Origin of the sequence: Streptomyces coelicoflavus (assembly GCF_003112555.1) — a bacterium.
Classification (GTDB): Bacteria; Actinomycetota; Actinomycetes; order Streptomycetales; family Streptomycetaceae; genus Streptomyces; species Streptomyces coelicoflavus.
This window is the reverse complement of record NZ_BEWB01000020.1, coordinates 1-107402: the sequence shown is the minus strand read 5'-3', so window position 1 is coordinate 107402 and position 107402 is coordinate 1. Positions and strand designations below refer to the sequence as shown.

The 107402-nt window shown below is 71.7% G+C and carries 127 protein-coding genes and 4 pseudogenes; 40 read left to right on the top strand and 91 right to left on the bottom strand.

What is annotated here, in order from left to right:
* Nucleotides 1-30: 30 nt before the first annotated feature.
* The 4 genes and pseudogenes from Sco07f_RS36815 (at nucleotide 31) to Sco07f_RS41280 (ending at nucleotide 4847) form a co-directional block, all read left to right on the top strand.
* A pseudogene (locus tag Sco07f_RS36815) lies at nucleotides 31-1210 on the top strand (PP2C family protein-serine/threonine phosphatase).
* Nucleotides 1211-2277: 1067 nt separating this feature from the next.
* Nucleotides 2278-3600, top strand: a complete 1323-nt coding sequence (locus Sco07f_RS36805) for a zinc-dependent alcohol dehydrogenase (RefSeq protein WP_108990476.1) — start codon at nucleotides 2278-2280, stop codon at nucleotides 3598-3600.
* Nucleotides 3601-3715: 115 nt separating this feature from the next.
* Nucleotides 3716-3991, top strand: coding sequence for a hypothetical protein (locus Sco07f_RS39925; protein ID WP_159107039.1), 276 nt, complete (start codon nucleotides 3716-3718; stop codon nucleotides 3989-3991).
* Nucleotides 3992-4085: 94 nt separating this feature from the next.
* Nucleotides 4086-4847, top strand: coding sequence for a LysR family transcriptional regulator (locus Sco07f_RS41280; RefSeq protein ID WP_108990475.1), 762 nt, complete (start codon nucleotides 4086-4088; stop codon nucleotides 4845-4847).
* Between the two features lie 269 nt (nucleotides 4848-5116).
* On the opposite strand, the gene Sco07f_RS36795 is transcribed toward Sco07f_RS41280, so the two are convergent.
* Both Sco07f_RS36795 and Sco07f_RS36790 read right to left on the bottom strand, forming a co-directional pair.
* Complete coding sequence (locus Sco07f_RS36795; protein ID WP_087792795.1) at nucleotides 5117-5830, bottom strand: cation efflux transmembrane domain-containing protein; 714 nt, start codon at nucleotides 5828-5830, stop codon at nucleotides 5117-5119.
* A complete protein-coding gene (locus tag Sco07f_RS36790) occupies nucleotides 5827-6165 on the bottom strand; it encodes an ArsR/SmtB family transcription factor (protein WP_108990504.1) in 339 nt (112 codons plus the stop codon). Before Sco07f_RS36790 ends, Sco07f_RS36795 begins: the two co-directional genes overlap by 4 nt.
* A gap of 134 nt (nucleotides 6166-6299) precedes the next feature.
* Between Sco07f_RS36790 and Sco07f_RS36785 the strand changes: the two are divergent.
* From Sco07f_RS36785 to Sco07f_RS36755, 7 genes and pseudogenes are all read left to right on the top strand, one after another.
* Nucleotides 6300-6719, top strand: a pseudogene (locus Sco07f_RS36785) (DNA topoisomerase IB); the annotation flags it as partial.
* A gap of 249 nt (nucleotides 6720-6968) precedes the next feature.
* Nucleotides 6969-7172 (top strand): cold-shock protein, encoded by a 204-nt coding sequence (locus Sco07f_RS36780; protein WP_108990474.1) that lies wholly within the window; start codon nucleotides 6969-6971, stop codon nucleotides 7170-7172.
* Between the two features lie 84 nt (nucleotides 7173-7256).
* Nucleotides 7257-8012, top strand: a complete 756-nt coding sequence (locus Sco07f_RS36775) for a transposase (RefSeq protein ID WP_244942231.1) — start codon at nucleotides 7257-7259, stop codon at nucleotides 8010-8012.
* 32 nt (nucleotides 8013-8044) lie between these two features.
* Nucleotides 8045-9400, top strand: coding sequence for a bifunctional 3-oxoadipate enol-lactonase/4-carboxymuconolactone decarboxylase PcaDC (gene pcaDC, locus Sco07f_RS36770; protein WP_108990473.1), 1356 nt, complete (start codon nucleotides 8045-8047; stop codon nucleotides 9398-9400).
* A 43-nt stretch (nucleotides 9401-9443) separates the two neighbouring features.
* Nucleotides 9444-10079, top strand: coding sequence for an MBL fold metallo-hydrolase (locus tag Sco07f_RS36765; RefSeq protein ID WP_108990472.1), 636 nt, complete (start codon nucleotides 9444-9446; stop codon nucleotides 10077-10079).
* 54 nt (nucleotides 10080-10133) lie between these two features.
* Nucleotides 10134-10913, top strand: a complete 780-nt coding sequence (locus Sco07f_RS36760) for an exodeoxyribonuclease III (RefSeq protein WP_108990471.1) — start codon at nucleotides 10134-10136, stop codon at nucleotides 10911-10913.
* 71 nt (nucleotides 10914-10984) lie between these two features.
* Nucleotides 10985-11392, top strand: coding sequence for a DUF6278 family protein (locus tag Sco07f_RS36755; RefSeq protein ID WP_108990470.1), 408 nt, complete (start codon nucleotides 10985-10987; stop codon nucleotides 11390-11392).
* 253 nt (nucleotides 11393-11645) lie between these two features.
* Here the strand turns inward: Sco07f_RS36755 and Sco07f_RS36750 are convergent, their stop codons facing one another.
* Entirely contained in the window at nucleotides 11646-13253 is a 1608-nt protein-coding gene (locus tag Sco07f_RS36750; RefSeq protein WP_108990469.1) for an amidase family protein, read from the bottom strand.
* Nucleotides 13254-13471: 218 nt separating this feature from the next.
* On the opposite strand from Sco07f_RS36750, the gene Sco07f_RS36745 reads away from it, so the two are divergent.
* Nucleotides 13472-14224 carry a lytic polysaccharide monooxygenase gene (locus tag Sco07f_RS36745; protein ID WP_108990468.1) on the top strand — a complete coding sequence of 251 codons (753 nt, stop codon included), beginning with the start codon at nucleotides 13472-13474 and terminating at the stop codon, nucleotides 14222-14224.
* Between the two features lie 126 nt (nucleotides 14225-14350).
* Here Sco07f_RS36745 and Sco07f_RS36740 read toward each other — a convergent pair whose 3' ends face one another.
* Nucleotides 14351-14824, bottom strand: coding sequence for a MarR family winged helix-turn-helix transcriptional regulator (locus Sco07f_RS36740; protein ID WP_007445786.1), 474 nt, complete (start codon nucleotides 14822-14824; stop codon nucleotides 14351-14353).
* Between the two features lie 81 nt (nucleotides 14825-14905).
* Nucleotides 14906-15664, bottom strand: a complete 759-nt coding sequence (locus tag Sco07f_RS36735; protein WP_108990467.1) for a hypothetical protein — start codon at nucleotides 15662-15664, stop codon at nucleotides 14906-14908.
* Nucleotides 15665-15815: 151 nt separating this feature from the next.
* On the opposite strand from Sco07f_RS36735, the gene ggt reads away from it, so the two are divergent.
* On the top strand, nucleotides 15816-17663 hold the full coding sequence (ggt, locus tag Sco07f_RS36730; RefSeq protein WP_087788950.1) for a gamma-glutamyltransferase: 1848 nt from the start codon (nucleotides 15816-15818) through the stop codon (nucleotides 17661-17663).
* Here the strand turns inward: ggt and Sco07f_RS36725 are convergent, their stop codons facing one another.
* Both Sco07f_RS36725 and map read right to left on the bottom strand, forming a co-directional pair.
* Nucleotides 17664-20192: an ATP-dependent Clp protease ATP-binding subunit gene (locus Sco07f_RS36725; protein WP_007445789.1), complete on the bottom strand. Its 2529-nt coding sequence runs from the start codon at nucleotides 20190-20192 to the stop codon at nucleotides 17664-17666. It abuts the gene before it with no gap.
* Nucleotides 20193-20345: 153 nt separating this feature from the next.
* Nucleotides 20346-21122, bottom strand: coding sequence for a type I methionyl aminopeptidase (gene map, locus Sco07f_RS36720; protein WP_007445790.1), 777 nt, complete (start codon nucleotides 21120-21122; stop codon nucleotides 20346-20348).
* 96 nt (nucleotides 21123-21218) lie between these two features.
* Between map and Sco07f_RS36715 the strand changes: the two genes are divergently transcribed.
* The 10 genes and pseudogenes from Sco07f_RS36715 to Sco07f_RS36670 all read left to right on the top strand — a co-directional run bounded on the left by Sco07f_RS36715 (nucleotide 21219) and on the right by Sco07f_RS36670 (nucleotide 31834).
* A complete protein-coding gene (locus Sco07f_RS36715; protein ID WP_007445836.1) occupies nucleotides 21219-21470 on the top strand; it encodes a helix-turn-helix domain-containing protein in 252 nt (83 codons plus the stop codon).
* 179 nt (nucleotides 21471-21649) lie between these two features.
* Nucleotides 21650-22492: a nitrilase-related carbon-nitrogen hydrolase gene (locus Sco07f_RS36710; RefSeq protein WP_007445837.1), complete on the top strand. Its 843-nt coding sequence runs from the start codon at nucleotides 21650-21652 to the stop codon at nucleotides 22490-22492.
* Nucleotides 22489-23772, top strand: a complete 1284-nt coding sequence (locus Sco07f_RS36705; RefSeq protein WP_108990466.1) for an aspartate aminotransferase family protein — start codon at nucleotides 22489-22491, stop codon at nucleotides 23770-23772. The genes Sco07f_RS36710 and Sco07f_RS36705 overlap by 4 nt, the downstream gene beginning before the upstream one ends.
* 33 nt (nucleotides 23773-23805) lie before the next feature.
* The gene (locus Sco07f_RS36700) at nucleotides 23806-25452 is read left to right on the top strand and encodes a PucR family transcriptional regulator (protein ID WP_108990465.1); all 1647 of its coding nucleotides are present in this window, start codon (nucleotides 23806-23808) and stop codon (nucleotides 25450-25452) included.
* A 102-nt stretch (nucleotides 25453-25554) separates the two neighbouring features.
* Entirely contained in the window at nucleotides 25555-26397 is an 843-nt protein-coding gene (locus tag Sco07f_RS36695; RefSeq protein WP_108990464.1) for a nitrilase-related carbon-nitrogen hydrolase, read from the top strand.
* A 34-nt stretch (nucleotides 26398-26431) separates the two neighbouring features.
* On the top strand, nucleotides 26432-27874 hold the full coding sequence (gene hydA, locus Sco07f_RS36690) for a dihydropyrimidinase (protein WP_108990463.1): 1443 nt from the start codon (nucleotides 26432-26434) through the stop codon (nucleotides 27872-27874).
* An 11-nt stretch (nucleotides 27875-27885) separates the two neighbouring features.
* Entirely contained in the window at nucleotides 27886-28908 is a 1023-nt protein-coding gene (locus Sco07f_RS36685; protein ID WP_087788945.1) for a TIGR03842 family LLM class F420-dependent oxidoreductase, read from the top strand.
* A gap of 110 nt (nucleotides 28909-29018) precedes the next feature.
* Nucleotides 29019-29885 (top strand): annotated as a pseudogene (locus tag Sco07f_RS36680) (cytosine permease); the annotation flags it as partial.
* Nucleotides 29886-29925: 40 nt separating this feature from the next.
* Nucleotides 29926-31329, top strand: coding sequence for a recombinase family protein (locus Sco07f_RS36675; protein WP_108990462.1), 1404 nt, complete (start codon nucleotides 29926-29928; stop codon nucleotides 31327-31329).
* 265 nt (nucleotides 31330-31594) lie between these two features.
* On the top strand, nucleotides 31595-31834 hold the full coding sequence (locus tag Sco07f_RS36670; protein ID WP_108990461.1) for a helix-turn-helix domain-containing protein: 240 nt from the start codon (nucleotides 31595-31597) through the stop codon (nucleotides 31832-31834).
* Nucleotides 31835-31921: 87 nt separating this feature from the next.
* Here Sco07f_RS36670 and Sco07f_RS36665 read toward each other — a convergent pair whose 3' ends face one another.
* The 42 genes from Sco07f_RS36665 to Sco07f_RS39915 all read right to left on the bottom strand — a co-directional run bounded on the left by Sco07f_RS36665 (nucleotide 31922) and on the right by Sco07f_RS39915 (nucleotide 63632).
* Nucleotides 31922-32113, bottom strand: coding sequence for a hypothetical protein (locus tag Sco07f_RS36665; protein WP_108990460.1), 192 nt, complete (start codon nucleotides 32111-32113; stop codon nucleotides 31922-31924).
* Nucleotides 32106-32465 (bottom strand): hypothetical protein, encoded by a 360-nt coding sequence (locus tag Sco07f_RS36660; protein WP_108990459.1) that lies wholly within the window; start codon nucleotides 32463-32465, stop codon nucleotides 32106-32108. The genes Sco07f_RS36665 and Sco07f_RS36660 overlap by 8 nt, the downstream gene beginning before the upstream one ends.
* 90 nt (nucleotides 32466-32555) lie before the next feature.
* On the bottom strand, nucleotides 32556-33806 hold the full coding sequence (locus Sco07f_RS36655) for a helix-turn-helix domain-containing protein (RefSeq protein ID WP_108990458.1): 1251 nt from the start codon (nucleotides 33804-33806) through the stop codon (nucleotides 32556-32558).
* 135 nt (nucleotides 33807-33941) lie between these two features.
* On the bottom strand, nucleotides 33942-34586 hold the full coding sequence (locus tag Sco07f_RS36650) for a collagen-like domain-containing protein (protein WP_369695811.1): 645 nt from the start codon (nucleotides 34584-34586) through the stop codon (nucleotides 33942-33944).
* Nucleotides 34587-34651: 65 nt separating this feature from the next.
* On the bottom strand, nucleotides 34652-34984 hold the full coding sequence (locus Sco07f_RS36645) for a hypothetical protein (protein ID WP_108990456.1): 333 nt from the start codon (nucleotides 34982-34984) through the stop codon (nucleotides 34652-34654).
* Between the two features lie 79 nt (nucleotides 34985-35063).
* A complete protein-coding gene (locus Sco07f_RS36640) occupies nucleotides 35064-35327 on the bottom strand; it encodes a hypothetical protein (protein ID WP_108990455.1) in 264 nt (87 codons plus the stop codon).
* Between the two features lie 3 nt (nucleotides 35328-35330).
* On the bottom strand, nucleotides 35331-36197 hold the full coding sequence (locus Sco07f_RS36635; protein ID WP_174855472.1) for an N-acetylmuramoyl-L-alanine amidase: 867 nt from the start codon (nucleotides 36195-36197) through the stop codon (nucleotides 35331-35333).
* A gap of 64 nt (nucleotides 36198-36261) precedes the next feature.
* A complete protein-coding gene (locus Sco07f_RS36630; RefSeq protein WP_159107038.1) occupies nucleotides 36262-36780 on the bottom strand; it encodes a hypothetical protein in 519 nt (172 codons plus the stop codon).
* A 10-nt stretch (nucleotides 36781-36790) separates the two neighbouring features.
* Nucleotides 36791-40159, bottom strand: coding sequence for a hypothetical protein (locus tag Sco07f_RS36625; RefSeq protein ID WP_108990453.1), 3369 nt, complete (start codon nucleotides 40157-40159; stop codon nucleotides 36791-36793).
* A gap of 2 nt (nucleotides 40160-40161) precedes the next feature.
* Nucleotides 40162-42525 carry a phage tail tape measure protein gene (locus Sco07f_RS36620; protein WP_108990452.1) on the bottom strand — a complete coding sequence of 788 codons (2364 nt, stop codon included), beginning with the start codon at nucleotides 42523-42525 and terminating at the stop codon, nucleotides 40162-40164.
* A 208-nt stretch (nucleotides 42526-42733) separates the two neighbouring features.
* On the bottom strand, nucleotides 42734-43255 hold the full coding sequence (locus tag Sco07f_RS36615) for a DUF7426 family protein (protein ID WP_108990451.1): 522 nt from the start codon (nucleotides 43253-43255) through the stop codon (nucleotides 42734-42736).
* The gene (locus Sco07f_RS36610; protein WP_108990450.1) at nucleotides 43255-43737 is read right to left on the bottom strand and encodes a phage tail tube protein; all 483 of its coding nucleotides are present in this window, start codon (nucleotides 43735-43737) and stop codon (nucleotides 43255-43257) included. The genes Sco07f_RS36615 and Sco07f_RS36610 overlap by 1 nt, the downstream gene beginning before the upstream one ends.
* Before the next feature lie 10 nt (nucleotides 43738-43747).
* Nucleotides 43748-44182 carry a minor capsid protein gene (locus tag Sco07f_RS36605; RefSeq protein ID WP_108990449.1) on the bottom strand — a complete coding sequence of 145 codons (435 nt, stop codon included), beginning with the start codon at nucleotides 44180-44182 and terminating at the stop codon, nucleotides 43748-43750.
* Entirely contained in the window at nucleotides 44179-44529 is a 351-nt protein-coding gene (locus tag Sco07f_RS36600) for a minor capsid protein (protein ID WP_108990448.1), read from the bottom strand. The genes Sco07f_RS36605 and Sco07f_RS36600 overlap by 4 nt, the downstream gene beginning before the upstream one ends.
* A gap of 10 nt (nucleotides 44530-44539) precedes the next feature.
* Nucleotides 44540-44857, bottom strand: coding sequence for a hypothetical protein (locus Sco07f_RS36595; protein WP_108990447.1), 318 nt, complete (start codon nucleotides 44855-44857; stop codon nucleotides 44540-44542).
* Nucleotides 44854-45537, bottom strand: a complete 684-nt coding sequence (locus Sco07f_RS36590; RefSeq protein ID WP_108990446.1) for a hypothetical protein — start codon at nucleotides 45535-45537, stop codon at nucleotides 44854-44856. Before Sco07f_RS36590 ends, Sco07f_RS36595 begins: the two co-directional genes overlap by 4 nt.
* Nucleotides 45537-47330, bottom strand: coding sequence for a hypothetical protein (locus tag Sco07f_RS36585; RefSeq protein ID WP_108990445.1), 1794 nt, complete (start codon nucleotides 47328-47330; stop codon nucleotides 45537-45539). The genes Sco07f_RS36590 and Sco07f_RS36585 overlap by 1 nt, the downstream gene beginning before the upstream one ends.
* A 20-nt stretch (nucleotides 47331-47350) precedes the next feature.
* Nucleotides 47351-47809: a hypothetical protein gene (locus Sco07f_RS36580; protein ID WP_108990444.1), complete on the bottom strand. Its 459-nt coding sequence runs from the start codon at nucleotides 47807-47809 to the stop codon at nucleotides 47351-47353.
* Nucleotides 47802-48776 (bottom strand): glycosyltransferase family 2 protein, encoded by a 975-nt coding sequence (locus tag Sco07f_RS40930; protein ID WP_244942230.1) that lies wholly within the window; start codon nucleotides 48774-48776, stop codon nucleotides 47802-47804. Before Sco07f_RS40930 ends, Sco07f_RS36580 begins: the two co-directional genes overlap by 8 nt.
* 2 nt (nucleotides 48777-48778) lie before the next feature.
* Complete coding sequence (locus Sco07f_RS36570) at nucleotides 48779-49414, bottom strand: FkbM family methyltransferase (protein WP_108990443.1); 636 nt, start codon at nucleotides 49412-49414, stop codon at nucleotides 48779-48781.
* Nucleotides 49399-50073 carry a hypothetical protein gene (locus Sco07f_RS36565; RefSeq protein ID WP_108990442.1) on the bottom strand — a complete coding sequence of 225 codons (675 nt, stop codon included), beginning with the start codon at nucleotides 50071-50073 and terminating at the stop codon, nucleotides 49399-49401. The genes Sco07f_RS36570 and Sco07f_RS36565 overlap by 16 nt, the downstream gene beginning before the upstream one ends.
* The gene (locus Sco07f_RS36560) at nucleotides 50064-50990 is read right to left on the bottom strand and encodes a glycosyltransferase family protein (protein WP_108990441.1); all 927 of its coding nucleotides are present in this window, start codon (nucleotides 50988-50990) and stop codon (nucleotides 50064-50066) included. The genes Sco07f_RS36565 and Sco07f_RS36560 overlap by 10 nt, the downstream gene beginning before the upstream one ends.
* Before the next feature lie 40 nt (nucleotides 50991-51030).
* On the bottom strand, nucleotides 51031-51906 hold the full coding sequence (locus Sco07f_RS36555; protein ID WP_108990440.1) for a major capsid protein: 876 nt from the start codon (nucleotides 51904-51906) through the stop codon (nucleotides 51031-51033).
* Between the two features lie 26 nt (nucleotides 51907-51932).
* Nucleotides 51933-52715 (bottom strand): hypothetical protein, encoded by a 783-nt coding sequence (locus tag Sco07f_RS36550; protein ID WP_108990439.1) that lies wholly within the window; start codon nucleotides 52713-52715, stop codon nucleotides 51933-51935.
* A 100-nt stretch (nucleotides 52716-52815) separates the two neighbouring features.
* Entirely contained in the window at nucleotides 52816-53931 is a 1116-nt protein-coding gene (locus tag Sco07f_RS36545) for a phage minor capsid protein (RefSeq protein WP_108990438.1), read from the bottom strand.
* Nucleotides 53932-53946: 15 nt separating this feature from the next.
* Complete coding sequence (locus Sco07f_RS36540) at nucleotides 53947-55467, bottom strand: phage portal protein (protein WP_108990437.1); 1521 nt, start codon at nucleotides 55465-55467, stop codon at nucleotides 53947-53949.
* Entirely contained in the window at nucleotides 55448-55654 is a 207-nt protein-coding gene (locus Sco07f_RS36535; RefSeq protein ID WP_108990436.1) for a hypothetical protein, read from the bottom strand. The genes Sco07f_RS36540 and Sco07f_RS36535 overlap by 20 nt, the downstream gene beginning before the upstream one ends.
* On the bottom strand, nucleotides 55654-56925 hold the full coding sequence (locus Sco07f_RS36530) for a PBSX family phage terminase large subunit (RefSeq protein WP_108990435.1): 1272 nt from the start codon (nucleotides 56923-56925) through the stop codon (nucleotides 55654-55656). Before Sco07f_RS36530 ends, Sco07f_RS36535 begins: the two co-directional genes overlap by 1 nt.
* On the bottom strand, nucleotides 56925-57458 hold the full coding sequence (locus tag Sco07f_RS36525; protein WP_108990434.1) for a helix-turn-helix domain containing protein: 534 nt from the start codon (nucleotides 57456-57458) through the stop codon (nucleotides 56925-56927). Before Sco07f_RS36525 ends, Sco07f_RS36530 begins: the two co-directional genes overlap by 1 nt.
* Before the next feature lie 78 nt (nucleotides 57459-57536).
* Entirely contained in the window at nucleotides 57537-57965 is a 429-nt protein-coding gene (locus tag Sco07f_RS36520) for a hypothetical protein (RefSeq protein ID WP_108990433.1), read from the bottom strand.
* 181 nt (nucleotides 57966-58146) lie between these two features.
* Nucleotides 58147-58713 carry a hypothetical protein gene (locus Sco07f_RS36515; protein WP_108990432.1) on the bottom strand — a complete coding sequence of 189 codons (567 nt, stop codon included), beginning with the start codon at nucleotides 58711-58713 and terminating at the stop codon, nucleotides 58147-58149.
* Nucleotides 58714-58834: 121 nt separating this feature from the next.
* Complete coding sequence (locus Sco07f_RS41175; RefSeq protein WP_280524580.1) at nucleotides 58835-58969, bottom strand: hypothetical protein; 135 nt, start codon at nucleotides 58967-58969, stop codon at nucleotides 58835-58837.
* A gap of 83 nt (nucleotides 58970-59052) precedes the next feature.
* Complete coding sequence (locus Sco07f_RS36510) at nucleotides 59053-59301, bottom strand: hypothetical protein (RefSeq protein ID WP_108990431.1); 249 nt, start codon at nucleotides 59299-59301, stop codon at nucleotides 59053-59055.
* Between the two features lie 22 nt (nucleotides 59302-59323).
* The gene (locus Sco07f_RS36505; protein WP_108990430.1) at nucleotides 59324-59956 is read right to left on the bottom strand and encodes a hypothetical protein; all 633 of its coding nucleotides are present in this window, start codon (nucleotides 59954-59956) and stop codon (nucleotides 59324-59326) included.
* Nucleotides 59956-60360, bottom strand: a complete 405-nt coding sequence (locus tag Sco07f_RS36500; RefSeq protein WP_108990429.1) for a hypothetical protein — start codon at nucleotides 60358-60360, stop codon at nucleotides 59956-59958. The genes Sco07f_RS36505 and Sco07f_RS36500 overlap by 1 nt, the downstream gene beginning before the upstream one ends.
* 15 nt (nucleotides 60361-60375) lie before the next feature.
* Nucleotides 60376-61062, bottom strand: coding sequence for a hypothetical protein (locus tag Sco07f_RS36495; protein ID WP_108990428.1), 687 nt, complete (start codon nucleotides 61060-61062; stop codon nucleotides 60376-60378).
* Between the two features lie 165 nt (nucleotides 61063-61227).
* Nucleotides 61228-62340 (bottom strand): RodZ family helix-turn-helix domain-containing protein, encoded by a 1113-nt coding sequence (locus tag Sco07f_RS36490; protein WP_108990427.1) that lies wholly within the window; start codon nucleotides 62338-62340, stop codon nucleotides 61228-61230.
* A 64-nt stretch (nucleotides 62341-62404) separates the two neighbouring features.
* Nucleotides 62405-62680, bottom strand: coding sequence for a hypothetical protein (locus tag Sco07f_RS36485; protein WP_108990426.1), 276 nt, complete (start codon nucleotides 62678-62680; stop codon nucleotides 62405-62407).
* A gap of 145 nt (nucleotides 62681-62825) precedes the next feature.
* Nucleotides 62826-63020 carry a hypothetical protein gene (locus Sco07f_RS39920; protein WP_159107037.1) on the bottom strand — a complete coding sequence of 65 codons (195 nt, stop codon included), beginning with the start codon at nucleotides 63018-63020 and terminating at the stop codon, nucleotides 62826-62828.
* The gene (locus Sco07f_RS36475) at nucleotides 63020-63208 is read right to left on the bottom strand and encodes a hypothetical protein (protein ID WP_159107036.1); all 189 of its coding nucleotides are present in this window, start codon (nucleotides 63206-63208) and stop codon (nucleotides 63020-63022) included. The genes Sco07f_RS39920 and Sco07f_RS36475 overlap by 1 nt, the downstream gene beginning before the upstream one ends.
* On the bottom strand, nucleotides 63208-63486 hold the full coding sequence (locus Sco07f_RS36470; protein ID WP_108990424.1) for a response regulator: 279 nt from the start codon (nucleotides 63484-63486) through the stop codon (nucleotides 63208-63210). Before Sco07f_RS36470 ends, Sco07f_RS36475 begins: the two co-directional genes overlap by 1 nt.
* On the bottom strand, nucleotides 63483-63632 hold the full coding sequence (locus Sco07f_RS39915) for a hypothetical protein (protein ID WP_159107035.1): 150 nt from the start codon (nucleotides 63630-63632) through the stop codon (nucleotides 63483-63485). The genes Sco07f_RS36470 and Sco07f_RS39915 overlap by 4 nt, the downstream gene beginning before the upstream one ends.
* 197 nt (nucleotides 63633-63829) lie before the next feature.
* Here Sco07f_RS39915 and Sco07f_RS36465 point away from each other — a divergent pair, with 197 nt between their 5' ends.
* Nucleotides 63830-64105 carry a sigma-70 RNA polymerase sigma factor region 4 domain-containing protein gene (locus tag Sco07f_RS36465; RefSeq protein WP_108990423.1) on the top strand — a complete coding sequence of 92 codons (276 nt, stop codon included), beginning with the start codon at nucleotides 63830-63832 and terminating at the stop codon, nucleotides 64103-64105.
* Complete coding sequence (locus Sco07f_RS36460; RefSeq protein ID WP_108990422.1) at nucleotides 64098-64502, top strand: DUF6221 family protein; 405 nt, start codon at nucleotides 64098-64100, stop codon at nucleotides 64500-64502. Before Sco07f_RS36465 ends, Sco07f_RS36460 begins: the two co-directional genes overlap by 8 nt.
* A gap of 60 nt (nucleotides 64503-64562) precedes the next feature.
* Here Sco07f_RS36460 and Sco07f_RS39910 read toward each other — a convergent pair whose 3' ends face one another.
* Both Sco07f_RS39910 and Sco07f_RS36455 read right to left on the bottom strand, forming a co-directional pair.
* The gene (locus Sco07f_RS39910; protein ID WP_159107034.1) at nucleotides 64563-64709 is read right to left on the bottom strand and encodes a hypothetical protein; all 147 of its coding nucleotides are present in this window, start codon (nucleotides 64707-64709) and stop codon (nucleotides 64563-64565) included.
* A gap of 21 nt (nucleotides 64710-64730) precedes the next feature.
* Entirely contained in the window at nucleotides 64731-64925 is a 195-nt protein-coding gene (locus Sco07f_RS36455) for a hypothetical protein (RefSeq protein ID WP_108990421.1), read from the bottom strand.
* A 58-nt stretch (nucleotides 64926-64983) separates the two neighbouring features.
* On the opposite strand from Sco07f_RS36455, the gene Sco07f_RS36450 reads away from it, so the two are divergent.
* Nucleotides 64984-65199, top strand: coding sequence for a hypothetical protein (locus Sco07f_RS36450; protein ID WP_108990420.1), 216 nt, complete (start codon nucleotides 64984-64986; stop codon nucleotides 65197-65199).
* A gap of 160 nt (nucleotides 65200-65359) precedes the next feature.
* On the opposite strand, the gene Sco07f_RS39905 is transcribed toward Sco07f_RS36450, so the two are convergent.
* The 15 genes from Sco07f_RS39905 to Sco07f_RS36385 all read right to left on the bottom strand — a co-directional run bounded on the left by Sco07f_RS39905 (nucleotide 65360) and on the right by Sco07f_RS36385 (nucleotide 71540).
* Nucleotides 65360-65527 carry a hypothetical protein gene (locus tag Sco07f_RS39905; RefSeq protein WP_159107033.1) on the bottom strand — a complete coding sequence of 56 codons (168 nt, stop codon included), beginning with the start codon at nucleotides 65525-65527 and terminating at the stop codon, nucleotides 65360-65362.
* Complete coding sequence (locus tag Sco07f_RS36445; RefSeq protein ID WP_108990419.1) at nucleotides 65524-66264, bottom strand: hypothetical protein; 741 nt, start codon at nucleotides 66262-66264, stop codon at nucleotides 65524-65526. The genes Sco07f_RS39905 and Sco07f_RS36445 overlap by 4 nt, the downstream gene beginning before the upstream one ends.
* Before the next feature lie 105 nt (nucleotides 66265-66369).
* Nucleotides 66370-66714, bottom strand: a complete 345-nt coding sequence (locus Sco07f_RS36440; RefSeq protein WP_159107032.1) for a hypothetical protein — start codon at nucleotides 66712-66714, stop codon at nucleotides 66370-66372.
* A gap of 20 nt (nucleotides 66715-66734) precedes the next feature.
* Nucleotides 66735-66914, bottom strand: coding sequence for a hypothetical protein (locus tag Sco07f_RS36435; protein WP_108990417.1), 180 nt, complete (start codon nucleotides 66912-66914; stop codon nucleotides 66735-66737).
* A complete protein-coding gene (locus Sco07f_RS36430; protein ID WP_108990416.1) occupies nucleotides 66911-67252 on the bottom strand; it encodes a hypothetical protein in 342 nt (113 codons plus the stop codon). Before Sco07f_RS36430 ends, Sco07f_RS36435 begins: the two co-directional genes overlap by 4 nt.
* Nucleotides 67249-67452, bottom strand: a complete 204-nt coding sequence (locus tag Sco07f_RS36425) for a hypothetical protein (RefSeq protein ID WP_108990415.1) — start codon at nucleotides 67450-67452, stop codon at nucleotides 67249-67251. Before Sco07f_RS36425 ends, Sco07f_RS36430 begins: the two co-directional genes overlap by 4 nt.
* Entirely contained in the window at nucleotides 67449-67631 is a 183-nt protein-coding gene (locus tag Sco07f_RS36420) for a hypothetical protein (RefSeq protein ID WP_108990414.1), read from the bottom strand. The genes Sco07f_RS36425 and Sco07f_RS36420 overlap by 4 nt, the downstream gene beginning before the upstream one ends.
* A complete protein-coding gene (locus Sco07f_RS36415) occupies nucleotides 67628-67870 on the bottom strand; it encodes a hypothetical protein (protein WP_108990413.1) in 243 nt (80 codons plus the stop codon). Before Sco07f_RS36415 ends, Sco07f_RS36420 begins: the two co-directional genes overlap by 4 nt.
* Nucleotides 67867-68193: a hypothetical protein gene (locus Sco07f_RS36410; RefSeq protein ID WP_108990412.1), complete on the bottom strand. Its 327-nt coding sequence runs from the start codon at nucleotides 68191-68193 to the stop codon at nucleotides 67867-67869. The genes Sco07f_RS36415 and Sco07f_RS36410 overlap by 4 nt, the downstream gene beginning before the upstream one ends.
* Nucleotides 68190-68909, bottom strand: a complete 720-nt coding sequence (locus tag Sco07f_RS36405) for a hypothetical protein (protein WP_159107031.1) — start codon at nucleotides 68907-68909, stop codon at nucleotides 68190-68192. Before Sco07f_RS36405 ends, Sco07f_RS36410 begins: the two co-directional genes overlap by 4 nt.
* Nucleotides 68910-68991: 82 nt before the next feature.
* Nucleotides 68992-69354, bottom strand: a complete 363-nt coding sequence (locus tag Sco07f_RS36400; RefSeq protein WP_108990410.1) for a hypothetical protein — start codon at nucleotides 69352-69354, stop codon at nucleotides 68992-68994.
* 287 nt (nucleotides 69355-69641) lie between these two features.
* A complete protein-coding gene (locus Sco07f_RS36395; protein ID WP_108990409.1) occupies nucleotides 69642-70019 on the bottom strand; it encodes a hypothetical protein in 378 nt (125 codons plus the stop codon).
* Nucleotides 70016-70186: a zinc finger domain-containing protein gene (locus Sco07f_RS39900; RefSeq protein WP_159107030.1), complete on the bottom strand. Its 171-nt coding sequence runs from the start codon at nucleotides 70184-70186 to the stop codon at nucleotides 70016-70018. The genes Sco07f_RS36395 and Sco07f_RS39900 overlap by 4 nt, the downstream gene beginning before the upstream one ends.
* The gene (locus Sco07f_RS36390; RefSeq protein WP_108990408.1) at nucleotides 70183-70713 is read right to left on the bottom strand and encodes a zinc finger domain-containing protein; all 531 of its coding nucleotides are present in this window, start codon (nucleotides 70711-70713) and stop codon (nucleotides 70183-70185) included. Before Sco07f_RS36390 ends, Sco07f_RS39900 begins: the two co-directional genes overlap by 4 nt.
* A complete protein-coding gene (locus tag Sco07f_RS36385; protein ID WP_108990407.1) occupies nucleotides 70710-71540 on the bottom strand; it encodes a hypothetical protein in 831 nt (276 codons plus the stop codon). The genes Sco07f_RS36390 and Sco07f_RS36385 overlap by 4 nt, the downstream gene beginning before the upstream one ends.
* Nucleotides 71541-71705: 165 nt before the next feature.
* On the opposite strand from Sco07f_RS36385, the gene Sco07f_RS36380 reads away from it, so the two are divergent.
* On the top strand, nucleotides 71706-71906 hold the full coding sequence (locus Sco07f_RS36380) for a hypothetical protein (RefSeq protein WP_159107029.1): 201 nt from the start codon (nucleotides 71706-71708) through the stop codon (nucleotides 71904-71906).
* Between the two features lie 68 nt (nucleotides 71907-71974).
* Here Sco07f_RS36380 and Sco07f_RS36375 read toward each other — a convergent pair whose 3' ends face one another.
* The 18 genes from Sco07f_RS36375 to Sco07f_RS36295 all read right to left on the bottom strand — a co-directional run bounded on the left by Sco07f_RS36375 (nucleotide 71975) and on the right by Sco07f_RS36295 (nucleotide 81600).
* Nucleotides 71975-72298, bottom strand: a complete 324-nt coding sequence (locus Sco07f_RS36375) for a hypothetical protein (protein ID WP_108990405.1) — start codon at nucleotides 72296-72298, stop codon at nucleotides 71975-71977.
* On the bottom strand, nucleotides 72298-72522 hold the full coding sequence (locus tag Sco07f_RS36370; RefSeq protein ID WP_108990404.1) for a helix-turn-helix domain-containing protein: 225 nt from the start codon (nucleotides 72520-72522) through the stop codon (nucleotides 72298-72300). The genes Sco07f_RS36375 and Sco07f_RS36370 overlap by 1 nt, the downstream gene beginning before the upstream one ends.
* Nucleotides 72519-72764: a hypothetical protein gene (locus Sco07f_RS36365; protein WP_108990403.1), complete on the bottom strand. Its 246-nt coding sequence runs from the start codon at nucleotides 72762-72764 to the stop codon at nucleotides 72519-72521. The genes Sco07f_RS36370 and Sco07f_RS36365 overlap by 4 nt, the downstream gene beginning before the upstream one ends.
* Nucleotides 72761-73210: a hypothetical protein gene (locus tag Sco07f_RS36360; protein WP_108990402.1), complete on the bottom strand. Its 450-nt coding sequence runs from the start codon at nucleotides 73208-73210 to the stop codon at nucleotides 72761-72763. The genes Sco07f_RS36365 and Sco07f_RS36360 overlap by 4 nt, the downstream gene beginning before the upstream one ends.
* Nucleotides 73210-74976: a DNA cytosine methyltransferase gene (locus tag Sco07f_RS36355; RefSeq protein ID WP_108990401.1), complete on the bottom strand. Its 1767-nt coding sequence runs from the start codon at nucleotides 74974-74976 to the stop codon at nucleotides 73210-73212. The genes Sco07f_RS36360 and Sco07f_RS36355 overlap by 1 nt, the downstream gene beginning before the upstream one ends.
* The gene (locus Sco07f_RS36350) at nucleotides 74973-75605 is read right to left on the bottom strand and encodes a hypothetical protein (protein ID WP_244942229.1); all 633 of its coding nucleotides are present in this window, start codon (nucleotides 75603-75605) and stop codon (nucleotides 74973-74975) included. The genes Sco07f_RS36355 and Sco07f_RS36350 overlap by 4 nt, the downstream gene beginning before the upstream one ends.
* Nucleotides 75602-75871: a hypothetical protein gene (locus Sco07f_RS36345; RefSeq protein WP_108990400.1), complete on the bottom strand. Its 270-nt coding sequence runs from the start codon at nucleotides 75869-75871 to the stop codon at nucleotides 75602-75604. Before Sco07f_RS36345 ends, Sco07f_RS36350 begins: the two co-directional genes overlap by 4 nt.
* Entirely contained in the window at nucleotides 75868-76707 is an 840-nt protein-coding gene (locus Sco07f_RS36340) for an exonuclease domain-containing protein (protein WP_108990399.1), read from the bottom strand. The genes Sco07f_RS36345 and Sco07f_RS36340 overlap by 4 nt, the downstream gene beginning before the upstream one ends.
* A complete protein-coding gene (locus tag Sco07f_RS36335) occupies nucleotides 76704-77483 on the bottom strand; it encodes an ERF family protein (protein ID WP_244942228.1) in 780 nt (259 codons plus the stop codon). Before Sco07f_RS36335 ends, Sco07f_RS36340 begins: the two co-directional genes overlap by 4 nt.
* A complete protein-coding gene (locus tag Sco07f_RS36330; protein ID WP_244942227.1) occupies nucleotides 77480-78532 on the bottom strand; it encodes a lambda-exonuclease family protein in 1053 nt (350 codons plus the stop codon). Before Sco07f_RS36330 ends, Sco07f_RS36335 begins: the two co-directional genes overlap by 4 nt.
* Nucleotides 78532-78933: a hypothetical protein gene (locus tag Sco07f_RS36325; RefSeq protein ID WP_108990398.1), complete on the bottom strand. Its 402-nt coding sequence runs from the start codon at nucleotides 78931-78933 to the stop codon at nucleotides 78532-78534. The genes Sco07f_RS36330 and Sco07f_RS36325 overlap by 1 nt, the downstream gene beginning before the upstream one ends.
* Nucleotides 78933-79466, bottom strand: coding sequence for a hypothetical protein (locus Sco07f_RS36320; RefSeq protein ID WP_108990397.1), 534 nt, complete (start codon nucleotides 79464-79466; stop codon nucleotides 78933-78935). Before Sco07f_RS36320 ends, Sco07f_RS36325 begins: the two co-directional genes overlap by 1 nt.
* Nucleotides 79463-79897 (bottom strand): hypothetical protein, encoded by a 435-nt coding sequence (locus Sco07f_RS36315; protein WP_108990396.1) that lies wholly within the window; start codon nucleotides 79895-79897, stop codon nucleotides 79463-79465. The genes Sco07f_RS36320 and Sco07f_RS36315 overlap by 4 nt, the downstream gene beginning before the upstream one ends.
* Nucleotides 79894-80019 carry a hypothetical protein gene (locus Sco07f_RS41170; protein ID WP_280524579.1) on the bottom strand — a complete coding sequence of 42 codons (126 nt, stop codon included), beginning with the start codon at nucleotides 80017-80019 and terminating at the stop codon, nucleotides 79894-79896. The genes Sco07f_RS36315 and Sco07f_RS41170 overlap by 4 nt, the downstream gene beginning before the upstream one ends.
* Nucleotides 80016-80717 carry a hypothetical protein gene (locus Sco07f_RS36310; protein WP_159107028.1) on the bottom strand — a complete coding sequence of 234 codons (702 nt, stop codon included), beginning with the start codon at nucleotides 80715-80717 and terminating at the stop codon, nucleotides 80016-80018. The genes Sco07f_RS41170 and Sco07f_RS36310 overlap by 4 nt, the downstream gene beginning before the upstream one ends.
* Complete coding sequence (locus Sco07f_RS36305; protein WP_108990394.1) at nucleotides 80714-81040, bottom strand: hypothetical protein; 327 nt, start codon at nucleotides 81038-81040, stop codon at nucleotides 80714-80716. Before Sco07f_RS36305 ends, Sco07f_RS36310 begins: the two co-directional genes overlap by 4 nt.
* A gap of 90 nt (nucleotides 81041-81130) precedes the next feature.
* Nucleotides 81131-81316: a hypothetical protein gene (locus Sco07f_RS36300; protein WP_108990393.1), complete on the bottom strand. Its 186-nt coding sequence runs from the start codon at nucleotides 81314-81316 to the stop codon at nucleotides 81131-81133.
* Nucleotides 81313-81600, bottom strand: coding sequence for a helix-turn-helix domain-containing protein (locus Sco07f_RS36295; RefSeq protein ID WP_159107027.1), 288 nt, complete (start codon nucleotides 81598-81600; stop codon nucleotides 81313-81315). The genes Sco07f_RS36300 and Sco07f_RS36295 overlap by 4 nt, the downstream gene beginning before the upstream one ends.
* Nucleotides 81601-81879: 279 nt before the next feature.
* Between Sco07f_RS36295 and Sco07f_RS36290 the strand changes: the two genes are divergently transcribed.
* The 3 genes and pseudogenes from Sco07f_RS36290 to Sco07f_RS36280 all read left to right on the top strand — a co-directional run.
* Nucleotides 81880-82281: a hypothetical protein gene (locus Sco07f_RS36290; RefSeq protein ID WP_159107026.1), complete on the top strand. Its 402-nt coding sequence runs from the start codon at nucleotides 81880-81882 to the stop codon at nucleotides 82279-82281.
* A 207-nt stretch (nucleotides 82282-82488) separates the two neighbouring features.
* Entirely contained in the window at nucleotides 82489-82782 is a 294-nt protein-coding gene (locus tag Sco07f_RS36285) for a hypothetical protein (protein WP_108990390.1), read from the top strand.
* Nucleotides 82783-82810: 28 nt separating this feature from the next.
* Nucleotides 82811-83524 (top strand): annotated as a pseudogene (locus tag Sco07f_RS36280) (cytosine permease); the annotation flags it as partial.
* On the opposite strand, the gene Sco07f_RS36275 reads toward Sco07f_RS36280, so the two are convergent.
* Genes Sco07f_RS36275 through Sco07f_RS36265 form a run of 3 tightly spaced genes read right to left on the bottom strand, consistent with a single transcriptional unit; the run spans nucleotide 83521 to nucleotide 85451 of the window.
* A complete protein-coding gene (locus Sco07f_RS36275) occupies nucleotides 83521-84180 on the bottom strand; it encodes a hypothetical protein (RefSeq protein ID WP_054101400.1) in 660 nt (219 codons plus the stop codon). The pseudogene Sco07f_RS36280 and the gene Sco07f_RS36275 overlap by 4 nt on opposite strands.
* A 60-nt stretch (nucleotides 84181-84240) precedes the next feature.
* Nucleotides 84241-84441 carry a hypothetical protein gene (locus Sco07f_RS36270; protein ID WP_007445793.1) on the bottom strand — a complete coding sequence of 67 codons (201 nt, stop codon included), beginning with the start codon at nucleotides 84439-84441 and terminating at the stop codon, nucleotides 84241-84243.
* Nucleotides 84438-85451 (bottom strand): carboxymuconolactone decarboxylase family protein, encoded by a 1014-nt coding sequence (locus Sco07f_RS36265; RefSeq protein WP_087788944.1) that lies wholly within the window; start codon nucleotides 85449-85451, stop codon nucleotides 84438-84440. The genes Sco07f_RS36270 and Sco07f_RS36265 overlap by 4 nt, the downstream gene beginning before the upstream one ends.
* Nucleotides 85452-85618: 167 nt before the next feature.
* On the opposite strand from Sco07f_RS36265, the gene Sco07f_RS36260 reads away from it, so the two are divergent.
* Entirely contained in the window at nucleotides 85619-86743 is a 1125-nt protein-coding gene (locus Sco07f_RS36260; RefSeq protein WP_108990389.1) for a sensor histidine kinase, read from the top strand.
* The gene (locus tag Sco07f_RS36255; RefSeq protein ID WP_007445846.1) at nucleotides 86740-87423 is read left to right on the top strand and encodes a response regulator; all 684 of its coding nucleotides are present in this window, start codon (nucleotides 86740-86742) and stop codon (nucleotides 87421-87423) included. Before Sco07f_RS36260 ends, Sco07f_RS36255 begins: the two co-directional genes overlap by 4 nt.
* Nucleotides 87424-87430: 7 nt before the next feature.
* On the opposite strand, the gene lplAB is transcribed toward Sco07f_RS36255, so the two are convergent.
* Complete coding sequence (gene lplAB, locus Sco07f_RS36250; protein ID WP_108990388.1) at nucleotides 87431-88495, bottom strand: lipoate-protein ligase LplAB; 1065 nt, start codon at nucleotides 88493-88495, stop codon at nucleotides 87431-87433.
* A gap of 97 nt (nucleotides 88496-88592) precedes the next feature.
* On the bottom strand, nucleotides 88593-89573 hold the full coding sequence (locus tag Sco07f_RS36245; protein ID WP_054101396.1) for a HAMP domain-containing sensor histidine kinase: 981 nt from the start codon (nucleotides 89571-89573) through the stop codon (nucleotides 88593-88595).
* Between the two features lie 120 nt (nucleotides 89574-89693).
* Between Sco07f_RS36245 and Sco07f_RS36240 the strand changes: the two genes are divergently transcribed.
* The 3 genes from Sco07f_RS36240 to Sco07f_RS36230 all read left to right on the top strand — a co-directional run bounded on the left by Sco07f_RS36240 (nucleotide 89694) and on the right by Sco07f_RS36230 (nucleotide 92505).
* A complete protein-coding gene (locus Sco07f_RS36240) occupies nucleotides 89694-90464 on the top strand; it encodes a helix-turn-helix transcriptional regulator (RefSeq protein ID WP_108990387.1) in 771 nt (256 codons plus the stop codon).
* Between the two features lie 197 nt (nucleotides 90465-90661).
* The gene (locus tag Sco07f_RS36235) at nucleotides 90662-91213 is read left to right on the top strand and encodes an ATP-binding cassette domain-containing protein (protein ID WP_167468326.1); all 552 of its coding nucleotides are present in this window, start codon (nucleotides 90662-90664) and stop codon (nucleotides 91211-91213) included.
* On the top strand, nucleotides 91210-92505 hold the full coding sequence (locus tag Sco07f_RS36230; RefSeq protein ID WP_108990386.1) for an MFS transporter: 1296 nt from the start codon (nucleotides 91210-91212) through the stop codon (nucleotides 92503-92505). The genes Sco07f_RS36235 and Sco07f_RS36230 overlap by 4 nt, the downstream gene beginning before the upstream one ends.
* Before the next feature lie 63 nt (nucleotides 92506-92568).
* Here the strand turns inward: Sco07f_RS36230 and Sco07f_RS36225 are convergent, their stop codons facing one another.
* The gene (locus Sco07f_RS36225) at nucleotides 92569-99486 is read right to left on the bottom strand and encodes a glycoside hydrolase domain-containing protein (RefSeq protein ID WP_108990497.1); all 6918 of its coding nucleotides are present in this window, start codon (nucleotides 99484-99486) and stop codon (nucleotides 92569-92571) included.
* 368 nt (nucleotides 99487-99854) lie between these two features.
* Here Sco07f_RS36225 and Sco07f_RS36220 point away from each other — a divergent pair, with 368 nt between their 5' ends.
* From Sco07f_RS36220 to Sco07f_RS36200, 5 genes are all read left to right on the top strand, one after another.
* Nucleotides 99855-100607, top strand: a complete 753-nt coding sequence (locus tag Sco07f_RS36220) for a (5-formylfuran-3-yl)methyl phosphate synthase (protein ID WP_108990385.1) — start codon at nucleotides 99855-99857, stop codon at nucleotides 100605-100607.
* Between the two features lie 2 nt (nucleotides 100608-100609).
* The gene (locus Sco07f_RS36215; RefSeq protein ID WP_054101394.1) at nucleotides 100610-102019 is read left to right on the top strand and encodes an aldehyde dehydrogenase family protein; all 1410 of its coding nucleotides are present in this window, start codon (nucleotides 100610-100612) and stop codon (nucleotides 102017-102019) included.
* Nucleotides 102020-102038: 19 nt separating this feature from the next.
* On the top strand, nucleotides 102039-103142 hold the full coding sequence (locus Sco07f_RS36210) for an NAD(P)-dependent alcohol dehydrogenase (RefSeq protein WP_108990384.1): 1104 nt from the start codon (nucleotides 102039-102041) through the stop codon (nucleotides 103140-103142).
* 79 nt (nucleotides 103143-103221) lie between these two features.
* A complete protein-coding gene (locus Sco07f_RS36205) occupies nucleotides 103222-104133 on the top strand; it encodes a class I SAM-dependent methyltransferase (protein WP_108990383.1) in 912 nt (303 codons plus the stop codon).
* 171 nt (nucleotides 104134-104304) lie between these two features.
* Nucleotides 104305-104838 (top strand): EF-hand domain-containing protein, encoded by a 534-nt coding sequence (locus tag Sco07f_RS36200; RefSeq protein ID WP_054101391.1) that lies wholly within the window; start codon nucleotides 104305-104307, stop codon nucleotides 104836-104838.
* A gap of 1557 nt (nucleotides 104839-106395) precedes the next feature.
* Here the strand turns inward: Sco07f_RS36200 and Sco07f_RS36190 are convergent.
* A partial coding sequence (locus tag Sco07f_RS36190; RefSeq protein WP_218030763.1) for a PIN domain-containing protein occupies nucleotides 106396-107402 on the bottom strand: 1007 nt, incomplete at its 5' end.

The following is a 107402-nucleotide window of genomic DNA, read 5'->3' as shown; positions in this document are numbered from 1 at the left end:
GTGAAGCGCAGAAGGCAGAGGGAGGCTGACGTGGCGGACGGCCGGTTGGGGCTGGACGAGGTGCTCGCGGCGGCGGAGAACGCCGCGCCGGTGCGGTCGATCGATGTGGTCGCGCGGAACCTGCGTGATCGGTTCGGCGCCGACGACGTGTCGTTCCTCTTCCTGGACCTGGTCGGGCAGGAACTGGTCCGGCTGACCGACGAGGGCGAGTCGCAGGGCGGGGAGAAGGCCGATCGTGTGCGGTTGGACGGCAGTCCCCACGACGAGGTGCTGCGCACCCAGCAGCTCCTGGCCACACCGGGGGAGGCAGGCGGACAGAGGGTGATCACCCCGGTCACCAACCGGGGCGACGTGATCGGCTTCCTGGAGCTGTCCCTGCGCCATGCCGGTGAGGACGTACTGGAGCAGGTAGGCCGGGCCGCACACGCACTGGCCTACATCATCGTGACCGACCGACGGTTCACCGACCTCTACCACTGGGGGCAGCGCACGACACAGGTCAGTCTGGCCGCCGAGATCCAGCACCGGCTGCTGCCCAGCGCCACCTGCTGCGAGGCCGACCAGTTCACCCTCGCCTGCACCCTGGCTCCCGCCGACGACATCGGCGGCGAACCTACGACTACGCCCTCGACCGCGACACCTTGCACCTGTCCGTCACCGACGCCATGGGCCACGACGTCGACTCCGCCCTGCTGGCCACCATCCTGGTCAACGCCTCCCGCGGCGCCCGACGCGCCGGATGCGACTTGGCCGAACAGGCTCGCCGGACCCACCAGGCGATGCTTGACCACGGCCGCGGTGCCCTGGCCACCGGGCAGATGCTGCGCATCAGCCTGGACGGCAGTGGCGTACAACTGGTCAACGCCGGACACCCCTGGCCGCTGCGCGTGCGCGAGGGCACCGTTCACGAGATCTGCCTGGACATCAACAGGCCCTTCGGCGTCGCCACGTCCGACGCCTTTCACGTGCAGGGACTCGACCTGCGTCCCGGTGATCGGCTCCTGCTCTACACCGACGGCGTGCAGGAGCGCGATGCCGGAGCCGTCGACCTGCCGGCCTTCTTGCGCGACACCCGTCATCTGCACCCGCGGGAAGCGGTCAGGGCCCTGACCAGCGCTGTCGTCAACGCGTGCGGGGGCACCTCGAGGACGACGCCACCGTCATGTGCCTGGACTGGCACGGCACGGTCGGCGCCGACTCGGCAGGCTGAGCCGAAGCCGACAGGACACGGCGCGTGTCGCGGCGTCCCCTCGGGGTCGCCCGGCCGGTGGCAACGGACAGGCCCCATGATGTGAGCGCGCATGGTCTCCGAAGCCGTACGTGTGCCGTCGGCAGAGGCAGCTCCGACCGGCGACCTGATCGTCCCCGGCGGGCCGCGCGGGATAGTCCCGTCCGCGCACGGCAGCGGCGAATCGCGTCTCAGCCCTCGCACCGGGCGGTCGCCGCCGGACGGCACCGGACGGGACTGGCCACCCTGCTGGACCTGCTGACCGAGGCGAGGAACGGGAGGACTCCACACCGGGCCGGTATCGCTTCGACATCACCTCGCCGGCCCGGCGTCTGGTGGAGACCGTGGACTGGCTGGAGGGGCGGCCGGAGTGTCGCAGAGCTGACCCGAGGGCTGCTCGGGGCGAGTACCGGAGCGGCTGCCGCCCTGATCGCGGCCCGGCGAGCGCCCCGACAGGGTGCTCACGGTGGTGTCCCGGGCGGCAGACCGGACCTGGCAGGCGATGCATGCCCGCTGGTCGCCGCACCGGTCCTGCTCGTCGTCGGTAGTGCCGACGACGCTGTACTCGGCCCCGATGGTGAGGCCGTTCAATGGCTCTTCGTGTCTCACCGGATTCATGTCGTACCGGGCGCCACTCGTCGCTTCCCCGAGCCCGGTGCCTTGGAGACGGTCGCCGAAGCCGCTGTCGACTGGTTACGTGACCACCTGAGCGGGGGGACGGACGATGAGCGCTCGGGCTGAACGCACGACGGACCCGGACGACGGGGCGACTGTGACGGCTGTGTCCGCACCGTCCTAGGCGACCGCGCCGGTCACAGGAGGTGCTGGAGGGGTTCGGCCGCTGGGCCCCGTGGACGTGGGCGGACACCGAGGTCGCGACGGGCAGGTGACTGCCACCGCGGTTGCGTCGCCGCCGTTTCGGCTCAACCGGGCAGGAAACTCCGACCAGAGGCCGAAGTCCGCGGAACCGAGGACACCGGGTAGTCCCGCCCCGACCGTCGAACGTCTGGACGGACTCCTCGTCGGCAAGCCACGAAGGGAGCATTCTGATGAAGGCCGTTGTCTGGAAGGGACTGGGGGACATCGGTCTCGAGGACGTGCCCGAACCGGAGATCAAGGATCCGTACGACGCCATCGTGCGCATCACGACCTCCGCCATCTGCGGTACCGACCTCCACTTCGTCCGCGGCACCATGCCCGGCATGCAGGAGGGACGGATTCTCGGCCACGAGGCGGTCGGCGTGGTGGAGGAGGTGGGTTCCGGGGTGCGCAACCTGCGCCCCGGCGACCGCGTGGTGGTGCCCTCGACAGTCGCGTGCGGTGTGTGCAGTTACTGCCGCGCGGGCTACTACGCCCAGTGCGACAACGCCAACCCCGGGGGGCGGCTGGCAGGCACCGTCTTCTTCGGCGGACCGCAGGCCGCGGGCGGGCTGGACGGGCTGCAGGCCGAGTACGCCCGAATCCCCTTCGCCCATGTCGGGCTGGTGCCGCTGCCGGACACCGTGGACGACGCGCAGGCGATCCTGCTCTCGGACATCTACCCCACCTCCTGGTTCGGAGCCAGGCTGGCCGAGGTCGGCGACGGCGACACCGTCGCGATCGTCGGGGCCGGTCCCGTCGGGCAGGCCGCCATCGCCTGCGCCCGCCTTCAGGGGGCCGGGCGGATCATCGTCGTCGACGGTGTCGGCGACCGCCTGGACATGGCCCGTAGCCAGCATGCGGAAACCGTCGACTTCAATGCGGAGGACCCGGTCGAGGCGGTGCGTGAGCTGACCGGCGGCATCGGCGTGGACCGGGTGATCGAGGCCGTGGGCGTGGACGCACAGAAGCCGTCCCACGGGCCCGCCGCGGACGCCGCGGCGGCGCAGGCCGAGGAGTTCGGCCACGAGCGGTCGGAGGCCGCGCCGGAGCAGAACCCGGACGGCGCGACGTGGGTGCCGGGCGACGCCCCGACGCTTGCGGCGCGCTGGGCGGTGCAGATGGTGGCGAAGGCCGGCACGGTCGGCACCATCGGTGTCTATCCGCCGCAGGTGCAGCACTACCCCTTCGGCGAGGCGTTCATGAAGAACCTGACCCTGAGGATGGGCAACTGCAACCACCGGCGCTACGTACCGCATCTGGTCTCGCTGGTCGCCTCGGGAAGTCTCGACCCCACCCCCCTCGTCACCCGCTGGGGCGACACTCGGAACGCCGTCGAGGCTTACCGCCGCTTCGACCGGCGGGAGGCGGGTTGGACCAAGGTGGTCCTCGGCGTCTCGGAGGACGGAACGGTCGCTCCCGGCCTCGGCGAAGCGGCGGGCACCGGCGCGGCCACCACCGCCGGCTCGCCGGGTCCCACGGCGGCCGAGGCGACACAGGAAGCGGGTTCATGAAGCGGTGTGCCGCTCCGGGTGAGGCCGGGAGCCGAAGCGAGGGATGGCCTGCCTCGGCGGCGGCGGCGGCGACGGCGGCGGTGGTCCTTCAGCGCCCGTGAGCAGAAGAGGCGTCATGCGATTTCGCGATGCCGGACAGCGGGCCAGGAACTCGGTCTGCGGCTCATGGAGTGGGGCCTCCGACGGCGAGCTGCCTCACCTCGTCGTTCTCGCGCGGCCCCGCGGCGGCGTGCCGGTGGCCGCCGAAGTAGCCAGGGTCCTGGGCGCGCCCTGGGACGTGCTCGTGGCGCGGAAGGCCGGTCTTCCCGGCCAGCCGGAGACGGGCATCGGCGGGTCGTGGACGACGCCCCGCCCGTGTTCGACCAGCGGGCCCTTGGAAGGACCGGTCTGAGTGAAGACCGCCTCGTCCAGGACGTGTCCAGACGGCGATCGCGCGAGCGATTGCCACCGGCCACGGCGCCACGGGTGGGCTCCGCCTCGGCTACATGTCCGCCGCCGTTGCCCGGCGCGTCCTGCCGTTGGTCGACGCCTTCCACGCCGGTAGGCCGGGCTGCCGGGTCACCATCCGCGAGACCGCACTGGACGACCTCTACGAACCGCTGCGCCGCGCCGACGTCGACCTGTCGGTCCTGCCGCTGCCCGTTGCCGAACCGGATCTCACACGCGCTGGCGCGCAGGACGCGTTTGGCTGCTCACTCAGTGAGGATCATCGCTTGGTTCGCTCTCCATGCACTCGGGCCGGTGGCGAGCACGTCGACGCCTTCTCGGCCAACCCGGCACCTCGGGGGTTCGTCCACCGGGCCGGTGGCCAGCAGCAGACGGCGCGCTCGCGCGCGATGCTCCCGTCGTCCGCGACGACCTCGATCGTCGCCGCCGCGCTCCCGTGCGCGCGCCGAAGCGGGCGGCCTCTTCGTGGGCGAGTGAATCGACAGCGACGCTGTCACCGTGCGGCCTCACCTCGTACCGTCGGTCGAGGCGTGAGTGAGCCTGCTTTCCTGCAGGGGCTGCAGTCACTCGGCGGCCTTATCACCTGCTTCCAAGACGCATGGTCGAGCATGCACCCGGACGACCCAGGGCCCACCTTCACCTCCGGCAATCCACTCGTGGGCCGAGGTGACATGCCGGAGGCAGCGGATCGCCGCATCGACTACCTCACGCTCCGCTGCGGCGCGTACGGCTCCCAGTCTGCGCATCTCATCCTGTCGGCGGGTCCTCGTTCAACCCGTGGGCGGCGTGCAGGCGAGTGACCATTACGGCTTGATCGTCGACCTGACGCTTCCCGACCACCCTCCCGGCCGGTGGGCCGGCACATCCAGCGTCTCAGCACGTCGGAGGGTCACGGAAGTTGAGCCAGGGCCCGAGCGACCTCTTCGGCATCCGCCTCCGCACCGGCTCACGCGTGGGAGTACGCCCAGAACAGCTGGGCCGAATGCCTCGAAGCCGTCCAGGATGTCGACGGCCCGCAGGTTGTGAGCCTGCGGGCCTGTCGGATCCCGGCGCCTGACCGATGCGGGGTTCAGTTGCAGCAGTCGCAGCCCGGGCGGCACCCGCAACCGTCGGTCTCGGCACTCACGGGACCGACGGCCGGGGCGGCCGGGACCGCGCAGCAGCCCTTGCCCTGCCAGGCGTCGCGGCCTTCCTTCACCGCGACCGCCGCGATGACGAGGGCGGCGATCGGGTCGGCCCAGGACCAGCCGAAGATGCTGTTGGCGAGGAGGCCGACGAGCAGGACCGCAGACAGATAGGTGCACAGCAGTGTCTGCTTGGAGTCCGCGACCGCGGAGGCGGAGCCGAGTTCGCGGCCCGCGCGGCGCTGGGCGGCGGACAGGAACGGCATCACGGCCAGAGACAGGGCAGCGAGCACGATGCCGACCATGGAGCGCCCGGCCTCGCCGTCGCCGGCCAGGGCTCGGACGGACTCGACGGCGACATACGCGGCGAGGGCAAAGAAGGAGACGGCGATGATCCGCAGGGTGGTCTTCTCCCGGGCCTCACGGACGGCGTAGTCGCGAGCAGAGAACTGCCAGGCGACCGCCGCGGCGGAGGAGACCTCGATGACAGAGTCGAGCCCGAAGCCGATCAGAGCAGTCGACGACGCTGTCGTCCCGGCGGTCAGCGCGACGACTGCCTCGATCACGTTGTAGGTGATCGTCGCGGCTACGAGGAGTCGTATGCGCCGGGTCAGGACATCACGCCGGGCCGGCGACGGGCTAAGGGATAGCGCGGTCATCGGCAGCACCCCTTCTCGTCGGGGGCCACACAAGTGCGGTCGGTCTCGACGGCCACCACCGCGTTCCGCAGGTCGTCCAGCGCGTGACCGAGGCGTTCGTCGGCGAGTTCGTAGCGAGTGCGGCGGCCTTCCGGCACGGCCACGACCAATCCACAGTCCCGCAGACACGCGAGGTGATTCGAGAGCCGGGTCCGGGAGACCCCGAGCTCATCGGCAAGGTCGGCGGGATGGGCAGGGGCTGTGCGCAGAGCGAGCAGGATGCGGCAGCGGATGGGGTCGGCCAGCGCACGGCCGAACCTGGCCAGCACCTCGACCTCGGGGGCGACGGTCAGCATGGAGCGAGAGTACACGGGAACATGAATCCATGAGAACGTGAATAGTCCCCCCCCCGCACCTCCCCGGCCCTCTTCGCCCGACTGCTGGGCAGCTCTTCGGGCCGCCGCTCGCCCTCTCCACGTACCAGGGGTAGGCCTACTGGGACCGGCGAGCCTGGCACGACGTGAGCGGTCATGACGTCAACGCCTACCTCAAGGAGCTGACCGGTCTCGACATCACCGCCAAGGACTTTCGGACCTGGCACGCCACCGTCCTGGCCGCCGTCGCGCTGGCCGTCTCGCAATCCGTCGCACGCACGGAGACCGCCCGGCGCCGTGCCATCGCCAGGGCGGTGCGGGAGGTGTCCGGCTATCTCGGCAACACACCGGCTGTCTGCCGGGCCTCCTACATCAACCCGCGAGTGATCGAGCTGTTCGAGGAAGGCGTGACGGTCGCATCCGCGCTGCCCCGTCTCGGCGACGAGGGCGCGTACGGCATCCCCGCGACCCAGGGACCCGGCGAGCGGGCCGTCCTGCGTATGCTCCGCAACGGACATGCGCCCGAGGGGGAGTAAAAGTGGACGAGGCTGTCGCGACCGTACGGGAATCACGGCAGCCGGCCCCCAGACCGAGTCGGCCCCGGTGACGGAGTCCTTCGGAAGGTAGTCATGAGCGGAGCCGTCGGGCGGCGGTGTCGTCAGCCGGATAGGCGAGGCTGCTCGGGGTACAACGGATGTGGCTCCTGCTGCCGGGAGCCGGAGCATGCCCGGATCATGGGCTGTTTCCGTGCATGAACGATGAACGATGAACGAAGGATCGACAGTATGGCCAGCGGTACCGTCAAGTGGTTCAACCCCGAAAAGGGCTTCGGCTTCATCGAACAGGACGGTGGTGGCCCGGACGTCTTCGCGCACTACTCCGAGATCCAGGGCAGCGGATACCGCGAGCTGACGGAGGGCGAGCACGTGACGTTCGAGATCGGGCAGGGACAGAAGGGCCCGCAGGCACAGAACATCGTCCGGGGCTGACCGGACGCCACGAAACGGCGAGGCGGTTGCCGCACAGCGGCAGCCGCCTCGCCGTCTCAGTGAGTGGATCACTCGTATGGAGGCGTGACGCTGCGGGCGCGCGGGAGGCGTTTTTCAGTCTGTCACTGCACGGTTCTGCTCGCCCCACGACGGAACGCGTGCGGACGACGGCCGCGGATCTTCAAGCTCGCCAAGGACTCCGCGGTCGAGGCCCGCATTCAGGGGATCAACCAGCTCAAAGCTGTCCTGGTCATCGCCGACCCCGCCCTGAGGGAACCAATGTCGAGCCTCGGCAACGCCGAGCTGTTCCGCGCCTGCGCGCGCCTCGCCCCACCCGACGGTGGGGGAGACGCGGTGACCCAGGCCACCCACATGACGCTGCGCATGCTCGCCGAGCGCATCGAACAGCTCACCGGGCAGATCAATGAGCTGAACCAACGCCTGACCCGGCTCGTCGAACACCACGCCCCCCAGCTGCTCGTACCGGTGGGCATCGGTCCGGACAGCGCAGTCACTCTCCTGATCACGATGGGAGACAACCCCGAGCGGCTGAACACCGAGGCGTCCTTTGCTGCCCTTTGCGGAGTCAGCCCCATCGAGTACTCCTCCGGCCGCCGGCGCACACGCCGGCTCAACTACGGCGGCGACCGCCAGGCAAACGCCGCCCTGCATCGCATCGTCTTCACCCGCCTGCGCCACGACCCGCGCACCCGGGCGTACTACGAACGCCGCACTCAGGAGGGCAAGACCCGACGCGAGATCATTCGATGCCTCAAGCGATATGCCGCCCGAGAGGTGTTCAACCTGGTCAGACCGGTCGCCCGCACCCCCGCGTCATAGGGGCGTCCGTGAGACGTGAGAGGGTCTGGGGCGTGAGCGAGACACCACCCAACACCCTGCAATACCGCTTTGACGGGCCAGAAGACGCTCCGGTCCTGATCCTGGGTCCCTCACTGGGTACCACATGGCACATGTGGGACCGGCAGGTGCCCGAACTGACCCAGCACTGGCGGGTCTTCCGTTTCGACCTGCCCGGACACGGAGGTGCGCCGGCCCACCCGGCGGGGTCCGTCGCCGAACTCACCACGCGGCTGCTGGCCACCCTCGACGGACTCGGCGTGCAGCGCTTCGGGTACGCCGGCTGCGCGTTCGGCGGCGCCGTCGGTATCGAACTCGCCCTGCGGCACCCCGAGCGGCTGGCCTCCCTCGCGCTGATCGCCGCCTCGCCCCGCTTCGGCACCGCCGACGAGTTCCGCCAGCGCGGCGTGATCGTGCGCACCAACGGGCTGGACCCCATCGCCCGCAGTTCTCCCGAGCGCTGGTTCACCGGAGGGTACGCGGCGGCGCAGCCCGCGATCACGGAGTGGGCCGTGCAGATGGTGCGGACCACCGACCCGGGCTGCTACATCTCCGCCTGCGAGGCACTCGCCGCCTTCGACGTGCGCGGCGAACTCGGCCGGGTCGGCGTTCCGGCCCTGGTCCTCGTCGGCTCCGACGACCAGGTCACCGGACCCGCCGAGGCCCGCACCCTGGTCGCCGGTATCCCCGACGCCCGCCTCGCCGTCGTCCCGGGCGCCTCCCACCTGGTGCCGGTCGAACAGCCCGCGGCCGTCACCGACCTGCTGGTGCGGCACTTCACCACCGCCTGGCAGGCGGCCCCCGACGCCACCTCCACCGGCCAGGTCCCCGTCCCGCCCCCGGTCCACCCCACCGCGCACCCCGTGCCGGCCGTCCCCGTCCCGGGACCGCCCGCGCCCCTCCAGCCGGTGCCGGCTCAGCCGCCGCAGGCCGCGCCCATCGCCGAGATCGCCCCGGCCCCCGTCGTGCCGCCGCAGGCACAGGGGAGGCCCGACCCGTACGACGCCGGTCTCAAGGTGCGCCGCGAGGTCCTCGGCGACGGGCACGTGGACCAGGCCCTCGCGCAGGCGGACGAGTTCTCCGGGGACTTCCAGGAGCTCCTCACCCGGTACGCGTGGGGGGAGATCTGGGACCGGCCGGGCCTGGACCGGCGCTCGCGCAGCTGCGTCACCCTGACCGCCCTCGTCGCCGGCGGCCACCTGGACGAACTGGCGCCCCACCTCAGGGCCGCCCTGCGCAACGGCCTCACCCCGGGCGAGATCAAGGAAGTACTGCTCCAGGCGGCCGTCTACTGCGGCGTACCGGCCGCGAGCGGGGCCTTCCGGGTGGCCCAGCAGGTGATCCGCGAGGAGACGACACCACCCGAGTGAGCCCTTCGGGCGGTGAGCGGGCGCGCGGCGGCAGGATGGGGTCATGAAGCTCACCAAGAAGTCGCACGCCTGTGTCCGCCTCGAAAAGGACGGGCAGACGCTCGTCCTGGACCCGGGCGGGTTCACCGAGGAGGACGCCGCCCTCGGGGCGGACGCGATCCTCGTCACCCACGAGCACCCCGACCACTTCGACGAGCTGCGGCTGCGCGCCGCCATGGAGGACAACCCGGCCGCGGAGATCTGGACGCTGCGGTCGGTCGCGGAGAGGATCTCGACGGCGTTCCCCGGCCGCGTCCACACCGTCGGCCACGGCGACACCTTCACCGCCGCCGGGTTCGACGTGCAGGTCCACGGGGAACTGCACGCGGTCATCCACCCGGACATCCCGCGCGTCACCAACGTCGGCTTCCTCGTGGACGGCGGCAAGATCTTCCACCCCGGCGACGCCCTCACCGTCCCCGACCACCCCGTCGAGACGCTGATGCTGCCGGTCATGGCCCCCTGGAACAAGATCGCCGAGGTGATCGACTACGTGCGGGAGGTCGGGCCGCAGCGGGCCTACGACATCCACGACGCGCTCCTCACCGATCTCGCCCGCCCGGTCTACGACCGCCAGATCGGCGAGCTGGGCGGCACCGAGCACCTGCGGCTGACCCCCGGCGGCTCGGCGCGCCTCTGAGGCCCCGCCCGGGGCGGGACCGCGTTGTCGGTGCCGCCGGGTAGGTTGTGGGACATGCGCATCGCGACCTGGAACGTGAACTCGATCACCGCCCGCCTGCCGAGGCTGCTCGCCTGGCTGGAGAGCAGCGGCACCGACGTGCTCTGCCTCCAGGAGGCCAAGGTCGCCGAGGCGCAGTTCCCCTTCGACGAGCTGCGCGAGGCGGGCTACGAGGCGGCGGTCCACGCCACCGGCCGGTGGAACGGGGTGGCGGTGCTCTCCCGCGTGGGCCTCGAGGACGTCGTCAAGGGCCTGCCCGGCGACCCGGGCTACGAGGGCGTCCAGGAGCCGCGCGCCATCTCCGCCACCTGCGGACCGGCCCGCGTGTGGTCGGTGTACGTGCCCAACGGCCGAGAGGTGGAGCACGCGCACTACACCTACAAGCTCCAGTGGTTCGAGGCGCTGCGCGCCGCCGTCGAGGGCGACGCCTCCGGCGACCGCCCCTTCGCCGTGATGGGTGACTACAACGTCGCGCCGACGGACGACGACGTCTACGACCGCGCCGCCTTCGAGGGCGCCACCCACGTCACCCCGGCCGAGCGCGCCGCCCTCGCCTCCCTGCGCGGCGCCGGCCTGTCCGACGTGGTCCCGCGCCCGCTGAAGTACGACCACCCCTACACGTACTGGGACTACCGCCAGCTCTGCTTCCCCAAGAACCGCGGCATGCGCATCGACCTGGTGTACGGCAACGAGCCGTTCGCCAAGGCGGTCACCGACTCCTACGTCGACCGCGAGGAGCGCAAGGGCAAGGGTGCCTCGGACCACGCGCCGGTCGTCGTGGACCTGGATCTGTAGCCCCGCACACCGAGTGCGCCCGGTCCGCGCGCCCCATGTGCACAGGGCGGTACGAATGACAGTCTGGAGGTATGAACTTCCCCTTCCTGGGCAAGCGGCGCGAAGAATCCCGGGTGCACGACGCGGAGGGCATCGGTGAGCTGCTCGCCGACTGCGATCTGCTGCGCTCGCAGGCTCTGCGGGAGGGGGTCCGGCTCGACGACTCCGCGCTCTCCCTGGAGCAGTTGGACCAGGTGCTGCCGCGCTGGCGCAGCGACGAGGAGATCCTGACCTGGCTCGGCAACGACGCCGGTCTGTACCTCGGCACCGTGATCGTGCGCACCGTGCCCGGCGCCGCCTGGACCATCCGGTCCGACGGGCAGCCGGTCGTCCGGCTCGCCTCCGGCCGGGAGTTCGACGTGGTGGCGAACGGGCACGCCTGGGCGGAGGACGGCGTTCCGGAACTCTCCCAGCTGTACGGCGAAGTCGCCGAAGCCTGAGTCGAGCACCGGCAGCCCCGCCCGACCCCGCCCCACCCGCCTTAAATAGGGGTAATGCCCGAAAGGTGCGTGTCGGCGGTATTCACGGTGTTTGTATCGATACGTTGCAGTGGTCGGAGCGGACACCAACGCACGGGGGTATGCGCAGGGTGCAGCCGGAGATCACTCCTCGCGGGCGAGGAGAAGGTCAGCTGCACACCGGCGAGCGATCTCGTCGAGGCACCGCTCGATCACGCACCGCTCGCCGGTCGGCTCAGCGGGAGGTGCGGGACGGCGCCGAGGGCAGGTAACCGGGCGCCCGCCAGGCGCCCAGCCGGTGCTCCACCGCCGCACCCAGGGACAGCAGTTCGGCGTCCTGCCGGTCACCGGCCATGAGGAGCAGCCCGACGGGCAGTTCGCCGACGAACCCGGCGGGTACGGACAGCGAGGGGTACCCGGCCACGGCCGCGGGGGTGGAGGAGGGGATCACGTCGTTGTCGCCCCGCGCGCAGTCGGTGGTCCACGCGGGCGGGTTCGCCGGGGAGGCGATGGCGTCCAGGTCGTGCGCGGCCATGACCTCGTCGATGGACCGCCGGGACAGGTCGGTCAGTTCCGCGCGCATCGCCAGGTACTCCGGATCGGTGGTGGGCGGTGCGGCCAGCGCCTGCTCGAACAGTTCCTGACCGGCGAAGCAGGTCTGCTCCTCGGGGTGCGTGCGGTTGAACTCGATCAGCTCGGCCAGGTCCCGCGGCCCGCCACGGGTGGCGAGGTAGGCGTCGATGTCCCGGTGGAACTCGCTCAGGAGGGCCGGGAACTCGAGCTCGCCGAGCCGCTCCTGGTACGGCATGCTCACCTCGACGACCTCGGCCCCCGCCGCGCTCAGCCGCTCGGCCGTGCGGGTCATGAGGGCGTCCACCTCGGTGCCGAGCGACGGAAGCCGCCACAGGCCGATCCGCTTGCCGCGCAGCGTGCCGGGACGGCCGGCCGCGTCCGTGAGGCTCGGCGCGTCGCCGTCGCGCACGGTGTCGCGGCCGCTGAGCACGGAAAGGGTGAGCGCGGTGTCGATCACGTTGCGTGCCATCGGGCCGGCCGTGTCCTGCTCGGCGGAGATCGGTACGACGCCCGACTGACTGACCACCCCGAGGCTGGGTTTGAGGCCGACCACGCCGTTCATCCCGGCGGGGCAGACGATGGAGCCGTCCGTCTCGGTCCCGATCGCCACCTGCGCCAGCGACGCGGCGAGCGCCGCGGCCGAACCGGAGGACGACCCGCAGGGGTTGCGGTCCAGGACGTAGGGGTTGTTCGTCTGGCCGCCCACCGCCGACCATCCCGACGTCGGCTCGGCCGCGCGGAAGTTGGCCCACTCGGACAGATTGGCCTTGCCCAGGATCACCGCACCGGCTGCCCGCAGCTTCTTCACCAGGTCGGCGTCGTCGGCCGGGGGGCTTCCGGCCAGCGCCAGCGACCCGGCTGTCGTCGGCATGTCGCGGGTGTTCACGTTGTCCTTGAGCAGGACGGGGATGCCGTCCAGTGGGCCGCGGGACTTGCCGAGGCGATGCCTGAGGTCGCTGGCGGCCGCCTGGCGCAGGGCCGTCGGACTGGTGCGCAGCACCGCGTTGATCTTCGGGTCGACGGCCTTGATCCGCCGTAGATAGGCGAGGGTCAGCCGGAGCGAGGACAGGGACCCGCGGTTCATGCGTGCCTGAAGTTCGGGGATGGTCACCGTGTCGAGGTCGACACCGCGGACGAGCGTCGACTCGGCGGATCGCGCCGAGTCGCCGGGCCCGGATTCGGCGGCTTGGACCCGTTGGCCGGGCGCCGCCGCCACGAGGGGGGCCACGACCAGGATCGCGGTCAGGGCCGCCATGCTTCTCTTCTTCATGGCGGACAGCCCACTACACGGGGCCGTGGTGCACAAGGGGCCGTTTTCAGGCCGCAGTTGGGTCTTCGCCCGCCCCCTTGACGGCCCCCGCTCCTTCGCTAAGGTCTAGACCAGCATGTGCAGGTCTAGACCTGCGATGCGGGAGTTGCCGTGTCGGCAACGTCGTACGGACGCCGGGGCAGGCTGGTTCGACGTGGACCGAAGGGAAACGTGATGTCATGCGCATGAAAAGGAGAGTGACCGCCGCCGTGGGAGCCTTGGTCGCCCCCATGGTGGCGCTGAGCCTGCCGGCGCCCACGGCGAGCGCCCACGGCTGGGTGGTCTCGCCGGGGAGCCGACAGGACCAGTGCGCCAACCGCGTGGTGCAGTGCGGACCGATCAAGTGGGAGCCGGCGAGCGTCGAGGGCCCGAAGGGGCTGCACAACTGCAGTGGCGGGGACGCCCGGTGGGCCGACCTGGACGACGACGGCAAGGGCTGGCGGGTCACACCGATCGGCACTACGCACACCTTCACCTGGACCATCGAGGCGCGGCACGCGACCAGCAACTGGCAGTACTTCATCGGCAACCAGAAGATCGCCCAGTTCGACGGTCACGGCGCCCAGCCGCCCGCCTCGGTCAGCCACCAGCTGGACTTCACCGGGTTCGGCGGGCAGCAGAAGGTGCTCGCGGTCTGGAACATCGCGGACACCGCCAACGCGTTCTACGCCTGCATCGACGTCAACATCGGCGGCGGGGACGACGGTGGCGGGAACGACGGCGGCGGGGACGACGGAGGCGGCGGGGACGACGGCGGCGGCGATCAGCCGGGCGACTGCGTCGCGGGAGCCTGGAGCGCCGGCGGCGTCTACACCGCCGGAGAGACCGTCTCCCACGCCGGCCACACCTGGCGTGCCAAGTGGTGGGTGACGGGCGAGGAACCCGGAACCACCGGCGAATGGGGCGTATGGGAAGACCTCGGCGCCTGCTGAGCCGCCGCACCACCCGAGCGCGACCGGCCGGCGTGCACCCCGCGAGGGGTGTGCGCCGGCCCTCGGGTCGGGCGCAGAGTCAGGTGGAAGGCCCGGCGGGAGGTTCGGGCGGTTCGGGCGGGAGGTTCAGGACCGTCCCCAGGCGAGCCCTTCGAGCTCCTCGATGCCGTGGTTGAACTCGACCATCAGCGTGAGGAACTGCTGGGTGCGCTCCTCGTCCCAGCCCGCCGCCTGGATCAGCCGCGCGGCACCGGCCCGGCTGATGGCCCGGTCGGCCTCCAGCCGCTCCAGGCCCAGCGGGGTGGGCCGGAAGGTGCGGGCGCCGCCCTTGGTGGCGGCGTCGATGCGCTCGACCAGGCCGTGCCGCAGCATGGTGCTCATCTGCCGGTTGATGGTGGACACATCGGCCTGGAAGGTGTGCGCCAGCTCCTTGAGTGTGAGGGGGTCGCCCGTTTCCAGCCGGGTGAGCAGCACATAGGCCGAGCGGTCGAGGCTCTGACCGATGCGTGGACCGCGGGACGCGATGAAGTGCCTCGACAGCAGGGTCAGCTCGCGTTCCAGGTCGTTCAGGCGCCGGTCCCGCGCGCTCGGCTCGGTCATGTCCTCCGTGCTCCCTTTCCGCCGCCACGTGTGTAACTTGCACATCATAGTCCGCGTCGCCGGAGGACCGCGGGGCCGGACTCAGGCCCGGTGGGAGCTGCGGGAGGCCGGGGCCTGGGCCGGGAGGGGGCTGGTGGCCGCGCGGGTGACGTCGCCGACCAGTTCGACGACGTCCGGGCCGTAGGCCTGCGAGTTGACCACCTTGAGCAGCAGCACGAAGGAGTTGTTGCCGTGCTTGCGGGCCAGCTTCTCGTGGTGCCGGGCGAGGTAGCGGGTGGCGGCCTGGTTGTTGATCGCGCGCTGCCCACAGAACAGGAACGCGGGCCGGGCCTCGGGCCGGTCGCCGGCGGTGAGGCGGGCCAGCAGGACGTACTCCGTGACCCCCGCGTCCAGGCGGTAGCGCTCGCCGCCGATCTGGAAGGCCCCACGGTCCGGGCCGGGTTCCGGGTCGATGTTCACCCGCACCCCGGGCAGCATCGCCGCCATGTGGGCGACCATGCGCCGGTTCGAGCCGGGACCGCCCACGCAGAACTCCGTACGCTCGCCGAAGCCCTGGCCGACCATGTCCTGGGTGACCACCTGGATGTGCGCGCCGCAGTCCTTGACCAGAGCGGCGAGTTCGAGCAGCGCGAAGACGTCGAAGCGGTGGACCGCCGGTTCGGAGGCCGCGGGGTCCCGGTTGACGACGAGCAGCGACTCCGAACTGTCCGGCAGCCCGAAGAACGCCTGCTTGCGCCGGAGCTTCCGCTTCCACAGGTAGGTGCGGGCGAGCCAGCCCAGCGTGGCGCTGATGCCCGCCGCGACCACACCCAGGACGATGTTGCGTACGTCGTCAGTCATGGGCGCGCATGCTAGCGGGCGTCCGCGTACTTGTGTTCGACGGGCCGCGGTGGACGGGCTCGTACGGGTGCGCCACACGCTTCCCCTGTGTTCCTGACGCGGCCATGGCGATCAACTAAGCTGCCCGAACGGCCTTTCCCTGGAGGTGCGGATGCGTCGCCCTGTCGCACGGAATCTGACGGTCCTGGCGGTCTCGGCCGCCGTGGTGGTCTCGGTGGGAGCGGCGGCGCCGCCCACGGAACGGAGCGGACCCACGGACCGGAACGGGTCCGCCGACCGGGGCAGGCCCACCGCCCCCAAGGTCCCCGTCGCCGTCGGCTACGGAGGCGCGGTCTCCAGCGTCGACCGGGACGCCTCCGCCGCCGGCATCGAGGTGCTCCGCAAGGGCGGCAACGCCGTCGACGCGGCCGTGGCCACCGCCGCCGCGCTCGGCGTCACCGAGCCCTACTCCGCCGGGGTGGGAGGCGGCGGCTACTTCGTCTACTACGACGCCAGGTCCCGCACCGTGCGCACCATCGACGGCCGCGAGACCGCTCCGCTCACCGCCGACGAGAAGCTCTTCACGGAGAACGGCGAGCCGCTCGCCTTCGCCGACGCCGTCACCAGCGGCCTGGCCGTCGGCACCCCGGGCACCCCCGCCACCTGGCAGACGGCCCTCGACCGGTGGGGCAGCCGCCCGCTCTCCTCGGTGCTGAAGCCCGCCGAGCGCCTGGCCCGGCACGGTTTCACCGTCGACGAGACCTTCCGCTCCCAGACCGCCTCAAACGAGCAGCGGTTCCGCCACTTCCCCGACACCGCCGAGCTGTTCCTGCCGGGTGGTGAACTCCCGGTCGTCGGTTCCACGTTCAAGAACCCGGACCTGGCGCGCACCTACCGGGAGCTGGCCCGCGAGGGTGTCGGCGCGATCTACCACGGCGAACTCGGCGAGGACATCGTCGACACCGTCAACGAGCCGCCCGTCGACCCGGACTCCGGCTGGAACGCCCGCCCCGGGGACCTGTCCGCCAAGGACCTGGCGGCCTACGAGGCCAAGCTCCAGGCGCCGACGAAGACCTCCTACCGGGGCCTGGGCGTCTACTCCATCGCGCCCTCCTCCTCCGGCGGCACCACGGTCGGCGAGGCCCTCAACATCCTGGAGCGCACCGACCTCTCCACCGCGGACAAGGCCGGCTACCTGCACCGCTACATCGAGGCCAGCCGCATCGCGTTCGCCGACCGCGGGCGCTGGGTCGGCGACCCCGCCTTCGAGGACGTACCGGCGAAGGAACTGCTCTCGCAGCGGTACGCCGACTCGCGCGCCTGCCTGATCAAGGACGACGCGGTGCTCACCAGCCCGCTCGCTCCCGGAGACCCGAGGCACCCGGCCGACTGCGCGGGCGGCGGCACGGCGGCGCCGACGACGTACGAGGGCGAGAACACCACGCACCTCACGGTGGCCGACAAGTGGGGGAACGTCGTCGCCTACACGCTCACCATCGAGCAGACCGGCGGCAGCGGCATCACCGTGCCCGGCCGGGGCTTCCTGCTCAACAACGAGCTGACGGACTTCTCCTTCGCTCCCGCCAACCCGGCCGTCCACGACCCGAACCTGCCGGGCCCCGGCAAGCGCCCGCGCTCCTCGATCGCGCCGACGATCGTCCTGGACCGCCACCACAAGCCGGTCGTGGCCCTCGGCTCGCCGGGTGGCGCGACCATCATCACCACCGTGCTCCAGACCCTCACCGGCTTCGTCGACCGCGGACTCCCGCTCGTCGACGCGATCGCCGCGCCGCGCGCCAGCCAGCGCAACGCCGCACAGACCGAACTCGAACCCGGCCTCTACGACAGCGCCGTACGGGCGGAGCTGGAGGCACTCGGGCACTCCTTCAAGCTCAACCCCGAGATCGGCGCCGCGACCGCAGTGCAGCGGCTGCCGCACGGCAAGTGGCTGGCCGCCGCCGAGAAGGTACGGCGCGGCGGCGGCTCGGCGATGGTGGTCGAACCGGTGCGCGGCAGGTAGTCACAGCTCGGGGACGGGCCGCTCGGGCGTCCGGAACGCCAGCCGCCCGTCCTCGACGTCGACCGTCACCCGGCCGCCCTCCGCGACCCGGCCGTCGAGGAGCAGCCGGGACAGTTCGTTGTCGACCTCGCGCTGGATGGTGCGGCGCAGCGGGCGGGCGCCGTACTCGGGCTGGTAGCCGCGCTCGGCGAGCCAGTCCACGGCCGCGTCGGTGAACTCGACGGTGATGCCCTGGGCGCGCACCATGCGGCGGGTCTGGTCGAGGAGCAGGCTGGTGATCTGCCGCAGCTGCTCGCCGCTGAGCTGGCGGAAGACGACGATCTCGTCGACACGGTTCAGGAACTCGGGGCGGAAGTGCTCGCGCAGCGGGCGCAGTACCTGCTCGCGCCGCGCCTCCTCGTCCGCCTCCGCGCCGCCCGAGCCGAAGCCGATGCCCGCCCCGCGCCGGGTGATCACGTCCGAGCCCAGGTTGCTGGTCATCACGACGACCGCGTTGGAGAAGTCGACCGTGCGGCCCTGCGAGTCGGTCAGCCGCCCGTCGTCCAGGACCTGGAGCAGGATGTTGAAGACGTCCGGGTGCGCCTTCTCCACCTCGTCCAGCAGGAGCAGCGAGTACGGGTGGCGGCGCACCACCTCGGTGAGCTGACCGGCCTCCTCGTGCCCGACGTAGCCGGGCGGGGCGCCGACCAGGCGGCTGACGGTGTGGCGCTCCTGGTACTCGCTCATGTCCAGGCGGACCATCCGGTCCTCGCTGCCGAACAGCGCCTCGGCCAGCGCCCGGGCCAGCTCGGTCTTGCCGACGCCGGTCGGGCCGAGGAAGAGGAAGCTGCCGATGGGCCGGTCGGGGCTGGACAGCCCGGCGCGCGAACGCAGCACGGCGTCGGAGACGACCCGTACCGCCTCGTCCTGGCCGACCACCCGCTCGTGCAGGTGGGACTCCAGGCCCAGCAGGCGGTCCTTCTCCTCCTGGGTGAGGCTGCTGACCGGGATGCCGGTCTGCCGGGAGACCACCTCGGCGATGGACTCGGTGTCCACGACCAGGTCGAGTCCCTCGTCGGCCCGGCCGTCGCCGGTGGCCTCGGCGATCCGCTGCTTCAGCTCGACGATCCGGTCGCGCAGCTGCGTCGCCTGCTCGTACTGCTCGTCGGCGACCGCCTGGTCCTTGTCCCGGACCAGCTGGTCGACCTCCCGCTCCAGGGCCCGTACGTCGGTGCCCTTGGTGCGCGACTGGAGCCGGACCCGGGCGCCCGCCTGGTCGATCAGGTCGATGGCCTTGTCGGGCAGCCGCCGGTCGGTGAGGTAGCGGTCGGACATCTCCACGGCCGCGACCAGCGCCTCGTCGGTGTAGCGGACCTGGTGGTGGGCCTCGTAGCGGTCGCGCAGGCCGCGCAGGATCTCGATGGCGTCGGCGACGGTGGGCTCCGGCACCAGGATCGGCTGGAAGCGCCGGGCGAGGGCCGCGTCCTTCTCGATCCTGCGGTACTCCTCCAGCGTGGTGGCGCCCACGATGTGCAGCTCGCCGCGGGCCAGGGCGGGCTTGAGGATGTTCCCGGCGTCCATCGATCCGCCCTCGCCGCCACCGCCGGCGCCGACGACCGTGTGCAGCTCGTCGATGAAGATGATCAGCTGGTCGGAGTGGGCGCGGATCTCGCCCACGATGTTGTTCATCCGCTCCTCGAAGTCGCCCCGGTAGCGGGTTCCGGCGACCACCCCGGTCAGGTCGAGGGCGACCACCCGACGTCCGGCCAGTACGTCGGGCACGTCGCCGTCGGTGATGCGCTGGGCGAGGCCCTCCACGACGGCGGTCTTGCCGACACCGGCGTCACCGATCAGCACGGGGTTGTTCTTGCCGCGCCGGGAGAGCACCTCGACGGTCTGCTCGATCTCCTCCTCGCGGCCGATCACCGGGTCGATCCGCCCCTGCTGGGCCAGGTCGGTGAGGTCGCGGCCGTACTTGTCGAGGGTCGGCGTGTTGGTGGTCCGGGTGCTCTCGGTGCGGGTCTTCGCGGCCTCCGGCGACTCCGTGGGCATGCTGGACGGTGCGAAGCGGGCCGCGTTCAGGATGTGCCCGGCGGCCGAGTCGGGGTTGGCGGCCAGGGCGCTGAGCACGTGCTCCGGGCCGATGTACCCGGTACCGGTGGAGCGGGCCAGCTCGTGCGCGTCCAGCAGGGCGCGCTTGACGGCCGGGGTGAGCGAGAGCGACGTGGGCGGCGGGACCTCGCCCGGCGGGTGCTGCACCGGGCCGGTCCGCTCGTCGATCTGCGACGCCAGCGAGTCCGGGTCGGCGCCGGCCCGGCTGAGCAGCCCCCGGGTCGGCTCGGTGGAGAGCGCGGCCCGCAGCAGGTGCTCGGTGTCCAGGTCCCGGCTGCCGTGCTCGGCGGCGTACTGGGCGGCGCCGCGCACCAGCTCACGGGCGGGCTGGCTGAGCAGCCGGCCGATGTCGATCTGCCGGGGCCTGGGCCCGCCGAAGAAGCGTGCCAGGAATTCCGCGAACGGGTCGCCCTCCGGGCCCATGTAGCCGCTGGTCATCGTGTCCGGACCTCCGCTGCATCGCTGATCGACGTGCCGGGGCCGGGTAACCCGGACGGGGCGCGGTCATGCCCAACATGACACGTTCTGTTCCGGCGGGCATGCCGGGAAGCCGGGCGGACGGAGGGCCTCGCGCGGGGGTCGTCCGGCGGCTCAGAGCCCGTCCCGCGACGTCAGCACGCGCGGACCGCTCTCCGTGATGGCCACGGTGTGCTCCACGTGCGCGGCCCGGGAGCCGTCGTTCGTGCGCAGGGTCCAGCCGTCGGGAGCAGCGTGGTAGTCGTCCCGGCCGCCGGCGGTCAGCATGGGCTCGATGGCGATGACCATGCCGTGCCGCAGCGGGAGCCCGCGCCCGGGACGGCCCTCGTTGGGCACTCCCGGGTCCTCGTGCATGTGCCGGCCGATGCCGTGGCCGCCGAAGTCCTCCATGATCCCGTAGCCCGCCGACCGGCACACGGTGCCGATGGCGTGGGCGATGTCCCCGATGCGGTTGCCGACGACGGCCGCCCCGATGCCCGCGTCCAGTGCCCGCTCCGCGGTCTCGATCAGCGCCAGATCGGCCGGTCGCGGGGTGCCCACCACGAAGCTGAGCGCCGAGTCGCCCGCCCAGCCGTCCAGGAGGGCACCGCAGTCGACGGAGAGCAGGTCCCCGTCGCGCAGCCGGTAGCCGTCCGGGATGCCGTGCACGATCGCGTCGTTCACCGACGCGCAGATGACGCCCGGGAAGGGGGTCGGCGCGAAGGAGGGCCGGTACCCGAGGAACGGCGAGCCCGCGCCCGCCTCCCGCAGCACCTCGTGCGCCACCGCGTCCAGCTCCAGCAGGGACACGCCCACGCCCGCCGCCTGCCGTACGGCGGTCAGGGCCCGTGCGACGACCTGTCCGGCCGCGTGCATGGCGTCGATCGATGAGTCCGTCTTCAGTTCCACCATGCCAATTACTATACCGGTATTTGAATTGGGTTCGCGACCGCACGGCCGGGTGACGCAGGGGGGTCCGGTACGGGAAGCCGGTATTAGAATGACGCCATGGTACGCACCCCTCTGACCCCCGAAGAGCGTGAGCGCGGCGAGCAGCTCGGCCGCCTGCTCCGCGCGGCCCGCGGCGAACGGAGCATGACGGCGGTGGCCGCCCAGGCCGGCATCTCCGCCGAGACCCTGCGCAAGATCGAGACCGGCCGGGCGCCCACCCCGGCGTTCTTCACCGTGGCCGCGCTGGCCGGTGCGCTGGGGCTGTCCATGGACGAGCTGGTGGGCAGGTGCGCGCCCGTGCCGGCCTGAGGCGCCCGCCCGCGACGGGACCGGGCGCCCGCACTCACCCACCGGAGTGCGAAACGTGATCGACACCGCGCCTTGACGACGATGGTCTTGGCAAGCCCCTCCGGCCAGGCTTACGTTCGTCCCTCTACGGCCTGCTCTACGGGCGTAGAGGCTCTGACGTCGTGTCGAAGGAGCAGCTCATGGCCAACGTCGTACGTGCCGCTCTCGTCCAGGCCACCTGGACCGGCGACACCGAGTCCATGGTGGCGAAACACGAGGAGCACGCCCGCGAGGCCGCCCGGCGGGGCGCCAAGGTCATCGGGTTCCAGGAAGTCTTCAACGCCCCCTACTTCTGCCAGGTCCAGGACCCCGAGCACTACCGCTGGGCCGAACCGGTCCCCGACGGACCCACGACCCGCCGCATGCGGGCACTGGCCCGCGAGACCGGCATGGTGATCGTCGTCCCCGTCTTCGAGGTCGAGCAGTCCGGCTTCTACTACAACACCGCGGCCGTGATCGACGCCGACGGCACCGTCCTCGGCACCTACCGCAAGCACCACATCCCGCAGGTCAAGGGCTTCTGGGAGAAGTTCTACTTCCGCCCCGGCAACCTGGGCTGGCCCGTCTTCGACACCGCCGTCGGCAAGGTCGGCGTCTACATCTGCTACGACCGGCACTTCCCCGAGGGCTGGCGCCAGCTCGGCCTCGGCGGCGCCCAGCTCGTCTACAACCCGTCCGCCACCCACCGCGGTCTCTCCGCCCACTTGTGGCAGCTCGAACAGCCCGCTGCGGCCGTCGCCAACGAGTACTTCGTCGCCGCCATCAACCGGGTCGGCGTCGAGGAGTACGGCGACAACGACTTCTACGGCACGTCGTACTTCGTGGACCCGCGCGGGCAGTTCGTCGGCGAGACGGCCAGTGACACCAAGGAGGAACTGGTCGTCCGCGACCTGGACTTCGGCCTCATCGACGAGGTGCGGCAGCAGTGGGCCTTCTACCGCGACCGCCGCCCCGACGCCTACGAGGGGCTGGTGCGGCCGTGACCCGTGACCTCTTCGCCCGCCACCGCGCCGTCCTGCCCGACTGGCTCGCCCTCTACTACGAGGACCCGCTGGAGATCACCCACGGCGAGGGCCGCCACGTGTGGGACGCGGCCGGCAACAAGTACCTCGACTTCTTCGGCGGCATCCTCACCACGATGACCGCGCACGCCCTGCCCGAGGTCACCAAGGCCGTCGCCGAGCAGGCCGGGCGGATCGTCCACTCCTCGACCCTGTACCTCAACCGCCCGATGGTGGAGCTCGCCGAACGCGTCGCCCAGCTGTCCGGCATCCCCGACGCCCGCGTCTTCTTCACCACCTCCGGCACCGAGGCCAACGACACCGCCCTGCTGCTCGCCACCGCGTACCGGCGCAGCAACGCGATCCTGGCGATGCGCAACAGCTACCACGGCCGCTCCTTCAGCGCCGTCGGCATCACCGGCAACCGCGGCTGGTCCCCGACCTCCCTGTCCCCGCTCCAGACCCTCTACGTGCACGGCGGCGTCCGCACCCGCGGCCCCTACGCCCACCTGGACGACCGGGACTTCACCGACGCCTGCGTCGCCGACCTCGAGGACCTGCTCGGCCACACCCGCGCCCCCGCCGCCCTGATCGCCGAACCCGTCCAGGGCGTCGGCGGCTTCACCTCCCCGCCCGACGGCCTGTACGCCGCCTTCCGCGAGGTGTTGCACGAGCGGGGCATCCTGTGGATCTCCGACGAGGTGCAGACCGGCTGGGGCCGCACCGGCGACCACTTCTGGGGCTGGCAGGCGCACGGCAGGAACGGCCCGCCCGACATCGTCACCTTCGCCAAGGGCATCGGCAACGGCATGTCGATCGGCGGTGTCGTCGCCCGCGCCGAGATCATGAACTGCCTGGACGCCAACAGCATCTCCACCTTCGGCGGCACCCAGGTCACCATGGCCGCGGGCCTCGCCAACCTCAATCACCTCCTGGAACACGACCTCCAGGGCAACGCCCGGCGCGTCGGCGGACTCCTCATCGAACGGCTGCGGGCCGTCGCCGCCCAGGTGCCGCACGTGCGCGAGGTGCGCGGGCGCGGGCTGATGATCGGTGTCGAGCTGACCCGGCCGGGCACCGACGAGGCGGACCCCGAGGCGGCGTCCACCGTCCTCGAGGAGGCCCGCGCCGGCGGGCTGCTCGTCGGCAAGGGCGGTGGTCACAGCACCAGCGTCCTGCGCGTCGCCCCGCCGATGTCCCTCACCGTCGCGGAGGCCGAGGAGGGCGCCGCGATCCTCGAACGCGCCCTGCGCAGCATCTGACCGCCGCGTGGCCGAGCCCCAGGAGGCGCCGCCATGACCACCACCTCGCCGATCCCGGCCCGGCGACCCGGCGAGCCCTGGGAGCCCGCCCTGTCGGTCCGTCAGGTCCTCGGCCTCGAACGGGTGCGGGCGGGACAGCCCGAGGTGGTGGCCGGCGCCCACCGGCTCGACCGGCCCGTGCGCTGGGTGCACGTCGCCGAGGCCGCCGACGTCGGCGTGATGCTCAGCGGCGGCGAGATGGTCCTCACCACCGGTGTGCTGCTCGCCGGTGACGAGGACCGGCAGAGCGAGTACGTCCGCTCCCTGGACCGCGCCGAGGCCGCCGCCGTCGTGCTCGGCCTCGGCCGCGCCTTCCCCACGCCGCCCGACGTGATGCGCAGGGCGGCCGAACGCTGCGGGCTGCCCATGGTCGTCCTGCACCGGCCCTTCCCCTTCGCCGAACTGACCGAGGAGGTGCAGTCCCGGCTGCTGCGGCGCAAGTTCGCCGCCGTCAGCCTCTCCGAGGCCGTGCGCACCGAACTGACCGGCCTGATCACCGCGGGTGCCCCCGTGCAGCGCCTGCTCGACGAGGTGGCCCGGCACGCCGGCTGCCCGGTCGTCGTCACCAACCTCGCCCACCGCGTCCTCGGCACGGCGGGGGAGCGGGCGGCCGTCGACGACGTACTGCGCGACTGGGAGCGCATCGCCCGGCAGGCCGGTGCCGCGTCGGCCGACGGCTGGATCCGCGCCGAACTGAGCTGCCGCGGGGAACGCTGGGGGCGCCTGGTGCTGTGCGGCTTCCGGGGCGAACGGGCCGCCGGGCGGCTGCTCGCCGACCGCGCGGCCGAGGGCCTCGTCCTGCACCGCATGCTCGCCGGTGACGGCACCCACGGCCAGGGCACCGGCGGCCGCGGTGGTCCCGGAGGCTCCGGGGACTCGTGGGACTCCTGGGAGGAGCAGTCCGCGCGGAGCCTGCTCACCGACCTCGTCACCGGGGCCGTCCCCGCGCGGCAACTGCTGCCCCGGGCGCGCGCCGCGGGGCTGCCCGTCAACCGGCGTGTCTTCGTCCCCCTCGTCGTCCGCGAACGCGAGCCGGCCCGCGCCGCCCGGGTGCTGCGGCGGCTGGGACTGCCCGGCATCGCCGCCCGGCTCGCCGACGACCACGTCGTCGTCCTGCTCAGCCTCGCCCCCGACCAGGACGCCCGGGCGCTCACGGCCCACTTCGCGACCCGGCTGCGTGCGGAACCGGACGACTCCCGCGCCGTCGTCGCGGCGGCCGACGCCCGCGCCGACTGGACCGACGTCCCCGCGGGCCTGCGCGAGGCCCAGCACGTCGCCGACGCCGTCGCCGACTCCGCGGCCTCCGCCCTGGACCTGCCACCGGTCGTGCGGCTGCGCGACATCCACCTGCGCGGCCTGGTGCGGCTGCTGCGCGACGACCCGCACGTGCAGTCCTTCGCCGAACGAGAGCTGGACGGTCTGCTGCGCGGCCCCGACGAGGACCTGCTGTCCGTCCTGCGCACCTACCTCGCCACGGGACGCAACAAGTCCCGCACCGCCCAGCTCCACCACGTCTCCCGGCCCGCCCTCTACCGGCGCCTCGAAGTCATACAGGGCCGGCTCGGCGTCGACCTCGACGACTTCGAGCAGGCCGCCTCCGTCCACATCGCGCTCCTCGCCCACGACGCACAACAGGGGTGACACCGTGCAATGCCCGACCCCCGCAGACGTGACACCGTGCCACTCAATCCGGCCGGCCGCCGTCCCTAGTCTCGCCGTACACCGAGCGAGTGGAGGCCGAAGATGAGCCGAGTGATCCGTGCCGCGCTCTTCCAGACCGCCTGGACGGGCGACAAGGAATCGATGATCCAGGTCCACGAGCAGGCGGTGCGCGACGCCGCCGCCCAGGGCGCACAGGTCATGTGCTTCCAGGAGCTGTTCTACGGACCGTACTTCTGCCAGGTCCAGGACCCCGAGTTCTACGCCTACGCCGAGAGCATCCCGGACGGCCCGATCGTCGAGCGCTTCCAGCGGCTCGCCCGCGAGCACGGCATCGTCCTGGTGCTCCCCATGTACGAGGAGGAGCAGCCCGGCGTCCTCTACAACACCGCCGCCGTCATCGACGCCGACGGCTCCTACCTCGGCAAGTACCGCAAGACGCACATCCCTCAGGTGCGCGGCTTCTGGGAGAAGTTCTACTTCCGCCCCGGCAACAGCGGCTGGCCGGTCTTCGACACCGCCGTCGGCAGGGTCGGCGTCTACATCTGCTACGACCGGCACTTCCCCGAGGGCTGGCGCGCACTGGGCCTCGAAGGCGCCGAGATCGTCTTCAACCCGTCGGCCACCTCGCGCGGCCTGTCCGGCTACCTGTGGCAGCTGGAACAGCCGGCCGCCGCCGTCGCCAACGAGTACTTCGTCGGTGCGATCAACCGCGTCGGCGTCGAGGAGTTGGGCGACAACGACTTCTACGGCACCTCCTACTTCGTCGACCCAGAGGCGCAGTTCGTCGGCGAGGTGGCGAGCGACAAGGAGACCGAACTCGTCGTCCGCGACCTCGACATGGCCAAGCTGCGCGAGGTCCGCGACCGCTGGCAGTTCTACCGCGACCGCGCGCCGGGCGCGTACTCCCCGCTGACCGCGCCCTGATCCGCCGGCGCCCCCGACAGGAGGGAACAGCAGCATGAGCAGCCGTACCGTCATCCGCGGTGGCCTCGTCGTCACCGCGTCCGACGAGATCCACGCCGACGTCCTGATCGAGGACGGCCGCGTCGCCGCCCTCGCCGCGACCGGCACCCCGGCGGCCGAGGCGTTCACGGCCGAGCGAAGCGAGATGGGGGCACCCCCGCCCGAAGGGTGGGGGAGGGTGATCGACGCGAGCGGCAAGTACGTCATCCCGGGCGGTGTCGACGGGCACACCCACATGGAGATGCCCTTCGGCGGCACCTACGCCGCCGACACCTTCGAGACCGGCACCCGCGCCGCCGCCTGGGGCGGCACGACCACCGTCGTCGACTTCGCCATCCAGAGCGTCGGCCGCTCGCTGCGCTCCGGCCTGGACGCCTGGCACGCCAAGGCGGAGGGCAACTGCGCGATCGACTACGCCTTCCACATGATCGTCTCCGACGTCAACGAGAAGACGCTCAAGGAGATGGACCTGCTGGTGGAGGAGGGGGTGACCTCCTTCAAGCAGTTCATGGCCTATCCCGGCGTCTTCTATTCCGACGACGGCCAGATCCTGCGCGCCATGCAGCGCGCCGCCGAGAACGGCGGCCTGATCATGATGCACGCCGAGAACGGCATCGCCATCGACGTCCTCGTCGAGCAGGCCCTCGCCCGCGGGGAGACCGACCCGCGTTTCCACGGCGAGGTCCGCAAGGCCCTCCTGGAGGCCGAGGCGACCCACCGCGCCATCCGGCTCGCCCAGGTCGCGGGCGCGCCGCTGTACGTCGTGCACGTCTCCGCGACGGAGGCGGTGGCCGAGCTGACCCGGGCCCGCGACGAGGGCCTGCCCGTCTTCGGCGAGACCTGCCCCCAGTACCTGTTCCTGTCCACCGACAACCTCGCCGAGCCCGGCTTCGAGGGCGCCAAGTACGTGTGCAGCACGCCGCTCAGGCCGAGGGAACACCAGGCCGCCCTGTGGCGGGGCCTGCGCACCAACGACCTCCAGGTGGTCTCCACCGATCACTGCCCCTTCTGCTTCAGCGGCCAGAAGGAACTGGGCCGCGGCGACTTCTCCAAGATCCCCAACGGGATGCCGGGCGTCGAGAACCGCATGGACCTGCTCCACCAGGCCGTCGTCGACGGGCACATCAGCCGCCGCCGCTGGATCGAGATCGCCTGCGCCACCCCGGCCCGGATGTTCGGCCTGTACCCGAAGAAGGGCACCATCGCCCCCGGAGCCGACGCCGACATCGTCGTCTACGACCCGCACGCCGAGCAGGTCATCTCCGCCGAGACCCACCACATGAACGTCGACTACTCGGCGTACGAGGGCCGGCGGATCACCGGCCGGGTGGAGACCGTGCTCTCGCGCGGCGAACCGGTCGTCACCGAGCGGGAGTACACCGGACGCAAGGGCCACGGCGTCTACACCCCGCGCGCCACCTGTCAGTACCTGAAATAGGAGTGGTGCCCATGGACTTCGGACTCGTCCTGCAGACCGACCCGCCGGCCTCCCGCGTCGTGGACCTGATGAAACGGGCCGAGCACAACGGCTTCAGCCACGGCTGGACCTTCGACTCCGCCGTGCTGTGGCAGGAACCGTTCGTGATCTACAGCCAGATCCTGGCCCACACCAGCACCCTGAAGATCGGCCCGATGGTCACCAACCCGGGCACCCGCACCTGGGAGGTGACCGCCTCCACCTTCGCGACCCTCAACGACATGTTCGGCAACCGCACCGTCTGCGGCATCGGCCGCGGCGACTCAGCGATGCGGGTCGCGGGCCGCAGGCCCAACACCCTCGCCCGCATCAGCGAAGCCATCAAGGTCATCCGCGCGCTCGGCAGGGGAGAGGAGGCCGACCTCGGCGGCGGCACCGTCGTCCGGTTCCCCTGGACCAAGCCCGGCGCCGAAGTCCCCGTGTGGATGGCCGCGTACGGTCCCAAGGCGCTGAAGATGACCGGCGAGGAGGCCGACGGCTTCATCCTCCAGCTCGCCGACCTCTACCTGACCGAGTACATGGTCAAGGCCGTCCGGGACGCCGCCGAGGCCGCCGGACGCGACCCCTCGGACGTGACGGTCTGCGTCGCCGCCCCGGCCTACGTCACCGCCGACGACTCGCCCGAGGCCCTCGCCCACGCCCGCGAGCAGTGCCGCTGGTTCGGCGGCATGGTCGGCAACCACGTCGCCGACCTGGTCGCCAAGTACGGCGCCCACAGCGGCGCCGTACCCGACGAACTCACCGACTACATCAAGGCCCGCGAGGGCTACGACTACGCCCACCACGGGCGCAGCGGCAACCCGGACACGCAGTTCGTGCCGGACGAGATCGTCGACCGGTTCTGCCTGATCGGACCGGTCGAGAAGCACATCGAGAAGCTGACCGCCCTGCGCGCCCTCGGCGTCGACCAGTTCGCGCTGTACGACATGCACGACGCGCAGGAAGCCGTGATCGACACCTACGGCACGAAGGTCATCCCGGCCGTCAACGCCTGAGCCACCGCTGCCCGCCCCGCACCGAGGGGCGGGCCCCAGGGCGCACCCGCGTACCCCCCTCGGCACCGCCCGCACGGCCTCTCCCGTCCCACCGCATGATTGGCCTGCCCATGACCGACACCGCGCCCACGGCCATACCGCCGTCCGCCCAAGTCACCCTCCCCGACGGGCGCGTGGAGCTCGCCCCGGGCTCCCCGCCGCCGAGCGGCCCCTACGCCAACGAGGACCTGCTGCCCGTCCCCGTCGAGGGGCGCACCTGGACCACGTACAACTTCTCCGCCCTGTGGGTCGGCATGGCCCACAACACGGCCTCCTGGACGCTCGCCTCCGGTCTCATCGCGGTCGGCATGGACTGGAAGCAGGCGGTGTTCACCATCGCCCTGGCCAACCTGATCGTCCTCGCCCCGATGCTGCTCACCGGGCACGCCGGACCCAAGTACGGCATCCCGTTCCCGGTATTCGCCCGCGCCTCCTTCGGCATCCGGGGGGCCAACCTGCCCGCCGTCGTACGGGCGTTGGTGGCCTGCGGCTGGTTCGGCATCCAGACCTGGATCGGCGGCGAGGCGATCTACTTCCTGGCCGGCAAGCTGATCGGCGACGGCTGGACGAACGCGGGGACGTTCGGCGGCCACGCCTGGACCATGTGGCTGTCCTTCGCCATCTTCTGGGCGCTCCAGGTCGCCATCATCTACCGGGGCATGGAGACCATCCGCCGCTTCGAGAACTGGGCGGCGCCCTTCGTCCTCGTCGGCGCCTTCGTGATGCTGTGGTGGATGGCGGACAAGGCGGGCGGCTTCGGCCCGCTCTTCGACCAGCCCTCGAGGCTGGGCTGGGGCGGCGACTTCTGGAAGCTGTTCTGGCCCTCCCTGATGGGCATGATCGGCTTCTGGTCCACGCTGTCCCTCAACATCCCCGACTTCACCCGCTACGGGAAGAGCCAGAAGGCCCAGACCCGCGGCCAGGCCCTGGGCCTGCCGAACGCCTGCGAAAGCCTCCCCTGGCGTGCCATGCTGAGGCATGCCCACTGACCCTGCCGACCCCCAGCTCGCCTGCATCTACTGCCGCATGAGCGAAGACCGCGAAGGCGGCGGTCTCGGCATCGACCGCCAGCGCGAAGACTGCGAGAAGCTCGCCACCGAACTCGGCCTCACCGTTGTCCACACCTACACCGACAACGACCTGAGCGCCTACAGCGGCAAGCCCCGCCCCGGCTACCAACAGATGCTCGACGGCCTCCGCAACGGCCTCTACGGCACCGTCATCGCCTGGCACACCGACCGCCTCCACCGCCGACCGACGGAGCTCGAGGAGTACATCGACGTCTGCGAGCCCCGCCGTGTCCAGACACGCACCGTCAAGGCAGGCACCCTCGACCTCGCTACCGCCACCGGCCGGATGATCGCCCGGCAACTCGGCGTCCAGGCCCGCTACGAAGTCGAGCGCATGGTCGAGCGACAGCGCCGCGCCCGCGAACAGAAGGTCGGCCGCGGCGAATGGAGCGGCGGCCCCCGCCCCTACGGCTGGGAAGAAGACGGCGTCACCCCGATCCCCGAGGAGATCGCCGTCATCCGTGAGAGCGCCGAAGCGATCCTCGCCGGCGCATCCGCCCGCTCCGTCGCCGCCGACCTCAACCTGCGGAAACTCCCCACCAGCACCGGCGCCCGCTGGGAAGGCGGCAGCGTCGTCCGCATGCTGAAGCGCCCCCGCAACGCGGGCATCCTCCAGCACCGCGGCGAAGAGGCCGGCCGGTCGAAGTGGGACGCCGCCCTCGACGAGGCGACATGGCGCAGCCTCTGCGACATCTTCGCCGACCCGAGCCGCGTCTCCACCGCCCACAACGTGCGGAAGTACCTCGGCAGCGGCATCTACCAGTGCGGGGTGTGCGGGGAGGCGCTGACGTCGTTCTTCAAGCGGAAGGGCGAGCCGAAGAAGTACAAGTGCCGGAAGAACTCGTGTGTGGTGCGGGACCTGGTGCTGCTCGACAAGTGGGTGCAGACGCACCTGCTGAAGCGGCTCCAGCGTGCGGACGCGGCCGATCTGTTCGCGGGTCGTGAGCAGGACCCGGTCGACGTCCGGGGTGCGCAGGAGGACCTGCGGGCGGCCCGGAAGGATCTCGACGATCTGGCCGCGGAGTTCGGCGCCGGTGAGATCGACATGCAGGAGTGGCGGGTGGCGAGGGCTTCGGCGCGGGCCCGGAAGGAGAAAGCCGAGGCGATCCTGGCGACGGCGGTGCAGGTGAACCCCGTTGTGGGTCTCCTCGGTGTTGAGGATGTGGAAGCCGCGTGGAAGGGGTTGGATCTGTCGCGGCAGCGTGCGGTCATCGACTGGGCGATGACGGTGCGGGTGTTGCCGGCGAAGACGGGGCGTCGCCCGGGTGGCACGTACTGGGACCGGGACGCGGTGGAGATCGCCTGGAAGTGACGGTGCCCCCGGCCGTCGCCGGGGGCACCGCTGCCCATCTCCTTGCCGCCTGGGAAGCGCTCGGAGCGGGCAGTCTGTGGGGCTTCTGCCTGTGCTGTAGAAGGTTGCCCTGCGCAAGATCTCTACTCGGCGCGTCACTCGAACGTGCGCTTCGGTTGCGCGTGTTCTCGTCGTCTTACCGCCCTGGATGCCCACCGCCTACATGATCAAACAAATTAGGGTCGACCCTAATCACATTTGATCATGCTGCGGGTGGGGTGGACCAGTGCCACGTCCCACCCCGCCCGACGAGCGGGTCACCGCCCGCCGCCGCCAGGTCGGGGAGCAGATCCGCCGCGTACGCGAGCACCTGAACCTCACGCAGCTCGACGTCTGCGGCCGCTCGGGCATCGACGTCGCGACGTACAGCCGGATCGAGAACGGCCACTCCTCGCCAGTCCTCGACACCCTGATCCGCATCGCCGACGCGATGGGCGTAGAGCTCGAGGAACTCGTACGCCGTTGAGCGGCCCGCCCCCGACGGGGGACGGAGACGGGCCGCAGGGGACCGCTCCCGGCACGGCCGGCGTGGAATCGTGCCAGGAGCGGGGTCTCATCGCCGCGGTGACAACCGGGAACGAACCGTCTGGGGACCGCCGCCGTAGGGCGTCCAGTGGCCGCCCCGGCCGTCATCGTCGGAGTGGTACGGCTCGCGGCAGCAGTGCAGCTCCCGCGGCCCGAACTTCACCCAGCAGTAACCCATCTCGTGGCCGGGCAGGACCGGCCGGTCCTGATCCTCAGCCATGGCGGCGGCCTTCCTTCACGAGGCGGTACAGGACCCGGGCCGTCTCGCACACGGTGGGCTCCCCGGGCGACGGCTGCTTCCGGCAGGCCTCGCAGCCGGGCGCGTGCTCGAGGAGACCGCGGTGCGCGCGGTCGGCGACGCAGGCCGGGCAGGAGCGCGGCCACCAGCGGCCGATCGGACTGTCCAGCTCGCCGAGGTCGACGGCCGTCGCCAGCGTCAGCGGGGTCTTGTCCCAGACGCACAGGGCGCCGCGCCGCTGGTCCTCCAGGATCACGGCGGGGTCCGGCAGGACGAGGACGGCCAGCACGTCGGGCGGTATGTCGTGCGCTCTGGTCCTGGCGTCGCTCGGCATGCTGCCCCCTACGCTCGTGGTGATCCGTCTCACACATGTGACCGTAGGAGCAGCCGGAGTAGGGCAGGGGCACAGTTTGTGCCCCCTCGTTCAGGCGGCCAGCAGCCCGAGCTTGACCGCCAGTTCGGATGCGCGCCGGCGGCGGGGCTCGCTCTTCGCCTCGGTCTCCTCGAGGACGATGCGCTTGGCGTAGCCGTTGTAGCGGATCGTCTCTGGGGCGGCCTCGTGCGCCTTGTCCAGCGTGGCCAGTGCGACGTCCGGCTGTCCGTCCAGTTGGTAGCCGCGGGCCTCCTCGATCCGGTGCCGGGCCCGCCGCGGGCGGGACTTGATGACGGCCTTGTCCGCCTTCGCGGCCTGCCGCACCGACTCCCCACCCTGGTGCAGCTCCACCGCGACCGTCACCGCGTGCGCACCCATGATGGCCCGGGAGAACGAGGTGACCGGGTGGTAGTAGTCCGGCGGTAGCTTCTTCGCGGTCTTCTCCGCCTTGTCCCACCACGCCCATGCCGTGCCCGTTTCGCTGCGGCGCGCAGCCGTATAGCCAGCCTCGAACTGCAGAGCGCCAGCGATCGCCCGGACGTCGTCGGTGGCGTCGGGGAGTTGGGGTTCGAGGAAGCGGAGGACGTCCATGGTGATGGCGTCGGCGGCATCGAAGTGCGCGGGCCCGCTATCGCGGTGCGCCTGCGCGGCGAGCCAGGCGGCGACGCCGATGGCGTGTGGGTCCTCGGACTCCTGCGCCGCGATGAGGCCGCGCTCGGCGACGCGCCACAGCAGGGCGGCGTCCGGCTGGTACGCCACGAAGAACTGCGACAGCGAGTAGACCTCGGCGAGGATCGCGTGCGCAGCCCGCCGCTCCGCGCTGCTCTCGGCCTGCCGCACGGCGGCCTGCGCGTCCCGGATCAGATCGGGCAGCAGCGCGCCCACCACGTCGCGGTGGTTCGGGGCCTCGTGCCGAGCAGTCCAGGCGCGGGCCAGCCGCGCGCGAAGGTGCGCGGCCGGCGGTGCTTCGCGGCGGGCGCCGAGCGGGAAGGCGTCCACGGCCGCCTTCACCGCGGGCAAGCGCGGGTGGCCGGGGCCGGTGAAGAGGTCGACGCTGACGGACTGGTCCCCGGTCAGGTCGGACAGGTCCCGGACCCGGAGGATCTCGGCCAGCCGCAGCACAACCTCGAGCTTCGGTGTCTTCAGCCGCCCGGTCTCCACGCCCTTCACCCAGGAGCCAGATCGGCCGGCGAGCCCGCCGAGCTGCTCGCGCGTCAACCCGCGGCGGGTGCGAAGGATCTGGAGACGTTGTCCGAAGACCAGCGGGTCGGTGTACGGGTCCGGGGTAGCATCAGATGGCACGGTCTCGCCCCTCTCTTACAGCTTCGTCACTGTCAGGGTATGGGGCGGGACCCTTTTCTGTGGCGGCTCTGGTTCGAGATCGCCCGGGCAAGACGAAACGGCCCCCACCGCCCGAAGGCGATGGGGGCCAAGCTCTCACGGGTACTGCCGGCGGTTCGGGTCCAGCGCCAGAGCGAGCGGCCCCGGAGTCTCTGAGCTCTCGCCGTCTTCGGCCGGGTTGTCCCGGCGGCACACCAGCGCATCCGGGTCATCCGGCGGTGGCTGGAGACTGTAGCCCGCCGGGCAGTTCGGTCCCGCCGGGCCGGGCTCGCCGCGCGGCCCCTGCTCCCCCTGCGGTCCGGCCGGACCCGCGGGCCCCGCTGGCCCGGCCGGGCCGGGCTCGCCCTGCGGTCCCTGTGCCCCGTCCGTGCCGTCGGCGCCGGCCGCACCAGGCTCGCCCGCCTCGCCGGGCGCCCCGTCCGTGCCGTCCTCGCCCGGGGTGCCGTCCTCCCCGGCAGGCCCCGGCGACCCGTTCCGCCCCGGGCGCCCCGGGTCCCCCTTCGGGCCCGGGATCGGCACCGGCACCTCCGCCCGCTGAGGCAGATCGTCGACAGCAGTCGCCGGATCCGGCGCCGCCGGCGTCTTGCCCTCCGCGGACACCTGCGCGCGCAGCAACCGCACGTCTCCGGCCAACGTACTCACGGCGTCGCCGCGCTTGTTGGCCTCGGCAGCCAGCTCGTCCGCCCGCCGGGCCTCCGAGTTGATCCGTAGCCACACCAGGACCACCGCCCCAGCCAGCACCAGCAGTACCGCAGCGACCGCCAGCGACCGCCAGCGTTGCGCAAGGACAGGCTGACCATGACGACTCACGTGGGCTGTCCCCCTAGCGCGGTGATCCGCTCGCGTAGCTGCTGGTTCTCGTTGGTGAGCTCCGCGATCCGCGCCTGGAGGGCGGCCTTGTCGGCGCGTTCGGAGGCGAGTTCCGCGTAGGCGGCTGCGAGGAGCCGTTCGTTCTCGGCGACGCGGTCGCGTAGCTGCGCCCGTTCCTCTTGGAGGTTGTCGACGAGGGTCGAGTAGCCGCCGAGGACGGCGCCTGACTGGCTGGCCGCGTTGGCGCCGCGGTGCCCGATGAGCGCGGCGCCAGCGGCTGCGAGCCCGACGACGATGGTTCCGACGGCGCCGAGCGTCGCAGCGTCCACGGGCGTCCTCCGATGGTGCAGTGAGGGATGGTGCGCGAGAGGCGGTGGACGGCTGCTGACCGTGCCACCGCGTCCCGCATCAGACGCCCTTGGCCAGGCTCGCTGAGTTCTTGGTGCCGAAGGCGCGTGCCAGCATCCCCTTGATCAGGGACCCGGCGGCCGCGATCCCGGCGGCCGCCATGGTCTGCCAGAACGTCGCGTGGAACATGTCGGCCGGGCCCGCTGCCACGGCGACACCGCCAGCCGCGACGACGGCAGTGGACAGGGTGCGCTCGGCGAGGTCGCGGCCGTAGGAGGCGGCGGTCTTCACGACGGTCTCACCGTCGAAGTGCAGCTCGGGCATGGGTCAGGACTCCTTCTTGAGGGCGGCGATGTCGGCGCGCAGCGCGGCGACGTCCTTGCGAAGCGCGGCGAGCGCGGCGGGCAGGCCGGCCACCGCGTTGTAGATCGAGCGGATGTAACTGGACGCCGTCCAGCGCGGGTTCTTCTTCACGTCCGGCGCGAACGACGGTGCCGGAAGCTTGTCGGTGTCCCAGGTCGCGTCGAAGACGTCGCCCTTGTCCATGTCGAGATCCTCCTTGGGAGTGCTGGGCGTGCTGGGTTTCCAGTTGCTGCTGGGGTTGCTGTGGAGGCGGTCGGCGATGCGGGCGCGCATCGACGCCATGGTGAAGCCGCGGGGGTCGACCTTGCCGGGCTGCCACTCGAGGTGGCCGATCACCGACCGTTCGTTCCAGCCGTGGTGACGGCAGATCGCGGCGGCCGCGCGCTCGATCGCCTCGAGCTGGACGGCCGGCCATGGGTCCTTGCCGTCGCCGAGGTTCTCGCATTCGAAGCCGTAGAAGTGCCGGTTGCCGTCGGTGTTCGCCTCGTTGTCGGCGGGCAGCGGCTTCTCGTTGACGACGGCGCGCAGTACGTCGTCGTCGCCGAGGCCGGCGTGGTTGGCGCGGCCGTAGCCGACCAGGTGCACGCGGCCGTCCTTGGTGATGACGCCGTGGCACAGCGGGCCGGGCAGGCTGGCGTAGCCGTGGCGGCAGATGTCGACGGTCCGGGCGCTGCCCCTGGTGACGGTGTGGTGGATCATCACCCCGTTGACGGGGCCCCAGGCGCCCTTGTGGTTGCGGTTGTGGTCGCGCCAGTCGCCCACCTCGACGACGGTCAGGCCCTCGTCTCGCAGCGCCTTGACGAACGCCGACGCGGACATGGGTGTGGCCATAGGGCCTCCAGATGAGAAAGGCCCCGGGCCAGGACGGCGCGGGGCAGAGACGAGCGAGGACGGGTCAGGGGGCGGCCTCGTAGGTGCCCCAGAACCGCAGCGACGACCCGGTGTCCCACGACCACGGAGTAGCCGCGTCGATCAGGCCCGCGCCCGACACGGTGCTGATGGCGTTGATGTTGCCGCCGGACATCTCGAACTCGAACGTCTGGGTAGTCGTCAGCCGGACGCGGATCGGCTGCCGGGTGCCCGCACCCGCCCCGTATCCGGACGGGGGGTTGTTCCGCTGGATCTCGCCCGAGCCGCACCCGCCGATCGTCGACGCGGCCGGGACCGGGGTAGAGAGCCGCCAGTTGTCCGTGCCCGACCCGAAGTTCGTCAGCGCTCCGAAGACGATGTCGACCCGGAAGTGCACGGTGAGCGCGGACTGCGCCCACCGCGCGGACACGCTCGCGTCCCCGAACGACGGTGTCGACGCGCCGGACGTCGTCCAGACCGGCGTCCAGTCCCCCCACGTGGGCGAGATCGACGCGAGCCGACTCTGACTGATGATCATGCCTGGCTGCCAGGGCTCATACGGCACGAGATACCTCCTACAGGGCGAGTCGGGCCGGTGCGGCCAGGGACAAGTCGGTGCCCACGGCGTGGGCCTTGACGATCCCGCTCAGTGACCGCTCCACGGTCATCAGCTGCGGGGTGATCACCCGAAAATCGTCGTACCGCACCTGGGGGTTGGCGTTCGTGTTGCCGCCGAAGGTGCTGGCCGTGACCCCAACCTCGCCGGACGGAATCGGATCCGCAGTGATCGTCTGGTCCGCGTACCACACGGTCGGCTCCTGCTGCCCGTCCGGCCACACCCGCAACTGCACGCGGTCCCCGGTCAGCCGGGCCCGCACCCAGAACCAGGCGCCCGCCGTGTACGTGAACGGCAGCGTGGTACTCCCGCCGACCTGCGTGTAGGCGCGGGTCACCTCAGCCGTCATGGCCCCGCCCGGGTTGAAGCGGACCCGAGCCCGGTAGAAGGTGTCGTTGCCGGTGTAGCGCAGCAGGATCGACGGAATGATCCCCGACCCCGTCGCCACCTGGCTGACACTCATCCGCGTGAGGACTTCGCAGTCGGTGATCTGCGAGACGATCCGCTGGAAACGGGCCGTGTCCTTCACCGACGCCAGCGTGATCGTGGCGACGCCGCCGGACACCGCCCGGTCCGAGTCGGAGCCGAGCGCCCCGACCCACGTGAACCCGCAGTCGGCCACCCCCCAGCCGTTGCTGACGGTCCGGCCGAACGCGTCGTAGGCGGCCGGAACGCACGCAGTCACCCGCGCCGTCTCCCCGCCGAAGCGCACGTCGAAGGGGAACTCGGCCGGGTACGTGGGTGCCGGGCCCGCCGACGCGATCCACGGCAGCGCGCCCGAGGGCCCGGGTGCCGGGGTGTGAACCAGCAGCTGCCCGTCCGTCGAGGTGGACGGCAGGGCCAGGCTGGAGCCGCCGGCATCGACGTCGACCCGGCCCCGCTCGGTGTCGCCGACCACGCCGACTTGCCACGGTCCGGCCGGCACGCAGTCGTACGTGATGGTCCACGTACGAGGCAGCAGCGTCTCCTTCAGCCCGCGGACCATCAGGTCCACGTCGTCCGGCGCCACCCAGGTGGGCATGTTGACCAGCCGGATGACGTCGCCCTCACGCAGGGCCAGCACCGCCGGGATCAGGTCCGGGTGGCGGTGCAGGTTGATCGTGACGGCCGGGTAGCGGGGCTCGTCCCAGGTTCCCAGGTGCAGCTCCCAGTACGCCTTACCCTCGGTCTGCTCGTCGGTGGCCAGCGACAGGGTGATGGAGTCGTCGTAGACGCCGACCCCGTCCGGCGGGTCGAGGACCGACAGTGGACCGGAGGCGAGGACCACCCGGGTGGACCCGCCCTGGTCACGGGTGACCTTGACGTCGTTGCGGATGCTGGTGTCGTCGTCGACCGGCTCCAGCGGCGCAGCAATCTGCCCCTGCGCGTAGTCCAGCACCAGCGCGGGCTCCTGCGAGTACAGCGTCGACCGGGGCCGGTACAGCAGCCGCAGCGCCGTCTGGTCCTCGGTCAGCAGGCCACCGTCCGAGTCTGCGGCCGTCCTCACCAAGTCGAGGACCGGTGACAGTTTCTGGTAGCCGACCGGGTCTGTCTTTGCCGGGTCTCCGGTCAGGGTGACGGGGATGCCTTCCTCGTCGGCCAGGCGCAGCATGCGGGCCCCGGCCGTCTCCCCGGACCACGCGTTGATGGCGTTGTCGTAGGCGACGGGGTCGTACTCGTCCCATGCCGAGATGTGCCCGATGCCCATGCCCTGGAGGTTCGCGGAGTAGCCGCCGGGTGGGGAGGCGACTCCGGTCGGCCGGCCGGTGACGCCGGGCAGGGTGTTCGAGTAGTTCATGGCCTCGCCGTCTATGTCCTGCCAGACGAGGATGAACCGCGCGTTGCCGCCCGACTCCTGCTGCATCGTGAACCGGGACTTGAGCCACTTGCCGAAGATGCGGGTGCCGGTCAGGATCGTGCGGTCGACGAGGGTTTCGCCCTCGCGCCCGAGCCCGAGGATGCGGGAGTCGTCCGGCCCGAACTGGATGTACCAGTCCCTCACGGTGCCGGTCGAGCGGATCAGTAGGACCGTCTGTCGGGCGGCTGGGGCCTGCGGCAGGTGGTACATCCAGATGACCGACCAGACGGGCAGGCTGTCCCACGAGTAGTTGCGGACCATGCCGGACAGGTGCGACAGGTTCCCGGACTGGGATCCGACCGTGGGCAGCGGCGCCGACGACGGCAGTGACGAGTCGGCGGCCCAGTTCGCCTGGCTGAAGCTGAGCGGGTCGATCCCCGCCACCGGCGAGTACGCCTTCGTGGCGTCCTGCCCCTCCTCCATGGGCCAGTACGCCATCGGCTCGTAGGACGGGATGCGGTGCCGAAGCGCACTGTCGACAGGCTTGGTCCCCCGGCCCAGACGGCGCAAGATGCCGGCGGCCTGCACGGGCACCCACGCGTCCGCGCCAGACGGTACCCACTTCTGCGGCCACTCGCTGATCTCGCCGACGAAGCGGGTCGCGCGGTCGCTGATGGCAGCGCCCCCCTGGACAGACCAGGCCAGACCGGTGCCGTCTGTGAAGGGAGCATCGCCGAGAGGCAGCGCAGCGCAGTCCACGTCGGCGACCACAGCCCCATCAATGCCGGAGCGGAGCTGGAAGGCGTAGACGTGGACGCCAGTGGGAAGGGAGTGCAGTCCTGCCGTGACGTCGCCGATCGCCAGCGGTGCCGACGTACTGAACAGAGGGCTGGCGACGCCGCTGCTCGTGGCGTCGCCGAGCTGTGTCCAGGGCCCGTCGACGGACGGGCCAATGTAGTGGGTGTACGTGCTGGTGGCGCTGTCGTAGGTGGAGCGGAGTCCCGTACGTGTGAGGGGTACGGGGTCTGTGGAGGTCCACTCGAGGATGGCTGTGCCGTCGGCGCTGGTGCGGAAGACGATGCCGCCGGTGGGGCCGATCATCATGAGCCACGACCGCAGGGGTCCGCTGGAGTCGTACTTCCCGCACAGGTCGATCGTCTGCCCAGGCACCCACGCGGACAGGTCCACCTCGACGCGTACGTCGATGCTGCCGGTGATGTCCACGGCCGGACTGTTCGGGGTGGTGGCGCCCGACCCGGCTACGTCGGTGAGGAGCAGGTGGCGCGGGCCGCCAGGCATGGTCAGGCGTACGCGCGTGTTGCGGCCGATCTTCCCGTAGTACGGGCTCATGGGGTTGCGCGGCGAGTACTTGCCGTCCTTGTTGTTGATCGTCATCGGCACCGAGGCAGGGTCAGCGACGGCGCCCTCGTTGCGGATACCCCGCTGGTGAGTGATCGGGGAGCGGGTGTAGACGTCCTTCGTGAAGTCCGTCCACACCCCCTCGACCAACATCTCCGCGGTGAGACCCAGCGGCTCCTCGGGGAACGCCACGTTTACCTCCCCAGCACGAGTTGTACGTCGCCGCCGCTGACGCCGACACGGTCACGAATGGTCTTGATCATCAGGTCGCCCCACGCATCACCCGCCGTGATCCGTACAGGGTTCGAACTCGAGCCGGGACGCCCGCTCCCGCCGCCTACCGCCGAGCCGACCGCGCCGGCGTACGAAGCAGAAGGCGTTGGCGTGCTCACGAGATTCGCCATCGTCCGGTCGACCTCGCCCTGCGTCGACTCGATACCCGCCACGATGCCCCGCGGGATCCACCGACCGACCTGCTTCGCCATCACCTTCGACGGGCTGGCGATACCGAGGGCCTTGGCGATCGGCCCCGGGATCAGGTTCTTGGCCCAGCTGATCAGCGTCGAACGCAACCAGCTGCCCATGGACTTGATGCCGTTCCACAGCCCGCGGACCACGTCACGGCCCTTGCTGACCAGCAGGGACCCAAGGTTCCCGATCGCGCGGGCGATCCGCCCGGGCAGTCCACGCACCCACGAGATCATGGACGTGACCTTCGCTGCCGCAGCGTCCCTGAACCGCTGGAAGTAGCGCGTCGCCGCGTTCCACAGAGTCGACGAGAGGCCCGCGATCGCCGAGCCGATCCGGCCCGGCAGGCCCTTCGCCCAGTTGACCAGGGCTGTCATCTTCTGGACGGCCCAGTCCTTCGCCTGACCGAACCACTTCGAGATCTTGCCGGGGATGGAGCCGAGCCAGCCGATCGCGGCAAGGATGCCGTCCTTCGCGGCGACGAGCTTGGCGACGACCCAGTCCCAGGCCATCATCGTGTACATCTTGATCTCGTCCCAGTACAGGACGATGAGGATCACCAGCCCGGCGACCGCTGCCGCGATACCAGCGATGATCCAGAACATGGGGTTGGCGAGCATCGCGCTGTTCATCGCCCACACGCCGAGCGCCGCCAGCGAGAACGCGGCACCCAGCGCCGTCACCCCGGCAGCCGCCGCGAGGAACACGCCCGAGTGCTCCTGGACGAAGGAGAACACCTTCTCCAGCCGGGGGATCACCTCGGTGCCGAGGAACTCCACGAGGTTCTGCTGCATCGTGTTCTTGAACGCGGTCACCTTCGCGCCGGCGTTGTCCCGCAGCCCGGTGCCCAGCTTGTCCGCCGCGCCTTCCGCGCCGCCCATCGCCGCGGACGCCTTGTCCACGTCCAGCGCGAACAGGGCCGCGCCCAAGTCCTCGCCAGGGCCGCCGAACAACTCCTGCACGGCCTGCTTCACGCCGGCCGTCTCCGGGCCCATCTCGACCAGGGCGTCGATGACCTGGTCCATGGCCTTCTCGCCCTTGGCGCCGCCCGCAGCCATGTCGTCCATGATCTGCTTGGAGTTCAGGCCGATACTCTTCAGCGCATCCATGGATCCCTTGGCCCCGGACGTGACGCGGAGGTTCAGCTCCTTGAAAGCGTCGGCGATCTTGTCGGTGTCCTGGACCCAGCCCCCCTCGATGCCCTGCCGGATCAGGCCGAGAGCGGTCTGACCGGACAGGCCGGCCGTCTTGAAGATCGGCCCGTACTCCCGGAACGTCTCCGCGAGGTCCTCGCCTGCGGGGCCGAGGCCGGTCATGCCCTTCGTGAGGAGGTCGAACGCGGCCTTCGAGTCCTTCGCCAGACCGTTCTTCACCGCCGACCCGGCCGCCTGCGCGGCCAACGACACATCGATCTCGAACGAGTTGGCTAGGTCGGCGGCGTTCGCGGCGATCGACTGGATCTGCTTGTTCGTCGCCCCCGGCGGCAGCAGCCCCGACCCCGCGATCGCCCTGATCGTGTCCGCGCCCTGCTGGAAGTCGGTGACGATCGCCTCCTTGAACAACTGCCCGGCGATCTTGCCGTACTGCTGCGCCACCGCCGGCGTCGTCCCCAGCTGCGCGCCGAGCCGCGCCGTGATCTGCGACTGGTCGAGGGCCTCCTGCATCGACGACATGAGGATCGCCCCGGCCGCGAGCCCGACACCAGCCGCGGCCAGCTGGAGGCTGCCCTTCAGGCGGTCGCCGATCGTCTGCCCGGCCTCGTCGGCGCCTTCCCCGCCGGAGTCTGCGAGGCCGTCACCGAGGGCGTCCCCCGCGTCGCCACCGGCCCGGCGCGCCGCGGCGGTGGCGTCGTCGCCGGCCGCGCGGACCGCTGACACGAACCGGCCCCGCAGGTCCCGGATACGGCCGTCGGCGCCACGGACGTAGCCTTCGCCGAGCTGCTGCCCGGCCTGCTGGCCCGCGTTGTCGGCGTCGGAGGCCATGCGCTGCCCGGAGGCCCGCATGGCTCCCTCGGCGCGACGGAGCGCGGTGGGCACTCCGTCGGCGTTCAGCGAGATCATGCCTGTGAGTTCACCGACGACGAGAGCCACGGCTACCTCCTCCGTCTGGATTGCTTGGGTGGGGGAGGTGCGAAGTGCCGCGAGACGCGGGACTCTGCGGAGACGAGGCCGTAGAGGCGGGTCTGGAACCAGCGCCACGACCGGCGGTCCAGCAGTCCGTCGTCGTTGAGGTCGAGGGCGTAGGTGTCCTGGAAGTCGGCCTCGACCAGCGGCCACTGCTCCAGCAGGTCGGTGCGGGTTACCCGCTTGCCCTGCTGCCGCGCTTGCGACGCCGGGGGGAGCCCGCCTTCGTACCACTCGTAGAGCCCCGTGACCGGGTCCCGTTCGCCGCGGCCGACGCCGAGGGCGCTGACCTCTGCTGGCGACGGGCTTCCCGATTCGGGGCCAAGAGAGAAGGGTCGCCGCCCGAGTGCCAGAACTTGGCGGCGGTCTCCCGATCGTTGAGGACCCACACCATCGTGGTCATGGCGACGTGCCGGAAGCGGGTCCAGGACAGATCGGCGGCGATCTCGTCGTGGACGGGACCGAGGACGAGCCGATACAGGTCGCGTTCCTCGCTATCGTCGAGGACGCCCTCGTCAGGCTCAGTGCCGTTGAGGTAGAGCTTCGCGGCCATCTTCGTGATCTGCTCGACGCGCAGGCCCGCGCGGGCGGACGGCGATGGGATGCGGTAGACGCGGGTCTGCCCGCCCTCGGTGAGGACGGGCAGCTCCAGGTAGTCGTCGAGGAAGTCGCCGAGGGCCTCGAACTGGGCGGCCATCAGCTCCCTGCCAGCGGGTTGTCGATCTGGGTGCGGGGGCCGTCGCCGGTGAACGTGATCTCGACCTCGCCGAGGGCGGAGTACTCGCCGCCCGCGGGTGCCCAGGTGGGGATGGCCTTGCCCTCGTACGCCTCGGGGAGGCCCTGCCGGTTCATCCACCGCAGGGGCACGAGGTTTGCCTCGCCGTACTCGTCGGACGCCACACGGATCGCCTCGTGGACGGGGTGGTACACCTTCTGCGCCTTGTTCGCCTTGCGGCGGATCGTGACCGACAGCTCCCAGGCCTGCGCGGTCTTCGTGTTTCCGGCCCAGCCGTCCGAGTCGTAGTCGCTGGAGTCCTCGATGTTGGGCTCGGCCGACGGCTGGAACTCGCGGACGCCCGGGCAGAGCTGCCAGTCCGGAGCCTCGTCGGTGCCCATGTTCACTTCGAGCCGCCACTCGCGTGCCAGCTCGGTCTCGGTGGTCTCGACAGGAGTCGACATCAGGCCCTCCTCAGGGGTTCAGGTGAGGTCCGGTCCGCACGGTCCGGAAGTAGTAGTTGCCGACCAGCTCCATGCGGCCGCGCGTGTCCTGGCCGATCCACGCCTGCGAGTTGCGCCAGGAGATCTCCACCCACACCCCGCGCAGCAGGTAGCTACGCCGGTTGTGGAGGACGTTGAAGACGTCGTCGGCCAGCGCGACGAGCCCGGTCGCGTCCGTGCCCCAGCGCATGCGCGCCTGGATGCCGGTGACCGAGTCGGTGCTGTCGTCGTCGGCCACCGGGTACGGGGTCAGGCCCAGCACCCGGTCGGGGCCGTCCGGGACCTTGCCGAGGACGATGCCCGTCACGTCGGCCGGCAGGACCGCGTCCGGGGCGAACGTGCCGACCCCCTCGGCGTCGAGGAGCTCGGCGACGCCCCGGAACAGATCAGCGTCGTGGGTACTCACCGCAGGGCCCGCCTCAGCTCCGCAGCGATGAGCCGCTGCACCGGCCCGCGGTTCGCGTTCAGTGGCTGTTCCAGGTACTTAGCCTGCCTGCCGGGCGCGTGCCGCCAGTCCAGCTCCTCGTGCTGGCGGACGGCATACGGGGTGTCGTAGGCGACGGCGGCCGTCAGGTCGCCCTCGTCGACGCTGGCCGTGCCCGAGTTCTGGAGCGGCCCCTCGTCGAGGGGGACGACCGCCTGGGACTCGGCCAGCACGTGCTCGGCGGCCAGGAGCAGGCCGCGGGCGGCGGCGGCGCGGAGGTTCCGCTCGACCGCTGCCCCGTTGAAGTCGAGTCGGAAACGCTGCGCCACGACAGCCCCCTTACTGGAGTTGGATCTCCACGTGGTCCGGTGTGGGCAGGCCGCCGCCGTCGCGGGACAGAGCGGCGATGACCGTGGTGACGCGGCCGGAGGGGAGCGTCACGCGGGACAGCGGCGGCGCCGTCACCCCGGGCGCTGTGTAGGCCGTCGACGAGGAGGTGACCTGCTCGCCTCCGGCTGAGACCACGGCGCGGGTCTGCTCGTCGACGAACGCACGCACCTGCTGCGCCGCCCCGTACAGGGCGCCGGTGCTGGAGTCCCCCAGGTACGGCTCGATGATGATGCGGTGGCGTAGCAGCCAGCCTGGGACGCGGCTCACCAGGGCACCGTCAGCGCGCCGATGTACAGCTTGTCGTGGAGGTGCGGGGCGCGGAGTTCGTCGGCGACCTGCGGGGCGATCTGCCGGGCCGCCGAGTCGTCGCCCGACACGCTGGTCACGGAGCGGCCGAGGTTCACCGAGCCGATCGCTACCGATCCGTATCCGACCCCGGCCGCGCCGGTGCTGTCGCCGACCTCGTCCCACCAGGCGACCTGCGCGCACACCGCCCGAGCGATCGCCTTGGCGACGTCCGGGTCGGAGGGCATGCCCTCGTCGTCGACGTCATACCGGCAGTACGCGAGGACGCGGGTCTCCAGCATCAGGGACGCGTCCGCGAGGAGTCCGGGGGCGTTGAGCGGCGGTGCGGCTCGCAGGTAGTTCGCGAGGTCGGTCGTCGTCGCGTAGGTGCGCGCGTCCGCGCTCACGCCCGGGGTGGGGGCGACGGCGATCTGCTCGTTCTCGACCGAGGCGCCCGTGCCGGTCACGGTCCAGTGCAGCAGCCAGACTCCAGCCGCCGTGTACGTGAGTGGCGCCGTCCACGTCTGGCCGCCGTCCTCGCTCGAGGTGACCGGCGTCGACAGACTGCCGTCCGGAGCGGTCACCGTCAACGCGGCCTGGGTGGTCCCGTCGTACGGCGCCACCACGAGCTGCGCGGTGACCACGTCTCCCACGTCAGGCATCAGCCACCTCCAGTGGATGTCGCGGCCAGCGAAGGGCCGACAGTCGAAGCGGTGAGGGACGGCCCGGCGACCGACGGCTCCAGCCTCGGACCGCCCGACGAGGGCGTGAGCTGGTCGGCCGGCCGTTCCTTCATGCCCGCGACCGGGCCCGCCCGGTCCGTGCCGAGCGCTGCGCGGAGGCGGCGGGTCTGGAACGGCTGCCGGATCAGGCCGCCAGCCTCTGCGCAACCAGCCCGGTGGAGCAGCCGGTGCTTTCGGGCTGTGGTCGTGGCGGCCTGCTCGGTGCAGCGCGCTACGCCGAGAGGCAGCGCCTTGCCCGCAGCCACCTCGACAGCACGGTCCGCCGACGACGCGACGCCAACCGGGACCTTGTGGCCGGCGGCGAGCGCGGCGCTGGCCTCTGCCGCGCGCGCAGTGCCGACCGGGAGCCGCTTGGACAGCGGGAGCCGGTTGGCGTCGTCGGTGCTCCAGGCGGCGCCGATGTCGCCGGAGGAACGGAGGTGCAGCACGCGGGCACGGGCGCGGGCGGTGGCCGTGCCCAGCGTCAGCCGTTTCCTCAGCGTCAGCGTGCCCACGGTCGCCTGCTCGCGTGCGGCCGTCAGCTCCTGCGCCCGGGCCACGGCAAGGGGCTGCGCCCTGTCTGCTGCGGCCGCAGTCGTGAAGGGGCTGGTCTTGGCCGCGGTGACCGGCAGCGCATCGTCCACGGCCCCCGCTCGGCCGGTGGAGGTGGTCTTGCTGCCGGTCACCGGCTGCCCGCTGTCCACCGTGCGGGCGTCTGAGAGCCGGATTTCCCCGAGGCTGGTCAGGGCTCGTGCCTGCTCGCCGCCGACCGCCGGGCCAAGGCCAGCGCCCTTGACGGCAGCTGCCGGTCCGGCGGCTGTTCCCTCTGCCGCGGGGCCCAGCACCATTCCGCGTGCGTGCCCGACAGAACCCGCGCCGGCGGATTCCCGGGCCGGGCCTACCGTCGCCGTACGCGCATGCCCGGCCAGTCCGCCGGTCGACTGCTCGACGGCCGCCCCCAGCACGATGTGCCGCACGCCCGTAACCGTGCCAGCCGTATCCGCTGTACCAGCAGCCGTCAGCGCGGTGGCCTTCGCTGTGCTGTACGAGGCGGCGCCAGCCTGCCCGCCGGCCGTACCGATCGGCGCCACCACTACGGGCGGGATCACGTTGACGTCATCGAACTCCGCGACGTTCGCCGTGCCGTCGTCGCGGTGCGCGATGAGCTGCACCTGGAGCGTCGGGTCAGACACCCAGGCGGGCGCCGGGCTGGTACGGCGGGTCGTCCACGTGTTGCCGTCGGGGCTGGTCTCCCACATCAGGTCGGTGCCGGTCTGCCGGATACGCAGGTACGCGTGCTCCACAGGGTCGTACGGGATGGAGAGGTACTCGGGGTCGAAGTAGCCGACCCGCAGGGCCATGCCGAGAGTGCCGGGGACCGCGTTGTACTCGGCGACGAGGTCGGTCCCCGCGGTGCCGGTCTGAATGAGGAGCTGAGTCCAGCAGGCGACCAGCGCATCACCGAGCGGTGCCGGGTACATGCGGACGGACAGCTGGGAGTTCCGCAGGGTGTAGATCTTCCCGGAGGCGTAGGCGGCGTAGTCCAGGCCGCACGGCACCTGGGCGCGGCCGTCTGCCTCGGTGACGCCGCCGTACGAGTCGGGCCACAGCTCGGTGTCGAGGATGTTGTCGTTGAAGTCGTCGACGAGGTCGGCGGTGGGGGTTGCGATCCGGCCGGGCAGGGGTCCGGCGGTGGTGGTTTCGCTGGCGGGGGCGAGCGCGATGACGGGCATGGCGTTCGCCCCCCTTCCCCTTATGCGGCGTTCTCGGAGATGGCGATGCCGCCGGCGCCGACGGATGCGGTGATCGACGTGCCGTCCGGGGTGACCACGAAGTCGTGCAGCGTGAGCGGCAGCAGGTCCGCGTCCGTTCCGGCCCCGGTCGGGTCGAACACGATGACGATCTTTCCCGTGGGGTTGCCCGTCGCGTCCGCCCACACCAGGTCCCCGGCCGTCCACGACGTCTTGTTTCCGGTGTCGTCCACGGTCACCGTGACCCCGGTCAGCGTTTTGCGGCCCATCACCGTCTGCTCGTTGCTGGCTCCGGCGAGGAGCGCGGCGAGCGTGTCGTAGTCCTGGAGCGCGTCGTCGCCCTCCAGGCCTGTGGCTTCCAGCACCACGGCGACGAGCTGCGCACCGCCCGTGCCGGCCTGGGCCTGCGCCGCGTAGTGGACGTGGCGGCCCTTCCCGAAGTTCGTGACGAGGTCAGCCATCGGTGGTCTCCTTGCCGTAGCGGTCGATCAGCTCGGCCTTCGTGAGCGTCGCGACCTCGGCGGCCTCCTCGGTGCCCTGTGCGCGCGAGGTGGCGTACTCGATCCACGCGGCCTTGGGGGCCTGCTGCGAGGGCCGCTCCGGCGGGACTGTCACCGGGGAAGGCTGCTCCTCCGGCTCCGGTGCGGGGGCGGCGATGCGCTCCCAGTTCGGGAGCATCTCCAGCCGGGCGTTGGGCTGCGGGTACTCCACCTCGTCCCCGGTGTTGCCGTTGCGGTACCTGTACGTCATCGGTGATCCCTCCAGCGGGGTCGGACAGAAGGTGGCGACCAGCGCCCGCATCTGCGAGACCTGGCCAGAGGCCGCCTGGTAGCGGCGGTAGCGGGCGAGTGACGCTGTCGAGCCGACTGCGCGGGAGCGGCGCGGGGCGGGCGGGTGCCACAGGTGCGTGAGGTCGGCGGTGCCGCGCCACATCGGCCCGGCGAGCGTGGTGAGGGCGAGCGCCCACGCCTGGTCTTCCTGCCCCCAGCCCTCGAAGTGCGGGTCCATGGGGACGCCGGTGAGGACGTCGCGGGCGAGGACGACGAGGCCGCCGCCGGGCATGCCCGGGTGGGTCTCCTGTGTGGGCTGTCCGTCGAGCGGGGCGCCGTCGAGGACCGCACGGGTGGCGTCCTCGGTGAGGCGGCGCACCAGCTGATGCGGCATCGCCCACCGCGCCCGCCCGCCGGCCACCGCGTTGACGGCGGCAGGGATGCCGTCCGACCAGACGTCGGCGTCGGCAACGACCAGGACGTCAGCATCGGTCTGCCGGAGAGCGTCGGCGACGGCCGCGCCCTTGGACCAGGGCCCGTCCGGCGGGCTGCCGGTGACGATCTGCCAGTCCGGCCAGCGCGCCCACTGCCGTCGCACCCAGGCCCATACGGTCTGGCGGGGGCCGCCGTCGGCACGCCACGGTACGAGGATGGCCACGGTCACGATCGGGGCCGGTAGAAGACGACGTCGCGGACCTCGGCGTTGCGCGGCGGCAGGCCTCGGCCGCGGCCCCACTCGGACACCCAGTCGTAGTCGCGGACCCAGCGGGCGACCTCGGTGAACCCGTGGCTCGCGGCGAGGTTGGCGACATCCCGGTAGGGGCTGGCCATGGTGGGGTCGTCGACGGTGCAGGTCTCGACGATGAGGAGGCTCAGCGACGGCCACGGGGCTGCGGCGAGGACGTCCAGCTCTCGGCCCTGCGCGTCGATCACTGCGGCGTCGGCGGTGGGGGCGAGGTCGTCGAGGCGGCGGACGTCCACGTCGATCGTGTCCGCGACGCGGTCGATGTCCTGCGGTGCGGCGAGGGTGGAGAGGTTGGTGCGGGCCATGATGTGCAGCTGCTCGCGGCCGGGCTGGCTGCCGCACGCGCACTGGTGCACCAGCGCCTCCGGGTACGCCCGGTGCAGGCGCGCGGCCAGCGCAGGGATCGGCTCGACAAGAGTGATCTGCCCGATGCCCGCCTCCCGGTAGAACGGCATCTCCTGGCCCTCGTGGGCGCCGACGTGCACCAGATGGGCCGGTGTCCATTCGAGCTGCTTCAGCAGGGCGGGCAGGGCCCTCATGACGTTGCCCACGGGGCGGGTCCTTCCCGGGTTGCTGGGTGCCGCGCATAGTCGCGCGGGGTGTCGATGTCGTCGGTCCAGTCGTGGATCTCGGAGAAGCACGCCGGGTTCACCGTGTGCCGGTCGAGCGGGGTCCGCTGCCACGCCCGGAGCAGCATCCAGCCCGGGGGCCGGGTGACGGTGCCGGCCGCGCGAGTCTCGTGGACGACGGCGAGGTGGGCGTCCAGGCGGGTGTGCTGGCTGGGCCACCAGGAGGCGGCGAAGATCTCGCCGTACGGGGTGCCGGTGATGAGGCTGCCGTGGGAGCGGCCGAACACCCGGTAGGTGTGCGCCCGCCAGGCGGCGATCGTGGCCATGGCGGCGTCGGTGAAGTAGACGTCGCCGAGCAGCAGCACGGTTCGGCCGCGCGGGTTCCACAGGTCGCGGGTGGCCGCGTACTCGGAGGGTGCGCGGCCGTCCTGCTCGTGCAGGGTGGTGCCGGGGATCTTGTACCGGTGGTCTCCGGCGGGCGCGGTGATGTGGACGTCGTCGCTGATCTCCCGGGCCTGGCCGACGGTGCGGTACAGCAGCGGCACTCCGTGATGGGTGCGGAGCGGCACCAGGTGCGACGGCACCCCCAGGTGGGCGCCCCACTTCGTCTGTGGGCCACCGCACGCGATGATCACCCGCACCCGAACACCACCTCCGCGACGTCCAGCAGGCGATGGCTCCAGAGGTGCCGTTCCTCGACGAGGGTGAGCGCTGCGTCGGTCATCTCCCGACGGCGGGCGGCGGTCAGTGCGTCGATGCGGTCGCCGAGGCCGGGGAAGTCGCCTCGGTCGTAGGTCAGCATCACGTCGTCCGTGAACCCGAGCTCGGTCATGCCCTGCGTGCGCGGGTGCGCGAGCAGGCCCCCACGCCCGAGCGTGCACACCACCCGGTCCGACCAGTACCGGGCGGCAGGAGCCGAGTCGCCGAGGACCACCTCAGCCGACGCGTACAGGGCACCGAGATCGACGCCCCACACCGGCCGGCCGCGCCCGTACTGCTGGAACCCGAACGCGTAGCGGCGACGGGCCCACGTGAGCAGCTCGGCGCGGTGCTGGCCGTGGATGCCGGGAGAGTAACCGCCGACGAACACGATCCGGCCGGGAAAGCGGGCCCGGTCCGGACGGCTACGGCCGAGCCAGCGGCGGCCGAGCGGCGGCGGCAGCCAGTGATGATTGATGCCGCGGGCGAGGAACTCCGCCTGGTGCCCGCCGTCCGCGGTGAACACCCACTGGCACGACCACCACGGGTCCACGCCGATCTGCTGCTCGCGGTGCGGGATGCCCCAGTACAGGTCGAGGTGCAGGGCCACGGTGGCGGTGCCTGCGTCCTCGATCGCGCACAGCATGCCGGGGATGTCCCCGGCAGGTTGGTGGCCGTGGGTGCGGGCCCAGATCAGCATGTCCGCCCCACGGCACGCGTTCACCACGTCGGCGGTCGTGATGCCTCGGGCGGGGAGGTGGAGCATGTCCCAGCCGAGATCCTGGCCGCCTTCGGTGAGGCAGTCCTTCCAGCGGTTGAGGTGCAGCGGGCGAGGGGCGCCGAGCACAATGCAGCGCACGGCGCCCCCTCTCACCCACCAACCTCCACCCGAGGAGGGCTCAGGAACCGGCGCCCTGGAGCAGGACGGCCCGGTTCGCGTCGAGGGTCTTCGTGCCGTACAGGCAGTCGACCGAGACGACGGTCTGCTTGTACTTGATGTCGTAGTCGTAGACCACGCGCAGCCCGAACCCCTTGTAGTTCATGATCACGGCGTCCTGGGCTCCCGGCGGCACCTCCAGCGGCCGCGTCACCAGCGCGAACGCCGTGCGGTGGAAGGCGACACCCTCCTCCGGCTCCGTGACGTGCTGCGTCCAGTACGGGTCGAACCCGAACAGCCGCCGCCCCAGGTACGCCTCCCGCAGCGCCTCCGTGGACCCGGACTCGTTGACCTTCTTCAGGACGTCCGAGTCCAGCCAGTCCGCGTTCGCGACCGGCCCGATCACCGCGTGCCGGTCCGTGGTCGGCACCTTGGCCTGGTTGAGGACCTTACCGGCGTCGATGAGGATCTCCGGCTCCGTCAGCGTCCGGCCGGTGGTCGTGCCGACGGTCTGCACAACGTCGTTGCGGAGCGCCAGCAGGTCGGTGTCGATCTTCTGGGCGATCGCCTCCATCGCCGGGTCGAGGAGCTGCGTACCGAAGTCCTCGATCTCCAGCGTGAGCTGCTCCGTCGTCACGTTGAAGCTGACGTCGGAGAAGTGGTTCAGGGTGACGTCGACGCCGGTCTCGGTCGCGTTCTGCGGCACGATGCCGGTGTTGCGGTTGAACTCGGCCGCGGTGAACGTGGCGGGCTTGCGGACGGTGATGGTGTCGCCCTGCTTGCCGCGGAAGTCGCCGTCGTAGTCGCGGTGGACGAGCTGCGCCATGACGGTCGTCTCGTACAGCGTGGCGAGTGCCCGCGTGGCGATGATCTCGGGGGTCAGGAACGTGTTGGCCATTGCGGGCCCTCTCTACGTGGAGAGGCTCAGGCGCGCGCCTTGCGGCGTGCTTCGCGCTGGGCCTCGATGCCGGTTGGCTTGTTGGGCTTCTCCGAGCTGCCGGAGAAGTCGCTGCTGTTGCGCGCGGGCGCGGTCTGCGCCTTGAGCTTGGGGTTGTCCGCGACCGCGGCCTTGATGGCGGCGGACACGGCCTTGTCGAACCCTTCGGCAGACGGGTCCAAGTCGGCGATGGACTTCAGGAACGAGCGGGAGTCGGTCAGCGCCGACGCATCCGCGCTGTGCTTCCCGGCCCCGCGGAACACGGCCAGCTCGATCGCCGTCTCACGGTGCGCCTTCTGCGTCCGCTCGATCTCGGCGGTGAGCTTCGCCGGGTCCGGCGCCTCGTCCTTGTCGTCCTTGATCAGGCCGAGCGCCTTGCCCATCTCCTGGACGAGCTGCGCCTTGGCCTCCTCGGCCGCCTGCTTCTTCGCCCCGGTGCGGGCCTTGGCCGCCTCGGCGTTGGCGTCCTTCAGCTCCTTGCGGAGCCGCGCCAGTTCGGCCGCCGGGTCCTCGCCGTCCTTCTTCGCGGGCGGCTTCGGCTTGGGCTTCTCGCCCTTGCCCTCGTCGTCGGCCTTGGTGTCGTCGTCGCCGGTCCCGCCGGCGTCGTCGTCCTGGCCGCCGTCGCCGCCTTCGTCACCGTTGTCGTCGTTGTCGGATCCGGAGTCGTCTCCGTCCCCGCCGTCGGCGTACAGCCAGGGGTCGAAAGGGCCCTTGGGGTAGGGGTGCGTCCAGCCAGCACCGGCCAGCCTGGGAAGGGTTCGCTTCTGCATGCGTGCACTCCTGGTGCGCGTCGGAATGGTTCGGCCCCGCGCCTGGCGGGGGTTGTGCAGTCCGTCCCGCGCCTGGCGGGCGGAAGACTGTGGGGCCCGGTCAGCGGGCCGTGGTGAGCTGCTCGCGGCGGCTCTTGCGGGGCAGCCCCGTCTCAGCGACCAGCTCCCGGATTCGGGCCTGATACGCGCGCACACGCGCCCGCCTGGCCTTCGCCGTGGGCTCATCCATGGCCGCATCCGCCAGCCGCTTCCACTTCCGGATCTGCCGCTCGTAGTACCGCTGCCGCTGCGTGTCCTCGTACGTCCCCCGCGACGGCTGAGCCTTCGGGACCCGGGAGACACCGGGCAGATATGCCGACACCCGGTGACGGCAGTTCGGGTGCATCAGCCCCGCCGCCCGCGCCTCGGGCAGCGACCCCGCCACCTCCACGCGGACCATCTCGCCGTCCTCGGTACCGTGCTCGACCTCCACCGTCCGCTTCCCGGGCGCGCCCGAGCGCGCGAGCACCTTGCGCTCCCACGGACGGCACAGCGGACACTCCTCCGGCGCCTGCGACACCAGCACCAGATCGATCCCGGCCGCGCCAAGCCGGTCCGAGTGCGCCTCCAGCGACGCGCGCGCGGTCGCCGACCGCATCGCCGCCTCGATGTACGACCTCAGCTCCCACGACCGTCCCGACCGGTCGACGAAGCCGCGCACCCCACGGGCCGCGAAGTCGTCGAACGCCCGCTGTGCTGCCTGTCGTCGGGTCTGCGCGCCGAGGAGCGGGGCCGCCGCCGCACGGGCCACGACGTCCCGGTACGTGTCCACCGACACTCGGAGCATCCGCAGGTACACGGGCCCGGTGTCGGCGATGACCGCCTGCGCCAGCCGATCCACGACCGGGGCCGCCGGCAGAGCGACCGCAGCCGCGGCGGCCTGGCCGACTCCGAGGGCCCCCAGCTCGGCGACAGCGGCCTGCTGGCCGCGGTCGTACGCCTCGGCGAGAGCCTGCCCGATTGCCCCGGAGGCGTCGGTCTGGAGCGCCGTGATCACGTCTCGGACCGCCGACGCGAGGTTGCCGACGGCGGCCAACTTCAGCTCGGCCCAGACCGGCGAGTCCCAGCCTTCGGTGAGGGCGCGGCGGATCTTGTCGATCAGTACGCCCTCGGCGGCCTCGTACAGGTCGGCGACCGCGGCGGCCAGGTCCTCGGACATCTCCGGCGACACGGCCACCGCGGCTCACCACCTCTACGGCATCTCGCCCGTCTGGAACGGGTCCGGCACCCCGGTACCGTTCTCCTGCTGGATCAGCGCCACCTCGGCGGCCACCTGCGTGTCGTCCCACTCGGGGTGGGCCATCCGCACCAGCGTGTCCGTCGACGCGGCCTGCGCCCGCCGGAGGACGTCCGTGGTGTTCGCCAGGGACAGCGGGTCCTCCTGCACGCTGTCCTCGAACTCGACCGTCGGCCGCTGCGGCTTGGTGCCGCCGCCGAACGCGTACTGGTCGACGGCGAGGAGCGCCTCCACCAGCTGCGCCAGCGCGGGCCGCCACCGCAGGATCTTCTTCCCGCGGGTCGTCATCGATCGCCGCTCCCGCGCCGTCACTTCGGTCGCGGTCACGGCGACGTCGCCGCCGATCCCGAAGGTCTGCCCGGAGTAGCCGGCCGACCGCAGGATCTGGTTGACCAGGTCCTCGGCCGTGTCCCGGTGCTCCTGCACACGAATCTGGAACTGAGCCACAGTGAGCTGCTGGTTGACGTCCTGCCGCACCAGCATCTCCAGGCCGGCGTAGGCCTCCTGGTCCGGGTTCCAGCTGCTGCCGCGCCCGGGCCCGTTGGAGTTGAGGTAGGCGTTCGGGACGATGATGCGGCCCTTGCCGAGGCGGATGTCCCGCATCCAGCTGGAGTAGGTCTCGTCCAGGGAGTCCATGAGCGGTTCGACGCCGTCGAGGTCGGAGCGGCCGAACTCTGCGAGCTTCGGCTTGCACCGCCACCGGCGGGACGTCTGGTTCGGGATGTAGACCACGTCGAGACCGTCGTAGCCGGTGGGCATGGCGCCCTCGGCGTCGACCAGCGGCGCGTAGTCCTCGGTGGCCGACGAGTCCTCGAGCGGGACCGGGCGGCCGAGGTTGTCCTTGGTGCCCTGGTACAGGCCGTGGAGGATGCGGCCGCGCTCGTGCCGCTGGAGGTGGCGCCAGACCTGACCGTCCTCTTCGCGGACGATCCGCCAGAACGTGACTGCGGAGAGGCGGCCCCAGGTGAATTCGGGCAAGGCGCGGTCGGCGTGCTCGGCGTGGATCCACGCCCGGTCGGCGACGTCCTGGTCGTAGACGGGCCGGAGGTAGATCCCGCCGAGGGCGGCGCCGATCTCGGCTGCGGTCTGGAGGGTGGCGAGCATGCCGTCGTCGGCGAGGGTGTCGAGACGGGTCTGCGTCGTGTCGTCGTCGACGGTGAACTTCGGCGGCTCACTGAAGAGCAGGTCCGCGCTGCCGCCGCACAGGTCCCCGGCGATCGGAACGTGAAGCTTCGTCCGCCGCTCCCCGGCCGCGGTGGGAGTGCCCCACCACCAGCGCGAGATCCGGCCCCAGACGCCGCCGCTCATCGTCGCGGCGAGACGCTTCGGGTCGGGGCCGCCACCGGACCGGCCGCCGTACAGGGCTTCCAGCCGGTCGGGGTCTCCGGACCACCAGGAGTCCCAGCCGTGCATGGCGTCGAGGGCGGGGCCGAGGTACGGGGGCGGCCAGGCGGTGTTACCCGTGGGCAGCGGCATCCGGCACCTCCCCTTGGTCGTTGCCCTTCGGGCGTTCGATCTCGTCGGCCGCTGCACGGAGGGCTGCGGCGAGGTTCGTGGTGAAGCTGTCCGGCCCGTCGGAGAGATCGAAGGTCAGCGCCCCGACCTCGTACGGCGGGAGGTCCCCGAGCTGGAGACGGACAGGCATCTTGACCTCTGCGGCCATCAGGCGGCCACCTCCAACCGGGTCGGTAGGTATGGCCGCCACAGGGCCTCGGTCGTCCGTACGCCGTAGCGGAGTGCGTCGACGCTGTGGTCGTTCTCCTTGATCGGCTTGTCCTCGCCGCGCTCGGCCGCCTTGTCGTCCCAGGAGTAGCCGGGCAGCTCGTCGATCAGGCCCTGCGCGGACTCGTGCACGAGCAGGTCCCCGGTGGAGAACAGCGAGGAGACGGTGCGGATCCCGTCGAGGACCGAGTTGTCGGCGGCCGTCACACCGGACACGCCGTCGCGGTGGAGCTGCTCGATGTACGACGACGCGGACGGGTCCACGATCGTCCACTCCGGGGCGACCCCGAGCACGTTCGTCTCCGGCTGCGGCACCCGGGCGAGCCACGCCCGCCGCGCCTTCGAGTACTCGCTGTCGGTCATCTGCCGGCGTGCGGTCCGCGAGTCGTGCCGGTACTCCGAGACGACGTACAGGCGCCGGTCCGCGCCGACACCGACGAGGAGGTCGGCGTAGGGGTTGACGGTGCCGTAGTCGATCGAGTCGCACAGCCAGCGTTCGATCCGCGGCAACGTCCGGACGACGTGCTTCTGCGCGTCGAACATCTCGTAGATCGCGCCCTCGGACTGCACCCAGTGCCCGGAGATGAACCGCCGGTACCAGAGACCCACGTACTCGGCCTTGAGCGAGGCGACGTAGGCGGGGTCCAACGCCGGGTTGTCGTCGAGGGTGAAGTGCCACGCGCGCAAGTCGAGCTGGTCGGCGCGGTCGAGGAACTCCTTCTTCAGCCAGTGCCCCGGGTTGTCCGGGTTGGTCGTGGCCATCAACCGCGCCCCCGGCACCGACAAGCGGCCGAGGAGCTGGTTCCAGAAGCCGCGCGGCATCAGCGTCGCCTCGTCCACGTACGCCAGGCACGCGGTCAGCCCGCGCAGACGGCCCTCGGCGCGGGAGTCCGCCGCACCGATCAGGTGCACCGTCCGGCCGAGGATCGTCGCCGTCGTCGCGCCGCGGGTATGGACGACGAGCTTCGCGACCGCCCCGAACAGCGCCTCGTCCTGAAGCGGGTCGAGGACGTTCCGTTCGATCGTCTGCAGCGACCGGCCCACGATCACGATCAGCCCGGACGCCGGCGCCGCAGCGACGGCGATCAGGAAGGCGATCAGCGAGGCGATCGTCTTGCCGGAGCGGATGGCTCCGTGCCAGATGTTGATGCGCGCGGTCGCGGCGGCGATCGAGCGGATCTGCGCGCGGGAGAGTGGCAGCGAGTCGAGCATCAGCCCTCCCCGCTGTCGTCCCCTCCACCGTCGAGGCCGGCCAGCTTGTTCAGGCCCTCGGCGAGGGAGCCGAGCATCGAGCGGGCGGCGTCCACCCCGGGGTCGCCGTCGAGCTGCTCGAGCTTGACGGCCTGGTTGAGGTACTGGGTGATGGCCCCTGCGAGGGCTTTCTCTTCTTGGCCTGGGACGTGGTCGAGGCTTTGAGTCTCGATGCCGTTGACGGTGCCGGTGGTGAATTTGAACTGGCCACGTTCGGCTGCGTCGAGGTGGTCGAGGAGCTTCTCCACGCGGCTGTAGGCGCGCTCGATGATGGCGGTGCGGCGCGCCTTGGCGTCGACTTTGCGGGCCTCGGTGGCGACGGCGGTAGCGGTGCGGTCGAAGGTGAGCCCGAGTTGTTCAGCGTGGACGCTGATGGTGCGGAGGCTGCGGCCGACGATCCGGGAGATCTCGTTGCGGCCCTTGCCCTGTGCGTGCAGCTCGCGGATCTGCTGGAGTTCCGCTTCGGTGACCGGGTTGGTGTTCTGGTTGGCCACGGGTCACCTCCCTTGGGGCGTGCGAAGGCCCGGCCGTGGGAACGGGTCACGGCCGGGCCAGTCAGTGGATGCTGCGGGTCAGCGGTTGGCGCACTTCTCCTCAACAAGCTGGCCAGCGTACTCGTGGTCGAGGTTGTCGCTCTGCAACTGGTCGGCCAGCCACTCGGGCCCGTAGGCCTCGACGCCGGTGCACAGCACGTCTTTCTGCGCGTCGCTGTACTTGTCCCAGACCAGGCCGACGCTGAGTTCCGTCATGCGCCGCTTGCTGATACCCGGCCCCTCGTCGGACTCGGAAGGGCTGGGGGCTGGCTTCTTCGACGACGGCGCGGGGGTACTGGGTGTCGCGGAGGTGGTGGCCTTGGCGTCGCTCTCGTCGTCGCCGTCGTCGAGCGCCACGCCGAGGGCGATCAAAGCGCCGAAGAGGACGGCGAGGGGCAGGCAGCCGAAGGTAAGGATCTTCCGGCCGATGCCGGGTCTTGGGTTTCGTGCTGGCGGTTGGTGGCTCATGGGTCCCCCCTGGGACGGATGTGAGATACGGGGGGAATGATGCCGCGTCCGAGGCTTCCGGTTCCGGGCATGCCAGGACTGGCCTCAGGATGCGTCATGATCCCCGGTTTTGCAACTAGGTGCACAGGCGGGGCCCGCCGTCACGGAACGACGGGCCCCCGATCGGCGCAGCTACAACGCCTCACACTCCCTGAGCCACCACATCGGTGATCTTCACGGACAGCTTCGAACCCGCCGAGGCCGTACTGAGCATCGTCGGCATGAAGTTCAAGCTCGTCTGGTCCGACAGTTCGGCCGTCTCGATGACCGGCCCTGAATCGCCACCCCGGATCTCGTAGGTGATCTCGTACACAGCGTCCGGATCGATGTCCGTGCTGTCGCCGACGAAGGTCAGCTTTGGCTCGACCGTCATGTTGCAGCCCGCGGAGCCGAAGCACTGCCGGTCGGTGGTGCGCAGCTCGATCGTAAAGCTGTCGGGGTCAACCTCGACGTAGCTCGGTTCCAGCTCGGGTTCGGGCTCCTCGGCAACCGTGGTTGCCGGGGCCTCGGTCGGGGCGCTCGACTCTGCGGTGGCGGCTGGCTTGCTGTCGTCGTCCTGGGCCTGCACGACGACGATGCCGGTGCCGACGATCGCGGCGATGACGGCGGCTGCGGCGCCGATGATGATGGCGTTGGTGCGGGACTTCTTCGGGGTGGCCGGCGGGGTGGGTGGTGGGAAGTCGGGCATGGGTGGCGTGGTGTTGGACATGGGTCCCCCCTGGTGCTGTTCGTGTTGTGCGAGTGTGCGACTCGTGAGGGTGGCGTGTGGTTGCCTCAGGTAGGCAGGATTCACCTGATCGTGACGAAGCGGAAGGCTTGTCGCTGGGCCGCTACTTCTTCGGGGCGCCGGGGACGGGCTTCTTCTCCCGGGGGAACCAGCCGCCGCGGCTGGCCTGATACTCCGTCTCCTTACCCTTCAACCTCGGGTCGTCGGGCTTGATCGGCTTCTTGAATCCGAGTGCCATGATGGGCTCTCCGTCTCGTGGTTGGGATGGAACCCGGGGCGGCCGGCTAGCTGGCAGGCGGGCGGCCGCCCCGGGGCTTGTGGTCAGCGGCCCCAGCAGTTCGCCAGGACCGCGAAGATCAGAAACGCGACGAACAGGAAGCTCCCCGACGGCAGACACCCGTCGCCACGCGCCTCGTCGTGCACCGCCCGGACCCCGTCACCCGCGGCCGGCGCCAGCCCTCCGTGCGCGGTACGCCGGTGCTCGACGAGCTCGTCCTCGGCGTCCGCGCTGCGACCGCGGCGCTCCGGTGAGACGGCCTTGCACTGGCGGCACCAGTACTCGTACGGCATGACAGGGGTCCTTCCGGGCGGGTCAGTTCGCGGGCGTAGGAGGCGTAGCTACGGCTGTAGCGGCGTCTGCTACACCGCTGGTCAGAGGCGTAGTAGCGGGGTTGCTACGGGTCTTGGAGAGGGGCGCGGGAGCGCCCGGGGAGAGTGCCTCTTCCCAGACGGTGAGGTCCTCCCGGTGCACCCCCTGATTCACCCGGCCCGCGGCGTCCCGGACGGACGCCCGCAGAGGGATGCCGCGGCGGCCGAGAGCGGCGCGCACGTCGGCCGCCTGGCAGGTGGGGTCCTGCCCGGTCTCGTGGAGGTGCTCGACGACCCGCTTCACGTGGACGCCGGGGGCCTCGCCGATGAGGTCCCAGAGGATGCCCGGGAGCGGGTCGTGGGGGACCTCGGCGGGGGGCTGCTCCCCTGCCTCCTCGACGGGCTGCTCCCGGCGGTCGGGGGCGTGCATCCACGCGGCGACGCACCAGGCGGCGAGCAGCCACGCGAACGCCGGCCGGTACCGGGCCACCGCGTACCCGGCGACGACGAGGACAGCGAGCGTGCCCTTCCAGCCCAGCCGTCCCGCGAGGCGCAGCAGCAGGGCCCGGGAGCCCGCGCCGAGCGACCCCAGCAGGGGCAGCAGGGCGCGGACCTTGTCGGCCGTGCGGGTGACCATCAGGCGACCTGCTGGCCGAGGTTGGCGATGGCCTCGGAGACGGTGCTCCACAGGCCGCCCGCGCCGGACGCCGCGTACCAGAACACGATGCCCAACAGGGCGACCTGCTTGGTGTCGAGCTTCTTGAACAGAATGACGATCGCCAGCGTCAGGGCTACGGCGGGCATGGTGACGCCCGGCACGATGCCCTGCGCCACGTCCAACAGCGAGCCGACCAGGTCCGGGACCAGCTTGAACAGGCCGCCGGCCGCCGCATAGGACGATCCGGCGAGCATGCCGAGGATGAGGCAGGGCCACCAGCCGAGCGGCTTGACCTTGCCGCCGCCCTTGATGCCGACCAGCAGCAACACGGTCAGGGCGACGGCGAGGCCGACGATGCCGAGGTTGCCGAACAGGGAGTCCACGAGGTTCCTTCGGGGTCAGGCGCCGGTGCCGTAGAGGAGCAGGCCGGCGGAGACAGACGAGACGGGGATGGCGGCGGCCCAGGCGAGGGGCCAGGCCCAGGTGCGGGCGCGCCGGTAGAGGCTGATGGCGCAGGCGCCGAGGCCGTACAGGACCCACGCGGAGGGGGTGGTCCAGTGGCCGTGGGCGTACCAGGCGGCTGTGCTGGTGCCCCAGTCGACAAGGCCGAGGGGCCAGCCTGCGGCGGCTGCGGTGGTGTGGTGGATGAGCCAGCGGGTGCGGGGGCGGATGCTGGCCCAGGCGTCGAGGAGGGACTGGGGCGGAGCGTGTCGCCGTGTCGTCTCCTGTGCCGTGGGGTGTGCCGGGGGTGTGTCGGGTGGCGTGACGTTGGTCGGCGGGCTGCTGGTCGGGGGCGTGACGGGGGCCGTGTCGGCCGTGTCGTCCTCCGTGTCGGCAGGCGGGGCGGGGAGACGGTCGGGCTTGGCCGCCCACCAGTCCGGCAGCCGAGTCGACGGCCGCCGGACTGGTGCGGGCGGGGCCGGCTGCTCGCTGGCGTACAGCCTGTCCCACCACGCGTCGGACGGGTCGTTGGAGGGCGGTGCCGCGGGCGCGGCGGGGGCCGGGGTGGGGCCGGCCTGTGGCCCGACGCCTGCCTGAACGAGGAGGCTACGGATGCGGCGCTCGTCGGCGCCCTGGCTGATCATGCGGGGTCCTCGGGTCGACGGGACGGGGCGGTTCGGGTCTGCTCGCCGGGTCTGCACGGGTGCTGCTCGCCGGGTCTGCTCGCCGGTGGTGGACTGCTTCCGGCAGTCGCAGCGAGGGCCAGAACACGGGGTGCTGGCCGCCACTGGTGGTGTCGGAAGCCGGGGCTACTCGCTGACGGGGGTGGTCTCTTCGTGGGTGAGGAGGGCGCCCCAGACGCGGCGCAGGCGTTCGTCGCTGCCGACGAATCCGCGGTCGCGGAACTCCTTCTGGGCGTGCCTGTAGGAGCGGGGCGGGTCGTCGGTGTACCGCAGGTGCCGCAGGACGACGCCGAGCTGTGTGTCGGTGAGCGGCTCGCCCGTCACGGGGGTCGACACGCCCGCGACGGCGGCCAACTCGGCGAGCGTGACGGACTGTGTCGGGGCCGCTTCGGCCGTGTCGGCGGTCGCGTCGGTGGGGTCGGTGACCTGCGTGTCGGTGGGCGGCACGGGGTGCGGGGCGGTCGTGTCGGGGGTGGTCTCGGGAGCTGTGGCCGGGGCGATGGCGGGACGGTCTGTGTCGGGTGCCGTGACGGCGGCCGACACGGTCGTGTCAGGGGTCGACACGGCGAGCGTCAGGGCGCGTGTCGCGAACGCCGCGGCCTTCTCGCCGTGCTTCTTGTCGGCCTTCTCGAGGCGCTTCTCTGCCTTCGCGCGGGCCTTCGCGATGCGGGCCTCCGCGACGGTGAGGGTCTGCGCGCGGGCGATCTGACGCTCCATCTCGCCGAGGTGGCCGGCGGTCTCGGTGACGACGTCGGTGACGGCGGCCGCACGGAGGTGGCGGGCGTCGGCGGCGGCGCGGGCGCGGGCGTTGCGGTCGGCGGCGGACTGGCCAGCGATCTCGTTGGCGGTGGTGCCGTCGGCGAGGACGTTGCCGACGAACAGGCGCAGCGCCATGAAGAGGGCGGCGGCCAGGGGCACGAACGCGAACACCTTGGCGTGGCCGAGGATCAGGAGGGTTCCGGTGGACACGCCGAGCGCGGCGAGGGACAGGCCGAGCATGACGGCCATGCCGAGGCGGGAGCGCTGCCGGATCGCGACCTCCGACATGCGGAGGGCGCCGATCCAGAGGGCGTCGTAGACGAGGGCGATGGACCATCCGGCGATGTGGCCGAGGCGGCCGTCGAGGCCGAGCATGGGGCCGAGCTGGCCGCCGACGGTGATGGCGACGAGGGTGAGCGCGGCGAGGGTGAGGAGCTTCTCGACGACGGCGAACACGTCGAGGCGGCGGAGGCGTTCCATCGGGGTCCTTCCTTGGGGCCGCGCCCGGGTTGTGTGTCGTTGGGCGCGGCGGTGGAGGGGGTGGTCAGGCGGTGGGCTTGGGCATGGCACGGCAGGTGGCGGCGTGCTCGTTGGCCTCGCCGCGGGCGTGAACGATCGAGTCGTAGTTGTCGAACTCGTAGTCGCAGCCCAGGCAGAGGTACGGGTAGACGAGGCGGCCCGGCTTCGCCTCCTTGCGGAGTTCGACGGTGGCGCCGCCCTGGGTGAGGAACCGCATCAGGACGTTGCTCTTGGCCTCGGCGGGTGCGGGGGTGGTCTCGGGCACGGTGGTCTCCTTGCGACGGGTGAGGAAGGCGAACATCGGATCTGGTCCTTCCGGAGTGGGGGCCGGGCCGCGGGGGGAGGTTCGCGGCCCGGCCGGTCGGTGGGTCAGGCGAAGTGCCGGCCGATGAGGACGGCGGCGAGGATCAGCGGCCAGACCATGGCGAGGATGTAGAGGGCGCGCATCAGTTCGTCCAGCGGAAGGTGCCGCCGCGCTTCATGCGCGCCCGGTCGGCCTTCTCCCACTTCTCGGCGGCATCGCCGGCCTCGCGGGCGCCGGACGTCTTGGCGCGGCGGAACCGGGCGGCGTCGCCGGTGACGGAGGTGCCGGCGGCGGGGTAGGCGCGGGTGGACTGCGCGCGACGCGAGAACAGACCCATCAGCGGCTCCTCCTCACCGCGGTCGACGCGACGGTGTGGACGGCGCCCTGGCGCAGGTGGATGCCGCAGCCTTCGATCTGGACGCGGGCGGTGGTGCCGTCGTCGGAGAGGACGCGGACGGGGACGGTGTTGCCGTGCTGTCCGGTCTCGGGGAGGACGGCCTTCTCGTCGATGACGTGCATGGGCATCAGGCGGCCCTCCGCGTCCACTTGACGACGGAGTCACCGCGCTGGATGGTCACGACGGCCGCGTCGTCCTCGGAGAGAACCCGGCAGTCCGACGCTCCGGCGGCCAGAGCCTGCAGGGTCTTGGCGGCCTCGATCTGGACGTGTCCGCCGCAGACGATGGGGTGGGGGTGGGTGTCGTCGTTCCAGGTGGCGCCGGCGTTGTCGCTGAGGGTGGCGGTGTACTGGGCGTTCTCGTCGATGTTGGTGACGATCGGGTGCTGCCAGGGGTTGGTGTTCATCGGCGGTTCCCCTGCGCTTCCCGGGCGGCCTGGGCGACGGCGTAGTCGTTGGCGGCGCGCTGCTGGAGCTCGGCGGCCGACGCGTTGACGTCCTGGGTGACGGGCGTGGGGCTGGGCTGGGGCTGCTGCTGGTCGGTACGCTCCATGGCGGACCTGCTCCTTCGTCGCGGTTGTGGGTGGGTCCGCCCCCGGCCCATATGGCGTTCCAGCGCCGGGCCGGGGGCTTTGTGCATCAGGTCGGAGGCGGAACCTCCGAACCGTTGTGTAGGAAGCTACACGCGTGTAGGTTCCTACACAAGACGGTAAGGAAGATCCGCCTCCCGAGCCCCGGGAAGGAACGGACATGGACGACCGGGCAGAGGAGGTGCGGCGAGTGCTGGAAGCGATCGACGCGGTCACGGACGGGGAGCCGCCCGAGGCGCGGGCCAAGAGACTGACCGAGCTGCTCAAGTCGGTCGGAGAGAAGGTCCGGAAGGAGCGGCGCGACGCCGTGCTCGAGATGGTCGAGCGCGGCATGTCTTACCGGCAGATCGCGGACGCCTCGGGGATCAGCTTCGGACGTGTCCGGCAGATCATCGCCGACGACCCGGCCAAGCAAATGGAGGCACACGATGGATGACCTGGTGCAGTGGCTACGCGCGCAGCTCGACGCCGATGAGGCGAAGGCGCGCGCTTGCCCTGGCAACGGCGAGTGGACCGCGAGCGACATCGCGATCTACGGCACCGACCTCTCCTCCGAGGTACGCGAGCACATGGCCGAGCATGAACCGGCGCGGGTGCTGCGCGAGATCGACGCCAAGCGGCAGGTGATCGCGAAGTACATCACGGCCGTCGATCGCATGGCGGAACTCGCCGCCCTGATCGAGAGGGTGAAGGCCGAGGGGCAGAGCACGCTCATGCCGGAGATGGACCGAGCAACCGCCATCCACAGGCGTGACGTCCTAAGTGAGGTGCTGCGCCTGTTCGCGTTGCCCTACGCGGACCGTCCCGGATACCAGGAGTCGTGGCGGCCGTAGCCCGCCCGCACCGAAGCCCCCGTCCTCCAGCGAGGCGGGGGCTTCGTCGTGTCCGGGGCCCTACTGCCCGCGGCGGGTCGACAGTCGGTAATCGCCGGCCGGACCTTGGGGTGTGCGCGGCCCGGGCAGGGGTGGGAGCTGGTTGCCGTGGCGGCGCATGATCTGCCGCAGCGCGCGGGCGGCGACGGGGTACGGACGGTGAGCCATGCCGGACAGGATGGCAGACGATCACCCGGGGTCCGGCCACTCCGTCAACACGGTGCCCGTCTCGTCGTCGGTGAGGGTGATGCGCGCGCCGGCCTGGCCGTAGGCGCCGACCCAGGCGGTGAACCTGCCGCGGGCCACGGTCTCGTCCGCCCACCAGCCGTGCATGGTCGGCCGGCCGTCGAGGGAGAGGACGAGGTGGTAGCGGTCGGGGTGCACGTCACCAGGATGCGCCGCCTGCCGTGCTCTCGCCGGTCGGCGCGCGGACGATGGGTGTATGGCCACCGACCGTCCCGTGATCGTGTACCCACCCGATGAGCAGGGCGGCCGGCGTGTGCGGGTCGACGGGGCGATTCTGGGGCTGGCGTACGGTGTGCAGGACGTGGCGGCGTTCATGCAGGAGGCCGGGTTGCAGGGCTTCGACGAGATGGACGTCGTCCGCAGCGCGCTGATCGAGTGGCGTGGGGGCGGGCCGGACGTCTGGACGCACTGACCGACGGCATCGTACGGTCGCAGGGCACGGGAGGGGGCACCTTCCAATGGGCCAGCCGCACCCACTGGGGACGGCGGGCCCCGTGCTGATCAGGGCGGTCCGGGCAGGCTCCCGTATCCCACCGGCACCGGTCGCCACCCGGTCTTCCGGACCGCCGCGCTCAGGATGCCACGTCGCCGTCGCTGCGCCGCTCTTCGATCAGGAAGATCCGGCTCGGGCTGCGCATGCCACGCCGCATCTGTGGCACCTCCCGCGCCACCTCGGGATGCTCTCGCAACAGCTCTGCGCGAAGGATCTCCGCGAACTTCCGGGCCTCGTCGTCGTTCATGCCGCGATCACCCCGCTCTCGGCCCAGATCCTGCCGCACCCGGTGCAGTGCGCGACGGGCGTCCGGCCCTCCCCGCCGTGGACATCGATCGCGCCGCCGCACGCGCACCGCTGCTCCAGCGTCCGTTGCTGCGCTGCGATGTCGAGGGCCCGCTCTACTCGACCGGCCGCCGACCGGGCCACCGAGGCGATCCGCTCCTCCTCCGCGGAGGTGACCGGACGGAACGGGCCCGGCGCGCCTTGCATCCGGCCGAGGAGCCACAGCGCGGTGTACGGCGCGTCCGGCCGGGGCCCGGTCCACCGCCACCGACGCCGGTCCGCGGCATCAGCCTGCGCCGCCTCGACACGGCGGGCGTGGTCTTCCCAGACGAGCCGCTCCGCGCGGGTCCGGGCTACAGCGGCACGACGCGGTGCCGGCGGCCGGATCGGCTTCCGCTGCACGGTCTCGGCGATCGCGTCGGCGCATTCGAGGAGCTCAGCGTGAATGCCGGCCATGGTGTCGAGGATGTGCAGCCGGACCGGGATCGGGCGCTGGCCGATCTGAAGCGGGTCGCGTTCCAGGGCGCGGAGGGCGGCGGCTTTGTGGGTGCGCGCTTCGGCCTCGTCGGCGTCGAGGCGGGCGAGGTAGCCGCGGAGGCCGAGGCCGAAGGCGCCGACGGTGACGGGTTGGCCGGCGGCTTCGTGGAGGTCGGTCCAGTGGAGGGCGATGGTGCGGAGGTGGGTGGCGGTGCTGGTCATCGTGCGCTCCGTGTGCTGGGTGGGGCGTAGGCTGATCACACCGCGCATGGGGCGCCCCGGACATCTGGCCGGATGGGGGCGCCCCGTCGTCGTGTCAGGGGCGGCTCAGAATCGCCACCATCCGTCGTAGCCGTCGGGCACGGTGGGGCAGTTGTCGAGCATCGGCCGCAGCAGCGCGAGGTGTTCCTCGATGACCTCGGGCCTCTGCGCTCCCCAGTAGCGTTCGCCGTCCCACCGGCCCTGACAGTCGCCTCCGTGGCGGCCGTCGTCGTGCCGGTCGAGGAACTCGGCGGCGCTCTCGGGCACGCTGTCCTGCGCGTCCCACAGGTCGCCGATGCAGGCCACGGTCACGCCGCGGCGGCGCCGGTACCAGACGGCTCGCATGGTCGGCCGGTCCGGGTCGCTCGTGTCGAGGCTGCCGAGGTCGACGGCGTACTGCTTGCGTGACATGACGAATCGGTCCTCGCGGATCATCGGCGGTTTCCCTTCTTGCGGGTGGCGCGCGTGGCCGCGCGGCGGGTCTTCCGGTTCGGTCGGGGGTCGGGGGTCTCGTCGTCGACGAGCTGCTCGACGCGGACGAGACGGGTCTGCCAGGTGACGCCCGGGGCGGGCTGGTGCTCGCCCCGGGGTGTGCTGCTCGGGCCGGTCATGCCGCGGCCCGTGGCTCGTCCCACGCTGCGCCGCCGCGCTCACGACCGCTGATGATCAGCGGTCCGGCGTGGGAGTCGCGGTCGCGGACGTAGTGGCCGGCGGGCTCGGTGCACAGGGTCTCGGGGTACAGGTGGTGCGGGGCGCCGCAAACTCGGGCCGCGCGGGCCGCGTCCTCGCGGGCCTCCCGCTCGTACGACGCGGAGACGAGCAGCAGGATCGCGGCCGAGACCAGGCCGGGGATGCCGAACGCCGGGTGCTGGGTGGCCGGGTAGATCGCGGTGATGACGGAGGCGAGGGCGCCGGCGTGGCAGGCCCGGGCCTTGCGGGCGGCGGTCACTGCGTGGTCCTGACGTTGCGCTGGGAGCTGATCGTGTCGCCGAGCGCGAGGATCGCCTGGGCGACGGCCGCGGTGGCGATGGCCTGGGCGCGGGCGGCGTTGGCGATGGTGATGTCGGTGGAGGTGCGTTGGCCTTCGATCTCGGCGAGGACGTCGCGGGCGGCGATGATGCTGGCGGCGGCGTCGGTGCGGTGGGTCACAGGTAGCTCCCGGTGGGGACGTTGTGGGCGGTCCAGAGGGCGTAGCGGCTGGCGCCCTGGTCTTGTTGGTCGCGGAGTTCGGCTTGTCGGAGGGCGAACGGGCTGGGCGGCCGGTCGAGGTCGTCGTCGGGCTCGTCGGTCCAGTCGGGGTCGCAGTCGAGGGCGAGCTGCTCGGTCATGCGGCTTCCTCGTAGTCGGGCTCGCGGCGGGCGTAGCGGCGGGCTGCGGCGCGTCCACGGGCCCAGGAGGGGCGCGGGCGACGCCCGGGCCGTATGAGGCGCCATGCGGCCCGTACAGCGCCGTACAGCGCCACGAGGATGGCGGCCAGGGCGAGACCGACGGCGACGGCTCCGGCGATGAACCAGATGCCGGCGGCGAGGATGAGGAGGCGGAGGGTGTCGACGGCTTCAGCGATCACTGCTGCGCCTCCCGCCGTGCTGACCGGGCCAGGGCTTCGACGGCGGTGATTCCGTTCACGGTGACGTGCGGTGCGGCTTCCTTTGCGAGGCGCAGCGCGGTGTCGAGGTCGAATCGGTGCGCGGCGATCCACTCGTCGGTGCGCTCGGACGGGATGGGTTCCCAGTCCCAGCTGCCGTCGTGGTTCATGCACTCGCGGTGGCGGGTGATGGCCCACAGGCCGTGGCCGCGGTAGTCGACGGTGATCTCGTAGAACGGGCTGTTGATGTCCGTCTCGGGGAGGAGGGTCACGGCGTACTGGGTGGCGATGGCGTAGGCATTCACGACGGCTGCGCCCCGTCCTGCCGCGCCCCGGCGGCGGGCTGCCCACCGTGCACGCACTCGCCGTCCTCGGTGTCGCAGGCCGTCTCCGACTCGGCTTCGCGGAGGCAGGAGCCGCTCAGGGACGCGGTGCACTCCGGCTGCGCCCCGGCGGCGGGCTGGTGGGCGTCGGCGTGCAGGTGGCTGACGGGGAATCGGCCGCCGCAGGAGCAGCGCGCGCCTTCGGTCTCGGCGGGCTGTGTCTCGTCGGCCATACGGCGCAGCTCGTTCGCGGCGGCGTTGATGTCCAGCATGTGATCGTCGGTGAGGTCGCGCAGGCGCTCGGAGTTGTCGAGGTGGTCGGCGGCTTCGCGGAGGACGGCAGCCCGGTCGGCGGTCTGGTCGGTGGTCGCGGGCAGCACGGCCAGCACCGCGTCGGCGACCTCGTACTGGTGCCTGTGGTCGAAGTAGGGCAGGTCGTAGGCGGCGAGCGCCTGGGCGATGCGGTCGCGGAGCGCGGTCTGGTCGGCGGGCGGCAGCGACACGACAGACGCACCCGGGCACTCGTCCGCCGGGTGCGACTGCCGCATCGTCTTCGACGCCGACCAGTGATGCTGATCGCACGCCTCCGTCACCTGCTCCTCGATGACGAGGCCGCACGATGCTTTCGGGCAGGGGCAGGCGGCTTCGATGTCGGCGCTCATGCCGGGGAACGAGCGGCCGATGTGGTGGTTGGTCACGGTGTCCTCCGTGGTGGGTGGGTAGGGTTCGGGCACCGGCCGCCCCGCAACTCGACTGCGGGGCGGCCGGCCTGTGAGGTGGCTACTCGCCGCGCATCTCGATCGCGGTGTCGATGCCCTCCCAGTTGTCGACGCCCGCGCCCTCCAGGCAGCGGAGCCACGCGACGTCCTCGGCCGAGGCGGCCAGGTCGTCCTGGAGGCGGCGAACCTCGGCGAGCAGCGCGGGCACGTCGGTCCGGGCGGCGGCCACGAATGCGGCGTCCGCACGGTCCTGCTCGGGCGACGTGGTGCCGCGGCAGGTCTCGCCGATCCACTGGGACAGGCCGGGCTGGTACTCGGTGCCCTGGTAGATCTCCCAAGCGTCGGTGCACCAGGGACCGGGGGTGGCGGCTTCTGCGCGGGCGGTGATGTCGGCGAGCTGCTGGCTGGTGAGGCGGTCGGTCATGGCTGCTCCTGTGGGTTCGGTGTTCGGTGGTGGTGGGTTACGCGGGGTAGTGATCGGTTTGGTGTTCGCGCGTGGCGGGCTGTATCCGGATCTGCGCGCTCAGGCGGCCTGGTGGCCCGTGTGGGGCTTGTTCGTGGGTGTGGTGGGTCGTTGGGCGCCTGGGGTGCCGACGGCGTGGCAGAGGGCTTGCCAGTGGGCGTCTTGTTGCTGTCGGGACCAGGGGCACGGTCGGGGCGCGGGAGTCGGTCGGGTCGGGACGGACTCGGCGTCCAGCCGGTCCAGCGGGCTCACAGGGTGCCTCGGAGGGCGGCGAGGAGCTGGTCGTCGGTGCCGTGCTGGAAGACGTCGTTGAAGTCGATGAAGCCGGTGGTCTCTTCGCGTTCGCGTGCGTAGCTCCAGTCGCGGACGCAGAGCCAGATGACGGGCGGCTCCTGCTCGTCCCAGGGCTGTTGTTCGCGCTGGTAGCGGAAGACCATGCGGGTGTGGCCGCAGCCGGCGCAGGGTGCGCGGTGGGCGGTGCCGAGGCGGAGGGCGTTCTGCTGTCGGTCCAGTTCGGCTTGGACGTCGGCCCACGTCTGGCCGCAGCGGTCGCAGTTGCCGGGGTGGAGGATCGAGCCGTTCGGGGGTTGGACGGGGAAGCGGTGCTTGCAGAGGGAGTGCTTCATGCGGTGGCCTCGTTCTCGGTGGGCTGGGTGTTGGTCCAGGTGGTGATGCGGGCGTCGTGGCTGGGGATGGCTATGCGTCGTCCGGTGGGGGTGGTGCAGCGGTTGCCGGGGCTGGCGCCGCACCAGGGGCAGCGGATGGCCCATTCGGGGTGGTCGTGGCTGGTCATGCGCTGGCCTTCGCCTCGTCGATGCGGGAGGGGTGGAAGCCGACGAGGAGGCCGGTCTCCCCGCGGCGGCAGCGGTGGAGGGGCCTGACGCCGCAGTAGGGGCAGGCCACGGACAGCGGTCCGGTCTGTCGGGTCTGGGTGGGGATCTGTCGGCCGACGCCGGCCAGCAGCTCGGCGACGGGGCGGCGCTTCTCTGTGCCGTCCGCGGCGCGGGTGCGTTGCTCTTTGACGGCGGCGAGGTAGGCGTGGACGTCGTCGGGGTCGGCGTCGGGGATGGCGGCGGGGAGGCCGGGGCCTTGGATGTCGGCGGCGGCCTGCTCGCGCTGGCTGATGTAGGCGGTGCGGATTTCGGCGGGGCTGACGAAGGGCTGTCGGCGGGCGACGGTGGCGGCGGCTGCGCGGGCTCCGTCGAGGGGGAGGTCGCCGAGGACGTCGTGCCAGGCGTCGGGGGTGTACTCGTCGAACTTCTGCTGGGGGCAGAGAGCGCGGACGTAGCGGGCGAGGATGACGGTCTCGTCGGGGGTCACTGGGCCTCCTGCTGCATGCGGGTCTTGGCGCGGGTCATGGCGCGGTCGAAGAGGTCGTCGGTGTGCTGCTGTTGGCGGTCGCGGAAGGGGACGACTGCGGCGCCAGGGGTGGAGGTGCGCTCGGACGCGAACTTTGCGGAGCGGCGGATCCACTTCTGCCATTCGTCGGGCCAGGAGCGACGGCGGGTGCCGTCGGCGCGGTAGTGGCTGATGAACTGCTGGGTTTCGTAGTCGACGTCGAGGGTGGGGAAGGTGGCGGCGGCCCAGCGGCGCATGGTGTCGGTGATGCGGAAGTCGGCGTCGTCGAGGGGGAGGCGGCCGTCAGGCCGGGTGCTCTGGGACTGGCCGGTGTTGGTGTTACGGCTGGTGCGCGTCCCCCCTCTCTGCGTTCCTTCTGTTGTCTCTGCGTTAACTGCGTTATGGGGTCCGGAATCCGGACCGGTGGGGGTCCGGTTTTCGGACCGGGGGGGTCCGGATTCTGTACCCCTGGGGGTCCGGTTTTCGGACCGGTCCGATTTCCGGGGGGGTCCGGATTTCGGACCCCCTTCGCGGCGGTGGCCGACGGCTTTCGGGAGGCTGTAGCGGGTCTCGCCGCGGGGGCCGGTGGTGCCTTCGACGACGGCGAGTTCGCCGGAGTCGAGGAGCTTGTCGACGGCGACGACGACGGAGGACCGGGCCGCGTTGCTGCGCTGGACGAGCATGGTCGTGCCGGCGTAGGCCGAGCAGTCCTTGCCTGAGGCCTTGTCGGCGATCGCCAGTAGCACGAGACGGGCGGTGCCTTTGGCCTGGGAGTGGTTCCAGACCCAGTCCTGTGCGTCGAGGCTCAACGGTCCTTCTCTCGGTCGTGCTGGTCAGGGCATGACGGTGAAACCCCCTGTTCAGGGCGGCTTTGCGTCGACCCTCTGATGAGAATACCGTTCGCGCATGACGTTCGCGAGTGCTGACCGCGAACGCGTAGCGCGACCGTGACAATCTGTGTCACCATGACCGCCATGGATGACTTGGACGAGCGGATCGTGGCCGCCACGAAGAAGAGGGTTCGGGCGGAGAACGCCTTCCTCAGCGCCGACTCCGAGCTCCGTGAGCTGCTGCGGCAGGGGCGGGCGGCCGGCAAGGGCCCGTCGCACATGGCGAAGCTGACCGGCTTCACGCGCGAGTGGGTGGCGAAGATCGCCCCGGCACCGAAGTCCTGACACTGCCCTCTCCCTTTTCTTCTCCGGGCCCCGCACCGTGCTGGTGCGGGGCTTCGTCGTGCGGTCGGTCAGCTCAGATCGGGGACCAGGAGCCAACCGGGCTCGGGGTGGTCGGCGTGGCCGAGCTTCACCGCGGCCTCGTGCAGCGCGGCATTCCAGGCGGGAACCTCGTACCGCTGGAAGGACTCCGGCGTGATGACCTTGAAGTCGCCGAGGTCGACCTCGTGGCACTCGGTGGTGAGGAAGGTCTTGTCCCGGTCGTAGTCACCGGCGTGGAGGTAGCCGACCCGGTGTGTCTCCGGTTGACCGGCGAGGGCGGCCTCGATGACGTTGCCGTCGGTGTCCGGGATCTGGAAGCCGTAGGCCAGGTAGCTGGTGTGGTACATCCCCATCAGGCGGCCGCCTTCCGGATGCCGCCGCCGCGGGCCCGCAGTCGCACGCCGGCCTCCAGCAGCAGCGCCCTGGTGGCCCCGTACGAGCGACCGATCTGCTGGCCGATCGAGCGGATGGTGCAGCCCTGGGCGTACAGGTCGGCGGCGGTCTGTGCGGTGGTGGTGCGGGCGGTGCCGCGGAGCTGCTGGCCCGGCTTCGGCGGGGTGGGGGTCTGGTCGTTCACGTGGTGTGTCCGTTCTGGTAGGCGTCGGCTGCTTCGGCGGCCTGTTGGGCGAGGGCGGCCTCGGCGCACGTCTTGTGCGCCGGGGCCTTCTTCGAGTCGCGGAGGTGGGTGTCGAGCCCGCAGTAGCGGCAGGGCCGGGCCTGCTCGTAGTCCCAGTGCGCGGAGTTGTTCCAGTTCAGGAGCTGGCCCGGCCGGTACTCCGGTTCCGGCGGTGGGGCGCGTCGGCGCCGGCTGCCGCTCACGCAGCGGCCCCGAAGATCTGCTCGTACAGGGCGTCGGACTGCCGCATCGGCTCGTCGGTGGTGCAGGCCGGCCGGATGCAGCGGGGCACGTCGCAGTCGGGCAGGACCCGGCCGACCGGCGGGCGCCCGTGCTCGATCTCGAAGGCGATACGGCGGGCGGACCAGTCGATGCTGCGGTACTTGAGGACGGGGAACGTCCCGGCGCGGTGGTAGCCGGTCCACACGAGGTGCTCCCCGTCCGGGCCCGCGGGCCGGGTGTGGGCGGCCCATGCCTGTTCCCGAGTGAGGGTGGTGCCGCGGGCGGCTTCGGGCAGGCCGAGTTCGCGGCGGATCCGGCCGACGCGCTTGGGGTTGGTGTGGAGGGTGCGGCCGATGGCGCGGTCGGAGAGGCCTTCGCGGAGGAGGGGGATGATGTCGGCGCGGGGGACGCCTGCGGGTCCGGGCATCAGGCCGCCACCTCCGCCCGGTGGAGGCTGGCCCGGAGTCGCTCGCCGATCCACTCCCCGACCTGCGGGGAGACGGCGTTGCCGAACCCGTCGACCTGGTTGCGGGCGGTGCCCCAGACCTTGAAGGTGCCGCGGTAGTCGCCGAAGTTGACGTCGAAGCCGCAGCCTCGGCCGATCTCGTACTCCCGCATCATGCGGAAGTAGCAGTCCTCGAGCGGGAGGTCGGCGAGGGCGGCCCGCCACTGCGCGGTGAGGAGCGCGGTGGTGTCGGTGGCGGTGACCGTCCCGAGTGCGTCGGTCACGGGGTGCGGGGCGGTCTTGCCGTTCTCCTTGTACCAGCCGGCGGCCGTGAGCAGGCCCGGGATCTGGTCCGAGGTGAAGGCGGGCATCGCCTCGGCGTGCATCGTGGGCACGGTGTGCTTGCGGTACGGGACGACGCCGGACGAGACGACGGCGAGGGTCTCCGATCCGACCTGGGTGGGCAGCGGCTCGTGGCCACTGCGCGGGGCGCCCTGGTAGTTGTCCACGGCCAGCGCCACGGGCGGAGTGATGAGCCCCGTGGTGTTCGTGGCGGTCTGCGCCCACAGCGGCTGGTCGAAGCCGCGACTACGGCAGTCGGACCCGGGCCGCTCGAAGGTGTTCCCCGCGGCCGCCATGAGCGCGCCGGTCGACAGGATCGACGTCTCCTGCTGGCTGGTCTGCGTCGCCAGCGGCTGCCACGGGTGCTTCTCGATCCCGTGCACACCCTTCGCGGGCATGAACACGGCGGGGAAGTCCGCGAACCGCTGACGGCACCGCTCAGCCCGGGCCATCGTGGAGCGGGCCAGCGGACCGACGAACCCGTCCTTGAACGTCTTGACCGGCTTGTCGCCGATCCGGACTCCGAGGTCGGTCAGGTCCAGCGCCGCCAGCGACGGCGTCATCGGCGGCACGACCTCGCGGCGGCACGAGGGGCAGCGGTAGTCGTACTGCTTGCCGTACTCCACCAGCCCGGACGCCGGGACGCCGGTGCGCCAGGTCCACACTGCTTCGACGTCCTTGTCGCAGCGGTGGCAGCGGGAGACCGGCCGGTGCTCCAGGTCCGGGGCGGGCAGGGACTTCTTCCAGAACGCCCAGTAGCCGCGGTTCCGGGACTGTGGCACTCCGAAGAACTGCGAGTTCAGGAACATGACCTTGTGGTCGTAGCCGAGCAGGTCGAACTGCTTGAGCCACCACCGGTAGGTGCTGCCGTCGCCGATTTTCGGGCGGCCGGGGATGGCCGGGCCCCACGACTGGAGGCCGGTCGTGCACTCGATGAGGATCAGCCACGGGTGGTGCTTGGCTGCGTAGTGCAGGACGCAGTTGGCGGTGGCGCGGTCGCGTTCGGAGCGGGTGACGCGGGCCTCGTAGTCGGGGTCCTCCAGGTCGAAGAGCGTCCCGCCCTGCTCGTACGCCTTGATGGTGTTGGCCTGGCTGTGGTTGACGCAGCTCACGCCGGCGGCGAGGAGGTCGGCCCGGGGGAGGTCGCGGGCGGAGTGGTAGTCCGCGGCCTCGGGGTTGACCAGGTCGGCGATCCAGTGTTCGGCGTCGGGGTGGTTGGCCTCGTGGACCTGGACCTTGTAGGGGTTGTGGTTCGCGGCCATGATCGTGGTGAATCCGGCGCGGCGGATGCCTTCGGTGAGGCCGCCGAAGCCGCTGAAGAGGTCGACGGCGGTGTACTCGTCGTGGCGGAAGCGGCGGTGCCGGGTGGCCGGTCGGTGGGTGGCGGTGCGGGCCTTCGTCTTCATCGGGCCACCGCCGGGATGTTCAGCGGCCACGTCACTCCGTCCAGCGCCCGCCGGTGCGTGTCCGGAAGGACGGTCAGCGGGTAGCCGAGCCAGTGCAGGCCCATCGCGGCGAGGATCGTGGCGTCGGCCTGGTCGTAGCGTCCGCGGCCTTCGCAGGGCACGCCGTAGCGCTCAACGACGGCGTCGCGGACCATGCCCTTCGCGATCGTCTTCCGCTTGTTCGCGGGGTGGTCCTTGGCAGGGTTGGCGCGTCCGCAGGCGTAGATGATGCGGTGCTGCGGCGGGCAGATCGCGATCGGGATGTTGCGGCGCCACAGGTCGTGGCGGATGAGGCCCCGAAGATAGGTCATCTCTTCGACGCCGGGCCGGTAGCCGACGGACATGGCGACGCCCTCGATGACGACGAGGCTGGTGTCGTCGGGCACGCGGTCGCGGATGGCCCGGCGGTGGAACTCCAGGCGGTCGTGTCCGGTACGGGGGCCGGGGATGAGGGCGTCGGCGGTGGTGCCGTCGCTGATGCCGGTGGAGGTGAGGGAGAGATCGAGGCCGTAGACGGTGGGGATGGTGAGGGGCCGGGGCCCGGCCGCCGCGGGGGCGGCCGGAGCCTCGACGGTGAACAGCGTGGTCACTGGGCAGCCTCCACGGGGTCGTTGTGGCATTCGGTGCAGCGGACGCCGCCGAGGCGGAGGCGGAGCTGCAACGTGGGCCGGTCCTCGGCCGGGCAGTACGCCTCGAAGGCGTCGAGGGCCTCGGCGGGGCGCAGCAGCTCCGTGTCGGCGGGCGGGCGAGGCGCGCGGTGCCGGCCGGTCGGGGTCGGCCAGCCGCGGGCCATGACGACGGCGCCGACTCCGACGGTGGTGACGGCCGCGCCGAGGGCGGCGGCGAACTGGCTCACGACGCGTCACCCGCCTCACGCTGCGCCGGGACCGGCCGCAGCGGCCACTCGGTCGGGATCACGGCCTTCGGGTCGTGCTTCTCGCCAGCCTTCGCCGGGTTCCGCAGCCACGCCTGGTAGCGCTCGGCGTCCTCCCGGTACCAGCCGATCTGACGCTCGTGCAGCTCCTCGACCGTCACGTCGCGTAGGGAGTTGAAGCGGTTCGGTCGCAGGGCCAGCACCCAGTCCGGGCGGTCCCGGTAAGGGGTGTGCGCGATGGCGCCCATCCGGTACGCGGCTCGGGCCGACTGCAGCGCGTCGTACTCGGCGCCGTGCGCCTGGTCCTCGTCCCACGGCAGGCCGTACGTCTCGGCGGTCGTCCGCATCTGGTACGGGCCCTGTGTGTCGCTGACCCGCTTCCGGAACGGTGCGGCCTGCCGGTCGAGGACCATCGTGTCGATGACCCGGGTCAGCGGCTGCCGCAGGATGCCTTCGAGGCTGTCGCCGAGGTGGCGGAGGCACTCGCGGTCGAGGAGGTTGAGGTCGTAGCCGCCGATGTTGTGGCCGACCAGCGGGACGCCGGCGGCGACTTCCTCGGTGATGGCCTTGGCGATTTCGGCGACGCCTTGCTCCGGCGGCATGCCGTGCTCGGCGGCGTACTCGTCGGTGATGCCGTGCACCGCGATCGCTCCGGGCTCCATGGGGATGCCCGGGTTGAGGAGCCAGGTGCGGGTGTCGGTGGGGATGCCGCCGTTGACGAGGATCAGGGCGCAGGTGACGATGCGGGCGGTGTCGGCGTCCTTGTCGCTGGACTCGAAGTCGAGGGCGGCCATGCGCTGGAGGTGCCAGGGGATCATTCGGCACCCCCGCCAGCGCGCTCCTTGCCGATGCGGACGACCATGTCGCCGATCCGCTCCTCGACGCCGACCTCGTTGGTGATCAGCGCGCCGAGCAAGTTGCCCTGCTTCAGCTCGAAGTGGACCTGGCGGAGCCGTCCGGCGCTGGTGTTGGGGTCGCAGATCTCGTCGAGGTACGACACTGCCGAGCGAACGGACGCCTCGCCCCGGTCGATGGTGCTGCTGCCCGGGTCGGGGTCGCCGGTCGGCACCAGGCCGCCGTTGAGGAGGAGGACGCGGAGGGCGACACTCTGCGCCTTGGCGGTGCCCTTGTCGCCGGAGTCGAGGGCCTCGCCCTGGGACTGGGCGACGAGCACGTCTCCGCGCGGGCCGATGATGTGCCACGTGATCGTGACGGTGCACTCGCGGGTGGCCTTGCCCTTGGCGGTCTTGGTGTCGCGGTAGGTGGCGTCCACCTGGTGGGGGATGACGTTGACGCCATGCCGCATGGTGACGGGCGCGAAGGCCTGCACGGTGGCGTCGACTCCGCGAAAGTTGTAGCGGGAGTAGCCGTCGTTGTACTCCTCGCCCTTGGCGATGCCGCGGATGTCCTTGCGGACGCGGAGCCAGGCGAGGTGGACGGGGATCATCTCGGGGTCGTCTTCGCCGGGCTCGTAGTCGACCATCGGTGCGGCCGTGGGTGCGTAGTCCTCGGCGGGTGGCGTGTCTTCGGCCGGGCCCGCGGTGGTGTCGGTGCGGCCGGCGGCTGCGGCGGCCCGCTCGGTGATCGTGGTCATGCGGCGTGCTCCTCACGGACAGAGCGGGGAATGTTCAGCTGGTAGTGGGTGCGGTCCTCGACGCAGTCCGCGTAGGCGTCCGGCCAGCGCTCGGCCAGCCGGGACAGATCGGCGGCGCGCTTGGTGCGCTCGTCGAGCGAGACGTGCACCCGGTCCAGGACCGTGGCGGCCTCGGCCCCGGCGAGCCCGGCGAGGATCCGGGCCTTCGCCGCCTTCTTCCGCTTCTCGGCGGCCACGACGTCCTGGTGCGCGTCGAGGTACTCGTCGACGGCCTCCTGCGTATCCACGTCGCGGGTGATGTCCACGACCCCGGCGCGCTCCGGGTGGAGGCGGCCGTACAGGTCGAGGAGGACGTCCGGGTCGGCGTCGTGGGCGAGGACCGGCGGGCGGCGGTCGGTGATCTGCTGCCAGGCCAGTTCCCCGGCGGCCCGCAGGTCGGCGACGAGTTGGGCGTGGTCGGCGACGCGGATGACGTACTGCCGGTAGTCGTTGCCGCCGATCAGCACGGCGGCGTGGATGTGGTCGAAGCCGCACACGTCGGCCTGCCACAGCGTCTGGACGAGGACGTCGTCCGCGACACCGGCCCGGAACTGGGAGGCCTTCATCTTGTCGCGGCACTTGATCTCGACCGCGCACTTCTCGGCGCCATCGGCGAGCGGGCACTCCAGGACGCGGCGGTCGAGGGTGCACATCTGCCACGGGCGGTCGGTGTTCTGGACGAGGCCGACGCGGCGGACGACCGACCGGTTGCGGCGGGCCCACTCGCGGGCGACGGTCTCCTCGAACGCACGCCCCCACAGGGCGGGTTCGCTGTCGTCGGACTCCAGGGGCAGCCCGCCAGTCTTGTCGTGGTAGACGGAGAGGGCGTTGCCGTAGCGGCTGATGCCGAGGACGGCAGCGATGTCGGAGGAGCCGAGGCCGGAGCGGCGGCCGGTGAGCCAGTCGGCGCGGTCGGCGTCGGCGGGGAGGATGAGGCGGCCGGTGGGGGTGACCCTGCGGCCGGCGGCCGGGGCGGTGGTGGCCGCCCCGGCCTGCGCGGTCGTGCTCATCAGGCCTCGTCCTCCCAGCCGCGGGCGACGTCCAGCGCCCGCTCCAGCGCGGAGGCCAGCGGGAGGCGCTGCGCGGACGGCAGCGTGACCGAGGTGGGCACGCCCTTCTGCCACACGGCGACGGTCACGCCGAGCGCGTCGACGGTGACCTCGGTGCCCCAGCCGGAGCACAGATCCGACCAGGACACGCCCTCGCGGAGGGCCGTCACGAGCTTGGCGACCTCGGGGGTCTTCACCCACTCCTCGACGTCGTCGCTGACGCGGACGATGACGTCGGCCTCGTCCTTGTCGGCGCGGAAGCCGGCGGGGACGACGGTCAGGGTGCCGTCGGGGGTGGTGTAGCCCCACGGCTTGGGGTCGAGTTCGGCCAGGACGATGCCGAGTGCGGTGCGGAAGTCCATCAGGATTCCCCCTTGTTGGTCAGGCTGGTGGTGAAGAACCGGCAGCCGCTGGCGTCGTGCTGGTGGATGTGGCCGCGGTCGCGGAGGGCGGCGAGGTCTTGGCGGGCGTCGCGGACGCCGAGCCCCTCGTAGCCGTGCAGGGCGTACCAGCGGAGGACGCGGCCGGACTTCCAGTGGCCGCCCTGGGTGGCCATGGCGTACAGCAGCTGCGCGCGGCGCGCGGTGTCCGCTGCGATCTCGGGGTCCGGTGCGTCGGCGGCCGGGGTGTCGTCGCGGGTGGTGGCCGCGCGGGTGGCGGCCTTCCGGGCGGCGGACGCCTCCAGTTCGAGGAAGTGGCGGACGGTCGTCTTGGTGACGAGGCGGGACGTGCCGACGGCCATGCGCTGGTTGGCCTTCGCGGCCAGCTCGGTGAGCACCTCGGCGCGGACGTGCGCGTCGTGCTCAGCGAGGAACGCTCGGGCGTCGTCCTCGTACATGGACCCGGCCTCGCGGATGCACTGCACGATGTACTCGGTCTGGTCGGCGGCCCTCATGCGGCGGCACCGCCTTCGCGGCGCTGAGCCGGAAGCGACACCGGAGCCTGCTGCCCACGGCACTCCCACAGCAACGACGCCAGCCGCTCCACCTGCCCGTCGTAGACCCGCACCTCGTGCGCGCCCACCGCCTCCAGGAGCACGGCCACCCGCTCGTCCAGCTCATGCCGGGCGTGCGAGTCCCGCCCGCCGGCCGCACCGGCCAGGTCCCAGATCTCCTCCAGCATGGAGGCCAGCGATCCGGGGTCCTCGGCGTGCATCTCGGCGAGGTCCAGGACAGCGGGGCGCAGGGCGTCGGTGAGGCCGAGGGCGGCGCCGCCTGCGATGCGGGTCACCTGGATGCCGGTGGCGCCGACGCGGATGGTGCCGAGGTTGTGGCGGCGGATGGTGGCGATGAATCGGGCGAGGCGCCCGGCGCGGATGAGCTTCACGACCGGCCTCCGTGGTGGCGGTGGATCAGGCGGGACAGGAGGGAGGGGAGGTCGCTCGCGCAGTAGCCGAAGAACACGGCCCAGGCGATCGCGAACCACATGAGGGCTTCGAGGAAGGTCACGACCCGTCACCCGCCCCGGCGTTCGGGCCCGGCGCGGTGTTGTGCGCGTGCTGCGCCTCACCGATCACCCGCCACCGGCCGATCGCGTCCTCCACCGCGGCGAGCGTGGTGAGGTCGTCGTCTCCGGACGCGGCGTCGGCCAGGTCGGCGAGGAAGCCTTCGAGGTCGTCGGCGTCCATGTGCTTCGCCCACGGCAGCACGGGCGGGTAGCCACCTCCGGTCGGCGCGTCCTCCAGCTCGGCAATCCGGTCCCGGTCCACGCGCAGCTGCTCGGCCGCGTCGGACAGGGCTGCGTTCGTCGTGTGCCGCTCGGCTTCCAGGGCGGCGACCTGGGCCCGCAGCGCGGCCACATCCGGCTCGCCCTCGTCGACCGTCGCGAACACCTTGAAGCCCTGACCCTCCAGAGCGTTCTGAGCCAGCTCAGCAGCCCACTCCGCGTCGGCACGGTCGTCCGCGTTCCACACATTCACCACGACGCGGAAGCCATCGGACGGCTTCGGCTCCGGGCCCGCCGGCATCGGCAGCACATCCGCCGACCCCGCGATCCCCCGCGCCGCCAGCTCGTCCAGCGTCGCCATCACGAAAGTGGGGCACTGGCAGACGTCGGCCAGCGCGTACAGGGCGATCCCGCCCTCCGTCACCGTCCGCCGCGTCCAGCACGCGCCGTCACGGGTGTTGACCACCAGAGGGGCACTCATGCCGCCACCGCCGAAACAGCCGCAGCCGCGCACGACGCCCACACGTTCACCTGCACGTCCCGCCACTTCGCGAAGATGTGGAACGTCGCGTGCGTCTCGCCCTCGTACGCCACCGGCGTCTCGTGCAACACCGCACCCAGCACGTCCGCGTACGCCGCCATGGCCGGCCGGACGTCGAAGTCCGCGTTGTAGGCGACGGTGCCCGAGAGGAGACCGTCGCGGTCGATGCGCCACGTCGCGGGCGCCAGTTCGGGGTGCTCGCTGATGAGCTGCACCAGCGCGGTCGAGGGACCGAGCTGGGGGATCTGAGATGATGCGGCCACGGGGGCCTCACTTTCTGGATGGTGATGGTCGCCGAGTCGTTGGGCTGCTCAGGCCGGCACAGTCGGAGCGGCCCTTCGGCGTTGATGGGGTCAGGCGGCCTTCGCCGCCGACGTCGCCCTCCGCGAAGCGCGGGACGAGGCGAAGACCGCACGCAACTGCTCGCGCAGCTCCGGCCGGAAGGAGGGAGCGGCAGCGACCTGGCGGTCGATGTGCTCCATGTCCTCCTGGCTGAAGGACGCCTGCGCGTCAGCGAGGGAGAACGGCTGGCCGCTCATGCCGTCAGCGCCTTCTGCCGCACCACGGCCAGCCGGAACACCGGCGTGCACAGGACGAGCAGTTCGACACCGATCGCGTGGCAGATGGCTTCAGCCGTCGAGGCGAAGACCTGCTCGGTCTCGCCGCTGAGGATGTTCCCGACCGTCCCGTGGGCGAGGCCGGCCGCTTCCGCGAGGCCTCGTCCGGTCATCTCGGAGCCGGTCTTGGTGCGCCGCATCAGGCGCTTCAGCAGGTCGCGGTCCACTTCGAAGAGTGGCTCTTGCTTCTGGGCTGGTGTGCTCAACGTCCACCTCATGCAATGGATCGCCTAGCGGTGTTGCACCGCTTGGATAGATAGAGCATTGCACGCGGCGGACGATGTGTCCATTGCCTTGGACGGTTGGGTTGTGATTTCGCCAAAGGCACTGAGTGCACTAGCGCCGAGCGTCCATTTGCGTGGACACTCTGTCCGGCGCACTGACTGTCGGGCCATGCGCCACCAGCGGGAATCTGCCTCACGCCCCACTGGTCCCATGGACACCCCACGGCCCATGACGCGACTCGGAGTGGCAGGATGAGCCTCATGACGGCGCACGATCAGACGGCGGCGAACCAGCGGACGCAGTTCCGCGACATCGTCAGCGAGAGGAAAGAAGCTCTCGGCCTCGGCTATCAGAGGCTCGCTGCGCGCTGCGTCGACCCGGAATCAGGCGAGCAGGTCGTGAAGTCCTCCTGGCTGCACCGGCTGGTCACCGGCGAGCCCGTCGAGCCGCCCAGCTACGAGATGCTCCGCGGAATGGAGGCCGGCCTCGGCGTAGACGTGGGCGTCCTGCAGGACGCGGCGTCCGCTCAGTTCTTCGGCACGGAGAAGGTGTTCTCGGAGTCGGCGGAGGCGCAGGCTTTCCTCGAGGACGCCGACCGGCTGACCGCGCAGCAGCGTGAGGCAATCCGGGCGCTGATGCGTTCACTGACCGAGGGTCAGTAATCGGGCAATCCCCCTGAATCCCCGGCAGGATCATTGGCCACGACGGCTACCGAGTGTGATTGTTCCTGTCCGGGTGTAGTCGGAAGATGTTCAAGGTGGCAGCATTGCTGATCCGCCTGGGAAGCGTGGTGTTGCGATAGCCTGCCGGAACGATTTTCGTTCGAACGGGCTATCGAATTTGTGATGTGGCGCGTAGGTGGGGGTTCCATGCCGGAAGACTGCTCGACCGCGACTGTCCGTAAGGCCGTCCGGGCGCAGATCTGTTTCAGTGACGAACTGCCCCTGGGGGCGCGGGGATTCGAGCTTCCGCCAGGGCGCATGATGATGGAGGTCGAGCTCGACGACGTCACGCTGATCATCGTCCGGCCGGGCAGCATGGATCGGCAGCTCTACGACGAGTGGAACAGGTACCTGGACCGCGTCACGAGTCAGGGCAACTGGTCTCGAGATCCCTCCCGCACTGGTCTACTGCGCGTGCTCAAGAGCATGGCCGGTCGCTGACCTGCGAGGCTTGGGGAGGCTTTCATCAGCGTTCGGCCTGCCGACGACGATGACGCTCTTCGCCTTCCTCTCCGTGATGGTCACCTCCGGCTCGCAGGCCGTCTACGGCGAACCGATCTGGGACCCGGTCCAGCTCGCCGCGAAGACCGACAACGTGGTCGGTCTGCTCTTCGCCCTGGTGACCGTGCTGGTGGCGACCCTGTCCGTCAACATCGCCGCCAACCTGGTCTCCCCGGCCTTCGACTTCTCCAACGTCGCGCCGCGCAAGGTCAGTTTCCGGGCGGGCGCGCTCATCACGTCCGTCCTCGCCGTACTGATCTTCCCGTGGAAGCTGTACTCCGACCCGCAGGGCTACATCTTCACCTGGCTCGGCCTGGTCGGCGGGCTGCTCGGCACGGTGGCCGGAATCCTCATCGCCGACTACTGGATCCTGCGCCGCGCCCGGCTGCACCTCGTCGACCTGTACTGCCGGGGCGGCCGCTACTGGTACGGCGGAGGCTGGAACTGGCGTGCGGTCCTCGCGTTCGCCGTCGGCGGCGTCCTGGCCATCGGCGGCGCGGACTTCCACCCGCTGGTCGACGGCCGCCCCGTACCGTTCCTCGAACCGCTGGCCGACTACGGCTGGGCGGTGGGTCTGGGCACGTCCCTGATCCTCTACCTGGCCCTGATGCTGCTGCCCGCCACCCGGCCCGGTGCCGAGGCGGCCGGAGCGGATCCGGCTCGCTCCGGAGGCATCCCCTAGCCGTCCTGCAAGGCGGCCACGGCCTCCTTGGCCGCCTTGATGGCCCCCTTGTTGATCTCGGTCGTAGCGGGGGCCTTCTTCGACTCGAAGTCGCTGCCGTTGTACGTGATCACCACCAGGGCGTTGGCGGCGCGGACCAGCACGGTGCCCTCGCGGGTCTGCTGCTTGTCCTCGGTGGTGAGGTTCACGACGGAGTAGGCGCTGTCGCCGAGACCCGGGACGTCACCGCCGCCGCTGCGGTCGGCGACGCGCTCCTTGTACGACTTCTGCGCCGCCTCGTCCGTCTCCATCACCTCGAAGGAGACGTCGAGCCAGCGGTAGTCGTATCCCTTGAGGGCGTTCCAGGAACAGGTGCGGCGCACCTTGGTGTCCGTGGACGGGATCTCCTTGCCGTCCGCCTTCGCGCCCGGCACCAGAGAGGTGACCGTCTTCCCGGCCAGCGCCTCGCAGGGCGCCGGGGCGGCGGCGTACGTCTTCGTCGCCGCCTCGGTCGCCGGGGCGGACGCCGATCTGCTGGTGGTGTCGGGCGCCGGCGTCCTGTCCTTCGCGGCCGGTGAGGTGTCCGGCCCGGACGACATTGCCCAGCCCGCCGTGGCGAGCACGGCGACCGGCGCCAGACGGGCGGTCAGGGCGAGCGGCAGAGGAAGAGAACGCAAGGCGCACTTCTCGTGGGGGATGGTGCGGAGGGGGTCCGCACGGCGGACGGGACGCCAGTGTCACACGAGTCCCCGTGGGGCGGAAGGGCGAACTCGCTGCGTGGCCGCGCGGTGACGCAGGCGAAGGAGCGGCGCCGCCTCCGGTCCGGCGAGCCGTCCGGAGGGCAGGGGACGGCCCGGGTAGCGCGACAGCAGGAAGTCGGCGGCGCCCCGGACCGCGTCGGAACCGGGCACCCGGCGGGAGCCGGTGACGACGGTCATGAGGCCTCCCGATCGGCGGGCCGGGCGGCCGGCGCGGTCAGGGCCGTCTCGATGCGGTCCACCGCGGCGAACGCGCCGTACGCGACGAGGTGCACCAGGCAGTGGTCGGTGTGCTCCGGCCGGCGCCAGGCCGCCACGTCCGCGTCCGTCATCCGGTACGGCGCGAGCGCGGCCAGCAGCGCCAGCCGGGCTCCGGGCCGCTCCCGCCGGTCCGGGAACGGGTCCGGAGTCTGGGGCGGGTGCGACCCGTCCCAGTCCCGCAGGGTGGCGCGTACGAGGTCCTGGTCGTCGGCGTCCAGGAGACCGGCGCCCATCGGGGCCGTGGCGCTCAGCGCCGCGTACGCCGGGCCGACCGGCGTCCCCGCCGCCCACGCCGGTCCCTGGCCGGGGTCGTCCAGCAGGGGAAGGGAGGCGCCGGGCACGGCGGTTCGCCGCACGGTGCGGGACAGCGTCCGGCCCGCCAGGCTCCGCACCGGGCGCAGCCGTTGCGCGTCGGCCGGGAGCAGTTTCTCGGTCACCAGGGACGACACGACGCGGTTGATGAAGTGGAAGGCCAGCACGGTGCCGAGGTAGCCGGGAGCCTCCTCGGGCGGGAACGGGTACGGCTCCCGCGCGGCGCCCGGGACCCGGGTGCGCCGCGCCCAGTCGAGCACGCGCGCGTGCCGCTCGTCGGCCGGCTCCTGGCCCCGGGCCAGCCGCTCGGCCAGGGCGTGGTCGCCGGTGGCGTGCAGCAGCATGGTGTGCGCGTCCACGCAGAACCGGCACCTGTTGGCCTCGGACACCCCGAAGGCGGCGACCTCCTTCCCGGTCCGGTCGCCGGGGCCGGCGAGCAGGGACTCGCGCATCAGCGCCCAGGCGGGGGCGACGAGCGCGGGAGCCGAGGAGAGGGCCACGAACGGGGCCGGTTCGGGGATGCCGAAGTCCCGCGCGGCCTGCGCGTAGACCTCGGCGACGCGGCCGGTGGCCGCCTTCGGCGGCAGGGGTTCGGTGTGACGGAAGGGTGTGGGCATGGACAGCAGCCTGCGCCGTCCGGGTGCCCGGGGTCGTCGTACGGTCGGATGCGGTTGGCGTTGCGCCGCCGGGACCCGGTCGGGCGGCGGACTACTTCGCCGGTAGTAGTCGCGAAGCCGTCCACAGGGCCGACGCGACTGCGGGCCGGGCCGTCTATGGTGCGAACATGAGTGGGCGTCGGATCGATCGCGGACGGCTCGCCGACATGGCCCTCGCGGCCGTGGTCGGCGCCCTCGGCACGGCGGTCGCCGCCTTCGACGACGGCACCACGGCTCTCGACCACGCGCTCGTCGCCCTCGCCTCGGCGGCGCTCGCCTTCCACCGCGCCGCCCCGCGCGCGGTGCTGGCCGTCGCCACCGTCCTCGGCACCGCGTACGTCGTGCACGCGCACCCGGGACCACTGTCCGCGCTGCCCGTCCTGGGCGCCGTGCACACCGCGGCCCGGGTCGGCCACCGGGGCGTCGCGGCGGCCGGCGGCGCCGTGTTCCTCGCCGGGTACGTCGCCACGGGGCCCGGCACGCAGCACGTGGCCGAGCGGGCCGGGCTGCTCGCCGGCTGGTTCCTGTGCGCCGTGGTGACCGGGCTCGCCGACCGGAACTGGCAGGCGTACCTGCGCCAGACCGAACAGCGTGCCCTGGAGGCCGAGCGCACCAGGGAGGAGGCGGCCCTGCGCCGCGCCGGGGAGGAACGGCTGCGGATCGCCCGCGAGTTGCACGACTCGCTGACCCACAGCATCTCCATCGTCAAGCTCCGGGCCGGTGTCGCCGTGCACCTCGCGCGCAAGCGCGGTGACGAGGTGCCTCCCGCACTGCTGGCCATCCAGGAGGCCAGTGGCGAGGCGATGCGTGAACTGCGCTCCGCCCTCCAGGTGCTGCGGGCCGACGAACCCACCGGCACCCCGGCGCTGCTCGTCGAGCGGGCCCGCGCGGCGGGGCTCGCCGTCGACCTGACCGTCACCGGGGACGAGCGGCCGCTGCCCCGGGCCGTCGACCTGACCGCCTACCGCATCGTGCAGGAGGCCCTCACCAACGCGGCGCGACACGCCGGACCCGCGAAGGTACGGGTCCGCATCGACTACGGCACGGGGAACACCGGGGGAGCCGTGGGGGAGTTGGCGATAGACGTGGACGACGACGGGGCCGCCGATCCGGACCGCCCGCCGGTGCCCGGCACCGGCCTGACCGGCATGCGCGAACGGGTGGGCGCGCTCGGCGGCACCCTGAGTGCCGCCCCGCGCGCGGAGGGCGGCTTCGCGGTGCGGGCACGGCTCCCGCTGGGGGAGGCGGTATGAACGCCGGGAGCGGTGTCCTCCGGGTCGCGCTCGTCGACGACCAGGCGCTGATGCGGGCCGGATTCCGGGCGCTGCTCGACGCCGAGGACGGCATCGAGGTGGTCGGTGAGGCCGCGGACGGGGAGCAGGGGGTGGCGCTGGTGCGGGCCCAGGTGCCCGACGTGGTGCTGCTCGACGTGCAGATGCCGGTGATGTCGGGCATCGAGGCGACCCGTCGCATCGCCGCAGACCCCGGCCTCGCCGCCGTTCGTGTCGTCATCCTCACCAACTACGGCCTCGACGAGTACGTCTTCGAAGCGCTGCGGGCGGGGGCCAGCGGCTTCCTCCTCAAGGACACCGAGCCCGCCGACCTGCTCCAGGCCATCGACGTCGTCGCGCACGGCGAGGCCCTGCTCTCCCCCTCGGTCACCCGGACCCTGATCGGCGAGTTCGTCGCCCGGCCCCCGGACCGGACCACCGCGCCCGGACTGGACTCCCTCACCCGCCGGGAACGCGAGGTCACCGCGCTCGCCGCGCGCGGCCTGAGCAACGAGGAGATCGCCGCCCACATGGTGATCAGCCCGCTGACCGCCAAGACGCACATCAGCCGTGCGATGACCAAGCTGGGCGCCCGCGACCGGGCCCAACTCGTCGTGTTCGCCTACCAGTCCGGCCTGGTCACGGTGCGGGCAGGGTCCTAGCCGCGCCTCAGGGCACCCGCGCGGTCCACTCGGGGGAGGAGAACTTCGTGCGCGCCAGCTCCCGGGCCCGGACCAGCTCGTCGTCCGTCACCTTGCCCCGGGTCAGCCCGTACCGGTCGCCGAAGGAGGCGACCATCCGCTCGATCACCGTCTCGCGCGCCAGGCCGGTCTGCCGGCGCAGCGGATCCACGCGCTTCTTGGCGCTCTTGGTGCCCTTGTCGGACATCTTCTCCTTGCCGATGCGCAGGACGTCGAGCATCTTCTCCGCGTCGATGTCGTACGACATGGTCACGTGGTGCAGTACGGCGCCCGGGCCGCCCCCGGGGCCCACCACGCGCTTCTGGGCGGCGCCCGCGATCTTGCCCTGGTCGGTGGCGATGTCGTTCAGCGGCTGGTACCAGGCGCGGATGCCCATGTCGCCGAGTGCGCCGAGCACCCAGTCGTCGAGGTAGGCGTAGCTGTCCTGGAAGGAGAGGCCCTGCACCAGCGCCTCCGGCACCGACAGGGAGTAGGTGATCGTGTTGCCGGGCTCCACGAACATCGCGCCGCCGCCGGAGATGCGGCGGACCACCTCGACGCCGTGCCGGGCCGCGCCCTCGGGGTCCACCTCGTTGCGCAGGGACTGGAAACTGCCGATGATCACCGCCGGGGCGGCCCACTCCCACACCCGCAGCGTCGGCGGACGCCGGCCCGCGGCGACCTCGGCGGTCAGCACCTCGTCCAGGGCCATGTGCAGGGCCGGGGCCTCGGGGGCCTCGTGGATCAGCTGCCAGTCGTAGTCCGTCCAGTCCGTGGCGCGGGCCAGGGCGCGGCGCACGGCGATGCCGACGCCCTCCGAGGTCAGCCCGTACATCACGGTGCCCTCGGGCACGGCCGCGTCGATCCGCGCGGCGAGTCCCGCCGCGTCGGTGTCCGCCGGGGCGCCCTCCAGCGCGCGGTTCACGGCGTCCAGCGCCTCGTCCGGCTCCAGGAAGAAGTCGCCCGCCACCCGCACGTGCCGCAGCACGCCGTCCTCGGCCTCCACGTCCACGACGACCAGCTTGCCGCCGGGGATCTTGTATTCACCGTGCACCGTTCCGCCTCCGTTCCGCACCAGGAGGCAACAGTGCGCCCGGCCGGAGTGTTCCCGCCTCCTGCCGCGACGTCCCGCACCGTGCCGGTCCGGACGGTCACCCGACCCGGTCGCCCACCCGCTCGGCCACCCGGTCGCCCACGGGCACGGTCAGCCGCACCTCGGTCCCGCCCCCGCGCGCCGGGCCCACGGAGAGGTCGGCACCGATCAGCAGGGCGCGCTCCCGCATGCCGCGGATCCCGGCCCCCTCGGCGGTGTCGCCGCAGCCGTCGAAGCCCCGGCCGTCGTCGCGCACCCGGAGTTCGACCGCGTCCCCGGCCCGGTCCAGGGTGAGGAGCACCAGGCGGGCCCCGGCGTGCCGGGCCGCGTTGGTCAGGCCCTCCTGGGCGACCCGGTAGAGGACCAGATCGGCGTTGTCGCCGAGCGCGGGCAGGCCGGCGGCGATGTCGTGGCGCACGGTCAGCGAAGGCCCGGTGAACTCGTCCGACAGCGACCTCAGGGCGCTGCTCAGGCCCAGCTCCTCCAGGACCCCCGGGAGCAGCCGCCGGGCGATGCGGCGGATCTCGTCCAGACTGGCCCGGGTCGTCTCCTGCACCTGGGAGAGCTGCTCACGCACATCGTCGGGCGCCTGGTCCGCCACCCGCTTGAGGTCCAGCAGCACGGCGGCGAGGGTCTGCCCCACCTCGTCGTACAGCTCCTGGGCCACCCGGTGGCGTTCCGACTCCTGCGCGCTCAGCGTGCGGGCGGCGCTCAGCGCGCGCTCGGCCTCCAGCCGGTCGAGCATCGTGTTGAAGGTGGTGATCAGCTCGGCGATCTCGCCGTCGCCGTCGACCTCCGGACGGACCCGCGGCCGCAGCAGATCGGTCGTGGTCATGGCGCGGGCGAGCTGCCGCAGCGGCCCGAGACCGATGCGCAGCAGCACGACGTTGGCGACCAGGATCACCACCAGTCCCACCGTGAGGATTGCGGCCTCGGTGAGCAGGACGGGCGTCGACACGGTGACCGGTCCCAGCAGCAACGCGGTCGCGGCGATCAGCACCACCGAGTTGAACAGCGAGATTCTCCAGAACAAGGGCACGGCAGCAGCGTCGGCGACGCGCGGCACGGGCGTCCATCGGTTCGCGCACCCATTTCCGGCCCGCACCGGCACGTACGGGCCGGACCGGACGACCGGCCCCCGCCGGTTAGCCTGAGCCGCATGCGTGTCACCAGGGAGTTGCCGGCGCTCGCCGCCGGCGAGGTGGACGTCTCCTTCGTGATCAAGGGGTACGAGGAGGTCGTCGCCGCCGACACGGCCTGGAACGAGCACTCCCACCCGTGGCACGAACTGCTCTGGAACGCGCACGGGGCGTCGACCGCCGTGGTCGGTTCCCAGCTGTGGTGCATCACCCCGTCGCTCGGCCTGTGGATGCCCGCGGGGCAACTGCACTCGGCCTCCGCCGTCGCCGGTACCTCCTACCGTGCCCACTTCTTCCGGCACGGCACGGTCTCGGCGCTGCCCGACGAGCCGGTGGCCGTGGACATCACCCCGCTGCTCAGGCTGCTCCTGGACCGGCTCGGGGAGCCCGGCCTGCCGCCGCGCTCCCGGGACGTCACCGAGGCCATGGTGCTGGACGTCCTGCGCCCCTCACCCCGGGCGCTGCTGGTGCAGCTGCCCACGTCCGAGCTGCTGCGTCCGATCGTGGACGCGGTCCGGTCCGACCCCTCCGACCAGCGCACCCTGACCGGCTGGGCCACGGCCCTCGGTTGCAGCGCGCGCACCCTGACCCGCGCCTTCCGGACCGAAACGGGCACGAGTTTCGCCCGCTGGGTCGCCTCGGTCCGGGCCCAGCACGCCGTGCACCTGCTGGCGCTCGGGTTCGAGGTGGACGTGGTGGCCGACGCGGTGGGCTACCGCTCGGCGAGCGCCTTCGGGGCGGCCTTCCGGCGGACCACGGGGACCACTCCGGGCCGGTTCCGGGTGCGCTGAGGGCGGCGGGCGCGGCGGCCGGTGTCCCGATCGCTACAAGGGCTGTCGGGAAGGCTCGATTGATACGGGTGCGTCGGCTCCTTAATCTGTGCGGGGAGTGAAGGTAAGCCTTACCTAACTCAAGCGGTGCGGCCCTTGCCGCCGGCTCCGCATGCCTGACTCCCGTGCCCAACTCCCCGAAAGTGCATACCGGGTCGATGAGAACACCCCGCCTTCGCGTACTCGCCCTCGGCGTCGTCCCCGTCGGCATGGCCAAGGCCAACTTCGGCGACGACGCCTGCGGCAAGTCGACCCTGCTGCGCTCCATGTCCCGGCTGCCCGCGCCCCGCGCGGGACGCGTCGTCCTGGACGGCAAGGAGGTGCACCGCACCCCAGCCGAGGAACTCGCCCGCACCCTGGGCCTGTTGCCCCAGTCGCCGGTCACCCCCGAGGGCATCACTGTTCTCGACCTGCTCACCGACCTCAACCGGACCCGCGGCACCACCATCGTCATGGTCCTGCACGACCTCAACCTCGCCGCCCGCTACGCGGACCGGCTCATCGCGCCGGCGGCCGGAGGACTGCACGCCGCCGGAAACACGGAGGAGGTGATGACCGGGGACACGGTACGGTCCGTGTACGGCATGGAGAGCCGCGTCATCGAGGACCCGGTCTCCGGCAGGCCGCTGGTCCTGCCCGTCGGACGCCACCACACGACGCCCACGACGCCCACGTCGACCGTCGCCGGAGACAACGAAGCAAGGCCATGACCCCGAAGCTCACCGCGCTGCTGCCCGACCTCGCGCCCTGGCGCTCCTCCCGCGACTTCCGCCTCCTGTGGGTGCAGGGACTGGTCACCTACCTCGGGAGCGTGATGGCGCTGATCGCGCTCCCGCTCCAGATCAAGGAGCTGACCGGCTCCCCGCTCGCCGTCGGCGTCATGGGCGCCGTCGAACTCGTCCCCCTCGTGGTCTTCGGGCTCTACGGCGGCGCCCTCGCCGACGCCGTCGACCGGCGCAGGGTCATCGTGCTCACCGAGGCGGGCCTGGGCCTCCTGGCCGCCGTCCTGCTGGTGAACGCGCTGCTGCCCAGCCCCCTGCTCTGGCCGCTGTACGTGGTCGCCGGCGGAGTGGCCGCACTCGCCGGACTGCAACGCCCCGCACTGGACTCGCTGCTGGCCCGGATCGTGCCGCACGACCAACTGGCGGCCGCCGCGGCCCTGAACGCCCTGCGCTGGCAGGCCGGCGCCATCGCCGGACCCGCGCTGGCCGGCCTCGTCGTCGCCTACGCCGGCAACGTCCCCGCGTACACCACCACCGTGGCCTGCTTCTGCGGCTCGGTCCTGATGTGCCGCAGGCTCTCGCCGGTGCCGCCCGCCGAACACGCGGCCAAGCCCTCGCTGCGCGGCATCGCCGAGGGCGCCCGGTACGCCTGGTCGAGACCGGTGCTGCTGGGCACCTACGCGATCGACCTGGCGGCGATGCTCTTCGCCTTCCCCAACACCATCTTCCCCTTCCTCGCCGACGAACTCGACGCCGACTGGGCGCTGGGCCTGATGTACTCGGCCGGTGCCGTCGGCTCGGTGCTGGTCAGCCTGACCAGCGGCTGGGTCTCCAGAACCCGGCGGCACGGCCTGCTGGTCGTGTTCGGCGCCACGGGCTGGGGTCTGGCCATCGCGGCGGCCGGCTGGACCGCGAACGTCTGGCTGGTGCTGGCCTGCCTCGCGCTGGCCGGAGCCGGGGACATGCTCAGCGGCCTGGGCCGCTCCACCATCTGGAACCAGACCATCCCCGACCGGCTGCGCGGCCGGCTCGCCGGCATCGAGGTCCTCTCCTACAGCATCGGCCCGCAGCTCGGCCAGGTCCGTGCCGGTGCGATGGCCGGCTGGACCGGCGCCCGCCCGGCGATCTGGACCGGCGGAGTGGCCTGTGTCGCGGCCGTGGGCCTGCTCACCGCCGCGCTGCCGAGGCTCGTCAGCTACGACGCCCGCACCGACGAGGACGCCCTGCGCCGCGCCCAGGAGGGCAACGGGCCGCGCGCCGAGGAGCCGACCCCGACGTGAGAACGACGGACCGCCCCGTCACGGACGTGCCGTGACGGGGCGGTCCACGCGGTCATCCCGCGGTCATCTCGAGGTCTGTTCCCATTCGCGTGCCGGAGACCACAGGCCGCCCCCGCCCCCGCCGTCACCGGCCGTCCCGCCGCCGGTGTCCCAGCGCGCGCCCGGCCGGTGCGGATGCCGCTCCGTCGTAGGCCGGAAGCCGACCGTGTAGGCGCGGGTGAACGCGCCGTTGGCCGAGGTCACCGTGATGGTGCGGGTCGTGAACCCGCGCCGGGACGACGAGACCGTGGAGCTGCCGGACGTCACCTTCACCCGCGCACCCGAAGCGGCCGTCACGGCACCGACGGCCGGGATCCGCTTGTACTTCGGCCAGTCCACGACGTACGTGGACACCTCCGGGTCGAACCCGTCGAGCGCGACGCCCCCCACGGTGATCGCGGACGCGTCGGCGATGCTCGCCTTCGTGGCGTCGGGGGAGCTGGTCACCGTGACCGACCCGTCGGCGTTCACGACCACGTCCGCCGCCATCGCCGCCGCGAGGTTGATCCGCTGCCAGCTCGGCCCGCCGGACGCGGTGAGGTCGAGCGGGTACCCGGAGTCCGTGGCGGTCTGCTCCAGAACCTGGGTGCGCTGCTCGGCGGTCAGGTCCGGGAACGCCGTGACCAGCAGCGCCGCCGCGTCCGGTGGCGCGTCGAGGGTCTGCCCGGCCTTGCCGGTCCGGGAGAACCCGTAGGTCAGGCGCCGGGTGTACTGATCGATCTGCTGGGCCGTGCTCAGCCCGGCGTAGGGGTCGCCCGCGCAGGCCGTCAGGGTGTCGCCGTAGCCCTCCTCCTCGCACCGCGCGAGCAGCACGTTCTCGATCTCGGTGTGGGCCTGCCGCAGCAGCTTCTCGAAACCGGGGTCCGCCCAGCGGTGCGCCACCGTGGCCTGGGCGGTGACGCGGCCGCCCATGACGTCCAGCGGGTAGTGGAACCCGAGGACGACCCGGTTGTCCCCGTACTCCGAGGTGCGCGCGAGGATCGACGGCGCCAGCTCCGGCAGCAGCGTGGCGAGGATCGTCCCGGCCTCGTAGCCGCCGTAGGTGTGGCCGCTCGGGTACGAGCCCTGCCCCGCGAGTCCGCTGTACGAGCTGTCCGGCGACTCGTAGACCGCGCCGCCGTCCCCGGCGAAGCCGAGCCGCACGTACGGGCGCAGGTACTGGTAGTGGTTCTTCGCCGCGTCGTGCGTGTCGAGGTTCTCGGTGACGCGGGAGAACAGCGCACCGGTCTTGGGCAGCCGGCCCTCCTTCAGTGCTTCGGTGTACAGCGGGCCGAGCCGGGAGCCGAGGCCGTCGGCCATCGTGACGGTGGCGCTGTTCGAGGCGTCCACCTCGGCCCGGTCGACCTGCGCCCGCGTCGCCGCGTTGTTGATGCCGACGGTGATCGTGTCGTTCTCCGCGGTGGGCGAAGTGCCCTCGGACAGCTTCTCGTTGGCGCCGAGGGTGGCGGGGCCGAGGTCCTCGAAGCCGCTGAGGAGCCCGTTGAAGTAGTCGCTCCCGTCGTCGGTCGCGGGCCACGAGTCCGACGCGTAGGAGGCGTCCAGCACGTCGTCCGGGAAGGGGGACGGTTCGTAGTCCGCCGGGTCGGAGGCGGTGCCGGTCGTGGCGGCGGCCGTGCTCGCGGCCGTCGTGGCGGGGGCGTCGGAGGCACCCGCCAGGGTCGTCGCGGTCACGGTGGCGGAGTGGCCCTCGGCCCTGTCCGCGGTCGTGAGCAGCGCGGTGTCCGAGGTGCCGGGCACGTGCGCGGTCGTTCCGTCGTCGAGGGTCACCGTGTAGCCGACGACCGGGAAACCGCCGTCACTGGCCGGCCGCCAGCTCACCCGGACCCGCTTGCCGTCGGTGACCACGCCCGTGACGGCCGGCGCCTGGGGCCGGTTGTCGCCCGTGACGGCGGGTTGCGTCGAAGCGCTCCAGGGGGAGTCGCCGAGGGCGTTCACCGCCCGGACCCGCGCCGGGTACGACGTGCCGTCCTTCAGCCGGGTGAACACCGTGCTCCGGCTGTCCGGGTCGGAGATCTCGACCTGGTGACCGTCGCCGAGCGTGATCTCGTAGCCGGTGACCGGCGAACCGCCGTCGTCCTCGGGCGCGGACCAGGTGACCTTCACGCCGGTGCCGGACGCGGACGCCGACACCGCGTCGGGCGCGGCCGGCACCGTCCTGCGCTTCGTGGTGAGCGCCGACATGGCGTCGTCGAGGCCGTCGTACCGCGCGGTGAGCGTCCGGTCCGTGGCCGCGTCGTCCGCCACGGCCTTCCTCGCCGCGGTGAGCGCGGTGGTGAACGCCGTCCACGAGGCGTCCGTGTAGCGCTCGTCGCGGAGGGCGGACGCGGTGGCGACCAGGTTCTCCAGCTTCAGTCTCGGGAGCGGGACCAGCTGGTTCGCGGCCAGGGTCAGGCTCCGGGTCCGCAGGTCGGCCTCGAGCTGCGTCGCGTCCTTCGCGCCGAGGAGGGCGCGGGCGGCGGCGAGTTCGCGCCGGAACACGCCGAAGTCGACGGTGCCGTACCGGTCGGCGTCCTCGGCCAGACCCTCGTACTGGCCGACGGCCTTCCGCAGGGCGGACAGGTCCGTCTCCGCGGGCGGCTCGACGTGGCCGAAGGTGACCCGGCCGAGGTTGGCGACGTACGGGTGCGCGGAGTCCGCGTGCGTGGTCAGCCGCAGGTGCACCGCGTGTGTGCCGGTGATCGCCTCCGGCAGGGTCACGCTGGTCGTCCCGCCCGACGACCACGAACCGCCGGTGACCGGCAGCGGAACGGTCGCGTACGGCGTGCCGGGGGCGTCCGGGTCGAAGGTGTCCAGGTAGAGCTGGACGGCGGAACCGGTGCCGCAGCGGGCGGAGTTGTTGACGTAGGTGAGCGTGACGGTGTTCTTGGGGGAGTCGCCGAAGTCGACGTCCCCGTAGTCGAGCCAGGCGCCGTCGTAGGTGCCGCCGAGGCTGGTGGCGGAACCCGCGTCGCTCCAGGTGGCCGGCTCGCTCTTGAGCCCGCCCCCGCTGCTGCCCTCGAACGCCGTGGCGTCGAACACCACCGGGGCGTCCGACTGCCGGGTCAGGGTCAGCGAGTGGACGTTGGCGACGTAGGGCTGTGCGTCGGTCTGGGTGCTGGAGACGAAGAGGGCGTACACGGTCTGCGCACCCTTGAAGACACGCGGGTCGAGCGGCACGGTGGTCTCGGCGACGGTCCCCCAGCCGGAACCGGTGTACTCCAGGGGGATGTCGACGCTCGTCGGACCGTCCTTCGAACCGAGGCGCAGTTCGATGTGCGAGTCCGACGCCGCACGCGAGCGGGGCTTGTCGTAGCCGATGGTGACGGCGTCCGCGCCGTCACCGAGGTCGGTGTCCCGCCACTCGGCCCAGGCGCCGTTCGTCACGTTCTCGAAGACGCCGCCCGAGAGTTTCAGCGGCAGTGAACCGTCGCCGGTGGCCGAGGCGTTGGCCGTGGTCAGCGAGGCCAGTGTCGTCTTCGAGCCGGACGCGGAGACGTCTTCGGGCGAGAACCGGTACCAGTCGAAGTTCGACACCCACTGCCGCCCCGACGGCGCGTGGAACACGAACGTCGCGGCCGACGCGTCCAGCAGGGCCTGCGGGTCGGTGACGGCCGCCTCGACGGTGGTGTAGTACTGCCAGCCGCCGGTGCCGGGCAGGGAGACGGTGGCGACGACGGGGCCGTCGGCGTCGCCGGCATGGATGTCCACACTGCTCGGTTCCGCCGTGGGGGCCTGTGAGTTGGCGTAGCGCACGGAGACGCTCCGCGGGGCGACCCCGCCGAAGTCCAGGTGCGTGTACTGCTCCCAGGCGCCCTCGGTGACGCCGCCGAGGTCGCCGTCCGAGTAGTACGCCTCCTTGACGAGGCTGGGGCCCTCCATCCGGTCGGGATCCTCGGCCTGGAGGACGGCGTACCCGCCCTCGTCCAGGGTGAGCGCGTCGATCGCGGACCGCAGGGCGTCGTGCGCGGCCATGAGCGTGCCGGTCGGCGAGGCGCGGTCCGCGAGGACGGTCACCGCGCGTTCCAGCGCCGCCCGGAAGAGGCCGTAGGAGCCGTCGGAGTAGTTGCCCTCACGCACGAGGGACGCGTCGTCGACGAGGGCGTCGAGGCCCGCCCGGTGCACCGCCGCCGCCGAGACGACCAGCGGGTCGGTCACGGACACGCCGGCGCCGGTCACCGTCGAGGCCGGTATGCCGTGCGGGAAGGCCCGGTCGCGGAAGACGACGCCGATCCGCGCGTCGGTCTTCGTGGTGCCGGTGAGCTTCAGCGACGCCGTGCGCCTGCCCGTGACGCGGAGATCGGCCTCGACCCCGTCGGGCAGGCCGGTGACGCTCGCCGCGCCGGTCCCGGTGAGGCTGGTCCCCTTCCGCGCGGCGAACGACGCCCTGCCGGACAGGCGGAGCCCGATACCGGTGTCGAGGGTGCCGTCGGCGTCGGTGCCGACGGTCTGCGGACGGGCGGAGACGACCGTCGTGCCCCGGCCCGGCCCGGTGCCGTCGTCGCCGTCGCCCGGGTCGGTGCTCAGCGAGTACGCGGGCTCGGTGCGGGCGCCCCAGGACGACGGCTCGGAGCCCATGTCGAACTTCAGGGTGCCGCCGGCGACGATCTGCGCGTAGTCGAGCCACGTGTTGGTGAACCGCTTGCCGTTGAGCGTGGCGCGCTGCACGTAGTAGTCGCTCGGCGAGACCCCGTCGGCCTCGACGGTGAACTCGGCGCCGTTGGCGTAACGGATCGTCGTGGAGTCGAAGAACGGGCTGCCGATCTGGAACTGGCTGGAGCCCGCCGTCACCGGGAACAGGCCGAGGGCGGCCGCGACGAACATCGTCGACATGGTGCCCGCGTCGTTGTCCATGGTGGGCAGGAAGCCGTCCGGGGCGAGTTCGTACGCCTTGGTCCTGACCGGCGGCCTGAACTCGCCGCCGGAGCTGGGAGCTTCACCGGTGGAGCCGGTGGCGATGTACCGGTTCCAGGTCTCGTCCGTGTAGATGGCGCGCACCCACTTCTGCGTCAGGCTCGGCTCACCGACGTAGTTGAAGAGGTAGGGGGCCTGGAGGTCGATCTCGTTGGCGTTGGAGTGCAGCATCGTCGAGCCGTCGTCGGCGTCGGAGTCCTCGCCGAACATGTGCCGGATCGCGGCCCGGCCGGCCTTCTCGCCGCCCATGGCCTCGACCAGGCCGGCCATGTCGTACGCGTCGTACCAGTGGTACTGCCAGAGGGTGCCCTGGTAGAGCCTGGCCTCCTCGAACTTCTCGTAGTCGACGTCCTGCCAGTCGCCCTCGCCGTCGCGCGGGGTGAGCAGACCCACCTCGGTGCCGTCGTCCGCCGTCCAGGCGCCGGGCCTGACCAGGTTGTCGATCGCCATCGTCGCCTGCTCGCGCAGCTTCTTCGCGTCCGCGTCCTCGCCGAGCGCGTCCGCGACGACGGACAGCGCCCACTGGTCGTAGCCGCGCTGCACCGTCGTACCGGGGTCACCGGCGATGTAGCCCTGCCGCAGCTGCGTCCCGGTGTAGTACCCGGTGTACGACTTCAGCGCCGGGTAGGCCTCGTCGAGCCGGTCGAAGTCCTTGAACCCCTTCGACAGCGCGTCGGCGATCACCACCGCCGAGCGCTCCCAGCGCACCGTCGGCACCGAGTGGGTGAGGCTGCCGAGGCTCTTGCCCGAGGCGTGCGCGTCGGCGAAGAGGACGATCGCGGACTGCACCATGTCCCGGTAGGCCGCCGGGTCGATGTACGCCTCGACGGAGTACTTGCGGAAGTCGTCCCAGGTGGACCAGCCGTCGTAGTAGGTGAAGCCGTTCGCCTGGTGCACCGCCCCGTCGACGCCGCGGTAGGTGCCGCTGGTACTGGTCGCGTTCACGGGCAGCGCGTACATGCGGTACAGGTGCGTGTAGAACTGCTTGGTGAGCGTCGAGTCCGGGTCGGCCTTCTTCGAGGCCTTCACCGCGACGGCGCCGAGCGTGCCGTTCCAGTCCGCCTTCGTCCGCGCGCGCACCTCCTCGAAGCCGTGGCCCGCCACCTCGTTGTGCTGGTCGGTCGCGGCCTGTTCGGCGCTGATCGGCGAGAGGGTGACGCGCAGCTCGATGTCGTCGCCGTCGGCCTCGTCGAAGCCGAGCACGGCGCCCGTGTCGGTACCGTCCTGCGCGGTCGCCTCGCTGAGCGCGCCGTCGTCGCCCCAACTGCGCAGCGAGGTCACGGGGACGTTCGTGGTGGCGTAGTAGTACAGGCGGTACGAGGCGCCGTTGAAGGACCCCGCGACGAGTCCGCTGATCGCGGTCGTCCCGTCCTTCAGCTTCGTCGCGTCGAGCGTCGCGCGGGTGCGGCTGGTGAAGTTGTTCGCCAGGTCGAGGACGAGCTGGGGCCGCGATCCGGCGGGGAAGCGGTACCGCTCGAGCGCGGTGCGGGTCGTCGCGGTCATCTCGGCGTCGATGGTCCCGGCGGGGGACCCGAGGCCCACCCGGTAGGAGCCGGGCGACGCCGACTCGTCGTCGTGGCTGTAGGGGTGCGCGTAGCTGCTCGTGGCCGGGCGGCTGTCGTAGCGCTCCGACGTCGGGACGACCAGCAGGTCGCCGCCGCCGCCCGAACCGCCCACGCCGTCCAGGTTGGTGGCGGTGAACCCGGCGATGCGGTCCTCGTCGTAGTCGTACCCGGAGTGGTTGCGGCCCGGGGTGGTCATGGGGTTGACCTTGGCGAGTCCGTGCGGGGCCTGGGCGCCGGGGAGGTCGTTGCCGTCGTCGCCGGCGGTGGACACGAACGGGTCGACGAGCTCCGTGTAGTCGGTGCCGCGGGAGGTCCCCTCGGCGGTGGACGCGGTCGGGCCGGGCACGGCCACGGCGGTGCCGCCGCCCGTCAGCGCGGCGAGGCCGAGCGCCCCGGCGAGCACCGCGGCGACCGTGGACCGCAGGGCCCGGGATCTCGTCGGCCGTATCGCCTGCCGTATCGGCGGTCTCTTGGATCTGTCGGGCATGACGAGCACGGACCCTTCCGGTAGGACAACGTTGTCAAGCGGCAATCGAAGCAAGCGCTCCGAGGTGAACGCCTCCGCCATCACATAGGGAGAAGTCATACAACGGGGAAACGGAGTTCGTACAGAGGTTCACCCGGCCGAGAGCGGCGGATCGTAGGTCGACGGCGCCATTGCGCGCGCGGGATCCAGCGCAGAGGGCGCGTTGTCCAGGGCGCGGGCCGCTCGCGGCTACGACCCTTTCGTCACTCCGCGCGCCCTGCCGGGGGACGACGCCCGGGGAAATGATGTGCGGACCGCATGTGAGCCAGGCGAATCCGCACCTCTGCCCCCTCCGGGGCAGGTGGAGTGTGCCGGGGAAGGACCCAACCTTGCTGCTTCTCATCTCTCCGGACGGTGTCGACGAGGCCCTCGACTGCGCGAAGGCGGCCGAGCACCTGGACATCGTCGACGTGAAGAAGCCCGACGAGGGCTCGCTCGGGGCCAACTACCCGTGGGTCATCAGGGAGATCAGGGCGGCGGTCCCGGCCGACAAGCCGGTCTCCGCCACCGTGGGGGACGTGCCGTACAAGCCCGGCACGGTGGCCCAGGCGGCGCTCGGCGCGGCCGTGTCCGGGGCCACGTACATCAAGGTCGGTCTCTACGGGTGCGCGACACCCGAACAGGCCGTCGAGGTCATGCGCGGGGTCGTGCGGGCGGTGAAGGAGCACCGGGCGGACGCTTTCGTCGTCGCGTCGGGGTACGCCGACGCCCACCGCATCGGGTGTGTCAACCCGCTCGCGCTGCCCGACATCGCGCGCCGTTCGGGCTCCGACGCCGCCATGCTCGACACCGCGATCAAGGACGGGACGCGGCTGTTCGACCACGTGCCGCCCGACGTGTGCGCCGAGTTCGTGCGCCGTGCCCACGACGCCGGCCTCGTCGCCGCGCTGGCGGGCAGCGTCAGGAGCGGCGACCTGGGTGAACTGGCCCGCATCGGGACGGACATCGTCGGGGTGCGCGGAGCGGTCTGCGAGGGAGGGGACCGCGACGCGGGCCGGATCCGGCCGCACCTGGTGGCGGCCTTCCGGGCGGAGATGGACCGGCACGTCCGGGAACACGCGGCCGCTGCCCCGCAGGGCTGATCGTGTCCCTGGCGACCGGACACCCCGCGCACGATCCCGCAGACCGGGGCGGGTCCTTCACCGTCGTCGATCCGGCCACCGGCGAGACCTTCGGCGAGGCTCCCGACCGGCGGCCGGAGGAACTGGACGCGATCGTCGACCGCGCCCACACGGCCTGGCACGGCTGGCGGGCGGACCAGGCCGCCCGCAGGAGGGCGCTGCGCGAGGCGGCGGACGCCGTCGACAGGGCCGCCGCCGCTCTCGCCCCGCTCCTCACCCGTGAACAGGGCAAGCCGCTGACCGAGTCGTACGCCGAGGTGGCCCGCACGGCCGCCCGGCTGCGCTACTTCGCCGAGCTGCGCATCGGGACGCAACCCGTCGCGGACGACCGTCCCGTGCACAGCCGGCTGCGGTGGCGGTCGCTCGGGCCCGTCGCCGCGATCGTCCCGTGGAACTTCCCGCTGCAACTGGCGTCGGCGAAGTTCGCGCCGGCGCTCGCGGCGGGCAACACGGTGGTGCTCAAACCGTCGCCGTTCACACCCCTCGCCACCCGGATGCTGGGGTCCGTCCTCGCCGGTGCCCTGCCCGAGGGCGTCCTGACGATCGTCACCGGGAGGGAGCCTCTCGGTGCCCGTCTCGCGTCGCACCCGGGGATCCGCCATGTCACCTTCACCGGGTCGACGGCCACCGGACGGGCCGTCGCCGCGGGCGCGGCGGCCTCGCTCGCGCGGGTCACCCTGGAACTGGGAGGCAACGACGCCGCCGTCCTGCTCGACGACGTCGACGTGGAGAAGGTCGCGGACCGGCTGTTCTGGGCGGCGTTCCGCAACTGCGGCCAGGTCTGCATGGCGGTCAAGCGCGTCTACGCCCCCCGCCGGCTCCACGCCCGGGTGGTGGAGGCGCTCGCACACCGGGCGAGGACGACCGCCGTCGGATCCGGGCTCGACCCGCTCTCGCGGATCGGGCCGGTCAACAACGCCCCGCAACTCGCCCGGGTCGAGCGCCGCACGGCCCGGGCCCTGGCGGACGGCGCCCGGGCCGCCGCCGGTGGACACCGCCTGGACCGGCCGGGGTACTTCTTCGCCCCGACGATCCTCACCGACGTACCGGCCGGCAGCCCGGTGGTGACCGAGGAGCAGTTCGGCCCGGTCCTGCCGGTCCTGCCGTACGACCGTCTCGACGAGGCCGTACGGGCGGCCAACGACACCGGCTTCGGACTGGGCGGTTCGGTGTGGGGGACCGACCTCGACCGGGCCGCGGCCGTCGCCGACCGCCTGGAGTGCGGGACGGCGTGGATCAACCACCACGCCGAACTCTCCCTGGCGCAGCCCTTCGCGGGCGCCAAGGACAGCGGGGTCGGCGTCGCGGGCGGACCGTGGGGGCTCTACGGAAATCTCCGGCCGTTCGTCGTGCACCGCCCGCAGGAGGCGTGAAGTCCCCAGGAGGCGTGAAGTGAGGTTCGGCGCGGCGGTACTGCGTGCGTACGAGGATCCGTTCACCGTGGAGGAGGTGGTGCTGGCGGAGGGGCCGGCCGAGGGGGAGGTCCTGGTCCGGATCGCGGGCTGCGGGATGTGCCGGACCGACCTCGCGGTGCGGCGGTCGGCGGGCCGCTCCCCCCTGCCGGCGGTCCTCGGCCACGAGGGCTCCGGAGTCGTGGTGGAGACGGGAGGAACGGGCACCGGTCTGGGCGTCGGCGACCACGTGGTGCTGAGCTTCGACTCCTGCGGGCACTGCCGCAACTGCCTGGGCGCGGCCCCCGCCTACTGCGACTCCTTCGCCGCACTGAACCTGTTCGGGGGGCGCCGGGAGCACGCCGCACGGTTCACCGACGGGGCCGGGGCCGCCCTGGCCCCCCGCTGGTTCGGGCAGTCCTCGTTCGCCGAGTACGCGCTGGTCCCCGCCCGCAACGCCGTCCGGGTCGATCCCGCACTGCCCCTGGAACTGCTCGGACCGCTCGGCTGCGGCTTCCTCACCGGCGCCGGTGCGGTCTTCAACTCCTTCGGCGTCGGCCCCGGCGACACCCTCGCCGTCTTCGGCGCGGGCGCGGTGGGCCTGGCCGCGGTGATGGCCGCCCACGCCGCCGGAGCGGTGACCGTGGCCGTGGACCGGCATCCGGGGCGGCTGGCCCTCGCCGAGCGGCTCCACGCCCTGCCGGTCCTCGCCGCTCCGCCCGGCCCGGCCGACCGCATCCGGCGGCTGACCGGCGGAGGAGTGACGTACGCGCTGGACACCACGGGGTCCGCCGCGCTGATCAACGACGCGCTCCGGTCGCTGCGCCCGACCGGCCGCCTCGGCCTCGTGGCACGGCTCCACGACACGCTGCCGCTCGAGACGGGAACGCTGGACCGCGGGCGCACGATCTCCCACATCTGCGAGGGCGACGCCGTCCCCGGACTGCTGATCCCCCGGCTCACCGCGCTCTGGCAGGCCGGGCTCTTCCCCTTCGACCAGCTGATCCGTACCTACCCGCTCGCCGACATCAACAAGGCCGAGCACGACTGCGACACGGGTCGCGTCGTCAAACCCGTCCTGGTCCCGGACGGCCGGCGGCACTGAACACGCCGCGCACCGCCGCCCGTTCGGGCCGGCGCCTCCGGCGGACGCCCGACCCACACGACCCCACCAGGGAGAAGGCATGGCCGACACGGCACCGCTCAGCACCGGTACGGACGGCGTGGAGGGGGGAGTGGGGCTGACGGCCCTCCTGGTCGCCGCCGCGCGGGCGATCGAGACGCACCGTCCCGACAGCCTCGCCCAGGACGTCTACGCGGAGCACTTCGTGCTGGGCGCCCAGGCGTCCGCGCACTGGCCGGTCCGCCTGGAGCAGGCTCCGGGCGGGGACACGAACCCCCTCTGGGGGCGCTTCGCCCGCTACTTCGGGCTGCGCACCCGGGTTCTCGACGACTTCCTGCTCCGGTCGGTCCGGGCGGCGGGCATCCGTCAGGCGGTGCTGCTGGGAGCCGGGCTGGACGCGCGGGCGTTCCGGCTCGACTGGCCCTGCGACTGCGTGATCTTCGAGATCGACAGGGACGGAGTCCTCGCGTACAAGCACCAGGTCCTCGACGCCCTGTCGGCCGAACCCGGGGCGGTGCGCGTGCCGGTCGGGGTCGACCTGCGAGCCGACTGGGCCGGCGCGCTGACGGCCGCCGGCTTCGACCCCGCGACCCCCACCGTGTGGCTGGTCGAAGGCCTGCTGTTCTACCTGCCCCGCGCCGCCGAGACCGCGCTCATCGACACGGTCGACCGGCTGAGTGCGCCCGGCAGCGCCCTGGCGTACGAGGTCAAGCTCGAGAAGGACCTGACGGCGTACCGCGACAGCCCGCTGTACACGTCCACGCGCCGGCAACTCGGCATCGACCTGCTCGGCCTGTTCAGCCTGGAGCCGCGGCCCGATTCCGCGGCCCGTCTGACGGGCAGGGGCTGGACCACGTCGGTCCACACCCCCTTCGACTTCACCCACCGGCACGGACGCGGCCCGCTGCCCGAGGAGAACGACGCCCTGGCCGGCAACCGCTGGGTGTTCGCGGACAGGACGGGACCGGCGTGAGCGGCCCGGCCCGTTTCATGCACGGAACCACGGTTTCCCCCCGTTCGTGTGTGAAGGACCGTTGTTTCCCGGCGAACCGGTCGGGACGACCGGATAGTTGGGTCGGCCGCCGGGGGCAGCTCCCCGGCGCCTTCTGACGGCAACGCCCCACCACGAAAGGCAGGGTGCACCATGGTGCCCACCACCGAGGCGACGGACCGCATCGAGCTGGTCTTCTCCCTCTTCGACGCCGACGGCAACGGCTACCTGGAACGCGCGGACTTCGACCTGATGAGCAACCGCGTGGTGGCTTCCGTGCCGGCCGCGCGGGAGGCCGTCAAGGAAAGGATGGCCGGCGCCTTCCGCCGCTACGGTGAGACGCTCCTGACCGAGCTGGACGCCAACGGCGACGGCCGGGTCAGCCCCGAGGAGTTCACCTCCGTCGTCCTCAACCCGCAGCGGTTCGACGCCGCCGTCGACGAGTTCGCCGAAGCCCTCGCGGCGATGGGCGATCCGGACGGCGACGGTTTCGTCGCCCGCCCCGAGTTCGTCGCGCTGATGATCGCGATCGGCTTCGCACGGCCCAACATCGAGGCCCTCTTCGAGGCCTTCGGCCCCGACGGGGAGGACCGCGTGCGGGTGTCCACCTGGGCCGACGCCATCAGGGACTACTACCGCCCCGAGAAGTCCGGAATCGCCGGCGACCACCTGGTCCCACGGGCCTGACGAGCCGGGGCAGACGGTCTCACCGTCTGCCCGGGAAACGCGTTCGACCTGATGAGGAGGGTGGCGTCGGCCGGTGGCGCGGATCTACGCTGCCTGCGGCAGCGGCCGACGCCGGCAGCCCGACCCGCGGGCCCGTGCCGCTGTCGCACGGGCCCGTCGACGTACAGGAACACCGAGGTCAGGCATGCAGTTCACCACCCGCCCCACCCTCCAGGGCACCTTCGGCATGGAGTTGTCCACGGAGTGGGGCTGACCTGCGTTGATGCCGCCGCATCAGCCGCTGACCTGTGCGGATGCGTCTTTCACGGCGTTTCAGATTCGTGCTGCGTTATGTCACCGGTCCTCCCCATGCGCTCCCCAGCGGCGCGGATACTCCCCAGATTCTCCCCACGGAAAGCCGAGTTCACCTGCGGCGACGAGGTGAAGGCCACCTCTGCGGTGGACACGATCAGTGACCACCAAGGGGCTGAGGCGCTCTGAGACGGTCATCACTGTTGTGTGAGTCTCCCCGACCCCGATGACGACGAAAGAAGCGAGCCGTTCGGGATCAACTCGCAGAGGTGCTTCGTGAACAGGTGGGACGCTGGCAAGAGGTTGCCGTACTCGGTGCCTATTGCGACGCTCTGGATCGTCGCCTTGTCGAACTGGGTGGCGCCCTGGAGGAGCCGATTCTGGAATCGGCCAGACGCGGGTTGGAGTGGGCATGCGTATTCGCGAGGTCGATCGACCCCTTGAACCGGTTTCAAGGGATGCCCACTCCCAGGGGAGCGACGCCAGACGAGCTCAAGGCTCACCTGAGGGGTGGAGTCCCTACGGACCGGAAAGTCCGGGAGGATCGTGATGCGCAGAGGAGGTTTGCTGATCGGCTCCATGTGATTCCGATGACCCATCATGTGGAGTGCGTCGCGATCCTCGAACCGGCCGTAAAGGGCTCCTGAACTGCGGTTTTGCGTGTGCGCATTATGTGCGGTGTGGGCGTTACGGGCGATATCTTGACGCTGAAATGACGCCCGTGACGCTCATTTGACGCTCGTCCTGATGGTGTGTCAGGAGCCTTGTTGGGCAGGTCAGACCCCGACAAGGTGGCGAGTATCGATGGGGCGCCGAGGGCAGGCGACGCTGAGCGCAGACCTACTGAGTCGTGCTGATCAGATGTCCCGGAAGAGACCAGCGAGCGCCGTGACCTGCCGTGATGGGTGCACAATGGCCGATGACCTGCGCGAATGGTCTTTCGGTTCTTTCACGATCGTGCCGTTTGATGGGGCTAGAAGTCCCAGAAAAGTCCCAGAGGGATCCCACTGCCGACGGTGTCTTTCGGCTCTATACGGCAGTACGCGCTCGTCGGCTGTCTCCTTTGCCACGAGAGTGTGGAACCTGGTTGTCGAACGCCGGGCGCTCATGATGCCTTGCGGGATGGTCCTGATGGTCGATGCCAACTCCTCGGCCGACGGTGCCGGTCGATCCTCGCGCGCCCTGGGGACGAGTGGCCTGTCGCGCGAGCCAGGCGAGCGAAGGCACAGGAGTTGATGGAGCGGCCTATAGCCGAGGGCTGCGGGCTCAGTACTCGGGAGAGGTCAGCACGACGCGGGCCGCCATGGCGCGGTCCACCTCATCGGCGTGGACGAACATGGCCGTCAAGGTGCCGGCGGCAACAAGGGGGGGCAATTCCTCGGCTAGGGCACGGTGGTAGAGGGTGAGTGCTGCTTCCAGAACAGCATCGCTGTCGCTTCCGGCTTCCGCACCGGCGCGCAGCCCCGCCCATGCGAAGGGGAGGGTGGACGACGAGATCCAGGGCTGCAAGAGGACCTGCAGCGAGAACGCTTGGAGGTTGCGCCGCCGGTGCGCGATCGGCGTGGCTCGGTGAAGACCGTCGTACGCGGCGCTGATCCAGTCTGCGGCCTCGTGCGGCAGAGCACCAACGGCGCGGGAGGCGGCGTTGAGTGCGAAGGCAGCGGTTGCCTTCGCATCAGCCCAGGCGGAGGGACGGGAGAGGGCCACGGAGACGGCTCCGGCCTGCCAACCGTCGGCCAGCGCGGCGGCGTGGTAGAGGTCGGCGGAGAAGGGGATGTCGACGTAGTGGTTCCGCAGTAGCTCGGCCTTGGTCAGCAGGGCTTCCTCGGGCGTGGTCAGGCCCGCGTCGACGCGGGCGTCGAGGAGCGTGAGAGTGCCGAAGGTGGCCACTCCTTCGGACCGCGCGACGGCCCGCAGGACCCGGTCGTCACACCACAGGATGAGACCGTGCTCCTTGGCGTGGTCGAGGGCCGTCAGCCACTGCGTGTTGTTCCCGCGGACGGGCAGTTGCCGGAGGCTACGTAGTTCTGGCCGTGGCACGCGAGGCATTGCCCGAACTACCTCGACGAGTCGCGACGAGGTGGTTCGCATCCGGGCGAGGCGCTCGGCTGAGGCGATACGGACGGCCGGGCGGGCGTCGCCCTCGTCCCAGGCGAGCACCATGTCGGAGCGAAGGGCGAGTGATTCCTGGGCGTGCAACGCGTCAGCGAAGAGCTGGTCGGTCGTCACGAGTGACCGGGGGTGACCCATGAGTCGTTCAGCGACGCCCGGCT

Excerpts from the sequence above, each read along its gene's own strand:
- Sco07f_RS36805 (WP_108990476.1), top strand. The coding sequence starts at position 2,278 with ATGAAGGCCGTTGTCTGGAAGGGACTGGGGGACATCGGTCTCGAGGAC.
- Sco07f_RS39925 (WP_159107039.1), top strand. The coding sequence starts at position 3,716 with ATGCGATTTCGCGATGCCGGACAGCGGGCCAGGAACTCGGTCTGCGGC.
- Sco07f_RS41280 (WP_108990475.1), top strand. The coding sequence starts at position 4,086 with ATGTCCGCCGCCGTTGCCCGGCGCGTCCTGCCGTTGGTCGACGCCTTC.
- Sco07f_RS36795 (WP_087792795.1), bottom strand. The coding sequence starts at position 5,830 with ATGACCGCGCTATCCCTTAGCCCGTCGCCGGCCCGGCGTGATGTCCTG.
- Sco07f_RS36790 (WP_108990504.1), bottom strand. The coding sequence starts at position 6,165 with ATGCTGACCGTCGCCCCCGAGGTCGAGGTGCTGGCCAGGTTCGGCCGT.
- Sco07f_RS36780 (WP_108990474.1), top strand. The coding sequence starts at position 6,969 with ATGGCCAGCGGTACCGTCAAGTGGTTCAACCCCGAAAAGGGCTTCGGC.
- Sco07f_RS36765 (WP_108990472.1), top strand. The coding sequence starts at position 9,444 with ATGAAGCTCACCAAGAAGTCGCACGCCTGTGTCCGCCTCGAAAAGGAC.
- Sco07f_RS36760 (WP_108990471.1), top strand. The coding sequence starts at position 10,134 with ATGCGCATCGCGACCTGGAACGTGAACTCGATCACCGCCCGCCTGCCG.
- Sco07f_RS36755 (WP_108990470.1), top strand. The coding sequence starts at position 10,985 with ATGAACTTCCCCTTCCTGGGCAAGCGGCGCGAAGAATCCCGGGTGCAC.
- Sco07f_RS36750 (WP_108990469.1), bottom strand. The coding sequence starts at position 13,253 with ATGAAGAAGAGAAGCATGGCGGCCCTGACCGCGATCCTGGTCGTGGCC.
- Sco07f_RS36745 (WP_108990468.1), top strand. The coding sequence starts at position 13,472 with ATGCGCATGAAAAGGAGAGTGACCGCCGCCGTGGGAGCCTTGGTCGCC.
- Sco07f_RS36740 (WP_007445786.1), bottom strand. The coding sequence starts at position 14,824 with ATGACCGAGCCGAGCGCGCGGGACCGGCGCCTGAACGACCTGGAACGC.
- Sco07f_RS36735 (WP_108990467.1), bottom strand. The coding sequence starts at position 15,664 with ATGACTGACGACGTACGCAACATCGTCCTGGGTGTGGTCGCGGCGGGC.
- ggt (WP_087788950.1), top strand. The coding sequence starts at position 15,816 with ATGCGTCGCCCTGTCGCACGGAATCTGACGGTCCTGGCGGTCTCGGCC.
- Sco07f_RS36725 (WP_007445789.1), bottom strand. The coding sequence starts at position 20,192 with ATGACCAGCGGCTACATGGGCCCGGAGGGCGACCCGTTCGCGGAATTC.
- map (WP_007445790.1), bottom strand. The coding sequence starts at position 21,122 with ATGGTGGAACTGAAGACGGACTCATCGATCGACGCCATGCACGCGGCC.
- Sco07f_RS36715 (WP_007445836.1), top strand. The coding sequence starts at position 21,219 with ATGGTACGCACCCCTCTGACCCCCGAAGAGCGTGAGCGCGGCGAGCAG.
- Sco07f_RS36710 (WP_007445837.1), top strand. The coding sequence starts at position 21,650 with ATGGCCAACGTCGTACGTGCCGCTCTCGTCCAGGCCACCTGGACCGGC.
- Sco07f_RS36700 (WP_108990465.1), top strand. The coding sequence starts at position 23,806 with ATGACCACCACCTCGCCGATCCCGGCCCGGCGACCCGGCGAGCCCTGG.
- Sco07f_RS36695 (WP_108990464.1), top strand. The coding sequence starts at position 25,555 with ATGAGCCGAGTGATCCGTGCCGCGCTCTTCCAGACCGCCTGGACGGGC.
- hydA (WP_108990463.1), top strand. The coding sequence starts at position 26,432 with ATGAGCAGCCGTACCGTCATCCGCGGTGGCCTCGTCGTCACCGCGTCC.
- Sco07f_RS36685 (WP_087788945.1), top strand. The coding sequence starts at position 27,886 with ATGGACTTCGGACTCGTCCTGCAGACCGACCCGCCGGCCTCCCGCGTC.
- Sco07f_RS36675 (WP_108990462.1), top strand. The coding sequence starts at position 29,926 with ATGCCCACTGACCCTGCCGACCCCCAGCTCGCCTGCATCTACTGCCGC.
- Sco07f_RS36665 (WP_108990460.1), bottom strand. The coding sequence starts at position 32,113 with ATGGCTGAGGATCAGGACCGGCCGGTCCTGCCCGGCCACGAGATGGGT.
- Sco07f_RS36660 (WP_108990459.1), bottom strand. The coding sequence starts at position 32,465 with ATGCCGAGCGACGCCAGGACCAGAGCGCACGACATACCGCCCGACGTG.
- Sco07f_RS36640 (WP_108990455.1), bottom strand. The coding sequence starts at position 35,327 with ATGCCCGAGCTGCACTTCGACGGTGAGACCGTCGTGAAGACCGCCGCC.
- Sco07f_RS36635 (WP_174855472.1), bottom strand. The coding sequence starts at position 36,197 with ATGGCCACACCCATGTCCGCGTCGGCGTTCGTCAAGGCGCTGCGAGAC.
- Sco07f_RS36615 (WP_108990451.1), bottom strand. The coding sequence starts at position 43,255 with ATGGCCGCCCAGTTCGAGGCCCTCGGCGACTTCCTCGACGACTACCTG.
- Sco07f_RS36610 (WP_108990450.1), bottom strand. The coding sequence starts at position 43,737 with ATGTCGACTCCTGTCGAGACCACCGAGACCGAGCTGGCACGCGAGTGG.
- Sco07f_RS36590 (WP_108990446.1), bottom strand. The coding sequence starts at position 45,537 with ATGCCTGACGTGGGAGACGTGGTCACCGCGCAGCTCGTGGTGGCGCCG.
- Sco07f_RS36585 (WP_108990445.1), bottom strand. The coding sequence starts at position 47,330 with ATGCCCGTCATCGCGCTCGCCCCCGCCAGCGAAACCACCACCGCCGGA.
- Sco07f_RS36580 (WP_108990444.1), bottom strand. The coding sequence starts at position 47,809 with ATGGCTGACCTCGTCACGAACTTCGGGAAGGGCCGCCACGTCCACTAC.
- Sco07f_RS36555 (WP_108990440.1), bottom strand. The coding sequence starts at position 51,906 with ATGGCCAACACGTTCCTGACCCCCGAGATCATCGCCACGCGGGCACTC.
- Sco07f_RS36550 (WP_108990439.1), bottom strand. The coding sequence starts at position 52,715 with ATGCAGAAGCGAACCCTTCCCAGGCTGGCCGGTGCTGGCTGGACGCAC.
- Sco07f_RS36540 (WP_108990437.1), bottom strand. The coding sequence starts at position 55,467 with ATGCCGCTGCCCACGGGTAACACCGCCTGGCCGCCCCCGTACCTCGGC.
- Sco07f_RS36535 (WP_108990436.1), bottom strand. The coding sequence starts at position 55,654 with ATGGCCGCAGAGGTCAAGATGCCTGTCCGTCTCCAGCTCGGGGACCTC.
- Sco07f_RS36530 (WP_108990435.1), bottom strand. The coding sequence starts at position 56,925 with ATGCTCGACTCGCTGCCACTCTCCCGCGCGCAGATCCGCTCGATCGCC.
- Sco07f_RS36520 (WP_108990433.1), bottom strand. The coding sequence starts at position 57,965 with ATGAGCCACCAACCGCCAGCACGAAACCCAAGACCCGGCATCGGCCGG.
- Sco07f_RS36515 (WP_108990432.1), bottom strand. The coding sequence starts at position 58,713 with ATGTCCAACACCACGCCACCCATGCCCGACTTCCCACCACCCACCCCG.
- Sco07f_RS41175 (WP_280524580.1), bottom strand. The coding sequence starts at position 58,969 with ATGGCACTCGGATTCAAGAAGCCGATCAAGCCCGACGACCCGAGGTTG.
- Sco07f_RS36510 (WP_108990431.1), bottom strand. The coding sequence starts at position 59,301 with ATGCCGTACGAGTACTGGTGCCGCCAGTGCAAGGCCGTCTCACCGGAG.
- Sco07f_RS36505 (WP_108990430.1), bottom strand. The coding sequence starts at position 59,956 with ATGGTCACCCGCACGGCCGACAAGGTCCGCGCCCTGCTGCCCCTGCTG.
- Sco07f_RS36495 (WP_108990428.1), bottom strand. The coding sequence starts at position 61,062 with ATGATCAGCCAGGGCGCCGACGAGCGCCGCATCCGTAGCCTCCTCGTT.
- Sco07f_RS36490 (WP_108990427.1), bottom strand. The coding sequence starts at position 62,340 with ATGGAACGCCTCCGCCGCCTCGACGTGTTCGCCGTCGTCGAGAAGCTC.
- Sco07f_RS36485 (WP_108990426.1), bottom strand. The coding sequence starts at position 62,680 with ATGTTCGCCTTCCTCACCCGTCGCAAGGAGACCACCGTGCCCGAGACC.
- Sco07f_RS39920 (WP_159107037.1), bottom strand. The coding sequence starts at position 63,020 with ATGGGTCTGTTCTCGCGTCGCGCGCAGTCCACCCGCGCCTACCCCGCC.
- Sco07f_RS36475 (WP_159107036.1), bottom strand. The coding sequence starts at position 63,208 with ATGCCCATGCACGTCATCGACGAGAAGGCCGTCCTCCCCGAGACCGGA.
- Sco07f_RS36470 (WP_108990424.1), bottom strand. The coding sequence starts at position 63,486 with ATGAACACCAACCCCTGGCAGCACCCGATCGTCACCAACATCGACGAG.
- Sco07f_RS39915 (WP_159107035.1), bottom strand. The coding sequence starts at position 63,632 with ATGGAGCGTACCGACCAGCAGCAGCCCCAGCCCAGCCCCACGCCCGTC.
- Sco07f_RS36465 (WP_108990423.1), top strand. The coding sequence starts at position 63,830 with ATGGACGACCGGGCAGAGGAGGTGCGGCGAGTGCTGGAAGCGATCGAC.
- Sco07f_RS36460 (WP_108990422.1), top strand. The coding sequence starts at position 64,098 with ATGGATGACCTGGTGCAGTGGCTACGCGCGCAGCTCGACGCCGATGAG.
- Sco07f_RS39910 (WP_159107034.1), bottom strand. The coding sequence starts at position 64,709 with ATGGCTCACCGTCCGTACCCCGTCGCCGCCCGCGCGCTGCGGCAGATC.
- Sco07f_RS36450 (WP_108990420.1), top strand. The coding sequence starts at position 64,984 with ATGGCCACCGACCGTCCCGTGATCGTGTACCCACCCGATGAGCAGGGC.
- Sco07f_RS39905 (WP_159107033.1), bottom strand. The coding sequence starts at position 65,527 with ATGAACGACGACGAGGCCCGGAAGTTCGCGGAGATCCTTCGCGCAGAG.
- Sco07f_RS36445 (WP_108990419.1), bottom strand. The coding sequence starts at position 66,264 with ATGACCAGCACCGCCACCCACCTCCGCACCATCGCCCTCCACTGGACC.
- Sco07f_RS36440 (WP_159107032.1), bottom strand. The coding sequence starts at position 66,714 with ATGTCACGCAAGCAGTACGCCGTCGACCTCGGCAGCCTCGACACGAGC.
- Sco07f_RS36435 (WP_108990417.1), bottom strand. The coding sequence starts at position 66,914 with ATGACCGGCCCGAGCAGCACACCCCGGGGCGAGCACCAGCCCGCCCCG.
- Sco07f_RS36420 (WP_108990414.1), bottom strand. The coding sequence starts at position 67,631 with ATGACCGAGCAGCTCGCCCTCGACTGCGACCCCGACTGGACCGACGAG.
- Sco07f_RS36400 (WP_108990410.1), bottom strand. The coding sequence starts at position 69,354 with ATGACCGACCGCCTCACCAGCCAGCAGCTCGCCGACATCACCGCCCGC.
- Sco07f_RS36395 (WP_108990409.1), bottom strand. The coding sequence starts at position 70,019 with ATGAAGCACTCCCTCTGCAAGCACCGCTTCCCCGTCCAACCCCCGAAC.
- Sco07f_RS39900 (WP_159107030.1), bottom strand. The coding sequence starts at position 70,186 with ATGACCAGCCACGACCACCCCGAATGGGCCATCCGCTGCCCCTGGTGC.
- Sco07f_RS36380 (WP_159107029.1), top strand. The coding sequence starts at position 71,706 with ATGGATGACTTGGACGAGCGGATCGTGGCCGCCACGAAGAAGAGGGTT.
- Sco07f_RS36375 (WP_108990405.1), bottom strand. The coding sequence starts at position 72,298 with ATGGGGATGTACCACACCAGCTACCTGGCCTACGGCTTCCAGATCCCG.
- Sco07f_RS36360 (WP_108990402.1), bottom strand. The coding sequence starts at position 73,210 with ATGCCCGGACCCGCAGGCGTCCCCCGCGCCGACATCATCCCCCTCCTC.
- Sco07f_RS36355 (WP_108990401.1), bottom strand. The coding sequence starts at position 74,976 with ATGAAGACGAAGGCCCGCACCGCCACCCACCGACCGGCCACCCGGCAC.
- Sco07f_RS36340 (WP_108990399.1), bottom strand. The coding sequence starts at position 76,707 with ATGATCCCCTGGCACCTCCAGCGCATGGCCGCCCTCGACTTCGAGTCC.
- Sco07f_RS36335 (WP_244942228.1), bottom strand. The coding sequence starts at position 77,483 with ATGACCACGATCACCGAGCGGGCCGCCGCAGCCGCCGGCCGCACCGAC.
- Sco07f_RS36330 (WP_244942227.1), bottom strand. The coding sequence starts at position 78,532 with ATGAGCACGACCGCGCAGGCCGGGGCGGCCACCACCGCCCCGGCCGCC.
- Sco07f_RS36325 (WP_108990398.1), bottom strand. The coding sequence starts at position 78,933 with ATGGACTTCCGCACCGCACTCGGCATCGTCCTGGCCGAACTCGACCCC.
- Sco07f_RS36320 (WP_108990397.1), bottom strand. The coding sequence starts at position 79,466 with ATGAGGGCCGCCGACCAGACCGAGTACATCGTGCAGTGCATCCGCGAG.
- Sco07f_RS36310 (WP_159107028.1), bottom strand. The coding sequence starts at position 80,717 with ATGAGTGCCCCTCTGGTGGTCAACACCCGTGACGGCGCGTGCTGGACG.
- Sco07f_RS36300 (WP_108990393.1), bottom strand. The coding sequence starts at position 81,316 with ATGAGCGGCCAGCCGTTCTCCCTCGCTGACGCGCAGGCGTCCTTCAGC.
- Sco07f_RS36290 (WP_159107026.1), top strand. The coding sequence starts at position 81,880 with ATGACGGCGCACGATCAGACGGCGGCGAACCAGCGGACGCAGTTCCGC.
- Sco07f_RS36285 (WP_108990390.1), top strand. The coding sequence starts at position 82,489 with ATGCCGGAAGACTGCTCGACCGCGACTGTCCGTAAGGCCGTCCGGGCG.
- Sco07f_RS36270 (WP_007445793.1), bottom strand. The coding sequence starts at position 84,441 with ATGACCGTCGTCACCGGCTCCCGCCGGGTGCCCGGTTCCGACGCGGTC.
- Sco07f_RS36265 (WP_087788944.1), bottom strand. The coding sequence starts at position 85,451 with ATGCCCACACCCTTCCGTCACACCGAACCCCTGCCGCCGAAGGCGGCC.
- Sco07f_RS36260 (WP_108990389.1), top strand. The coding sequence starts at position 85,619 with ATGAGTGGGCGTCGGATCGATCGCGGACGGCTCGCCGACATGGCCCTC.
- Sco07f_RS36255 (WP_007445846.1), top strand. The coding sequence starts at position 86,740 with ATGAACGCCGGGAGCGGTGTCCTCCGGGTCGCGCTCGTCGACGACCAG.
- Sco07f_RS36240 (WP_108990387.1), top strand. The coding sequence starts at position 89,694 with ATGCGTGTCACCAGGGAGTTGCCGGCGCTCGCCGCCGGCGAGGTGGAC.
- Sco07f_RS36235 (WP_167468326.1), top strand. The coding sequence starts at position 90,662 with ATGAGAACACCCCGCCTTCGCGTACTCGCCCTCGGCGTCGTCCCCGTC.
- Sco07f_RS36230 (WP_108990386.1), top strand. The coding sequence starts at position 91,210 with ATGACCCCGAAGCTCACCGCGCTGCTGCCCGACCTCGCGCCCTGGCGC.
- Sco07f_RS36225 (WP_108990497.1), bottom strand. The coding sequence starts at position 99,486 with ATGCCCGACAGATCCAAGAGACCGCCGATACGGCAGGCGATACGGCCG.
- Sco07f_RS36205 (WP_108990383.1), top strand. The coding sequence starts at position 103,222 with ATGGCCGACACGGCACCGCTCAGCACCGGTACGGACGGCGTGGAGGGG.
- Sco07f_RS36200 (WP_054101391.1), top strand. The coding sequence starts at position 104,305 with ATGGTGCCCACCACCGAGGCGACGGACCGCATCGAGCTGGTCTTCTCC.